Annotated in this window: 99 protein-coding genes, 3 tRNA genes, 1 pseudogene and 1 riboswitch (1 of these 104 running past the window's edge); of the genes and pseudogenes, 48 read left to right on the top strand and 55 right to left on the bottom strand. The window is 70.0% G+C overall.

All coding sequences use genetic code 11. The features are described 5' to 3' along the window. The 3 genes from AB0958_RS09365 to pepN all read right to left on the bottom strand — a co-directional run. Positions 1–528 carry the 5' end (the start) of an HTTM domain-containing protein gene (locus AB0958_RS09365; protein WP_366889747.1) on the bottom strand. It extends 672 nt beyond the left edge of the window, so 528 of the gene's 1,200 nt are visible here — the first part of the coding sequence; the start codon lies at positions 526–528; its stop codon lies beyond the left edge, outside the window. Further along, entirely contained in the window at positions 525–1,484 is a 960-nt protein-coding gene (locus tag AB0958_RS09360) for a DUF5819 family protein (protein ID WP_366889746.1), read from the bottom strand. Before AB0958_RS09360 ends, AB0958_RS09365 begins: the two co-directional genes overlap by 4 nt. A 336-nt stretch (positions 1,485–1,820) precedes the next feature. Beyond that, a complete protein-coding gene (pepN, locus tag AB0958_RS09355) occupies positions 1,821–4,253 on the bottom strand; it encodes an aminopeptidase N (protein ID WP_366889745.1) in 2,433 nt (810 codons plus the stop codon). 158 nt (positions 4,254–4,411) lie between these two features. Between pepN and AB0958_RS09350 the strand changes: the two genes are divergently transcribed. Next, entirely contained in the window at positions 4,412–5,545 is a 1,134-nt protein-coding gene (locus AB0958_RS09350; RefSeq protein ID WP_366889744.1) for an acyl-CoA dehydrogenase family protein, read from the top strand. A gap of 253 nt (positions 5,546–5,798) precedes the next feature. Here the strand turns inward: AB0958_RS09350 and AB0958_RS09345 are convergent, their stop codons facing one another. The 5 genes from AB0958_RS09345 to AB0958_RS09325 all read right to left on the bottom strand — a co-directional run bounded on the left by AB0958_RS09345 (position 5,799) and on the right by AB0958_RS09325 (position 10,693). Then, positions 5,799–6,128 (bottom strand): rhodanese-like domain-containing protein, encoded by a 330-nt coding sequence (locus AB0958_RS09345; protein ID WP_358972155.1) that lies wholly within the window; start codon positions 6,126–6,128, stop codon positions 5,799–5,801. A 94-nt stretch (positions 6,129–6,222) separates the two neighbouring features. Then, positions 6,223–7,035: a hypothetical protein gene (locus AB0958_RS09340; RefSeq protein ID WP_366889743.1), complete on the bottom strand. Its 813-nt coding sequence runs from the start codon at positions 7,033–7,035 to the stop codon at positions 6,223–6,225. A 170-nt stretch (positions 7,036–7,205) separates the two neighbouring features. Beyond that, on the bottom strand, positions 7,206–8,624 hold the full coding sequence (locus AB0958_RS09335) for a DUF2252 domain-containing protein (protein WP_366889742.1): 1,419 nt from the start codon (positions 8,622–8,624) through the stop codon (positions 7,206–7,208). Positions 8,625–8,789: 165 nt separating this feature from the next. Further along, positions 8,790–9,449, bottom strand: a complete 660-nt coding sequence (locus AB0958_RS09330) for a response regulator transcription factor (protein ID WP_366889775.1) — start codon at positions 9,447–9,449, stop codon at positions 8,790–8,792. Next, positions 9,422–10,693 (bottom strand): sensor histidine kinase, encoded by a 1,272-nt coding sequence (locus AB0958_RS09325; protein ID WP_366889774.1) that lies wholly within the window; start codon positions 10,691–10,693, stop codon positions 9,422–9,424. The genes AB0958_RS09330 and AB0958_RS09325 overlap by 28 nt, the downstream gene beginning before the upstream one ends. Positions 10,694–10,932: 239 nt before the next feature. Between AB0958_RS09325 and AB0958_RS09320 the strand changes: the two genes are divergently transcribed. The 3 genes from AB0958_RS09320 (at position 10,933) to AB0958_RS09310 (ending at position 17,245) form a co-directional block, all read left to right on the top strand. Continuing rightward, complete coding sequence (locus tag AB0958_RS09320; protein WP_366889741.1) at positions 10,933–11,712, top strand: ABC transporter ATP-binding protein; 780 nt, start codon at positions 10,933–10,935, stop codon at positions 11,710–11,712. Continuing rightward, on the top strand, positions 11,706–14,153 hold the full coding sequence (locus AB0958_RS09315; protein WP_366889740.1) for an FtsX-like permease family protein: 2,448 nt from the start codon (positions 11,706–11,708) through the stop codon (positions 14,151–14,153). The genes AB0958_RS09320 and AB0958_RS09315 overlap by 7 nt, the downstream gene beginning before the upstream one ends. Positions 14,154–14,314: 161 nt before the next feature. After that, the gene (locus AB0958_RS09310) at positions 14,315–17,245 is read left to right on the top strand and encodes a hypothetical protein (RefSeq protein ID WP_366889739.1); all 2,931 of its coding nucleotides are present in this window, start codon (positions 14,315–14,317) and stop codon (positions 17,243–17,245) included. A 156-nt stretch (positions 17,246–17,401) separates the two neighbouring features. Here AB0958_RS09310 and AB0958_RS09305 read toward each other — a convergent pair. Further along, positions 17,402–17,485, bottom strand: a tRNA-Leu gene (locus AB0958_RS09305). 440 nt (positions 17,486–17,925) lie between these two features. Between AB0958_RS09305 and AB0958_RS09300 the strand changes: the two genes are divergently transcribed. The 7 genes and pseudogenes from AB0958_RS09300 (at position 17,926) to AB0958_RS09270 (ending at position 27,369) form a co-directional block, all read left to right on the top strand. Further along, positions 17,926–18,807 (top strand): DUF3662 and FHA domain-containing protein, encoded by an 882-nt coding sequence (locus AB0958_RS09300; RefSeq protein ID WP_366889738.1) that lies wholly within the window; start codon positions 17,926–17,928, stop codon positions 18,805–18,807. 10 nt (positions 18,808–18,817) lie between these two features. Then, on the top strand, positions 18,818–19,339 hold the full coding sequence (locus tag AB0958_RS09295; RefSeq protein ID WP_366889737.1) for an FHA domain-containing protein: 522 nt from the start codon (positions 18,818–18,820) through the stop codon (positions 19,337–19,339). 98 nt (positions 19,340–19,437) lie between these two features. Continuing rightward, entirely contained in the window at positions 19,438–21,015 is a 1,578-nt protein-coding gene (locus AB0958_RS09290; RefSeq protein ID WP_366889773.1) for a Stp1/IreP family PP2C-type Ser/Thr phosphatase, read from the top strand. A 27-nt stretch (positions 21,016–21,042) separates the two neighbouring features. Further along, complete coding sequence (locus AB0958_RS09285) at positions 21,043–22,482, top strand: FtsW/RodA/SpoVE family cell cycle protein (RefSeq protein WP_366889736.1); 1,440 nt, start codon at positions 21,043–21,045, stop codon at positions 22,480–22,482. Further along, the gene (locus tag AB0958_RS09280) at positions 22,479–23,963 is read left to right on the top strand and encodes a penicillin-binding protein 2 (RefSeq protein ID WP_366889735.1); all 1,485 of its coding nucleotides are present in this window, start codon (positions 22,479–22,481) and stop codon (positions 23,961–23,963) included. The genes AB0958_RS09285 and AB0958_RS09280 overlap by 4 nt, the downstream gene beginning before the upstream one ends. A 169-nt stretch (positions 23,964–24,132) precedes the next feature. Continuing rightward, positions 24,133–26,109 (top strand): Stk1 family PASTA domain-containing Ser/Thr kinase, encoded by a 1,977-nt coding sequence (gene pknB / locus AB0958_RS09275; RefSeq protein WP_366889734.1) that lies wholly within the window; start codon positions 24,133–24,135, stop codon positions 26,107–26,109. 486 nt (positions 26,110–26,595) lie between these two features. After that, a pseudogene (locus AB0958_RS09270) lies at positions 26,596–27,369 on the top strand (restriction endonuclease). A 96-nt stretch (positions 27,370–27,465) separates the two neighbouring features. On the opposite strand, the gene AB0958_RS09265 reads toward AB0958_RS09270, so the two are convergent. From AB0958_RS09265 to AB0958_RS09240, 6 genes are read right to left on the bottom strand one after another with little or no spacing between them, the layout of a single operon-like run. Further along, entirely contained in the window at positions 27,466–28,215 is a 750-nt protein-coding gene (locus tag AB0958_RS09265) for a class E sortase (RefSeq protein WP_366889732.1), read from the bottom strand. A 13-nt stretch (positions 28,216–28,228) separates the two neighbouring features. Continuing rightward, a complete protein-coding gene (locus tag AB0958_RS09260; protein ID WP_366889731.1) occupies positions 28,229–29,278 on the bottom strand; it encodes a class E sortase in 1,050 nt (349 codons plus the stop codon). Next, positions 29,275–29,913 carry an aminodeoxychorismate/anthranilate synthase component II gene (locus tag AB0958_RS09255; RefSeq protein ID WP_366889730.1) on the bottom strand — a complete coding sequence of 213 codons (639 nt, stop codon included), beginning with the start codon at positions 29,911–29,913 and terminating at the stop codon, positions 29,275–29,277. Before AB0958_RS09255 ends, AB0958_RS09260 begins: the two co-directional genes overlap by 4 nt. Continuing rightward, positions 29,910–30,071, bottom strand: coding sequence for a hypothetical protein (locus AB0958_RS09250; RefSeq protein ID WP_366889729.1), 162 nt, complete (start codon positions 30,069–30,071; stop codon positions 29,910–29,912). Before AB0958_RS09250 ends, AB0958_RS09255 begins: the two co-directional genes overlap by 4 nt. A gap of 52 nt (positions 30,072–30,123) precedes the next feature. After that, positions 30,124–30,810 (bottom strand): class E sortase, encoded by a 687-nt coding sequence (locus AB0958_RS09245; protein ID WP_366889728.1) that lies wholly within the window; start codon positions 30,808–30,810, stop codon positions 30,124–30,126. A gap of 27 nt (positions 30,811–30,837) precedes the next feature. Then, positions 30,838–31,626: a DUF881 domain-containing protein gene (locus AB0958_RS09240; RefSeq protein WP_366889727.1), complete on the bottom strand. Its 789-nt coding sequence runs from the start codon at positions 31,624–31,626 to the stop codon at positions 30,838–30,840. Between the two features lie 152 nt (positions 31,627–31,778). On the opposite strand from AB0958_RS09240, the gene crgA reads away from it, so the two are divergent. Continuing rightward, positions 31,779–32,033 carry a cell division protein CrgA gene (crgA, locus tag AB0958_RS09235; protein ID WP_046727637.1) on the top strand — a complete coding sequence of 85 codons (255 nt, stop codon included), beginning with the start codon at positions 31,779–31,781 and terminating at the stop codon, positions 32,031–32,033. Positions 32,034–32,320: 287 nt separating this feature from the next. Here crgA and AB0958_RS09230 read toward each other — a convergent pair whose 3' ends face one another. Further along, the gene (locus AB0958_RS09230) at positions 32,321–33,220 is read right to left on the bottom strand and encodes a rhomboid family intramembrane serine protease (protein WP_366889726.1); all 900 of its coding nucleotides are present in this window, start codon (positions 33,218–33,220) and stop codon (positions 32,321–32,323) included. Between the two features lie 95 nt (positions 33,221–33,315). After that, positions 33,316–33,849, bottom strand: a complete 534-nt coding sequence (locus AB0958_RS09225; protein ID WP_366889725.1) for a peptidylprolyl isomerase — start codon at positions 33,847–33,849, stop codon at positions 33,316–33,318. Positions 33,850–34,172: 323 nt separating this feature from the next. Between AB0958_RS09225 and AB0958_RS09220 the strand changes: the two genes are divergently transcribed. Next, a complete protein-coding gene (locus tag AB0958_RS09220; RefSeq protein ID WP_366889724.1) occupies positions 34,173–34,865 on the top strand; it encodes a DUF5324 family protein in 693 nt (230 codons plus the stop codon). Positions 34,866–34,923: 58 nt separating this feature from the next. On the opposite strand, the gene AB0958_RS09215 is transcribed toward AB0958_RS09220, so the two are convergent. Beyond that, a tRNA-Ala gene (locus tag AB0958_RS09215) sits at positions 34,924–34,996 on the bottom strand. Positions 34,997–35,180: 184 nt separating this feature from the next. Between AB0958_RS09215 and AB0958_RS09210 the strand changes: the two genes are divergently transcribed. Continuing rightward, complete coding sequence (locus AB0958_RS09210) at positions 35,181–35,729, top strand: DNA-binding protein (RefSeq protein ID WP_132888366.1); 549 nt, start codon at positions 35,181–35,183, stop codon at positions 35,727–35,729. Between the two features lie 165 nt (positions 35,730–35,894). Then, positions 35,895–37,577, top strand: coding sequence for a serine/threonine-protein kinase (locus tag AB0958_RS09205; RefSeq protein WP_366889723.1), 1,683 nt, complete (start codon positions 35,895–35,897; stop codon positions 37,575–37,577). Here AB0958_RS09205 and AB0958_RS09200 read toward each other — a convergent pair. Both AB0958_RS09200 and AB0958_RS09195 read right to left on the bottom strand, forming a co-directional pair. Then, positions 37,541–38,935 carry a hypothetical protein gene (locus AB0958_RS09200; protein WP_366889722.1) on the bottom strand — a complete coding sequence of 465 codons (1,395 nt, stop codon included), beginning with the start codon at positions 38,933–38,935 and terminating at the stop codon, positions 37,541–37,543. The two genes, AB0958_RS09205 and AB0958_RS09200, sit on opposite strands and share 37 nt — an antisense overlap. Positions 38,936–39,126: 191 nt before the next feature. Next, entirely contained in the window at positions 39,127–39,255 is a 129-nt protein-coding gene (locus AB0958_RS09195) for a DLW-39 family protein (protein WP_003999697.1), read from the bottom strand. Positions 39,256–39,593: 338 nt separating this feature from the next. Here AB0958_RS09195 and AB0958_RS09190 point away from each other — a divergent pair, with 338 nt between their 5' ends. From AB0958_RS09190 to AB0958_RS09180, 3 genes are all read left to right on the top strand, one after another. After that, complete coding sequence (locus AB0958_RS09190; RefSeq protein WP_366889721.1) at positions 39,594–39,941, top strand: DUF6344 domain-containing protein; 348 nt, start codon at positions 39,594–39,596, stop codon at positions 39,939–39,941. A 239-nt stretch (positions 39,942–40,180) separates the two neighbouring features. Continuing rightward, the gene (locus AB0958_RS09185) at positions 40,181–40,969 is read left to right on the top strand and encodes a GntR family transcriptional regulator (RefSeq protein ID WP_366889720.1); all 789 of its coding nucleotides are present in this window, start codon (positions 40,181–40,183) and stop codon (positions 40,967–40,969) included. Positions 40,970–40,976: 7 nt separating this feature from the next. Next, positions 40,977–41,735: a glycosyltransferase family 2 protein gene (locus tag AB0958_RS09180; protein WP_366889719.1), complete on the top strand. Its 759-nt coding sequence runs from the start codon at positions 40,977–40,979 to the stop codon at positions 41,733–41,735. An 87-nt stretch (positions 41,736–41,822) separates the two neighbouring features. On the opposite strand, the gene AB0958_RS09175 is transcribed toward AB0958_RS09180, so the two are convergent. Genes AB0958_RS09175 through AB0958_RS09165 form a run of 3 tightly spaced genes read right to left on the bottom strand, consistent with a single transcriptional unit; the run spans position 41,823 to position 44,205 of the window. Continuing rightward, entirely contained in the window at positions 41,823–42,749 is a 927-nt protein-coding gene (locus tag AB0958_RS09175) for an FkbM family methyltransferase (RefSeq protein WP_366889718.1), read from the bottom strand. 3 nt (positions 42,750–42,752) lie between these two features. Further along, a complete protein-coding gene (locus AB0958_RS09170) occupies positions 42,753–42,956 on the bottom strand; it encodes a ferredoxin (protein ID WP_366889717.1) in 204 nt (67 codons plus the stop codon). A gap of 37 nt (positions 42,957–42,993) precedes the next feature. Beyond that, a complete protein-coding gene (locus tag AB0958_RS09165) occupies positions 42,994–44,205 on the bottom strand; it encodes an amidohydrolase family protein (RefSeq protein ID WP_366889716.1) in 1,212 nt (403 codons plus the stop codon). A gap of 183 nt (positions 44,206–44,388) precedes the next feature. Here AB0958_RS09165 and AB0958_RS09160 point away from each other — a divergent pair, with 183 nt between their 5' ends. The 3 genes from AB0958_RS09160 (at position 44,389) to AB0958_RS09150 (ending at position 49,908) form a co-directional block, all read left to right on the top strand. Beyond that, entirely contained in the window at positions 44,389–44,838 is a 450-nt protein-coding gene (locus AB0958_RS09160; protein ID WP_366889715.1) for a DoxX family membrane protein, read from the top strand. Between the two features lie 44 nt (positions 44,839–44,882). Continuing rightward, positions 44,883–45,353 (top strand): hypothetical protein, encoded by a 471-nt coding sequence (locus AB0958_RS09155; RefSeq protein ID WP_366889714.1) that lies wholly within the window; start codon positions 44,883–44,885, stop codon positions 45,351–45,353. A gap of 436 nt (positions 45,354–45,789) precedes the next feature. Then, the gene (locus AB0958_RS09150; RefSeq protein WP_366889713.1) at positions 45,790–49,908 is read left to right on the top strand and encodes a WD40 repeat domain-containing protein; all 4,119 of its coding nucleotides are present in this window, start codon (positions 45,790–45,792) and stop codon (positions 49,906–49,908) included. Positions 49,909–50,153: 245 nt separating this feature from the next. Here AB0958_RS09150 and AB0958_RS09145 read toward each other — a convergent pair. The 9 genes from AB0958_RS09145 to dnaA form a co-directional block, all read right to left on the bottom strand. Beyond that, positions 50,154–50,230: transfer RNA gene (locus AB0958_RS09145), tRNA-Ile, on the bottom strand. Between the two features lie 111 nt (positions 50,231–50,341). Beyond that, complete coding sequence (locus tag AB0958_RS09140; protein WP_366889712.1) at positions 50,342–51,130, bottom strand: DUF3566 domain-containing protein; 789 nt, start codon at positions 51,128–51,130, stop codon at positions 50,342–50,344. Positions 51,131–51,149: 19 nt separating this feature from the next. Continuing rightward, positions 51,150–53,744 (bottom strand): DNA gyrase subunit A, encoded by a 2,595-nt coding sequence (gene gyrA / locus AB0958_RS09135; protein ID WP_358971711.1) that lies wholly within the window; start codon positions 53,742–53,744, stop codon positions 51,150–51,152. Positions 53,745–53,786: 42 nt separating this feature from the next. Continuing rightward, the gene (gyrB, locus tag AB0958_RS09130; RefSeq protein WP_132888352.1) at positions 53,787–55,826 is read right to left on the bottom strand and encodes a DNA topoisomerase (ATP-hydrolyzing) subunit B; all 2,040 of its coding nucleotides are present in this window, start codon (positions 55,824–55,826) and stop codon (positions 53,787–53,789) included. 420 nt (positions 55,827–56,246) lie between these two features. Beyond that, positions 56,247–56,774, bottom strand: coding sequence for a DciA family protein (locus AB0958_RS09125; RefSeq protein ID WP_366889711.1), 528 nt, complete (start codon positions 56,772–56,774; stop codon positions 56,247–56,249). Beyond that, positions 56,771–57,892, bottom strand: a complete 1,122-nt coding sequence (gene recF / locus AB0958_RS09120; protein WP_366889710.1) for a DNA replication/repair protein RecF — start codon at positions 57,890–57,892, stop codon at positions 56,771–56,773. Before recF ends, AB0958_RS09125 begins: the two co-directional genes overlap by 4 nt. 49 nt (positions 57,893–57,941) lie before the next feature. Then, on the bottom strand, positions 57,942–58,817 hold the full coding sequence (gene gnd, locus AB0958_RS09115) for a phosphogluconate dehydrogenase (NAD(+)-dependent, decarboxylating) (RefSeq protein WP_366889708.1): 876 nt from the start codon (positions 58,815–58,817) through the stop codon (positions 57,942–57,944). Positions 58,818–58,993: 176 nt separating this feature from the next. Beyond that, positions 58,994–60,124: a DNA polymerase III subunit beta gene (gene dnaN / locus AB0958_RS09110; RefSeq protein WP_366889707.1), complete on the bottom strand. Its 1,131-nt coding sequence runs from the start codon at positions 60,122–60,124 to the stop codon at positions 58,994–58,996. A gap of 967 nt (positions 60,125–61,091) precedes the next feature. Then, the gene (dnaA, locus tag AB0958_RS09105) at positions 61,092–63,029 is read right to left on the bottom strand and encodes a chromosomal replication initiator protein DnaA (protein WP_366889706.1); all 1,938 of its coding nucleotides are present in this window, start codon (positions 63,027–63,029) and stop codon (positions 61,092–61,094) included. A 373-nt stretch (positions 63,030–63,402) separates the two neighbouring features. On the opposite strand from dnaA, the gene rpmH reads away from it, so the two are divergent. The 9 genes from rpmH to AB0958_RS09060 all read left to right on the top strand — a co-directional run bounded on the left by rpmH (position 63,403) and on the right by AB0958_RS09060 (position 70,355). Continuing rightward, positions 63,403–63,540, top strand: coding sequence for a 50S ribosomal protein L34 (gene rpmH, locus AB0958_RS09100; protein ID WP_015659252.1), 138 nt, complete (start codon positions 63,403–63,405; stop codon positions 63,538–63,540). A gap of 20 nt (positions 63,541–63,560) precedes the next feature. After that, positions 63,561–63,932 (top strand): ribonuclease P protein component, encoded by a 372-nt coding sequence (rnpA, locus tag AB0958_RS09095; RefSeq protein WP_366889704.1) that lies wholly within the window; start codon positions 63,561–63,563, stop codon positions 63,930–63,932. Continuing rightward, positions 63,929–64,291, top strand: coding sequence for a membrane protein insertion efficiency factor YidD (yidD, locus tag AB0958_RS09090; RefSeq protein ID WP_366889703.1), 363 nt, complete (start codon positions 63,929–63,931; stop codon positions 64,289–64,291). Before rnpA ends, yidD begins: the two co-directional genes overlap by 4 nt. Positions 64,292–64,294: 3 nt before the next feature. Beyond that, on the top strand, positions 64,295–65,596 hold the full coding sequence (gene yidC, locus AB0958_RS09085; RefSeq protein WP_366889702.1) for a membrane protein insertase YidC: 1,302 nt from the start codon (positions 64,295–64,297) through the stop codon (positions 65,594–65,596). Between the two features lie 15 nt (positions 65,597–65,611). Further along, positions 65,612–66,124: a R3H domain-containing nucleic acid-binding protein gene (locus AB0958_RS09080; RefSeq protein ID WP_366889701.1), complete on the top strand. Its 513-nt coding sequence runs from the start codon at positions 65,612–65,614 to the stop codon at positions 66,122–66,124. A gap of 114 nt (positions 66,125–66,238) precedes the next feature. Then, positions 66,239–66,958: a 16S rRNA (guanine(527)-N(7))-methyltransferase RsmG gene (rsmG, locus tag AB0958_RS09075; RefSeq protein WP_133023702.1), complete on the top strand. Its 720-nt coding sequence runs from the start codon at positions 66,239–66,241 to the stop codon at positions 66,956–66,958. 288 nt (positions 66,959–67,246) lie between these two features. Next, positions 67,247–68,320 carry a ParA family protein gene (locus AB0958_RS09070; protein WP_358972150.1) on the top strand — a complete coding sequence of 358 codons (1,074 nt, stop codon included), beginning with the start codon at positions 67,247–67,249 and terminating at the stop codon, positions 68,318–68,320. Continuing rightward, positions 68,317–69,429, top strand: coding sequence for a ParB/RepB/Spo0J family partition protein (locus AB0958_RS09065; protein WP_366889700.1), 1,113 nt, complete (start codon positions 68,317–68,319; stop codon positions 69,427–69,429). The genes AB0958_RS09070 and AB0958_RS09065 overlap by 4 nt, the downstream gene beginning before the upstream one ends. 308 nt (positions 69,430–69,737) lie before the next feature. After that, on the top strand, positions 69,738–70,355 hold the full coding sequence (locus AB0958_RS09060; RefSeq protein ID WP_366889699.1) for a GNAT family N-acetyltransferase: 618 nt from the start codon (positions 69,738–69,740) through the stop codon (positions 70,353–70,355). A 52-nt stretch (positions 70,356–70,407) separates the two neighbouring features. Here the strand turns inward: AB0958_RS09060 and trxA are convergent, their stop codons facing one another. From trxA to AB0958_RS09025, 7 genes are all read right to left on the bottom strand, one after another. Continuing rightward, positions 70,408–70,740 carry a thioredoxin gene (trxA, locus tag AB0958_RS09055; RefSeq protein WP_366889698.1) on the bottom strand — a complete coding sequence of 111 codons (333 nt, stop codon included), beginning with the start codon at positions 70,738–70,740 and terminating at the stop codon, positions 70,408–70,410. A 46-nt stretch (positions 70,741–70,786) separates the two neighbouring features. Then, the gene (gene trxB / locus AB0958_RS09050) at positions 70,787–71,755 is read right to left on the bottom strand and encodes a thioredoxin-disulfide reductase (RefSeq protein ID WP_046727606.1); all 969 of its coding nucleotides are present in this window, start codon (positions 71,753–71,755) and stop codon (positions 70,787–70,789) included. Positions 71,756–71,947: 192 nt separating this feature from the next. Beyond that, positions 71,948–72,835 (bottom strand): zf-HC2 domain-containing protein, encoded by an 888-nt coding sequence (locus tag AB0958_RS09045; RefSeq protein WP_366889697.1) that lies wholly within the window; start codon positions 72,833–72,835, stop codon positions 71,948–71,950. Next, positions 72,832–73,557, bottom strand: coding sequence for an RNA polymerase sigma factor SigM (gene sigM, locus AB0958_RS09040; protein WP_366889695.1), 726 nt, complete (start codon positions 73,555–73,557; stop codon positions 72,832–72,834). Before sigM ends, AB0958_RS09045 begins: the two co-directional genes overlap by 4 nt. 34 nt (positions 73,558–73,591) lie before the next feature. Then, on the bottom strand, positions 73,592–75,310 hold the full coding sequence (locus tag AB0958_RS09035) for a protein kinase family protein (RefSeq protein ID WP_366889694.1): 1,719 nt from the start codon (positions 75,308–75,310) through the stop codon (positions 73,592–73,594). A 119-nt stretch (positions 75,311–75,429) separates the two neighbouring features. After that, a complete protein-coding gene (gene murJ / locus AB0958_RS09030) occupies positions 75,430–77,748 on the bottom strand; it encodes a murein biosynthesis integral membrane protein MurJ (protein ID WP_366889692.1) in 2,319 nt (772 codons plus the stop codon). Between the two features lie 46 nt (positions 77,749–77,794). Next, positions 77,795–80,194: a DUF6049 family protein gene (locus tag AB0958_RS09025; protein ID WP_366889691.1), complete on the bottom strand. Its 2,400-nt coding sequence runs from the start codon at positions 80,192–80,194 to the stop codon at positions 77,795–77,797. 287 nt (positions 80,195–80,481) lie between these two features. On the opposite strand from AB0958_RS09025, the gene AB0958_RS09020 reads away from it, so the two are divergent. After that, entirely contained in the window at positions 80,482–81,948 is a 1,467-nt protein-coding gene (locus tag AB0958_RS09020) for a CCA tRNA nucleotidyltransferase (protein ID WP_366889690.1), read from the top strand. Between the two features lie 64 nt (positions 81,949–82,012). On the opposite strand, the gene AB0958_RS09015 is transcribed toward AB0958_RS09020, so the two are convergent. The 3 genes from AB0958_RS09015 to AB0958_RS09005 all read right to left on the bottom strand — a co-directional run bounded on the left by AB0958_RS09015 (position 82,013) and on the right by AB0958_RS09005 (position 85,243). Further along, complete coding sequence (locus AB0958_RS09015) at positions 82,013–83,323, bottom strand: MFS transporter (protein ID WP_366889689.1); 1,311 nt, start codon at positions 83,321–83,323, stop codon at positions 82,013–82,015. 110 nt (positions 83,324–83,433) lie between these two features. Continuing rightward, a complete protein-coding gene (locus AB0958_RS09010; protein WP_366889687.1) occupies positions 83,434–84,516 on the bottom strand; it encodes an inositol-3-phosphate synthase in 1,083 nt (360 codons plus the stop codon). Between the two features lie 43 nt (positions 84,517–84,559). Continuing rightward, positions 84,560–85,243 (bottom strand): helix-turn-helix transcriptional regulator, encoded by a 684-nt coding sequence (locus AB0958_RS09005; RefSeq protein ID WP_366889686.1) that lies wholly within the window; start codon positions 85,241–85,243, stop codon positions 84,560–84,562. Between the two features lie 363 nt (positions 85,244–85,606). On the opposite strand from AB0958_RS09005, the gene AB0958_RS09000 reads away from it, so the two are divergent. Together AB0958_RS09000 and AB0958_RS08995 are read left to right on the top strand one after the other, a co-directional pair. Next, a complete protein-coding gene (locus AB0958_RS09000) occupies positions 85,607–88,252 on the top strand; it encodes a transglycosylase domain-containing protein (protein ID WP_366889685.1) in 2,646 nt (881 codons plus the stop codon). 131 nt (positions 88,253–88,383) lie between these two features. Then, the gene (locus AB0958_RS08995; RefSeq protein ID WP_366889683.1) at positions 88,384–89,883 is read left to right on the top strand and encodes a glycosyltransferase 87 family protein; all 1,500 of its coding nucleotides are present in this window, start codon (positions 88,384–88,386) and stop codon (positions 89,881–89,883) included. 105 nt (positions 89,884–89,988) lie between these two features. Here AB0958_RS08995 and AB0958_RS08990 read toward each other — a convergent pair whose 3' ends face one another. From AB0958_RS08990 to AB0958_RS08980, 3 genes are all read right to left on the bottom strand, one after another. Continuing rightward, entirely contained in the window at positions 89,989–91,020 is a 1,032-nt protein-coding gene (locus AB0958_RS08990) for an alanine racemase (protein WP_365339250.1), read from the bottom strand. 84 nt (positions 91,021–91,104) lie between these two features. Beyond that, entirely contained in the window at positions 91,105–92,226 is a 1,122-nt protein-coding gene (gene femX, locus AB0958_RS08985; protein WP_366889682.1) for a peptidoglycan bridge formation glycyltransferase FemX, read from the bottom strand. Between the two features lie 165 nt (positions 92,227–92,391). Then, entirely contained in the window at positions 92,392–92,694 is a 303-nt protein-coding gene (locus AB0958_RS08980) for a hypothetical protein (RefSeq protein WP_366889681.1), read from the bottom strand. A 264-nt stretch (positions 92,695–92,958) separates the two neighbouring features. Here AB0958_RS08980 and rpsF point away from each other — a divergent pair, with 264 nt between their 5' ends. The 4 genes from rpsF to rplI all read left to right on the top strand — a co-directional run bounded on the left by rpsF (position 92,959) and on the right by rplI (position 94,680). Next, positions 92,959–93,249, top strand: coding sequence for a 30S ribosomal protein S6 (gene rpsF / locus AB0958_RS08975; RefSeq protein ID WP_005482942.1), 291 nt, complete (start codon positions 92,959–92,961; stop codon positions 93,247–93,249). 74 nt (positions 93,250–93,323) lie between these two features. Then, on the top strand, positions 93,324–93,920 hold the full coding sequence (locus AB0958_RS08970; protein ID WP_366889680.1) for a single-stranded DNA-binding protein: 597 nt from the start codon (positions 93,324–93,326) through the stop codon (positions 93,918–93,920). A 58-nt stretch (positions 93,921–93,978) separates the two neighbouring features. Continuing rightward, entirely contained in the window at positions 93,979–94,215 is a 237-nt protein-coding gene (gene rpsR, locus AB0958_RS08965) for a 30S ribosomal protein S18 (protein ID WP_006381652.1), read from the top strand. 18 nt (positions 94,216–94,233) lie between these two features. Further along, complete coding sequence (rplI, locus tag AB0958_RS08960; RefSeq protein ID WP_132888321.1) at positions 94,234–94,680, top strand: 50S ribosomal protein L9; 447 nt, start codon at positions 94,234–94,236, stop codon at positions 94,678–94,680. A gap of 126 nt (positions 94,681–94,806) precedes the next feature. On the opposite strand, the gene AB0958_RS08955 is transcribed toward rplI, so the two are convergent. Beyond that, on the bottom strand, positions 94,807–96,144 hold the full coding sequence (locus AB0958_RS08955) for an MATE family efflux transporter (protein WP_366889679.1): 1,338 nt from the start codon (positions 96,142–96,144) through the stop codon (positions 94,807–94,809). A 457-nt stretch (positions 96,145–96,601) separates the two neighbouring features. Here AB0958_RS08955 and dnaB point away from each other — a divergent pair, with 457 nt between their 5' ends. The 3 genes from dnaB to AB0958_RS08940 all read left to right on the top strand — a co-directional run bounded on the left by dnaB (position 96,602) and on the right by AB0958_RS08940 (position 100,017). Beyond that, positions 96,602–98,080, top strand: coding sequence for a replicative DNA helicase (gene dnaB / locus AB0958_RS08950; protein ID WP_366889678.1), 1,479 nt, complete (start codon positions 96,602–96,604; stop codon positions 98,078–98,080). 48 nt (positions 98,081–98,128) lie between these two features. Continuing rightward, positions 98,129–98,563, top strand: a complete 435-nt coding sequence (locus AB0958_RS08945; RefSeq protein WP_366889677.1) for a VOC family protein — start codon at positions 98,129–98,131, stop codon at positions 98,561–98,563. Positions 98,564–98,631: 68 nt separating this feature from the next. Next, a complete protein-coding gene (locus AB0958_RS08940; protein WP_366889676.1) occupies positions 98,632–100,017 on the top strand; it encodes a serine hydrolase domain-containing protein in 1,386 nt (461 codons plus the stop codon). Positions 100,018–100,070: 53 nt separating this feature from the next. Here the strand turns inward: AB0958_RS08940 and AB0958_RS08935 are convergent, their stop codons facing one another. Next, positions 100,071–100,523, bottom strand: coding sequence for a GNAT family N-acetyltransferase (locus AB0958_RS08935; protein WP_366889675.1), 453 nt, complete (start codon positions 100,521–100,523; stop codon positions 100,071–100,073). 9 nt (positions 100,524–100,532) lie between these two features. Beyond that, the gene (locus tag AB0958_RS08930) at positions 100,533–100,991 is read right to left on the bottom strand and encodes a MarR family transcriptional regulator (RefSeq protein WP_366889673.1); all 459 of its coding nucleotides are present in this window, start codon (positions 100,989–100,991) and stop codon (positions 100,533–100,535) included. A gap of 142 nt (positions 100,992–101,133) precedes the next feature. On the opposite strand from AB0958_RS08930, the gene AB0958_RS08925 reads away from it, so the two are divergent. Beyond that, positions 101,134–102,342, top strand: coding sequence for an MFS transporter (locus AB0958_RS08925; protein ID WP_366889672.1), 1,209 nt, complete (start codon positions 101,134–101,136; stop codon positions 102,340–102,342). Between the two features lie 76 nt (positions 102,343–102,418). Then, positions 102,419–102,838 carry a heme-binding protein gene (locus tag AB0958_RS08920; protein ID WP_366889671.1) on the top strand — a complete coding sequence of 140 codons (420 nt, stop codon included), beginning with the start codon at positions 102,419–102,421 and terminating at the stop codon, positions 102,836–102,838. 7 nt (positions 102,839–102,845) lie between these two features. On the opposite strand, the gene AB0958_RS08915 is transcribed toward AB0958_RS08920, so the two are convergent. Beyond that, positions 102,846–103,712 carry a GNAT family N-acetyltransferase gene (locus tag AB0958_RS08915; protein WP_366889670.1) on the bottom strand — a complete coding sequence of 289 codons (867 nt, stop codon included), beginning with the start codon at positions 103,710–103,712 and terminating at the stop codon, positions 102,846–102,848. 332 nt (positions 103,713–104,044) lie between these two features. Between AB0958_RS08915 and AB0958_RS08910 the strand changes: the two genes are divergently transcribed. Beyond that, positions 104,045–105,367, top strand: coding sequence for a globin domain-containing protein (locus AB0958_RS08910; RefSeq protein ID WP_366889669.1), 1,323 nt, complete (start codon positions 104,045–104,047; stop codon positions 105,365–105,367). Positions 105,368–105,371: 4 nt separating this feature from the next. Here the strand turns inward: AB0958_RS08910 and AB0958_RS08905 are convergent, their stop codons facing one another. The 5 genes from AB0958_RS08905 to AB0958_RS08885 form a co-directional block, all read right to left on the bottom strand. Further along, positions 105,372–105,854 (bottom strand): NUDIX hydrolase, encoded by a 483-nt coding sequence (locus tag AB0958_RS08905; protein WP_360513747.1) that lies wholly within the window; start codon positions 105,852–105,854, stop codon positions 105,372–105,374. 87 nt (positions 105,855–105,941) lie between these two features. Next, on the bottom strand, positions 105,942–106,847 hold the full coding sequence (locus AB0958_RS08900; RefSeq protein WP_366889668.1) for a LysR family transcriptional regulator: 906 nt from the start codon (positions 106,845–106,847) through the stop codon (positions 105,942–105,944). 229 nt (positions 106,848–107,076) lie between these two features. Further along, a complete protein-coding gene (locus AB0958_RS08895) occupies positions 107,077–108,207 on the bottom strand; it encodes a cystathionine gamma-lyase (protein ID WP_366889667.1) in 1,131 nt (376 codons plus the stop codon). Then, a complete protein-coding gene (locus tag AB0958_RS08890; RefSeq protein ID WP_366889666.1) occupies positions 108,204–108,695 on the bottom strand; it encodes a low molecular weight protein-tyrosine-phosphatase in 492 nt (163 codons plus the stop codon). Before AB0958_RS08890 ends, AB0958_RS08895 begins: the two co-directional genes overlap by 4 nt. A 7-nt stretch (positions 108,696–108,702) precedes the next feature. After that, positions 108,703–109,080 carry a phage holin family protein gene (locus AB0958_RS08885; protein WP_366889665.1) on the bottom strand — a complete coding sequence of 126 codons (378 nt, stop codon included), beginning with the start codon at positions 109,078–109,080 and terminating at the stop codon, positions 108,703–108,705. A 59-nt stretch (positions 109,081–109,139) separates the two neighbouring features. On the opposite strand from AB0958_RS08885, the gene AB0958_RS08880 reads away from it, so the two are divergent. The 4 genes from AB0958_RS08880 (at position 109,140) to AB0958_RS08865 (ending at position 111,370) form a co-directional block, all read left to right on the top strand. Next, entirely contained in the window at positions 109,140–109,457 is a 318-nt protein-coding gene (locus tag AB0958_RS08880; protein WP_366889664.1) for a cupin domain-containing protein, read from the top strand. Positions 109,458–109,620: 163 nt separating this feature from the next. Beyond that, positions 109,621–109,833, top strand: a complete 213-nt coding sequence (locus AB0958_RS08875) for a DUF5326 family protein (RefSeq protein ID WP_132888304.1) — start codon at positions 109,621–109,623, stop codon at positions 109,831–109,833. 275 nt (positions 109,834–110,108) lie between these two features. Beyond that, entirely contained in the window at positions 110,109–110,834 is a 726-nt protein-coding gene (locus tag AB0958_RS08870) for an IclR family transcriptional regulator C-terminal domain-containing protein (RefSeq protein WP_366889663.1), read from the top strand. A 98-nt stretch (positions 110,835–110,932) separates the two neighbouring features. Next, positions 110,933–111,370, top strand: coding sequence for an SsgA family sporulation/cell division regulator (locus AB0958_RS08865; RefSeq protein ID WP_366889662.1), 438 nt, complete (start codon positions 110,933–110,935; stop codon positions 111,368–111,370). Between the two features lie 105 nt (positions 111,371–111,475). Here AB0958_RS08865 and AB0958_RS08860 read toward each other — a convergent pair whose 3' ends face one another. Further along, on the bottom strand, positions 111,476–112,981 hold the full coding sequence (locus AB0958_RS08860; protein WP_366889661.1) for a YibE/F family protein: 1,506 nt from the start codon (positions 112,979–112,981) through the stop codon (positions 111,476–111,478). Positions 112,982–113,052: 71 nt separating this feature from the next. Then, a riboswitch (TPP riboswitch) is annotated at positions 113,053–113,230 on the top strand. Here AB0958_RS08860 and thiC point away from each other — a divergent pair. Beyond that, a complete protein-coding gene (thiC, locus tag AB0958_RS08855) occupies positions 113,223–115,043 on the top strand; it encodes a phosphomethylpyrimidine synthase ThiC (RefSeq protein WP_366889660.1) in 1,821 nt (606 codons plus the stop codon). (Overlaps the previous riboswitch by 8 nt.) Positions 115,044–115,343 lie beyond the last annotated feature (300 nt).

The following is a 115,343-nucleotide window of genomic DNA, read 5'->3' as shown; positions in this document are numbered from 1 at the left end:
CAGGGCAGGCCCCACCCGGTCGGTCGCCCCGGACGGCACGGATGACCCGGCCGCCCTGGACGCCCTGCGCGCGTCCAGCGACCACACCTGGCCGCAGCGGGTGAACACCAGGTAGAAGGACATCAGGTGCAGCACGTTGTCGCCGCCGTCGCCCATGAAGACGCTGCGGTTCTGGAGGGACAGCACGCCGACCATGAACAGCACGGAGGTGGCGCGGGTGCGCCAGCCCACCAGCAGCAGGGCGCTGGAGAGGACCGCCAGGAAGTAGAAGACCTCGAAGAAGGCCTGGCCGTCGGAGGCAAGCAGCGCCGTGAAGGCGTGGTTGTCGGCGGTCAGCTGCTGGGCGAGGCCGAAGCTCCAGGGGCCGTCGGGGCCGTACAGCTCCTGGCGGTGCGGGTACTCGCGCAGCAGGAACAGCAGCCAGGTGGCGGCGAAGCCGATGCGGACGACGGCCGTCTGGTACGGGCCGAGCGCCGACTCGGTCACCCGGGCGACGGCGCGGGACAGGCACAGGGCGAGACGGCTCACCGCACACCCCCGTTCGCCTCGTCGGCGGTGACCGTCCACCAGGGCAGCACCCGGTAGACCGGGGTGTCCGAGACCTTCTCCCCGCTCCAGTTGGGCGGGGGCACGTTGGTGGTGCTGGAGCGCACCTCCACCCGCTGGATGGTGCCCTTGTTGCTGGTCGCGTCCTGCTCGTACATGCGCATCACGACGATCCGGCGCAGGTACTGCTCGGACAGGGAGCCGCGGATGCCGATCGGGCTGTTGTCGGCGCCGTGCGTGGTGACGAAGAAGTCCCAGGCGCGGCGCAGCTCGTTCTGCACGGTGTGGCTCGGCAGCAGGCTGCCGTCGATCGCCTTGCCGTCCTGCACCGACAGGTCGTTCCAGCCGGTGGTGGTCGTGGTGCCGTTGGGCATCAGCACGTCGGCTCGGACCTGCACGGCGATGTTCTGCTGGAGCGGGTTGGGTGCGAAGAGCTTCCAGTTCTGCTCGAACTCGGGGTACACCCATTCCTCGATCGCCTTGCCGTGCCGCTTGGTCACCGTGTTCGCCGGCGCGAGGCTCAGGAACACCATCCCGAGGTGCACACAGGCGGTGACCGCGACCAGGGCCACGGCGAGGGCCGCGCCGACCTGGTAGCGGGGGGAGAGGGCGGCGACGCCGGAGCGGGGGACGGGCAGGGAGCCGCCGGGGACGGGCGCGGAGCCGCCGGGGACGGGCGCGGAGCCGCCGGGGACGGGCGCCGGGGCGCCGGGCCCGGCCGGGACACGGGCCCGCACCGCACCGGCTCCACCCGGAGCATCGGATCGGCTGGGACCGTCGGATCTGTACGGACCGTCGGACCCGTACGGACCGTACGGACCGTCCGGCGCGTGCGGACCGTCGGACCCGTACGGACCGTCCGGCGCGTGCGGACCGTCGGACCCGTGCGGACCGTCCGGCCCGTGTCGGGCGTCCGAGTCCTCGTCGTACGCGTCCATGCCGCCCCGTTCCCGGTCCCGCCTCATCGTCCGGACAGCCGGTCCGCAACCGCCCGTGTGCCACCGCCCGGCACTCGCACGGAACGGTACTCAGCACCGGCCGCCGGGCGCAGCCCCGGGAGGGAGCCGGGGCACGTGGTCGTCGCCACTCCGGGGTGCGCCGCCGGCCCTCCGGTACGGCCCGGTAGAGCACTCCGGGCGAGGAAACCGCAGGTCAACGGCGTCCGGTCGGGTCGGCCGGATCGCTCACGCGAGTTTTCCACAAGCCGCGGCGGACGTTTTCCACAGGGCCCGCCGCCGTAAGCCGTTCCGGTCGAGAATGGGCAGGCGCGGGCGTCAGACGGCGGCGGCCCGCGCCCGGAGCATCCGGCGGACCGCGTCCGCGCGTTCCAGGAGGGTGTTGCGGACCACCGGGGCAACCTGCCGGGCGGCCCGCTGGGCCTTCTCGAGGTAGGCCCCGTCGACGGCGAACAGGGGGAAGAGCTGGGATGCGTAGACCATCGCCGGAATCATGCCGCCCTGGTCCAGGCCGGGGACGGCGTCGAGGTAGTGCTGGGCGTAGGGGGCGAGCTGGGCATCCTGGCCAGGGCGCCAGAAACCGGCCGCCACCGTGGAGACCGCGTGGACGGGCACCGCGCGGTCCACGGCCAGCCGCTGCCAGACCTCGGCCTTCGCCGCGGGATCGGGGGCGGCCGCCCGGACGGTGAGGGCGCGGACCCAGGCTTCGGGGTCGGGGTCGCGTTCGAGCAGGGCGGCGGACTCGGCGGAGGTGTCGCCGCCGAGTTCGGCCTCCCGGACCAGGGCGCGCCAGCGCAGGTCGACGTCGTCACCGGCCTGGTCGCGCAGCCAGGCCAGGTGCTCGGCGTCCGCGGTGCGGGCGAGGCCGCGCAGGGCGACCTGGCGGCGGCCCGGGTCGGCCGCGAGCCGTCGGCAGACCGCGGCCACCGCCCGGCTCAGGGCGGGGCGCTCGGCGGGCGGGGCCCAGAGTTCGGCGACGGTGGTGGCGAGGTGGAGACAGGGTTCGATCACCGCGTCGGAGGTCTCGGCCGCGAGGACCGCGGTGAGGCTGCGCCCGGCCTCGGCCGCGGTGGCCTCACCGGCCGTCAGCATGTCCCAGACGGTGGCGGCGGCCACGCCCCGGGAGATGGGCGTGGGCAACAGGGCGGCGGCCTGGAAGAGGGTGTCGCGGGTGGCGGCGGACGGGCGGGCGGTGGCGAAGGTGAGGTCGTCGTCGTTGACGAGGAGGAGGTCGGCGTCGGCGGGGAGACCGGCGACCGGGGTGCGGGCGTCGGTGACCTCGACACGGACGAGCGAGGTGCGCTTCAGTGCCCCGCCCTGCCGGTCGTACGCGCCGACCGCGAGGATCTGGGGGCGGGGGGTGCCGTCGGCGACCAGGGTGACGGTGTCGCCGTCGTGCTCCAGCGTGAAGCGGTCGGTGCCGGCCGTCTCCAGCCAGGCCTTCCGCCACCCGGTCAGGTCGCGGCCGCCGGCCTCGGAGAGCGCGTCGATCAGGTCCTGGAGGGTGGTGGTGCCCCAGGCGTGCCGGGCGAAGTAGGCCGCCATGCCGGCCCGGAACCGGTCCTCGCCGACGTAGGTCATCAGCTGGTGGAGGACGGAGGCGCCCTTGGGGTAGGTGATGTTGTCGAAGATCGACGCGGCCTGGGCGACGTCGTGGATGGGCTGGTGGATCGGGTGCGAGACCGGGCCCTGGTCGGAGAGGTAGGCCTTGAGCTTGTCGCCGGCGAGGTGGCCCGCCCAGGCGTCGGTGTAGCGGGTGGCGCCCTCGGCGGCCCAGTGGCAGGCGAACTCGGCGAAGGCCTCGTTCAGCCAGAGGTCGTCCCACCAGCGCATGGTGACGATGTTGCCGAACCACATGTGCGCCATCTCGTGCAGCAGCACGACCGCGAGCAGCTCCCGCTCCGCGGGCGTCGGCTCGGCCCGTCGCAGGAACCCGTCCGACCAGGTCACACAGCCGTAGTTCTCCATCGCGCCGCCGAACTCCGGCATGAACACCTGGTTGTAGGTGCGCTGCGGGAACGGCATCGCGAAGGCCTCGGCGTAGAAGGCGAGGCCCTGCCGGGTGAGGGTGAAGATCTCGTCGGCGTCGCGTTCGAGGACCTCGGCGAGCGAACGGCGGGCGTAGATGCCGAGGTCGTGGCCATCCGCCTCGCGGCGGATCCCGTGGAGGGGGCCCGCGTTGACGACGGTGTTGTACGTGGACAGCGGTGGGGTGTCGGGGAAGACCCAGCGGCGGGCGGCGCCCTGCTCCTCGACGCGCGGGCCGCCGGAGTTGCTGAGCACGGTCCAGGCGGCCGGGGCGGTGACGGTGAAGGCGTGCGGGGCCTTGAGGTCGGGCTGGTCGAAGCAGGCCCAGGCGAACCGGGCCTCGTCGGGTTCGAAGCTCGTCCAGGCGTAGACCTCGCCGTCGGCCGGGTCGGTCGCCTTGTGCACGCCCTCACCGGTGGCGGTGTCAACCTGGACGCTCTCGACGCGCAGCACGTTGTGCGCGGCGAGACCGGGCAGCGGGATCCGGCCGTCGCCGGAGGGGGTGAGCGGGGTGCCGTTCAGGGTGGCGGCGCGGACCTCCGCCGCGCAGTCGACGAAGGTCTCCGCGCCCGGCTCGGAGCAGGTGAACGTGATGGTGGAGACAGCCCGGAACTCCGGTCCTCCGGGCAGCGCGGTGAGGTCGATGTCCACGTCGTACCGGTCGACCGAGATCAGCGCGGCCCGGTGCTCGGCCTCGGTCCGGGTCAGGCTTCGGATCCCCATGGCGTCCTCCCTCGTGTGTCCGTCCCCGTCGGCGGACAGCGGCCGACAGCGTACGACGGGACGCGCCGGAGGTCGCGGGGGTTTTCGGTTCCCTTCTTCTAGAACCTGTTCTATCTTGACGGACCGTCAGTTCAGCACACCGCCGGGAGGACAGGACCGTGGACTTCACCTTCACCGAGGAGCAGTTGGCGGCGGCCGAGGCGGCACGCGGGGTGTTCGCCGGGGTGGCACCGGACGCGGTGCCGAGCCCTGCGCTGACCACCGGTGCCGTGGCCGAGGGCTTCGACCGGGAACTGTGGGACAGGCTGGCGGCCGCGGATCTGCTGAGCCTGCTGCCCGGCGCGGAGTACGGCGGGGCCGGCCTGGACGCCATCGCGCTGTGCCTGGTGCTGCGGGAGTCGGCGAAGGTGCTGGCACGGGTGCCGTTGCTGGAACACAGCGCGGCCCTGGCGACCGTACAAGCCTATGGGGACGAGGAGTTGAGAGGGCGGCTGCTGCCACGTGCAGGACGGGGCGAGCCGGTGCTGACCGTCGCCGCGAGCGGACGCACCGGGCACGACGCGGCCGAACTGGCGGTGACCGCACGGCGGGACGGCGCCGAGTGGGTGCTGGACGGGGTGCAGACATCGGTGCCGTGGGCGTACGACGCCGATCTCGTCGTCGTCCCCGCGCACACCGGCACCGACCGGAGCGTGCTGGCGCTGGTGGCGCCCGGCGCGGACGGGGTCACGCTCGCCGAGCAGGTGTCGACCAGCGGGGAACGGCTCGGCGAGCTCCGGCTGGAGTCGGTGCGGGTCGCCGGCCGGGAGGTGCTGGAGCAGCCGGGGGCCTGGGAGTGGCTGCGGGAGCTGCTCGTGACCGGGACCTGCGCGCTGGCGCTCGGGGTGGGTGACCGGGTGCTGCGGCTGACCAGCGAGTACACCGGCAAGCGGGAGCAGTTCGGGCATCCGATCGCCACGTTCCAGGCGGTGGCCGTGCAGGCCGCCGACCGGTACATCGACCTGCGCGCGATGGAGGCGACGCTGTGGCAGGCGGCGTGGCGGATCGCGTCGGGGGCGGCCGGGACCCTGCCCCTGGCCGGGGATGTGGCCGTGGCGAAGATCTGGGCGGCGGAGGGGGTGCGGCGCGTGGTGGGGACCGCGCAGCACCTGCACGGAGGCTTCGGCGCCGACACCGAGTACGTGCTGCACCGGTACCACGCCTGGGCGAAGCAGCTCGAGCTGGCGCTCGGGGGCGCGGGGGCCCATGAGGAGGCGTTGGGGGACCTGCTGGCCGCGCACCCACTGGGTTAGCGGCAGTCCGACGGCGCCTCGCGGACCACGCTGGCCCCGAACGCCAGAACCCGAGTGCCAGGACCCGAGCGCCAGCGCCCGAGCGCCAGAACCCGAGTGCCAGGACCCGAACGCCAGCGCCCGAGCGCCAGAACCCGAGTGCCAGGACCCGAACGCCAGCGCCCGAGCGCCAGAACCCGAGTGCCAGGACCCGAACGCCAGGACCCGAACGCCAGGACCCGAACGCCAGCGCCCGAGCGCCAGAGGACGAGCGCTAGAGGACGAAACCCTCTTCGCCCGTGTCCGTCACGACCTTCCGGCCGGCCGCCTGCCACACCTGCATGCCGCCGTCCACGTTCACCGCGTCGACGCCCTGCTGGACCAGGTACATCGTGACCTGGGCGGAGCGGCCGCCGGAGCGGCAGATGACGTGGACGCGGCCGTCCTGCGGGGCGGCCTCGGTCAGCTCGCCGTAGCGGGCCACGAACTCGCTGATCGGGATGTGCAGGGCGCCCGCGGCGTGGCCGGCCTGCCACTCGTCGTCCTCGCGGACGTCCAGCAGGAAGTCGCCGTCCTTGAGGTCCGAGACCCCGACCGTGGGCACACGCGCTGCGAAGTTCATGTCCCCGACGCTACCCGACCGCCGCCCCCGCCCGGCCACTGCTCCCGCGCCCGGCCACTGCTCCCGTGCCCGGCCGCTACTCCTGCGCGAGCAGCGTGGCCAGCTCGGCCTCGCGCTCGGCCACGTCCTTGCGGAGCCGCTCGCCGATCTCGTCGAGGAGGCTGTCCGGGTCGTCGGGGGCCAGCCGGAGCAGACCGGCGATGGGTCCGTCCTCCAGTTCCTTGGCGACCAGGCCGAGCAGTTCCTTGCGCTGGGAGAGCCATTCCAGGCGGGCGTACAGCTCCTCCGCGCGGCTGGGCCGGCGCTCCGGCGGGACCGGACCGGCCGCCCACTCCTCGGCCAGCTCGCGCAGCAGGGCCTCGTCACCCCGGGCGTAAGCCGCGTTGACCCGGCTGAGGAACTCCTCGCGGCGCTCCTGCTCGGCCGGCTCCTGCGCCAGGTCGGGGTGGGCCTTGCGGGCCAGCTCGCGGTAGAGCCTGCGGGCCTCCTCGCTGGGCCGCACCCGCTGCGGAGGCCGCACCTCCTGCTCGGTGAGCATCGAGACGGCCTCCGGGAACAGGCCGTCGCCGTCCATCCAGCCGTGCAGCAGTTCCTCGACGCCGGGGATCGGCATGACCCGGGCGCGGGCCTCCTCGGCGGCGCGGACGTCCTCGGGGTCGCCGGTGCGGGCGGCCTTGGCCTCCGCGATCCGTGCGTCCAGTTCTTCGAGGCGCAGGTAGAGCGGGCCGAGTTTCTGCTCGTGCAGGCGGGAGAAGTTCTCGACCTCGACACGGAAGGTCTCGACCGCGATCTCGTACTCGATCAAGGCCTGCTCGGCGGCCCGCACGGCCCGCTCCAGGCGTTCCTCGGGCCGCGGTGCCTGGGACTGCTCAGCTTCCGGGGTCGTCACCCGACCAGACTAGGGCCTGTCGCCGCCGGCGGTGGCCGGGACCCACTCGGCGACCAGGTCCGCGCGGGCCACGACCAGGGTGCCGGGGCGGCAGGCCGGCGCGTGGGGCGCGGCCGTCGGGGCACACCCCGTCCCTGCCTCTCGGTGTCCCCGCGTCCCGCCCCCGCGGTTCACACGCCCGGCTCCGCCGCGATCCGTCCCGCCCGCACCGCGGCCGCCAGGTGCTCGTGGTCCGCCTCCGTCAGGTCGGCGTAGGTGACCGCGAAGGCGGCGATCGCCTCGTCCAGTTCCTCGCTCTTGCCGCAGTACCCGGCGATCAGGCGCGGGTCCGCGCTGTGCGAGTGGGCGCGGGCCAGCAGGGCGCCGGTCATCCGGCCGTAGTCGTCGATCTGGTCGGGGGACAGGGCGGCCGGGTCGACGCTGCCCTTGCGGTTGCGGAACTGCCGGACCTGGAAGGGGCGCCCCGCCACCGTCGTCCAGCCGAGCAGGATGTCGCTGACCACCTGCATCCGCTTCTGGCCGAGGACCACCCGGCGCCCCTCGTGCTCGACGGCCGGCGCCTCGAACCCGGCCGTGGCGAGATGCGGTACGAGCGCGGACGGACGGGCCTCCTTGACCTGGAGGATCAGCGGCTCGCCGCGGTGGTCGAGGAGGAGGACGACGTAGGACCGGGTGCCGACGCTGCCGGTGCCCACGATCCGGAAGGCGACGTCGTGCGGGGTGTGCCGGGCGAGCAGCGGGTGCCGGTCCTCGGAGAGCGTGCCGACGTAGTGCTCCAGGGCCGCGGTGACGGCCGCGGCCTCCGCGTCACCGACCCGGCGCAGTACCGGCGCGGCGTCCACGAAGCGGCGGCCGCCGTCCTCGGTGGGCTCGGTGGCACGGGCCGCGAACCGGCCGCTGGTGTTGGCGCGGGCCTTCTCCGAGACCCGGCGCAGGGTGCCGAGCATGTCGTGGGCGTCGGAGTGCGAGACCAGTTCCTCGTCCGCGATGGCGTTCCAGGCGTCCAGCACCGGGAGCTTCGCCAGCAGACGCATGGTGCGGCGGTAGGCGCCTGCCGCGTCGCCCGCCGCCTTGCGGCACATGTCCTCGTCGGCGCCCGCCTCCCGGCCGGCCAGCACCAGGGAGGCGGCGAGCCGCTTGAGGTCCCACTCCCAGGGGCCGAGCACCGTCTCGTCGAAGTCGTTCAGGTCGATGACGAGATCGCCTCGCGGGTCGCCGTACAGACCGAAGTTGGCCGCGTGGGCGTCGCCGCAGATCTGGGTGGCGATCCTGGTCATCGGGGTGCGGGCCAGGTCGTGCGCCATCAGCCCGGCCGAGCCGCGCAGGAACGCGAACGGGGACGCCGTCATCCTGCCGACCCTTATCGGGACCAGCTCCGGGATGCGGTCCCGGTTGGACTCCTCGACCGCGCTCACCGCGTCGGGCCGGGAGCCGTCCAGGTCCAGGGCGGCGTGCGCGGCGCGCGGCACCGCCGTACGCAACGCCTTGCCCTCCGCCTTGGGTGAGCCCTTCGGCGGCCACTGCGCGAAGCCCTTCGGCGAGGGCAGCACGCGTGTCCCGACCGTCGTCAGCTCTTCCCGTCCGGTCACGTCGACCGCCTCCCCCGTGCGCCGATCGGCACCTGCTCGAACATCAACTCGTGCAGACGGTACAGGCGACCGTCGGAACCCGTCAGACCCTGTGGACAACTCCGCGCCCCCGCAGGCAGGCGCGGGGCCGGGCGCGCAGGGCACCGAGGTGAGCGCCGCTCGCACTCACGCCCTCAGATACGCCAGCACCGCCAGCACCCGCCGGTGCGTCTCCTGCGCCGGCGGCAGGTCGAGCTTCGTGAGAATCCCCCCGATGTGCTTGCCGACCGCCGCCTCGGAGACGACCAGTTCCCTGGCGATCGCCCCGTTCGACTTCCCCTCGGCCACCAGCGCCAGCACCTCCCGCTCTCGCGGCGACAACCGCTCCAGCGGGTCCCTCCGCCGACGCAGCAGCTGTCGTACGACCTCGGGGTCGACCACCGTCCCCCCGGCGGCCACCTCGCACAACGCCTCGACGAACTCCGCCACCCGCCCCACCCGGTCCTTCAGCAGGTACCCGACGCCCGTGCCGTCCCCGGAGTCGAGGAGTTCCGCGGCGTAACTGCGCTGCACGTACTGGCTGAGCACCAGGATCGGCAGTGTCGGCCGGTCCGCGCGCAGCCGCACCGCGGCGCGCAGCCCCTCGTCCTGGAAGCCCGGCGGCATCCGTACGTCCGTCACGACGACGTCGGGCGCGTGCTCCCCGACGGCCGCCTCCAGCGTCCCGGCGTCCCCCACGGCCGCGACCACCTGATGACCACAGCGGCCCAGCAGCCCCACGAGCCCCTCACGCAGCAGGACGCTGTCCTCGGCCAGGACTACGCGCAGCCCCCGGTCGGTTCGCAAGGACTGCACGGCAACTCCACACGCAGCAGGGTCGGTCCGCCCGGCGGACTGGACAGGAAGAGTCTGCCATCCAGCACCGACACCCGGTCCGCGAGTCCGGTGAGCCCGCTGCCCGCCGAGGCGTCCGCACCGCCCCGGCCGTCGTCGCGCACTTCCAGGAGCAGCCGGCCGTCCCGGTGGCCGCCGGTCACCTCCGCGCGGCCCGCGCCACTGTGCCGGTCGACGTTGGCGAGCGCCTCGCGCACCACGAAGTACGCGGCCGCCTCCACGGACCGCGGCAGCCGCACCGGGAGCCGGAAGCCGACGTCCACGGGGACGGCCGTACGGTCCGCGGCGTCGGCGACCGCGGCCTCCAGACCGTGGTCGGCGAGCACCTTGGGGTGGATGTCGTGGACGATGCCGCGCAGTTCGGCGAGCGCCTCCTCCGCCTCCCGCTGCGCCTTGCCGAGTCGGTCGGCGAGCGGACCCGGCGGGGCGTCCAGCCGGGCCAGGCCGAGCGTCATCGACAGGGCGACCAGCCGTTGTTGTGCCCCGTCGTGCAGATCGCGCTCGATGCGCCGCCGCTCCGCCTCGAAGGCGTCCACCAACCTGGCCCGGGATCGGACGAGTTCCGCCACCCGGGCGCCCGACTCCGGCTCGCGCGGTGCGACCAGCAGCCGGGTCAGCCCGGCCCGTGCGCCCGCCACCACGCCCAGCGCGTAGCCGCCGAGGGCCAGCAGGCACACTCCGGCCACCGCGGCCCCGAAGGCGGCCGGCCAGCCGGTGACCGTCCACACCTTCAGCACCTTCGTCTCCCGGCCGCCACCGGCCGTCGCCAGCAGCAGCGGAGTCGCCAGCAGGGCCAGCGGGCAGAGCAGGGCGAGGGTCACGGCGAGCGCGTCCACCGGCCACAACAGTCCCGCGAACAGCAACGCGTGACCGAGTTCGCGCCAGGTCGCCCGCTCCCCCAGCCGGGTCGCGAGCCACGCCCGCAGTCCGGCGGCGGCGGGCGGCACATGCGGGTCGTACACCCGCTCGCGGTCGACCAGGCGCAGCCGGTGCCGTTCCAGCCAGGCCACCGGAAGACCCGCGAGCGCCGTGAGGAGCAGCAGCGGCAGCCCGACGAACACGACGGCGAGCACGCCGCCCGCCGTGACCGCGCCGACCAGCCCCACGAGGAGTACGGCGCCGGTCACCGCGCCGGTCGAGAGGTAGGCGGCGGCCCGCCAGGGCCAGGGGGAGATCAGGAAACCGGGCCCCGCCATGGCCTGCCAGACGCTGCGCACGGGGGCCGGGGCCGGACAGGGCGCGCAGGTCGGGGAGGGCGCAGGGGCCGGAGGGGGCTGCATGGGGGCCACCGTAGGCGGCGGCCCCGGGGCCCGGCCATCCGTCCGGCCACCGTCCCGGGGGTATGCCTGGCCCTACCCTGGTTCTCCGTCCTGCCGCAGTGTGCCGCCCCGTCCCCGGACTGTTTCGTGGAGTTCGCCGAGGAACGACACACGACATGCGAGGACCTGTGGACGCCATCAACCTGCGCTCGGTCAGCCGCCGTCATGGCTCCGGTGACAGCGCCGTCACCGCGCTCGACCGGGTCTCCCTGGACTTTCCAAGGGGCACCTTCACGGCCGTCATGGGACCGTCCGGGTCCGGCAAGTCGACGCTGTTGCAGTGCGCGGCGGGCCTCGAACGGCCCACCTCAGGGTCGGTCGTGCTGGGCGGGACCGAGCTGACCGGGCTGAGCGAGACCGGGCTGACCCGGCTGCGCCGTGAGCGCGTCGGGTTCGTGTTCCAGGCGTTCAACCTGCTGCCGTCGCTGACCGCCGAGCAGAACGTGGCGCTGCCGCTGCGGCTGGCGGGCAGGCGGGTGCCCAGGGCCCGGGTGCGCGAGGTGCTCCGGCAGGTCGGCCTCGGCGACCGCGCCCGGCACCGGCCGGCCGAACTGTCCGGCGGTCAACAGCAGCGGGTGGCGCTCGCGAGAGCCCTGATCATGCGCCCCGAGGTGCTGTTCGGCGACGAGCCGACCGGCGCCCTCGACCTGCGGACCGGCCGTGAGGTGCTGGCGCTGCTGCGCGCCATGACCGACCAAGAGGGCCGGACGATCGTCATGGTCACCCACGACCCGGTCGCAGCGGCCCACGCCGACCGCGTGGTCTTCCTGTCCGACGGCCGCCTCAGCGGCGAACTCACGGGCGCGGACGCCGACACCATCGCCACCCACATGACGAAGCGCGCCCCCACGTCGGCCCTCACCCGCACCCCCGTCCCGAAGGCCCCGTCATGCTGAGCGTCGCCCTGTGCACCGTGCGGGCCCGCTGGATCGGCTTCGTCGGGAGTTTCGTCGCGCTCTGTCTCGGCGTCGGAGCGCTCACCACGACGGGCCTGGCGCTCGCCGCCACCGGGGACGCGCCGCGGCGTGCGCCGGAACGGTTCGCCGCGGCCCCGGTCGTCGTCAGGGGCACCGACACCCTGCGCGTGGCCACCCCGATCGGCGACCGCACCCAGAAGCTGGCCGTCCCCCGTGCCGTACCTCCCGCCGTGGTCGACGGGTTGCGGAAACTCGGCAGGGTCGTCCCGGACCGCACCTTCGCCGTGCGGGCGACGCCGGACGCCCCCGGCGACCTCGTCGGTCACCCGTGGTCGGTCGCGGCGTTCGCGCCGTACCGGATCACCTCCGGACGGGCCCCCCGCACCGCCGGCGAAGTGGTCGTCAGCGGCACGTGGACACAGCCCGGCCGACTCCTGCGCACGGATCACGGCGACGTCACCGTCGTCGGCACGGTCACCGACCGCGGTTTCGAGCACGCCGTCTTCTACACCGATGACCGCGCCGCCCGACTGGCGCCCCGCAGCGTCCAGGCGGTCGTGGACGCAGCCCCCGCGGCCGTCCGCGAGGCGGTCGAGGGCACCCCCGGCGTGCACGTCCTCACCGGGGACGACCGCCGCTACGCCGACCCGGACCCCGACCGGGACCGCGCGGCGCTGACCGCGCTGAACGCCCTGTTCGGCACGGCCGGCGGGGTCACCGCCTTCGTCTCGGTGTTCGTGGTGGCGTCGACGTTCGCGTTCGCGGTCGCCCAGCGCCGCCGCGAGTTCGGTCTGCTGCGCACCGCCGGGGCGACGCCTGGTCAGGTCCGCCGGACGGTGGCCGCCGAGGCCCTGCTGGTCGGGGTGGTCGCCTCGGCGGCGGGCTGTGTGCTCGGCCGCTACGGCGCCCCCCACCTCGTCCGCTGGACGGTCGCCGAGAACCTCGCCCCGGCCTGGTTCCGGATCGGCGACCACACCTGGCCCTACGTCGCCGCTTTTTCGACGGGAGTGCTGGTCGCCCTCGGCGGAGTGCTCGCCGCGTCCCGGCGGGCGGGGCGGACAGGGCCGACGGAGGCGCTGCGCGCGGCAGCCGTCGACAACAGGGCGATGCCGCCCGGGCGCCGGGTGTTCGGCGTGGGTCTGCTGCTGGCCGCGGCGGTCCTGCTCGCCGTCGGTGACCCCGGCGACCTGCTGCATCGCAAGTCGTATGTGAGCCGCCCCATGCTGCTGATCACGGCGGTGGCCCTGCTCGCCCCCGTCCTGGTCCGCCCGCTGGTCCGGCTGCTCACCTGGGCCCCGTCCCGGCTCCCGGGCGCCGTCGGGACACTGGTGCGCGAGAACGCGGCGGCCGCGGTCCACCGTACGGCGGCCGTCGCGGCACCCGTGCTGGTCACCGTGGCCCTCGCGGGTTCGCTGCTCGGCGCCACCGCGACCCTGAACGCGGCCAGGACCGCCGAGTCCCGCGCCCGCACCACCGCAGACTTCGTGGTCACACCCGCGGCGGGCGGGTTCGACGCGCCGACGCTCACGGCGCTTCGCGGCGTGCCCGGTGCCGAGGTGTCGGCGACCGCGTCGAGCGCCGTGTACGTCCTGGAGGACGGGGTCTCCCTGGTCAGGTCCGAGGCCCGGGCCGCCGGTCCCGGGGCGCTGGCCGCCACCAGCCGCCTTCCGCTCGCCGCCGGCCGGACCGCCGACCTCGACGACGGCTCGATCATCGTGAACGAGGAGTGGGCGCAGCACACCGTCGGCCGGCGGGTGCGGGTGTGGCTCGGCGACGGCACCCGGCGGACCCTGCGCATCGCCGCCGTGCTGCGCACGGGCACCGGCGACAACGGTGTGTACATCACACCGGCCAACGCCGCCGGCGCGGACGTCGACCGGGTCGACGTCGCGGTACGGGACGGCGCGGACCCGGGCGCCGTGGCGGCCGGGCTGCGCACGGCGGTGGCGGCGGACGGCGGCCGGGTGCGCACCGCGGCCGGGTGGATCGCGGCGACCGCCCCGCGGACCGACCGCACCACCCGCCTCGGTCTCCTCCTGGTCCTCGGCATCGGGCTCCTCTACACCGCCATCTCCTTGGTCAACACCATGGTGATGGCCACCTCCGAACGGGTCCGCGAGTTCGCGATCCTGCGGCTGGCCGGGGCCACCCGGTGGCAGGTGCTGCGGCTGGTCGCCGCCGAGGCTCTGACCGCGGTCACGGTCGGGGCGGTGCTCGGTCTGCTGGTGGCCGTACTCGATCTGGCGGCGATGTGGGCAGCGCTGCACACCCTGTCGGCGCCGGTCCCGGTCCACCTGCCGTGGCAGGCGATGGCCATGGCCAGCGCGGCCTGCGTGCTCCTCGCCACGACCACCACCGCCACCGCGGCCCATCTCGCCCTACGCCCCCGGGCGACGCGACCGGCAGGGTCACCGGAGTAGTCCGCCCGCCCCGCACCGTGCCGGGGAAGGGCGGCCTCCGATTCTGTTCACGCCCGTGTCCTGCGCGTATGCGATGATCCCGCTCTCATGTTCGAGAGGAATGTGACTCCATGTCATCGCACAGACGTCACCGCTGGGTATCGGTAGGTATCGCCGGTTCAGTGGCCTTCGCCGGGACCGTCGCATGCGTCCCCACCGCCTCGGCCACCTCCGGGGTGACGGTCTCCCTGCCGGCCCGGAGCACGTCCGCGCCGTCGGTCGGTGAGGTGTCCGGGTCGGGACAGTCGGTCGTCTGGGAGCAGAACACCTCCTCCGACACCCTGCCGCACGGCTGGCTCTCCGTCTCCGGAGGCACCCCGCAGGATCTGGGGGCGCTGGCAGACAACAGCGAGGGGGTCGTTGTCCGCACGGTCTCCGTCCAGCACTCGGTGGTGGCCGTCGCCACCTCGACGAATCCGAACGGCGCCCTCGCCGACCACGTGACCCTGCGGCACCTCGACACCGACCGACGGGAGACCCTGGCTGTCGCCTACGACGGCTCGGGCGCCGCGGGCGACGAACGGTACCGGGCCCAGGCCGGTGACGGCATCCTCGTACAACAGGCCTACACCGACGCCGATTCGGCGTACCGCGTGCGCCTGGTGCTGCGCACCTCCCAGGGCGACCGCGTGCTGCTCTCCGACGACGAGCAGTACGAGGTGCTGGCCTCGGACGCCGAGGGGGCCCTGGTGCTGCGGCGCACCGCACCCGGCTGGGGCCACCGGATCGTGTACGTCGACTTCGCCACCGGCACGACCGTCACCGTCGCCGAACCCGACACCGACGCGCTGCCGCAGGGGCTTGAGTTCACCCCCTCACACTTCGGGGTCGTCGACGGTGCCACGCTGACCGAGTGGCGGCGCTCCGCACCCGGCGAGGGCTCGGCGACCGTCACCCTCCCCACCGACAAGGCCCGTTGGATCAGCGACGACACCCTGGCCTGGTACGCGTGGAGCGCGGACGGCAACGAGCTGCACGCCATGTCCCGGGACGGTTCCACGCCTGCGGCCGACCTCGACGGCACGTTCGGGGACATCTCCGTGGGCGACGACGGCAGGATGCGCGCGGCCCTGTACCGGCCCGACGTGGACGCCGCCGTCCAGACCCTGCGCGACGGCAGGGTCTCCACCGCCGACGGCGACGCCTCCACCCTCCCGGCCGGTCCCGCCCGGCTGGACGCCCTGGCCCTGTCCGGCGGAACCCTCTACACCGCCGACGACTCCTCCCGCCGTACCGGTGTGCTGCTCTCCTCCGGCCTCACGGTCGGCCCGTCCGGCGCGTCGGCCACGGCGCCGTCACGCGTCCTGGCCTACAGGACCGGCACCGTGCACCAGACGCTGGCCGCCGCCGGGAACCGGGTACTCGTCGAGCAGGGCGACGCCTACGAGGTGTACGACAAGGGGCGGCCGACCGGTGTGCCGCTCCAGCTGAGCGACACCTCCGCGGACCAGGTCGTGGACTTCGACGGCGGCCACTTCCTGCTGTCGGACAAGAACACCGTCTACAACGGCACGCTCCTGCTGTACACCGTGGCCACCGGCGCGAGCGAGCGGGTGCCGGCGGGCTCGGCCCTGTACGGCGGCGCCCTTTACACCTCGGTGAAGGAGGCGACCTCCGGCTGGTCGATCCGGCGCATCGATCTGGCCGCCGGAACCACGTCCACGGTCACCACGGTGGACTGCCTGCCGGGCGGTCTGCAGGTGCGCGGCTCCTGGATCCTGCTGACCACCTGCGGAGCCGCCTCCACCCAGGGCCTGCTCCTGAAGGCGGGCACCACCGCCCGTACGACGGTGGACGCCTCCGTGGTGGCACCGGTCCTCGGCACCGGGGTCCTGTACACGTTCACCAAGGACACCGCGCCGAGCGTCACACTGAACGCCCAGGTCCTGGGCGTGAGCGGAGCCACGGCGCAGGCCCTGTTCATTCTTCCGGACCGGGCCGACACAGCTGCCGCGCAGCGGTGGGCGGTGGACCGCGAGGCACCCTGGGCGGCGTGGACGGACGACGCCGGCGTCACCCACGCGGTGTGGGCCGGGGCTCCCTCGGTCACCTCCGCCTCCGCCTCCGTCCCGGCCGGGTTCAGCCCCAACGGCGACGGCTCGTCCGACACCTGGGCGCCGGTCTGGGCGTACAACCGGCCGGTGACCTGGACACTCACCCTCACGTCCGGTACCACGCGGGTACGCACCCTGACCGGAACAGCCTCCGGCGGCAAAGTCGCCCCGGTCTGGAACGGCAAGAACGACGCGGGCGGCACGGCCGCGGAAGGCGCCTACACCTGGACCCTGGCCGTCAAGGACGCGGCCACCGGCGTGCCCGCACCCGGCGTCAGCGGCGCGCTCGCCCTGCGCAGGACCGTCCCCGCCGCGACCGTCACCACTCCCGCCCTGGCCAGCGACGCCTCGACCCGTGCCGTGATCCCGGTGAGCTGGGCGGCGAAGACGGCGGGCGTGACGTCGTACGACGTCCGCTGGCAGGTCGCCACCCGCAGCAGCACGGGTGCCTGGACGCTCGGGCCGCTCAAGACCTGGCGCAGCCGCACCACGACGAAGTCCGGCAGCTTCGGCTCCGCCGGCAGTCCGGTGACCCCGCAGCCGGGTCTGACGTACCGCTTCTCCGTACGCGCCCACGACGACGCCGGTCAGACCGGGGCCTGGACGGCGGCCGTCACCAGCGGCGTCCCCGTCGACGACCGGTCCTCGGCGCTCGCCTTCCACGGGACATGGGGCAAGCCGTCGGTGGCTGCCGCCTGGTCCGGAACCGAGCGGGTCTCCGCCACGCAGGGGGCCTCGGTCTCCTTCACGGCGGACGGCACCAGGCTGCGGATCGTCGCGACCCGCACGCCCGGCGGCGGCCGTTTCGCGGTCGTGGTGGACGGGGTCACGGTGGGCACGGTGAACACCTACGCCTCGACGACGGGACACCGGAAGGTGGTGTTCACGCACACCCTCGGTACGCGGATCACCACGCACAAGGCCCAGCTGAAGGTGCTGACCGGCAGCGCGCCGGGACGCTCCACCGTGCACCTGGACGCGGTCATGGTCACCCGCTGACCGGTGCGCTGAACCGACGGCCTCAGCGCCCGCGCCCTGAGACCTTCCTCACAAACAAGACCGCCGACGGCTCCAAGCCGTCGGCGGTCCACGTGTTCTTTCCCACAGAAAACAGATCGGGCGGCACCGTGATCACGATGCCGCCCGATCCAGCTGTGCGCGAGGGGGGAGTTGAACCCCCACGCCCTTGCGGGCACTGGAACCTGAATCCAGCGCGTCTGCCTATTCCGCCACCCGCGCATTGGGTGTGTCCTCCGGTTCCCTCCCCGTTTCCCGGGCTGGCCCCTTCCGACATCCAGAACACTAGCACGTGGGACAGGGTGGGTTCACATCCCTTGTCCGTGGGCAGCGCTCACCTGGTGATCACGGTGATCACCGTGATCACCGTGATCACCGCGCTCACGTACCGGGCGGTCGGCGTTCACGTATCAACCTCGTACCGGTCCACCCCATCTGTCCAGGAGACGGATCGGGTCCACAGTCAGGTGCGGGACACTGGTCATGGGCCACCTCTACGATCCTGGGAAGAAGGAGCGCCGATCCTCGACGGGAGAAGCGCACCGAACGGTTCGAAGAGGGGCTGCTCGGGGAACCGGCTGATTGCCGGGCGCGTAGATACGATCAGTGAGCAGTAGCGGTCACGGCAGGCAGTACGGGCAAGGCGACAGAGGAGGTGCCCTGTGGGAGTCCTGAAGAAGTTCGAGCAGCGTCTCGAAGGTCTGGTCAACGGCACCTTCGCAAAGGTGTTCAAGTCCGAGGTCCAGCCCGTGGAGATCGCCGGTGCGCTGCAACGCGAGTGCGACAACAACGCGACCATCTGGAACCGCGACCGGACCGTCGTACCCAACGACTTCATCGTGGAGCTGAGCGCCCCCGACTTCGAGCGGCTCAGCCCCTACTCCGGCCAGCTCGGCGACGAGCTCGCCGGGATGGTCCGCGACTACGCCAAGCAGCAGCGCTACACCTTCATGGGGCCGATCAAGGTCAACCTGGAGAAGGCCGAGGACCTCGACACCGGCCTGTACCGGGTGCGCAGCCGCACACTCGCCTCCTCCAGCAACCAGCAGGCCCCGGACCGCGCCCCCGCGGGCGGCGCCCCGCAGCGACCGGGCGGGTACGGCTACCCTCCGGCCGGCGCGGCCGCCCCGCCCATGCCGAGCGCGCCGCCGCCCGGCGCCCCGCAGCGCCCCGGCGGCTACGGCTACCCACAGCCGACCCAGCCCGCAGGCCAGCGGCCCGCCGGACCCTCGGGACCCGTCGGCGCCCCGGCGCCCGGCTCCCGTACCCGCTACTGGATCGAGATCAACGGCACCCGCCACCAGATCTCCCGCGCGACACTCGTGCTGGGCCGCAGCACCGAGGCCGACGTGCGGATCGACGACCCCGGCGTCTCCCGCCGGCACTGCGAGATCCGGACCGGAACGCCCTCGACGATCCAGGACCTCGGGTCCACCAACGGCATCGTGGTGGACGGGCAGCACACCACCCGCGCTACGCTCCGCGACGGCTCGCGGATCGTCGTGGGCAGCACCACCATCATTTACCGGCAAGCCGAAGGGTGAAGCGGGGGCAATGTCAGAGCTGACCCTCACGGTCATGCGGCTGGGTTTCCTGGCCGTACTGTGGCTGTTCGTGATCGTGGCCGTGCAGGTCATCCGCAGCGACCTGTTCGGTACGCGCGTCACCCAGCGCGGATCGCGTAGGGAAGAAGGACGCCGGCAGCAACCCGCCGCCCGGCAGCAGGCCGCGCCCCCGCAGCAGCGCGGCCAGCAGCCCACGGGCGGCGGCCGCCGGCGCAACGCCCCCAGCAAGCTGGTCGTCAGCGAAGGCACCCTGACCGGGACGACGGTCGCGCTCCAGGGGCAGACCATCACCCTGGGCCGCGCCCACGACTCGACGATCGTGCTGGACGACGACTACGCCTCCAGCCGCCATGCCAGGATCTACCCGGACCGCGACGGACAGTGGATCGTCGAGGACCTCGGCTCCACCAACGGCACGTACCTGGACCGGTCCCGGCTGACGACTCCCACGCCGATCCCGCTGGGCGCCCCGATCCGCATCGGGAAAACCGTCATCGAGCTGCGGAAGTAGTGCTACATCATGATTAGGCGCGAGCGGAGCGAGCACGCAGCGGCGGACCGGACGCCGGTCCTTTGCGCGCTCCCGACCGGAGGGTGGGCACCGTGCGGATGTACCCGGAGCCGACGGGCGAGGTGCGCATGAGTCTGTCACTGCGCTTCGCCGCCGGATCGCACAAAGGCATGATCCGGGAGGGCAACGAGGACTCCGGCTACGCCGGTCCCCGGCTGCTCGCCATCGCCGACGGCATGGGCGGCCAGGCCGCAGGCGAGGTCGCCTCCTCCGAGGTGATCTCCACCCTCGTCACGCTCGACGACGACGTCCCCGGCTCCGACATCCTCACCTCCCTCGGCCACGCCGTGCAGCGCGCCAACGACCAGCTGCGCGCCATGGTGGAGGAGGACCCGCAGCTGGAGGGCATGGGCACCACCCTCACCGCCCTGCTGTGGACCGGCCAGCGGCTCGGCCTCGTGCACGTCGGCGACTCCCGCGCGTACCTGCTGCGGGACGGCCTGCTCACCCAGATCACCCAGGACCACACCTGGGTGCAGCGGCTCGTCGACGAGGGCCGGATCACCGAAGAGGAAGCCACCACCCACCCGCAGCGTTCGCTGCTGATGCGCGCGCTGGGCAGCGGCGAACACGTCGAGCCCGACCTCTCCATCCGCGAGGTGCGCGCCGGGGACCGCTACCTCATCTGCTCCGACGGGCTCTCCGGGGTCGTCTCCCACCAGACCCTGGAGGAGACGCTCGCCAGCTACCAGGGCCCGCAGGAGACCGTGCAGGAGCTGATCCAGCTCGCGCTGCGCGGCGGCGGCCCCGACAACATCACCGTCATCATCGCGGACGTCCTCGACCTGGACACCGGCGACACCCTCGCGAGCCAGCTCTCCGACACGCCGGTCGTGGTCGGCGCCGTCGCGGAGAACCAGCAGCACCTGCACGACAACGGCTTCATGCAGACCCCGGCCGGCCGCGCCGCCAACCTCGGCAGGCAGGGCCACGGACAGGGCGGGGGCGGCGAGTTCGGCCCGCCCGGCTCCGGCGACACCACCGGATACGCCCCGGCCGGCAGCTTCGGCGACTACACCGACGACGACTTCGTGAAGCCCCGCAAGGGCCGCACGTGGCTGAAGAGATCCTTCTTCGGCGCCCTCGCCCTCGCCGTCGTCGGCGGCGGCCTGTACGGCGGCTGGCGCTGGACCCAGACGCAGTACTACGTCGGCGCCAACGGCGAGCACGTGGCGCTCTACCAGGGCATCAGCCAGGACCTGGCCTGGGTGTCGCTGTCGAAGGTCGAGACCGACCACCCCGAGATCGAACTCAAGTACCTGCCGCCCTACCAGCAGAAGCAGGTCAAGGCCACCATCGCCGAGGGCGGTCTCAAGGACGCCCAGTCCAAGGTCCAGGAACTGGCCGTACAGGCGTCCGCCTGCAAGAAGGAGTCGGAGCGCACCGCGGCCGCGTCCAGGACCAGCTCCAAGGCCGGCGCCAAGACCGGGCAGGGCGAGGCCGGCGGCGCCACGGGAACCACCAAGACCTCTCTCACGTCCAAGGCCTCGCCAAGCCCTTCACACTCGGCGTCCTCCACGGCGTCACCGTCCCCGTCCCCCTCAGCGACCCCCAGCCCCGGCCCCACCCTCTCGGAGGATGAGCAGAAGGTCGTCTCGCTGTGCGGTAAGCAGTAGGCAAGCCGTGAGAGGCCCCGTCACACCATGAGCAGTACTACCAACACGTCTACGCACCACACGTCCACGATCGGCTCCATCGGCACGCCGAGCCGACGCAACACCGAGCTCGCACTCCTGGTGTTCGCCGTCGCCATCCCGGTGTTCGCCTACGCCAACGTGGGCCTGGCCATCAACGACAAGGTCCCCGCCGGCCTGCTCAGCTACGGCCTGGGCCTCGGCCTCCTGGCCGGCGTCGCCCACCTCGCCGTCCGCAGATTCGCCGCGTACGCGGACCCCCTGCTGCTGCCGCTGGCCACACTGCTCAACGGCCTCGGACTGGTGGTCATCTGGCGGCTCGACCAGTCGAAGCTGCTGCAGTCCATCAAGCAGGCCGGCACGGCGGCCCCCCGCCAGCTGCTCTACACGGCGATGGGCATCGCGCTCTTCATCGCGGTCCTGGTCTTCCTCAAGGACCACCGCGTCCTTCAGCGCTACACCTACATCTCCATGGTGGGCGCGCTCTTCCTGCTGCTGCTCCCGCTCGTCCCGGGCCTGGGCGCCAACATCTACGGCGCGAAGATCTGGATCTCGGTCGCGGGGTTCTCCATCCAGCCCGGTGAGTTCGCCAAGATCGTCCTGGCGATCTTCTTCGCCGGCTACCTGATGGTGAAACGGGACGCCCTCGCGCTCGCCAGCCGCCGCTTCATCGGCCTCTACCTGCCGCGCGGCCGCGACCTCGGTCCGATCCTGGTCGTCTGGTTCATCTCGATCCTCATCCTGGTCTTCGAGACCGACCTCGGTACCTCGCTGCTGTTCTTCGGCATGTTCGTGATCATGCTGTACGTCGCCACCGAGCGGACCAGCTGGATCGTCTTCGGCCTGCTGATGTCCGGGGCCGGCGCGGTCGGCGTGGCCAGCTTCGAACCGCACGTCCAGCAGCGTGTCCAGGCCTGGCTCGACCCGATGAAGGAGTACGCGCTCAGCCAGCAGGGCGTGGCCGGCCACTCCGAGCAGTCCATGCAGGCGCTGTGGGCCTTCGGCTCCGGCGGCACCCTGGGCACCGGCCTCGGCCAGGGCCACTCCGACCTCATCCGCTTCGCCGCCAACTCCGACTTCATCCTCGCCACCTTCGGCGAGGAACTGGGCCTGGCCGGCCTCATGGCGCTCCTGCTGATCTACGGCCTGATCGTGGAACGCGGTGTACGCACCTCGCTCGCCGCCCGCGACCCGTTCGGCAAGCTCCTCGCCATCGGCCTCTCCGGCGCCTTCGCGCTCCAGGTCTTCGTCGTCGCCGGCGGCGTGATGGGCCTCATCCCGCTGACCGGTATGACCATGCCGTTCCTCGCCTACGGTGGTTCCTCGGTCATCGCCAACTGGGCGCTCATCGGCATCCTCATCAGGATCAGCGACACCGCACGCCGCCCGGCACCCGCCCCCGCCGGCAACCCCGACGCCGAGATGACCCAGGTGGTCCGCCCGTCATGAACAAGCCCCTGCGCCGGATCGCGGTCTTCTGCGGCCTCCTGATCCTTTCCCTGCTGCTGCGCGACAACTGGCTCCAGTACGTCAAGGCCGACACCCTGCGGACGGACCCGAAGAACCGCCGCGTCACGATCGCCCGCTACTCCACCCCGCGCGGCGACATCATCGTCGACGGCAGCCCCATCACCGGATCCACCGCCTCCGGTTCGTCCGGCCTCAACGACCTCAAGTACAAGCGCACCTACAAGAACGGCCCCATGTGGGCCCCGGTCACCGGCTACGCCTCCCAGGCCTTCGGTGCCAACCAGCTGGAGTCCCTCGAGGACGGCATCCTCACCGGCAACGACGACCGGCTCTTCTTCCGCAACACCCTCGACATGGTCACGGGCAAGCAGAAGCAGGGCGGCAACGTCGTCACCACGCTGAACGCCGCCGCCCAGAAGGCCGCGTACAGCGGCCTGAAGAGCCAGGGCGGCAAGGGCGCGGTCGTCGCCCTGGAGCCCTCCACCGGCAAGATCCTGGCCCTCGCCTCCTACCCGTCGTACGACCCCTCGGTGTTCGCCGGCAACTCGAACAACGACGCCGCGGCGTGGAAGAAGCTGCAGAAGAAGTACGACCCGAACGACCCGATGCTGAACCGGGCGCTGCGCGAGACCTACCCGCCGGGCTCCACCTTCAAGGTGGTCACCGCCGCGGCCGCGCTCCAGAACGGGCTGTACACCTCCGCGGACCAGGCCACCAACTCGCCGCTGCCCTACGTCATGCCGGGTACCACCACCGAGCTGAAGAACGAGGGCAGCATCCCCTGCAAGAACGCGACCATGCGGGTCGCGCTGCGGTACTCCTGCAACACCGTCTTCGGCAAGATCGGCGCCGACCTCGGCAACGACAAGATGCTGGCCGAGGCGAAGAAGTTCGGCTTCGACCAGGAGCAGTTCACGCCGGTCCGCTCCAGCGCCTCGGTCTTCTCCGACAAGATGAACCAGTCGCAGACCGCGCTGTCCTCGATCGGCCAGTTCAACACCGCGGCCACCCCGCTGCAGATGGCCATGGTCGCCTCCGCGGTCGCCAACGACGGCAAGCTGATGAAGCCGTACATGATCGACAAACTCCAGTCCTCGGGTGTGGACACGATCTCCCAGACCGACCCGCAGGAACTGAGCCAGCCGCTCTCCTCCTCCAACGCCCAGATCCTCCAGTCGATGATGGAGACGGTCGTCAAGGAGGGCACGGGCACGAACGCGCAGATCAACGGCGTCACCGTGGGCGGCAAGACCGGCACCGCCCAGCACGGTGTGGAGAACAGCGAGAACCCCTACGCCTGGTTCATCTCCTATGCCAAGCTCCCCGACGGCAGCAAGCCGGTCGCGGTCGCCGTGGTCATCGAGGACGACCAGGCCAACCGTGACGACATCTCCGGCGGCGGCCTCGCGGCCCCGATCGCGAAGAACGTGATGGAGGCGGTCATCAACTCCAAGAAGTGAGCCCGATCACGTTCGCTTCACATCGATGCACGTTGCGATACCGGTCCTGTATCGGGTTACGGGCTTGGCCAGGTCACACAAACACAGCCGGGTACGGTAGGCCCGGACGGCAGCCTCCGGCCACACACCCGTGGCGGCCGGGACCGACGGAGAGGGCTGGTAGGTAGCTATGGAAGAGCCGCGTCGCCTCGGCGGCCGGTACGAGCTGGGCCACGTGCTCGGCCGTGGTGGCATGGCGGAGGTCTACCTCGCGCACGACACCCGGCTCGGCCGCGCGGTGGCGGTGAAGACGCTGCGCGTGGACCTCGCGCGCGACCCGTCCTTCCAGGCCCGGTTCCGCCGGGAGGCCCAGTCTGCCGCCTCGCTCAACCATCCCGCGATCGTCGCGGTCTACGACACGGGCGAGGACTACATCGACGGGGTCTCGATCCCGTACATCGTCATGGAGTACGTGGAGGGCTCGACCTTGCGCGAGCTGCTCCACTCCGGACGCAAACTCCTCCCCGAGCGTGCGATGGAAATGACCATCGGCATCCTCCAGGGCCTGGAGTACGCGCACCGCAGCGGCATCGTCCACCGTGACATCAAGCCCGCCAACGTCATGCTGACCCGCAACGGCCAGGTCAAGGTGATGGACTTCGGCATCGCCCGCGCCATGGGCGACGCCGGGATGACCATGACCCAGACGGCGGCGGTCATCGGCACCGCCCAGTACCTCTCCCCCGAGCAGGCCAAGGGCGAGCAGGTCGACGCCAGGTCGGACCTCTATTCGACGGGTTGCCTCCTCTACGAGCTGCTGACGGTACGACCGCCCTTCGTGGGCGACTCCCCGGTGGCCGTGGCCTACCAGCACGTCCGTGAGGAACCGCAGCCCCCGTCGGTCTTCGACCCGGAGATCACGCCCGAGATGGACGCGATCGTCCTGCGTGCCCTGGTCAAGGACCCGAACTACCGCTACCAGTCGGCGGACGAGATGCGCGCCGACATCGAGGCGTGCCTGGACGGCCAGCCGGTCGCGGCCACGGCCGCCATGGGCTCCGTCGGCTACGGCGGCTACCCGGACGACCAGGCCACCACCGCACTGCGGGCGGACGCGGGCGCGACCAGCATGCTCCCGCCCATGAACCCGGACGACGGCAGCTTCGGCTACGACGACCGCCCGGACCGCCGCCGCCAGCAGAAGAAGAACAACACCTCCACGATCCTGCTCGTGGTCGCCGGCATCCTGGTGCTGGTCGGCGCGATCCTGATCGGCAAGTGGGTGTTCAGCGGCGGCGCCGGCAACGACACGATTTCCGCGCCGACCTTCATCGGGCAGACCGAGGCCACGGCCAAGAAGATGGCCGACAACTCGGGCCTCGTACTGGCGACCACCAGCAAGACCTGTGCGGACCAGCCCAAGGGCAGCGTCTGCGACCAGGACCCGAAGCCGAACGCCGACGTCAAGAAGGGCTCGACGGTCAACCTGGTCATCTCGACGGGGGCGCCGAAGGTCGCGGTCGACAACGTGATCGGCAAAAACGTCGACGACGCCACCACGCAGCTGGAGAACAAGGGCTTCAAGGTCAAGGTCACCAAGACCGTCTCCACCCAGGACGAGGGCACGGTCCTGAGCCAGAACCCCGACCCGGGCACGGAGAAGGAGAAGGGCTCGGTCATCACCCTGGAGGTCGCCAAGGCCGAGGAGAAGTCCACGGTCCCCGACGTCAGCGGCAAGAGCTGTGCCGACGCCAAGGCGCAGATGCAGGCCAACAACCTCACCGGCAACTGCACCGAGGTGGAGACCAACGACCCCAACCTGGTCGACAAGGTCGTCTCGACCGACCCGCAGGCCGGTCAGAAGGTCGACAAGAACTCCACGGTGAACATCCAGATCGGCAAGGCCAAGCAGCAGACGCCCGTGCCGCCCGTGGTCGGCCAGACCGTGAAGCAGGCCAAGCAGACCCTCCAGGCGGCCGGCTTCACCAACATCCAGTTCAACGGCGACTCCAGCGACAACGCCTTCGTCACCAACCAGGACCCGGCCCCCAACACCGGCGAGGACAACCCCGGCGGCACGCAGATCACCCTCACCACGGTGAGCTTCGGCAACGGCAACAACAACGGGGGCAACAACGGCGGCTTCATCGGCGGCAACAACGGCTGATCCTGCACCGAACAAGAAATGTCCCCGGCGTCCTCCAGGAGGACGCCGGGGACATTTGTTCATAGGCAGCCGAAGCCGATCACGTCCAGTGCCACTTCAAGCTCAGTAGTTCCACCATCGATCGTGCCTTCGGACACCACGCCTCGTTGATCAGATCGGGTGGGGACTCGCAACTCTGCCCTGGCCGTACGGCCACACCGCGATCGAAAGGGCAGAACGTGATCAACGAATCGGCACTGCTGGAATCGCAGAGCTTGCGCGGCAGCGTGCTGGACCGCACCGACGTGCTCGACAGGGTGAAGGCGCTGTCGCTGCTGCCGGACGGGATGCATGTGACCACAGCGATGGTGGCGACGTACTTCGAAGTCGCCGAAACAGTGATCAACAACCTGCTCAGCCGCCACAGGCAGGAGCTCGCGTCGAACGGCCTTCGCGTGCTCCGCGGTCCTGAACTGCGCGAATTCAAGGAACTCAACCTGAGTTCCTATGGCGGCCCGCAGCCCCGCTCCGGCCTGGCCATCTGGTCTCGTCGCGCCGTCCTCAACGTCGCCATGCTCCTGCGCGACAGCGAAGTCGCACGTCAGGTGCGTGTCTACCTCCTGGACATGGAGTACCTGGCCCGGACACAGCCTGTGGAAAACTCCGCTCCGACCGGCCTCCCGGATCTCGACGACCGCATCGACCAGCGCGACCCACATCCTCGGCAAGACCGTCGTCCCGATGTTCAACGCCCTGATCGAGGCGTCGGGCGAACACCGCGCGGAGCTGATCGCGCTGCGGACGGGAGTCCAGCGCATCGAGCGGCGGCTCCACCAGCACCACACCCGGCTGAAGCGGCTCGAGGGGATCCGGGACGACCGCCCCACCGTCGGAGTCATGGCAGCCATGGACGCCATGAACGGCCGCACCTTCGAGCGTCACGTCGCCAAACTCCTCATCCGCGACGGGTGCACCAACGTCGTCGTACAGGGCGGCCACGGCGACCGGGGCGTCGACATCATCGGAATCACCGCCGCCGGCCGGCGCCTCGTCGTCCAGTGCAAGAGGTTCGCGCCCTAGCTCAACATCACCAGCCCCGAGATCCAGCGGTTCATCGGGGCCGCCAAGGTGCTGTACAGCGCGGATGTGGCGCTCTACGTGGCCACCTGCCCCTTCACTCCGGAGGCCCTGAGCATCGCCGACGAGGCCGGTATCACCGCCGTGCACCGCGGGGCGCTGGAGGAGTGGAGCGCCGGTGAGCTGCTCAGGATCCTGGAGTAGATACGGCCTGACGTGAAAGGGCCCGAAGTCGCAAGAGATGGTTGCGGCTTCGGGCCTTCGTCATGCTAGGCGACCGAGCTCCCGCAAGGAGCTCGGTCAGCCCAGTTCCTTCGGCGGAGTCCGCCTGCTGTCGACCTTCTGGACCCGGACCAGTTCGCCCCACACCACGTACCGGTAGCGGCTCGTGTAGACCGGGGTGCAGGTGGTCAGGGTGATGTAGTGGCCGGGCTTCTTCTTCCCCGACTCCGTCGGGATCTGGGAGAGGACCTTGACGTCGTACTTCGAGGTCTCCGGGAGGATGTCGTAGACCTTGTAGACGTACCAGTCGTCACGGGTCTCGAAGACGATCGGGTCGCCGACCTTCACCTTGTCGATGTTGTGGAACTTCGCGCCGTGCCCGTCCCGGTGGGCGGCGAGGGTGAAGTTGCCGGTCTTGCCGGTCATGGGGAGCACGGCCTTGGCGGGGTCCGTGTAGTAGCCGGCCACCCCGTCGTTGAGCACGTCCGTCGAGGTGCCCTTCTCGACCAGCACCTCGCCGTTCTTCATGGACGGCACGTGCAGGAACCCGATGCCGTCCTTCGTGTCGAGCGCGCCGGGGCCGGTGTCGTGCTGGGCCCAGGTGTCACGGACCTTGTCGCCCTCGCGGTCCGCCTTGCGATCCGCTATCACGTTCGTCCACCAGAGCGAGTAGACGACGAACAGGCCGAGCACCAGCCCCGCCGTGATGAGGAGTTCGCCGAAGACGCTGACCGCCGTCGCGATCGGGCCGGTCGGCCGGCGGCGCGGCGCGGACCCCGCCGCCGGCGCGTCGGTCTGCTCTTCGGTGTCGTCGGCGGTCGCTGCCACAGTTCCTCTGCCCTTACTCGACGAGCGCGTCTGGCTTGCCCTTGCTGCGCGGGCGTTCCTCGACCATCTTGCCCCACACGATCAACCGGTACTTGCTGGTGAACTCAGGTGTGCAGGTGGTCAGGGTGATGTACCGGCCCGCCTTGGTGAACCCCGAACCCTTCGGGATCGGGTCCAGCACGCTCACGTTGCTCGGTGCCGTCACCGGCAGCATCGACGTCACCTTGTACACGAAGTACTCGTCCTGCGTCTCGACCACCACCGCGTCCCCCGGAACCAGCTTGTTGATGTACCGGAACGGCTCACCGTGGGTGTTGCGGTGCGCGGCCAGACCGAAGTTGCCGGTCTTGTCCTGGGGCATCGCGGTCTTCAGCGCACCCTCGCCGTAGTGCCCGACCATGCCCTTGTCGAGGACGTCCTTGTTGCTGACGCCCTCGGCGATCGGCGCCACCACGTCCAGCTTCGGGATGTGCAGGATGGCGAAGCCCTGACCGGGCGCGAAGACCCCGGGGGCACGCTTGCCGCTCGCCCAGTCCTGCTGCAGGGAGCTGGCCTCGCTGCCGGCCTGGGCGTGCGCGCGCACGTTCGTCCACCACAACTGGTAGGTGACGAACAGCAGCATCAGCACACCGGTGGTGATGAACACCTCGCCTATCGCCCGGCTCGCCAGGACGGCGGGGCTGGGCCTGCGCAGCCGCTCCCGGCGGCGGGCCTCCACCCGGGACAGCGGACGGCCCGACGCCTCGTGCTCCTGGACCCGTGTCTCCACCGCGCCGCCCCGACGGCCACCGCGGCGCTTGGCGGCCTTTCTGCGGGCCGCTCGGCCGCCCCCTGGGACTCCGGCGGCAGAAGGGGCCGCTGTGCCCGCAGAAGCCGATATGGGCAGCGGATCGGGGATCCGCAGGGCGACCGTCTCCTCGTCGATCGGCGGCAGGTACGCCGTCGGCTCCCCGCCGGCCGGCACCGGCGGGAGGTACACCGTCTCCCCGAGCGCGCCGGATCCCCCGTACGACTGATCCCCGTACGAGGCATCGGTCTTGCGCTCGGGGCGCAGCGCGGTCACGCCGTGGCCCTGCCCACCACCGGGGCGAGCCCCGCCGACCTCGCCACGGCCCCCTCGTCACCGCACTCCACCAGCCAGTTGGCCAGCATCCGGTGACCGTGCTCGGTCAGCACCGACTCGGGGTGGAACTGCACACCCTCGACCGGGAGTTCCCGGTGCCTGAGCCCCATGATGATCCCGTCGTGGGTGCGGGCGGTCACCACCAGTTCGGCCGGTACCGTCGCCGGCTCGGCGGCGAGGGAGTGGTAGCGGGTGGCGGTGAACGGCGACGGGAGCCCGGCGAAGACGCCCAGACCCTCGTGCTCGACGAGCGAGGTCTTGCCGTGCAGCAGCTCGGGCGCCCGGTCCACCACACCGCCGTACGCCACCTGCATCGACTGCATGCCCAGACAGACCCCGAAGACCGGGACGCCGGTCGCGGCGCAGTGGCGGACCATGTCCACGCAGACGCCCGCCTCTTCCGGGGTGCCGGGCCCCGGCGACAGCAGGACGCCGTCGAAGCCGTCCTGGGCGTGCGCGGTCGACACCTCGTCGTTGCGCAGCACCTCGCACTCGGCGCCCAGCTGGTACAGGTACTGGACCAGGTTGAAGACGAAGCTGTCGTAGTTGTCGACGACGAGAATCCGCGCGCTCACTGGTTGTCCACCGTCACATCGTTGAAGGGCAGCAGCGGTTCGGCCCAGGGGAAGACGTACTGGAAGAGGACGTAGACCACGGCGAGGACCAGCACGACCGAGATCAGCGCCCTGATCCACACGTTCCCCGGCAGATGCCGCCAGATCCAGCCGTACATGCCGTCCCTTCCGTTCCACCACGGCACCAGAATCCCGCCGTACTGCACCAGACTAACGGCGCAACGCCGCGGGTCTGCCTGCCTCCACAGGCTGTGTGGAGTCCAGATGCGCCCAGACGATCAGCCGATGACTGTGACCCCACTCCGGATCGCACGTGGTCAGCGTGAGATAGCGCCCCGGACGCGTGTACCCCGACTTACGTGGCACAGGGTCGATCACTTCAACGTCCGTCGGAACTGTTTTGTAAGGGCCTTTGTCGATCCGATACGTGAACCAGGTCGTCCCGTCCGTCAGGACGATCGCGTCACCCTCGCGGAGCTCCGGGAAGTCGAGGAACGGATCCCCGTACGTGCGCCGGTGACCGGCGACCGCGAAGTTGCCCACCTGGCCGAGCCCGGCGGTCCGCGCGTAGTGGGCGAGGCCCTTCTGCAGCACGTCGGTGCCGGTACCCTCCAGGACCGGCTTGTTCCACGTGAAACCGAACCGCGGTATGTACATGATCGCGAAGGGCCTGCCGTAGTGGTACGCGGCGGGCCGGGCGGGAGCGCTCGTGGCCGCCTTCACCGTGGAGCGCACGGCGGCACCCGCCGACCACTGCCTCTGCAACCGGTCGATCTGGTCGTGCATGACGCTGTCGGCCCGCACACCGGTCCAGAACAGCACGTACACGACGAAGAGCACGATGAGCGTGCCGACGGTGACGCAGAGCTCGCTGACGGTCCTGACGATCACTCGCACCGGCGGCTCCCGAAACCGACGAGCTGCTTACCCCACGGGCTTGGCGTAGTGCAGGTCCACTGTGCCCGAGTAGCCGGGAAGAGTCACCGTCCCGTCCTCGGTGACTTTCCAGCCGAGGCCGTACACGTTGACGTACACCATGTAGTTCTGGATCGCCTCGGAGTCCGCGAGCGCCTTCTGCATCCTCGCCGGGTCCCCGACCGCCTGGATCTTGTACGGGGGTGAGTAGACGCGGCCCTGGAGGATCAGGGTGTTGCCGACGCAGCGCACCGCGCTGGTGGAGATCAGCCGCTGGTCCATGACCTTGATGCCCCGGGCGCCGCTCTGCCAGAGCGCGTTCACCACCGCTTGCAGGTCCTGCTGGTGGATGACCAGGTAGTCGGGCTGCGGCTCGGGGTAGCCGGGCAGCTTGGCGGTGGCGTTCGGCGGGGCGTCGTTGAGCGTGACGGTGATCGCCCTGCCGGTGAGCTTCTGGGTGCCCGCGTCCTTCTCCAGGCCGGTGAGCTTCTCGTCCTGGGCCTTGGTGGAGCCGTCGTCGCGCTCGGCGAGCTTCTCGTTGCCGTCGCGGGTGCTCGCGTTGGACTCGTCGAGCTCCTTGTTCTTGCGGCTGCGCTCCTGGATCAGGTCGGACAGCTTCAGCAGGTTGTCGTCCGAGCGGATGTCGGTGCCCTTGGCCGTGTTGAAGCTGGTGAAGAAGAGGAGACCGGCCAGGGCGAAGACGCCCACCGTGAGAATCCGCACCGGCCGGAAGCCGCGCGTGCGGACCGGGCCGGAAGACGTTGATCCGGTCGCACTGGAGTCGGCAGAATTGCTCAACGTACCCTTATCTCCTTCGGCGCCGTAGAAGCACTACGCTAACGGACGCCCGGGGGAGCGCTCAGTGTGCCCTTACTGTCCCCTTGTACGCTGCCCCGAGCCCGACCCAGTTACCTGCGCGGCCACGCAGCGCATCGACAGGAGAGACCCTCGTGCCGAAGTCACGTATCCGCAAGAAGGCCGACTACACGCCGCCCCCGGCGAAGCAGGCGACCGCCATCAAGCTGAACAGCCGTGCCTGGGTCGCGCCGGTGATGCTGGCCATGTTCCTCATCGGGCTGGCCTGGATCGTCGTGTTCTACGTGACCGACGGCTCGCTGCCCATCGACAGCCTCGACAACTGGAACATCGTCGTGGGCTTCGGGTTCATCGCGGCCGGCTTCGGCGTCTCCACGCAGTGGAAGTGACCTCGGCCGACAGCTCTGCCCAGGGCTGTTCGCTGAGTTATCCACAGGATGGCATGCTGTCCACACCCCACCTGGGGAAAAGACGACGATCTGTGGATAACCCTTCAAGCGTTGACGCCGGTACGACTACCACAACACCGCCGCCCTGACCGCGTGCCCCCTGCCTGACCTGCGAGAACGCAGGTGAGTCGCAGGGGGCACAGGTGTGCGCGCACGTTGTGCACAAGATCGGCCACCGTCTGTGGACAACGGTTCGGTATCGGTACGGAGAGCCGCCGTGAACGGGCTCAGGTGAGCTGCGCGGTCCTGACGAGCGTGAGCACCACGGCCACCACCAGGACCAGCGCGCAGGTGCCGTACTGGATCAGGTTCCGCCGCTCACGCGGGGCGTGCACCATGGCGTACCCGGTGACGACACCGGCGACCAGGCCGCCGATGTGGGCCTGCCAGGCGATGCCGCCGCTGAACGTGAAGATGAGGTTGATCACCAGCAGGGCGATGATCGGCCGCATGTCGTAGTTGAGCCGGCGGATCAGCACCGCGGTCGCGCCGAAGAGGCCGAAGATCGCGCCGGAGGCGCCGAGCGAGGGCTGGTTCTGGGCGGCGAGCAGATAGGTGAGAGCGCTGCCGGCCAGGCCGGAGACGAAGTAGAGCGTGAGGTAGCGGGCGCGGCCGAGGGCCGCTTCCAGGGGACCGCCGATCCACCAGAGGCTGAGCATGTTGAACACGATGTGCATGTAGTTCGAGCTGTCATGCAGGAACATCGCGGTCAGCATCCGGTAGTACTGGCCCTGCGCGACGCCCTCGACGGCGCCGTACTGGGGGAACCAGGCCTGGCCGATCAGGTCGAAGCGGTTGGTGAAGCTGTCCCCGACGGAGACCTGGACCAGGAAGATCGCGACGTTGACGCCGATGAGGATCTTGGTGAGCAGCCTGGGGTCGGCGGTGACCGTACCGCCGGCGAGGGTGCGCGGCCGGGAGGCGGCCGGGGGCGGCCCGCTGTGGCCGGCCGCGGTGCCACGGACGCACTCGGGGCACTGGAAGCCCACGGAGGCGCTGACCATGCACTCGGGGCAGATGGGGCGCTCGCAGCGGGTGCAGTGCACGCCGGTCTCCCGGTCCGGGTGCCGGTAGCACGTGGGCAGGCTGTGAGCGTCGTGCGCGCTGCCTGCCGCCTGGTCCTCCATAGGGTCCCCTCGTTCGTCGTGAACACCATTGTGCCCCGCACATCCCTACGGACGGGCGGGGCGTTCGGTTCCCTTCGGGACGTCGTCCGGGCCGCTCAGCTCGCGCGCTTCTCGACGACGACCGTCTCCAGGACCACCTCGTGCACCGGCCGCTTGTTGGGTCCGCTGACCGGGACCGCGGCGATGGCGTCCACGACCTTCTGCCCGGCGGCGTCGGTGACCTCGCCGAAGATGGTGTGCTTGCGGTTGAGGTGGGGGGCGGGGTTGACCGTGATGAAGAACTGGGAGCCGTTGGTGCGGGGACCGGCGTTGGCCATGGCCAGCAGGTAGGGGCGGTCGAAGCGCAGCTCGACGTGGAACTCGTCCTCGAACTTGTAACCCGGTCCGCCGAGGCCGTTGCCGAGCGGGTCGCCGCCCTGGATCATGAAGCCGCTCATCACCCGGTGGAAGAGCGTGCCGTCGTACAGCCGGTTCGTGGAGACCTCGCCGGTTCCGGGGTGGGTCCACTCACGCTCACCCTGCGCCAGCTCGACGAAGTTCCTGACCGTCTGCGGCGCGTGGTTCGGGAAGAGCCGGACCTCGATGTCGCCGAGGCTGGTCTTCAGGGTGGCGTACAGCTGCTCGGCCACGATCCGCCTTCCGTTGTGCTCAGGTGTGCGCGGGGTTCAGCCCCTGTTGGATGTGCCGCGACGATCCTCGCACGCCCCGGCGGCCGCGCGACCCGTCCGCCGTCCCCCGGCGGACATCCTCACCAATCGCTTGCGGAAACCCGGTCCGGTCCCCTCACACGGGGGCGCGGGGAGCGGATCCGTGGCATTGTCGTCGGCGGGCCCCTCGTAGCTCTGGTTGCACCCGTATGACCGTCCTCGCGCGCCGCTCGGCGCGTCGGCAGGCATGATCCCTAAAAGGGTGGAAAGTCGAATTCCGTACGCCACCGAGGAGGAGGAAACCCGTGACCCGCAAAGAGAGCGTGCGCGCCGCGACCAGCTCGGCGAAGGACAGCGTGCGGCACGCCGCGGAAGTGGTGGCGCCCTACGCCGACACGGCCAAGGAGCGTGCCGCCCACTACGCACAGGAGGCACGCGTACGGCTCGCGCCCGTGGTGTCGCAGGCCGCGGAGCAGGCCCGCGTCCAGTACGACGCCCGTCTCGTGCCGCGTCTGGAGCAGGCTCGCACCCATGTGCCGCCGATGGTGGACCAGGCCGCGCACGACGCCGCCGACCTGACGCGCAAGGCTGCCCGGCAGGCCGCCGAGTACTCACGTCCGAAGATCGAGCAGGCCGTGGCGGCGGCCGGACCGGTCCGTGAGGAGGCCACTGCACGGGGCGCCGCCGCGCTGGCCGCGCTGCGCGGCAACGTCTCGGCCGAGCAGATCGAGAAGCTGGCGCGTCGCAACGAACGGCGTTCGGCGTGCGGCCGGGCGTTCAAGGCGTTTGTCGTGGCCGGGGCGCTGGCCGGTGCCGCCTTCGCCGCCTGGAAGTGGTGGGACAAGCAGGCCAACCCCGACTGGCTGGTCGAGCCGCCCGCCGCGACGGAGGTCCCGGAGACGGGCCGTCTCGGCTCGGTGGACGGCAGTGCCCCTCTGGACGCCGAGGTGCAGGCCAAGGAGGCGGAGGAGGACGCGTCCCGGGACGACAAGCACTGACCGCTGCACACGAAGAACCCCTCTGGCCTGCGTAGACGCAGGTCAGAGGGGTTTTTTGTGGAGCCTAGGGGAGTCGAACCCCTGACATCCGCCATGCAAAGACGGCGCTCTACCAACTGAGCTAAGGCCCCGTACGGGAAGCGACCGGCCGAGCGAAGGGTCCGCCGGTCGGTGCCGGGGACCAGAGTACCGGGTCTCCCCCCGTACCTCGCAAAAAGATTGGGGGTCCCCGCGGATGACCACTCTCCGTAAGATGCTCGGCGGGGTTCGCTGTAGCGAACCGCGGATTTTTTGGGGAAGCGATGGGGAGACGCAATGGACGCCGCACAGCAGGAAGCCACCGCCAGAGCGCGGGAGCTGCAGCGGAACTGGTACGGGGAGCCGTTGGGGGCGCTCTTCCGTAAGCTCATCGACGACCTGGGCCTCAACCAGGCTCGTCTGGCGGCGGTCCTCGGACTGTCCGCGCCCATGTTGTCGCAGCTGATGAGCGGCCAGCGGGCGAAGATCGGAAACCCGGCCGTGGTCCAGCGGGTGCAGTTGCTCCAGGACCTGGCGGCACAGGTCGCCGACGGCAGTGTGAGCGCGGCCGAGGCGACCGAGCGCATGGACGAGATCAAGAAGTCCCAGGGGGGCTCGGTGCTCAGCAACACCACGCAGACCACGAGCGGTTCGGGAGCTCCGACGGTCAAGCGGGTGGTTCGCGAGATCCAGTCGCTGCTGCGCTCGGTGGCCGCCGCAGGCGACATCATCGACGCGGCGGACACCCTCGCGCCGACCCACCCGGAGCTCGCGGAGTTCCTGCGGGTGTACGGGGCCGGCCGCACCTCGGACGCGGTCACGCACTACCAGTCGCACCAGAACTGAGTCTCGGCCCGGTGCACCGGAGGGGGTCCGGTGGACCGGGCGGTGCGCGGTCCTGGCCGAGGGGGTTACGCGGGAGGGGTCGTATCGCTCATCCGGGGGAAGCAAGGGGGGGACAGGCAAGGAGGGTGTGGCAGGGGGGACTCGAGGGGGAGGCTGCGGGCAGTCATGGGTGAGGTCTTCGCGGGCCGGTACGAACTGGCCGACCCGATCGGTCATGGCGGAGTGGGTGCCGTCTGGCGTGCCTGGGACCACCGGCGCAAGCGCTACGTGGCGGCCAAGGTGCTCCAGCAGCGCGACGCCCACGCGCTCCTGCGTTTCGTGCGGGAGCAGGCGCTGCGCATCGACCACCCCCATGTGCTGGCTCCCGCGAGTTGGGCCGCCGACGACGACAAGGTCCTGTTCACGATGGACCTGGTCGCCGGCGGCTCACTGGTCCACCTCGTCGGGGACTACGGGCCGTTGCCGCCGGCTTTCGTCTGCACCCTCCTCGACCAGTTGCTCTCCGGTCTCGCCGCGGTGCACGCGGAGGGCGTGGTCCACCGGGACATCAAGCCCGCCAACATCCTGTTGGAAGCCACCGGGACGGCCCGCCCGCGCCTCAGGCTGTCCGACTTCGGCATCGCCATGCGGCTCGGTGAGGCCCGGCTGACCGAGACCAACCTCGTGGTAGGCACCCCGGGTTACATCGCTCCCGAGCAACTCCTGGGTGCCGAACCCGACTTCACGGCCGACCTGTTCGCCGTGGGGCTCGTCGCCCTGTACCTCCTCGAAGGTGCCAAGCCGGATGCCAAGGCGCTCGTCCAGTACTTCGCGGAACACGGCACCCCGGGTGCCCCCAAGGGCATCCCCGAACCGCTCTGGCAGGTCGTCGCCAACCTGCTCCAGCCTGATCCGCGCGCCCGTTTCCACACGGCCACCGGTGCCCGTCGGGCGCTCGCCGAGGCCAGGGAACTGCTTCCGGAGACGGACGCGGACGACGAGTTGATCGAGATCTTCGACCAACTGGGGCCGCTGCCGGAGGGTTTCGGACCGACGGGACCACTTCGACCGGCTTCGGGGCTGCATACGACGAAGGGGGAGCCGAAGCCGGGTCCAGCCACCGGGACAGGGGCGGGGGCGGGGGCGGCGGCAGGGGCCGGGGCAGAGGCCAGGGCCGGGGCAGAGGCCAGGGCCGGGGCAGAGGACGCGGCGGGGGCGGGGGCCGGGGCAGAATCCGCCGGGAGCAGTGCCGCGGCGGGGGCAGGTGCCGCGGCGGGGGCAGGTGCCGCGGCGGGGGCGGCGTACCGGGCTGGTCCGGGCACGTCCTCGGGGCGGTCCGCTCCTGCGGGGACGTCGCGACCTCAGGCGGACCCTCCTCCGGTCGCCGGCACCGGCCACACCCCGGTCTCCCTGTCCGACACCGGCAGCTTCCGGCTCCCGCCGCCGGGGACCCCGACGCCCCCCACGCCCGTCGCACCACACCAACCGCAGCCCGCTCCACAGCCCCTGCCGCAGCCGCCGTCCCTGCCGCAGCCGCCGTCCCTGCCGCTGCCCCCGCCGCACCCCGGACCGGAGCAGTTCGCCCCCACCCCCTGGCCCCCCGCGCAGCCCCTCCCGCCCGCCCTGCCGGACACCGACACCACCACGGCCACCTACACCGCGCGCGATCCGCAGAGCCCGGGGAGCCCGGGGAGCCCGGGGACCTCGCAGGCGCCGGGGAGTCCGGCGCCGACGTCCGCCCGCACGCACGGCCGGCGTCGCCGGCGGCGGGTACGCCGGGCCGGTCCTCCCGCCAAGGCGGCGGTGCCGATCCTGCTCCTCGCGCTGGCCTGTTACGCCGTGGGTTTCTGGGCGTTGACCCGGATCTGAGCGCGCCGGGCGGTCAGCGTCCACAGGCCCAGGACGAGCAGCAGCGCCGTGCCGGTGCTGATCCCGGCGACCGCGAGCGCCCGCATCGCGCGGTCGTCGGAGCCGCCCCCGGTCAGGAGGCCTCCGGAATCCGCCGCCGCAGCGTCGAAGACACCCTTCGGCACGGACGAACCGGCGTAGGCGGGGCCGGAGTTCGGGGCGCCGTCGACGCGGATCCGGAGCGTCACCCCGTACGGCCCCGGCCCGAAGACGGCCGAGGTCTGCCCGGTGAGGTGGACCACGAGGTAGTAGGCGCCGGCGAAGCGGACGGCGTTCTGCTCGCCGGAGACGGCGTACCGGTTGGTGTAGGCCACCGGCGGCAGCGGGTCGAGGGAGGACGACTTCTGGGTGCCGTCGTAGCCGAGGGAGAGGTCGTCGACGTAGCCGCGGACGGGGTTGTAGAGGGAGAGGTTGAGCGCGGCGCTGACGTAGCCGTGGGCGTCACCGCCGCTGCTGTCCAGGTCGACGGTGGCGTGGAGTTGTCGGCCCCAGTCGACCGGGACGGCGTAGTAGAGGGTCTGGCCTGGGGCGATGTCCGTGTGCCAGACACCCTGGCCGAGGGTACGGGCCGTGCTGAAGCCCGCGCCCCCGGGGCGGCGGCGCGGGTCGCCGGTGAGCGGTTCGGGCGACGCGGAGTCCCAGGTCCCCGGGGCGGTGGTGGCGCCCGTCCGGGCCAGGGGTGGTTCGGTGACGGGCGCGATCTCCAGGTCCCAGCTGCCGGGGGTCGTGGTCTTCGAGCCGGTCACGAGCCGTTCGACGACCAGGTAGTACGTGCCCGCCCCCTGGCACAGGGCGCGGTTCGCGTCCCGCCGCCCGAGCGCGGTGATCGGCCGGGGGCTCAGTCCGGCGCCGAAGCGGGCACCGTCGTAGTCGCAGGAGACCCCGTCGGCGTTCTCGACCGAGACCCCGATGCCGTCGCTCGCGGAGACGGTGGCGTCGGTGGGCGGGACGGCGGTGACGGGAACGTAGGCCGTGGTAGCGGCGGCGAGTTCCAGACGGTAGTAGCGCGCGCCCTTCTCCGGGAGGGTGCTGCGGTAGGTGGTGCCGGGCCGCAGCAGGACGGCGCCCGCGGTGCCCGTCGTCCCCGCGGCCGTACGGGCGTTCGCGGCGAAGGCGTATCCGCTCCCGCCGTCCGCCACCGCCGAGGCCGCCGGGGGCAGTGCCGTCAGGAGTGCCGTCAGCGAGGCCGACAGTGCGAGCCAGCCCGCCGCCCCGCCGCCCCGCCGCCCCGCCGTACCCCACCGCCCGGTACGCCACCGCCCCGTACGCCACCGCCCGGTATGCCCCCGCCGTCCAGCCGTACGCCACCGCCCCGTCACGCGCGCCCCCAGCCGTCGCTCACCAGCCGCCGAAGTTCCGGACGGGCCCCATACTGCCCCGCGCGCCCCCGCGCCACCCGGAGATCCGTACGACCGTCCGAAACACCCACCGCACCCACGCGGCCCGGGCAACGCAAAACCCCGACCGCTACGGCGGCCGGGGTCTCAGTGTCGTCTGTTGTCGGGAGTACTCACGAACCCGTGGGCACGGAGTCAGTCGCCTCCGTCCACAGATCCTGCTCGGCGCGATCCGCCTGGATCTGGCGGTACACGAGGAGCCCGCCGATGGCGGCCAGTGCGACCAGGAGAAGCTTCTTCACCGCGCGACCTCGTCTCTTCCTTGACGTAGGGGACCTCTGGCGCCCGACTATACACACCGACCGATACCGATCGGTGACCTGGCATCAGGCCCCAACTCGGGCCCGCGGCACGGTGTTGTCCGGCGCGGCGCCGTTCTGATCGGAGGGTGATCACACCCTCACAGCCGGTTACTTTGCACCCTCTCGCCCGGTTTAAGGGGTTTTCTGACCTCCCTGCGTCCATCCGGGTGGTGTTCATCGGAACATCAACGCGCCACGGGTCGAGGTCCCCCACTTCGCGATCCCCATACACATCATGAGGAAAGTACGCAAATCGCCCAACCCGAAAGTGAGGGGCCATGGCCAGGAACGCCAAGGTCATGAAGCTGTGGACCGCCATCGTCACCGCCTTCCTCGCGCTGTTCACGGCGCTCGGATTCGTCGCCGCCACCAGCGCCGCCGCGGTACCGGGGACCGAGGCTCCGCGCAACAGCAGCGGTGACGACCACGACAAGGGAACCGACCGGGTGATGATCCCGGCACAGACCCACTGGCTCTGGTCCCACGCAAGGTCCCTGCCCCCCACGATGAAGCAACGCATCCGGGCCGAGGCCCACGGAAAGTCCCCCAGCTGCCGGCACCGCCCCCTGGACACCACCGAGTCGGAGACCACGGGCGACCACCCCGCCGCCCCGCTCGACTGCTGAGCCGCACGGACAGTCCAGACGCAACGGCGCAAGGGCGACTTGCGTACGTACCAGCGCCTAATGCGACTCAGACCCGTGGCCGGGCACCGGCCACGGGTCTTCGCACATCCCGGCCCGGCACCGGCACATCCCCAGCCCCAGCCCCGGCACCGGCACCGGCACCGGCACATCCCCGGCTCAGCACCGGCTCAGCACCGCTCGACTCGGCGAGTCCTGTTGAGGAGTCGTAGGCTGGCTCCGTGCCCAAGGCCTACGAGGCGATCGCCGACGATCTCCGCCGGTCCATCAGGAACGGCGGGCGCGAGCCCGGCGCCCGGCTTCCCTCCGAGGCGGAGCTGGCCCGGCACTACGGCCGGAGCGTCCCGACGGTCCAGAACGCCCTGCGGCTGCTGAGCGCCGAGGGACTGATCGACAGACGGCACGGCAGCGGCACCTTCGTGCGCCGCCCGCGCACCCGCGCGGTGCGGGACAACGGGCGGTACCAGTGGGAGAAGGACCGTGCCCGGATGCCGGAGGCCACCCGGGCCCAGACCGGCGCGACCGAGCACGACACCGGTCTGGTCGTCGACGACCTGGTCTTCTTCGCCCGCTACCGCGAGCTGACCGCGTACGGCGAGCTCGCCCACGCGTTCGGGTTGCTGGAGGGCACCGCCCTGCTGGAACGCACCTACCGCACCCGGCACGCCGCCGAGACCGCTCCCTTCAGCCTCGTGACCTCCTATCTCGTCCGTGACCTGATCGCGGCGAACCCGGCTCTCCTGGACGAGACACGGGAGCCCTGGCCGGGCGGCACCCAGCACCAGCTGCGCACCGTCGGCATCGAGGTGGACCGTGTCGAGGAGCGCTGCACCGCCCGCCCGCCGACGCCCGAGGAGACCCGGGAACTGGACCTGCCGGCCGGCACCTCGGTGATCGTGCTGCGCAAGACGTCCTACGACATCCACGGCCGCGTCGTGGACATCACCTCCGTCACGCTCCCCGGCGACCGCACGGAGCTGCTCTACACCACACGTCTGGAAAGGTGGTGAGCGCTGCGTGAGCCGGCGCGTCACCGTCGTCACCGTCGTCACCGCGGTCCACGCGCCGTCGGCCCGTTTCCTGCCGGAGGCCTACGGATCGCTGTGCGAGCAGCGGCTGCCGGACGGCTGGGAGTGGCGGTGGCTGATCCAGCAGGACGGGGCCGGGGACGGGGTCCTGCCCTACGTCCCCGACGACGTACGGGTGTCCTTCCGGCAGGGCCGCGCCGGCGGACCCGGGGTCGCCCGGACCATGGCCCTGGCGCGGGCCGAGGGGCCGTACGTGAAGATCCTGGACGCCGACGACCAGCTGACGCCGGGGGCGCTGGCGCGTGACCTGGCGGTCCTGGAGGCCGACCCGGCCGTCGGCTGGGCCACCTCACGCGCCCTCGACCTGCTGCCAAACGGTACGACGGCCGGTTTTCCCGGGGATCCGGAGGACGGCCCGGTCGAACGCGGCGCGGTGCTCGACTTCTGGGCGGCGAACGGCTTCCGGGCCCAGGTCCACCCGGCCACCCTCTGCGTCCGCCGTGAGCTACTGCTCGCCCTCGGCGGCTGGATGGCACTGCCCGCCTCCGAGGACACCGGGCTGCTGCTCGCGCTGAACGCGGTGAGCCGGGGCTGGTTCTCGGCTCGGGCCGGGCTGCTCTACCGCAAGTGGGAGGGCCAGGTCACCGGCCAGTCCGCCCACACCGACCCGGTCGAGCGGGAGGCCCGCATGGCGGTGGTGGCGGCCCGGGCACGGGCACTGGGGGAGTTCGGCTGGCGGTACGGGTGAAGAACGTCGGTGCCGCTGAACGTCGGTGCCGCTGAACATCGGTGCCGCTGAACATCGGTGCCGCTGAACATCGGTGTCGCTGAACGCTCACAGGCTCGCCGCGTCGATCCGGGAGAAGACCAGGTCGCTCTCCTCGGTGACCGGCCCCTCCCAGCGCACCGGCACCAGCGGCTCGCCGTACCGGGCGCGGGGGTAGCTGTCGGCCGCGTAGCTGTTGGCCAGCCGGTAGACGCGGTAGCCCGCGTCGGTCATGGTGTGCAGCAGGTCGTCGGCCGAGTCGCCCAGCTGGGCCATGCGCTCGGGGGTGACCTCGACGGTGATCTCGGCGTCGGGGCGCAGCTTCTCCAACAGCGGGGCGAAGCCGCGTACCACCGCTCCCTCGGCACCCTCCACGTCGATCTTGACGACCCGGGCGGTCTCGATCTCCTCCGGCAGCAGCAGTTCGGGCAGCGGCACGGCCTCGATGTCGAAGGTGGACTCGGCCGGTCCGTCCCAGGGGACGATGCTGTTGGCGCCCATGTTGCGGGAGCTGGCGAGCACGAAGGTCAGGGTGCGGTGGGCGTCGGAGACGGCGGCGTTGACCGCGCGGATGTTCCGGCAGCCGTTGAGCGCGCTCTGCTGCCGCAGCCGGCGGTGGAAGTCGGGGGAGGCCTCGACGGCGACCACCCGGCCGTGCGGGCCGACCAGTTGGGAGGCGAGGACGCTGAAGACGCCGATGTTGGCGCCGACGTCGACGAAGCAGTCCCCGGGCGCCAGCCGGCCGCGCAGCCAGCGGGTCATGTGCGGCTCCCACACCCCGAAGAGGTAGAGGTAGCGCTGGATGAGGTCCTGGGTGTCGACGGCGAACCGGGCACCGGTGAGCGTCTCCACGACGCGCCGGCGCGGGTGGTCGCGCAGATAGGGGTTGAGCGCACGGGCGGCGACGGTCTTGCCCCAGGGGCCGGGGAAGTCGCGGACGTAGCGCCGGCCGAGCGTGGCCAGGAGTTCGGTGAGTTGCGTGCCTGTGCTGCTCATCCGCTAGTCGGTGACCTTCTTGCCGTCGATCCGGATCGCCTGGGACGGGCAGCGCTCGGCGATGTCGCGGACCAGTTCGTCGTCCCCGGACTCCGCGCGTCCGGGCAGGACGAAACCGTACCCGTCCTCGAAACCGAACACAGTGGGCGCCCGGAAGGCGCACTCGCCGGATCCGTAGCAGACGTCGGCGTCGACGGAGACCTTCATGGAAGGTCCCCTGCCCAACGGAAGACCCGCTGAACCGCTATGTGAACGGCAGCTCCAGCATCCGGATGGCGTTGCCGCGCAACAGTTTGTACGCCACCTCCGGGGCCAGGCCGCCGACGTGCTCCTGGGCGACGCGTTTGGTCTCCGGCCAGGTCGAGTCGACGTGCGGGTAGTCCGTCTCGAAGGTCGCGTTGTCCACGCCGACGGTCTCGATCGCCTCGATGCCGTGCCGGTCGCGGAAGAAGCAGCAGAAGATCTGCCGGTAGTAGTAGGTCGACGGCGGCTCCGGGATCAGGTCCTTGACCCCGCCCCAGGCGCGGTGCTCCTCCCAGACGTCGTCGGCACGCTCCAGGGCGTACGGGATCCAGCCCATCTGGCCCTCGCTGTACGCCAGCTTGAGCCGGGGGAACTTCACCAGGACCCCGGAGAAGAGGAAGTCCATCATCGAGGCCATGGCGTTGTTGAAGCTCAGCGAGGCCTGCACGGCGGGCGGCGCGTCCGGGGAGGCGGCCGGCATCTGGGAGCTGCTGCCGATGTGCATGTTGACGACCGTCCCGGTCTCCTCGCAGGCCGCGAAGAACGGGTCCCAGTAGCCGGAGTGGATGGACGGCAGGCCCAGGTAGGTGGGGATCTCGCTGAAGGTGACCGCGCGCACCCCCCGCGCGGCGTTGCGCCGGATCTCGGCGACGGCCAGGTCGATGTCCCACAGCGGGATCAGGCACAACGGGATCAGCCGGCCGCCGCTGTCCCCGCACCACTCCTCGACCATCCAGTCGTTGTAGGCGCGGACACAGGCCAGCGCGACGTCCTTGTCCTCGGCCTCGGCGAAGGTCTGCCCGCAGAAACGGGGGAAGGTCGGGAAGCAGAGCGAGGCCTCGACATGGTTGACGTCCATGTCCTTGAGCCGTTCCTTCGGGTCCCAGCAGCCGGGCCGCATCTGCTCCCGGGTGATGCCGTCGAGCGTCATCTCGTCCCGGGAGAAACCGACGGCCGCGATGATGCGCTTGTACGGGAAGAGCAGGCCCTCGTACTCCCACCAGTCGGTGATCTGGCCCTGGGGGTCGGTGGTGAACCGGTATTTACCGCCGACGTAGGCGAGTTCGCCGATTCCTGCGGTGAAGGGCTTGGGCCCCTTGTCGCGGTACTTGCCCGGCAGCCACCTCTCGAAGAGGTGCGCGGGCTCGATCACGTGGTCGTCCACGCTGATCACCCTGGGCAGATCCTGGGTGCCGGTCGCGTCGTCTGCCATGCCTATCCCCTGCTGCCTGCGGAGTCTTCCGAATATCTGACGGACCATCAGATAAGTCGCCGGCATTCAGGCTAGGCCCGCGAGCCGGTACCAGCAAGAGCCGCCGGACCCCTTGCGGCCCGCGCCGCCTTCCGCTGAACTGACGGATCGTCAGATAGGTGCGCGATCCGGGGAGGGTGCGGGATGCGATCAGCCTTGCTGAGCGGTGCCGAATGGTTCGCGGTGCTCCGCATCGGGCTCGGACTGTGGTGGCTGGAGAGCTGGCGGCACAAGGACAAGAAGCAGTGGTTCGGCGGCGGGGGCATCAGGTGGGCGGCCGGTGTCGCGGAGAAACACCGCTGGCCGGCGGTCCGACGGGGCTTCGACACCGTGGTGGCGCCACGGCCCCGGCTGATGGCCTACGTGGTGGCGTACGCGGAACTCGCCCTGGGCCTCGGCCTGGTGTCCGGCTTCCTCACCCCGATCGCGCTGGTGGCCGGGTGCCTGCTCAACCTGGTCTACCTGATCCTCATGATCCACGACTGGGCGGAACAGGGACAGAACCTGATGATGGCCCTGATCTCCCTGACCGCCCTGTTCGCGATCAGCTGGCAGACCTGGTCCCTGGACAACGCCCTGGGCCTGTTCGGCTGACCGGGGAAACGCCCCACCACGGCCCCGTCATCAAGGAGACGCCCATGACCGGTCTCGCCGAGCCTCCCTCGGCAGAAATCCTCAGGAACCTGCACGCGAGCCGCGCCCGCAGCGCTTACGAACGCGCGGCAGCCACCTGCCACCACGCGGGAATCGCCCCCGACGCCGCGCAGACCGTCCCCACGACCCCCGTCGGCCGAGCCGCGAACGCACTCCGGCTGTCGGCCCAGTCCCTCACCACCCTGGACGCCCCCGCATCCGACCCGGCGGCAGCCGCCCGCTGCGCCCGCAACGCCGCCGCCACCGCGGCACTGGCCGCACAGGTCGCCCAAGCCGTGGACGACAGCCCCGCGGCGGCCACGGCCCTGCGCGCCGCCCTCACCGCGTCCCGGGCGGCCGCGACGGCGGCAGGCGGTACGGCGGCGGGACAGAACCCCGCTCTGAACTCGGCGGCCCAGGCCGCTGAGGAACACGCGGCGGCAACGGCACGCGCGGCAGGCTGGATACGGCCCTGAGGCCACCGTCGGCACGACGGATCACACGCCGTGCCGGACCGCGCCGCACGCCGGCCCCGTGCCGTTCGGCGCCGGTCCCTCCCCACGTGGGGACCGGCGCCGAACGGCGCGGGTGACATCGGACCGCGCCCCTGAGGACGACGGTCGGCTCGGCAGGCGAGAGCGGCTCCTGTCGTGCGGTCACTCCGGCAGGATCGCGCCGGGCGAAGGTGACCGAGAACGTGCGGTGCCGTGAGCTGTCTCCGCGACTGCTGAGCTGGTCGGCCCGTCGGGCGACACCCGATTACCGCGTTGCTGGAACGAGATCCTGCCAGTCGAGGTGCACATCTGAGGAGGTCCGGACATCCGCCTCAGGGCTTCGCCGCAGGTCAGCCGTATAAAGTGAGTTTTCCGGTCCGGATGTTCAGCAGCGGGGGAAGTAAAGGGGTGGAGCACCTTGAGTCCCGATGCCGGGGCACGCACGGCCTTCGCGGAACGTCTCGCGCTGCTGTACAAGGAGGCCGGCAATCCTCCGCTCAAGCGCGTCGCCGAGGCGGTCGACCGGCTGCAGCGCGTGGACGAGCGGGGCCGGCCCGTACGGGTCTCCGCCCAGCGGATCAGCGACTGGAGACGGGCGAAGAACGTCCCCGCACAGTTCGCGGCGCTCTCCGCCGTACTCCACGTCCTCATCCCGCAGGCCCGTCGCGTCCAACCGGCGCCGGTCTCCGCCGGGCTGTACGACCTGACGCAGTGGCAGAAACTGTGGGAGCGGGCCGTGGCGGACCCGGTCGCCGAGCCTGCCGTGCCGGAAGCGGCCGAGGAGACGGACCCGGCGCCGTCGATCGACAGCGTCTGCCCGTACCGGGGTCTGGCCTCCTACCGGCGTGAGGACGCCCGCTGGTTCTTCGGCCGGGAACGCAGTACCGACGCCCTGGTCGCCCAGCTCCGCTCGGTGGAGGCGACCGGAGGTCTGGTCATGCTCGTCGGCGCCTCGGGCGCGGGAAAGTCCTCGCTGCTGAACGCCGGACTGGTCACCGCACTGCAGAACGGCGCCCTCGCCGACGACGAGGGCCGCCCGTCCAGGATCCTCCAACTGGTGCCGGGACCGGACCCGGTGAAGGAACTGACCCGCCGCATACCCCAGCTGTCCGACCTCACGGAGCTGGACGACCTGGACGCCGTTCGGGAAGCGGTCACGGCCTGGGCCCGGCGGGAGTCGGAGAATGTTTCACGTGAAACATGGCCCACGAGGCCCGGCACGGACCCTCCGGCCGACGGGTCTTCCCGGGCCAACGGCTCCCCTCCGGCAGACGGCTCCCCGCCGCCCGACGGCTCCCCGCCGCCCGACGGCCCTCCTTCGCCCGAAGGCCCTCCTCCGCACCGCCCGATCGTGATCGTGGACCAGTTCGAGGAAGCCTTCACCCTCTGCGCCGACGAGGCGGACCGCCGTGCCTTCGTCCGCCTCCTGCACGCCGCCAGCACTTCCGCCGCTCCCGGCCGGCAGGCTCCCGCCCTGGTCGTCGTCGGTATCCGCGCCGACTTCTACGAGCAGTGCCTCGGCTACCCTGAGCTGGCCGACGCGCTCCAGCACCGGCACATGGTGCTCGGCCCGCTGACCACCGCCGAACTGCGCGAGGCCGTGACCGGTCCCGCCAAGGCGGTGGGCCTGGAACTGGAGCCGGGTCTCGCCGAACTGATCGTCCGTGAGGTGAGCGCCGACGGCCCGCGCGGCGCCCATGACGCCGGTGTCCTCCCCCTCCTCTCCCACGCCCTGCTCGCCACCTGGCAGCGCCGCAAGGCGGGCCGGCTGACCCTGGCCGGCTACCGGGCGGCCGGCGGCATCCAGGGCGCCGTCGCCGCGACCGCCGAACGCGCCTGGTCCAGCCTCGATCCCGCCGCCCGTACCGCCGCCCGGCTGCTCCTGCTCCGCCTGGTACGGCTCGGCGAGGACACCCAGGCGACCCGCAGACGCGGCACCCGGCGTCAGCTGGCCGCCGAGTCCACCGACCCGAACAAGACGGAGGAGTCACTCGAAGCCCTCGTCCGGGCCCGGCTGGTGACGCTGGACGCGGACACCGTGGAGATCACCCATGAGGCACTGCTGCACGCCTGGCCCCGGCTGCGCGAGTGGCTGGACGAGGACCGCAACGGCAACCTGCTGCGCCAGCGGCTGGAGGAGGACGGCCGGGCCTGGGACGAGTCGCACCACGACTCCGCACTTCTCTACCGGGGTTCACGGCTCGAACAGGCCCACGCCTGGGCGAAGTCGGCCGGTGACACCTTCCTGACCCGCAGCGCGGTGGAGTTCCTGGCCGCCTCGGTGCGGCTGCGCCGGCGGACGGTCTGGCTCAGCCGGGCCGCGGTGTCGGCACTGGTCGTGCTCGCGGTGCTGGCCGCAGGTTCCGCGGTGGTCGCCCGGCAGCAGCGGGACGACGCGGTGTTCGAGCAGGTGGTCGCGGAGGCCGACCGGTTCCAGTACTCGGATCCGTCGCTCTCCGCCCAGCTGGACCTGGTCGCACACCGGCTGCGCCAGGACGACGAGGGCGCCGCCAACCGCCTGATATCGATCGTGAACGCGCCCCTCGCCACTCCTCTCCTCGGTCACACCGGCGCCGTCTACCTGACCTCCTTCAGCCCCGACGGCAAGATCCTGGCCACCGCCGCCTACGACCGCACGGTCCGGCTGTGGGACGTCAGCGACCCGACCCGGCCCGCACCCCTGGGCACACCACTGCGCGGCCACACCAGCTGGGTCTCCAGCGCGGTCTTCAGCCCGGACGGCAAGACCCTGGCCAGCGCCGGAGACGACGGCACCGTCCGCCTGTGGGACCTCTCCGACCCGAAGCACCCCACCCTCCTGGGCTCACCCCTGAACGGCCACGACGGCACCGTGTACCTGGCCGCCTTCAGCCCGGACGGCCGGACCCTCGCCACGGCGGACGAGGACCACACCGTCCGCCTGTGGAACGTGCGCGACCCGCGTCACCCCGCGTCGCTGGGCACGCTCACCGGCCACACCGAGGCGGTGCGCTCCATCGCGTTCAGCCCGGACGGCCACACGCTCGCGGCCGGCAGCGACGACAACGCGATCCTGCTCTACGACGTCTCCGACGTCCGGCACCCCGAACATGTCGGCGTCCCGCTGCTCGGCCACTCCATGACCGTGCACTCCGTGGCCTTCAGCCCGGACGGCCGGACCCTGGCCAGCGGCAGCAAGGACGACACCGTGCGGCTGTGGGACGTCTCCGACCGGGCGCACGCCAAGGCCCTGGGCGGACCGCTCACCGGCCACACCGGGCCCGTCTGGTCGGTGGCCTTCAGTCCCGACGGCTCGATGCTCGCGGCGGGCAGCGCCGACTCCACGGCCAGCCTGTGGAACGTCGACAACCCGGCGTTCCCCTCCCAGGTGGGCGAGCCGCTCGCGGGGAGCAGCGGCGAGATGTACGCCGTGGGCTGGAGCCCGGACGGGCACACCCTCGCCACCGGCAGCGGCGACGGCAAGGTGCGGCTGTGGTCGGTCCCGGGGGCGGACATGATCGGTGAGGCGGGGACGTTCAGCCCGGACGGACGCGTCCTCGCCACCGGTGGCGGCGACAGCCGGATGCGGCTGTGGAACATCTCGGATCCGGCGCGGCCGAGGGCCCTCGGCGAACCGTTCCGGACCGGGTGGCGGGACCTGCGTTCGATGGTCTTCACCCGCGACGGCCGCACCCTGGTCATCCTGACCGGCGAGAACAACGTCAACTGGGTACAGCTGTGGAACGTCTCCGACCCGGCGCACCCCGCCCAGTACGGCGAACCGATCCGGCTGGACACCCGGTACGCGGGCTCCGAGGCGCTGGCGCTGAGCCCCGACGGGCACACCGTGGCCGCCGACCACGACGACCGCACCGTCCAGCTCCTGGACATCTCGGACCCGGCCCGGCCCAGGCGCCTCGGCGCACCCCTGAGGGGCCACACCGGCTATGTCAACGCGCTCGTCTTCAGCCCGGACGGCCGGACCCTGGCCAGCGGCAGCGCGGACGGCACGGTGCGCCTGTGGGACGTCTCCGACCCGGCGCACGCCAAAGCCCTCGGCACCCCGCTCACCGGCCATCTGGGCCCCATCAACACCCTGGCCTACAGCCCCGACGGGCACACCCTGGCCAGCGGCAGCGACGACGACACGGTCCGGCTGTGGAACGTCTCCGACCCGGCGCACGCGACCCGGCTGGCCGCGGTCCTCACCGGCCACACGGAGGCCGTCGTCTCCCTGACCTTCAGCCGGGACGGCAGGACCCTGGCCAGCGGCGGCAACGACAACACGGTCCGCCTGTGGAGCGTCTCCGACCCCGGTTCCGCCCACCCCATCGGCCAGTCGATGAGCCCCAACGCCAAGACCGGCAACTTCCTCTCCTTCGGCCCGCGGAGCGACATGCTGGGCGTCTCCAGCGGCGCCGACACGGTCCGCCTGTGGAGCCTGGACGTCGACCAGGCGGTCACCCGCATCTGCTCGGCCACCCGCAACGTCCTCACCCCGGCCAGATGGCGCGAGTACCTCCCCCGCCTCACCTACGACCCGCCCTGCCACGACTGATCCACACCCATCCATGACCACGCATGAGTGATCCCGATCACAACTGCTCAAAACGGCCGAGAAGTTGACTCCCACCGCACAGGCCACCTTGTTACGCTGGACACAGCCCGATCGCTGGTGCATCCCCCGTCGCCAGCGGTCGGGTTTTTGCTTGCCCCCCCCACCCGCACGACCAACCGCGGAGACCAACCGCGGAGACCGAACGCAGAAGACCCCCGGTCCTGATGGACCGGGGGTCTTCTCGCTGGTGGGGCTAACAGGATTTGAACCTGTGGCCTCATCCTTATCAGGGATGCGCTCTAACCAACTGAGCTATAGCCCCGCCGCGCTGTGCGGTGTGTGTCCCGCGCGCTGACTCCTGAAGATTAGCGCACGACCGGGGCAGTCCCAAAATCGGTTGTCGGGGGACCGACAGCAGAGGTTTGAATCCCGGTTACTCGTCCTCGGCCAAGGTCAGCTCGACACCGCCGACGAAGCCCGCGGAGAGGTTGTAGATGAACGCGCCGAGGGTCGCCAGCGCCGTCGCCAGGACGACGTCGATGACCGCGATGATCGCCGTGAACATCAGGACGTGCGGCAGGGACAGGAACGACTGGAGGTCGAAGCCGTTCGACTCGTTGGAGCCGGTCGCCTCCGAGATCGTGCCGCCGACCGTCGAGAACACCCCCATGGCGTCCAGCACCATCCACAGCACCGCGGCCGCCACGATCGAGCAGATGCCCAGCGCGATGGAGAGCAGGAAGCTGACCTTCATCACCGACCACGGGTCGGCCTTGGCGACCCGCAGCCGGGCCTTGCGGGTGCGCGGCGCGGTGCGCGTACCGGCGCCGGTGCGGGGCCGTCGTACCGCTCCCGCGGGCGCCTGCGCGGCCTCCGCCGCCGGGTAGGCCTGCGGCGGGTGGTACGGCCCCGCTGCCTGCTCCGTGCGCCGTTCCCCGGGCAGCGGGGAAGGGGCCTGCTGCGGCGACTTCGCGGGCGCCGGCTGGGACCCCGGCGCACCCGGTCCTCGGCTGTCGGTCACGGTTCCCCCCTGGGTTCCCTGCCCGTCCGGCGCGGCCGCCTTCGTGGGCGCCTTGATCGCCTTCAGCTGGGTGGTGTGCGTGTCCGCCTGCTGCGGCTGCGCCGCACCGCCCCCGCCGGACGCGGCGGAGCCACGGCCGCCGCCGTCCGCATCCGTACCCGTAGAGGTACCGGCCGATCCGGCGCCCGTGGCTCCGCTCACGATGACTCACTCCTCGTGCCTACTCGGCCGAGGGCGCCTCACCCTCGTCCGTGCCGCTGGTCGCGACACCCTCGGCGGACTCGTCCACGGCGTCCTCGCCGTCGACTTCCTCCGCCTCGCTGCCGGCCTCGGCGTTACGTGCGATACCGACGACGGCATCGCGCTTGCCCAGGTTGATCAGTTGGACGCCCATGGTGTCACGGCCCGTCTCCCTGACCTCGCTGACTCGCGTGCGAATCACACCGCCGGACAGGGTGATGGCGAGGATCTCGTCGTTCTCCTCGACGATCAGCGCGCCGACCAGCGAACCGCGGTCCTCCACGATCTTGGCGGCCTTGATGCCGAGGCCGCCGCGGCCCTGGACGCGGTACTCGTCGACACGGGTCCGCTTCGCGTACCCCCCGTCGGTGGCAGTGAACACGAACGTACCGGGTCGAACAACATTCATCGACAGAAGTTCATCACCCTCGCGGAAACTCATGCCCTTGACACCGGAGGTGGCCCGGCCCATGGGACGCAGAGTGTCGTCGGAGGCGGTGAACCTGATCGACTGTGCCTTCTTGCTGATCAGCAGCAGATCATCGTCCGCAGAGACCAGTTCGGCACCGATCAGTTCGTCGTCGGAGCCGTCCTCACGCTCCCGCAGATTGATCGCGATCACACCGCCGGAGCGAGGCGAATCGTAATCCTTCAGAGGCGTCTTCTTGACCAGACCGGCCTTGGTGGCGAGCACCAGGTAGTCGGCCGCGTCGTAGTCCCGGATCGCGAGGATCTCGGCGATCGCCTCGTCCGGCTGGAAGGCCAGCAGGTTGGCCACGTGCTGACCGCGTGCGTCCCGGCCCGCGTCCGGCAGCTCGTACGCCTTCGCCCGGTAGACCCGGCCCTTGTTGGTGAAGAACAGCAGCCAGTGGTGCGTGGTGGAGACGAAGAAGTGGTCGACGATGTCGTCTTCCTTCAGCTTCGTGCCGCGCACGCCCTTGCCGCCGCGCTTCTGCGCCCGGTAGTCGACGGTCTTGGTGCGCTTGACGTACCCGCCGCGCGAGACCGTGACGACGATGTCCTCCTCGGCGATCAGGTCCTCGATGGACATGTCACCGTCGTAGGGCACCAGCATGGTCTTGCGGTCGTCGCCGAACTTCTCCACGATCGCGGCGAGCTCGGCGCTGACGATGCCCCGCTGGCGCACCGGCGAGGCCAGGATCGCGTTGTACTCGGTGATCTTCGCCTGGAGTTCGTCGTGCTCCTGGATGATCTTCTGGCGCTCCAGGGCGGCCAGCCGGCGCAGCTGCATCTCCAGGATGGCGTTCGCCTGGATCTCGTCGATCTCCAGGAGCTCCATCAGGCCCGTACGCGCGATCTCGACCGTGTCACTGGCCCGGATCAGCGCGATGACCTCGTCGATCGCGTCCAGCGCCTTGAGCAGGCCGCGCAGGATGTGCGCCCGCTCCTCGGCCTTGCGCAGCCGGAAGCGCGTCCGGCGGACGATGACCTCGATCTGGTGCGTCACCCAGTGCCGGATGAACGCGTCCAGCGAGAGGGTGCGCGGCACGCCGTCGACCAGGGCCAGCATGTTGGCGCCGAAGTTGGTCTGCAGATCGGTGTGCTTGTACAGGTTGTTCAGGACGACCTTGGCGACCGCGTCCCGCTTCAGCACGATGACCAGGCGCTGGCCGGTACGCGACGAGGTCTCGTCACGGACGTCCGCGATGCCGCCGACCTTGCCGTCCTTGACCAGGTCGGCGATCTTCTGCGCGAGGTTGTCCGGGTTCACCTGGTACGGCAGCTCCGTGACCACCAGGCACTGGCGGTTCTGGATCTCCTCGACCTCGACGACCGCGCGCATGGTGATCGAGCCACGGCCGGTGCGGTACGCCTCCTCGATGCCCTTGCGGCCGACGACCAGCGCGCCGGTCGGGAAGTCCGGGCCCTTGATCCGCTCGATCAGCGCGTCCAGCAGCTCCTCGTGGGAGGCCTCCGGGTTCTCCAGGTACCACTGGGCGCCCGCCGCGACCTCGCGCAGGTTGTGCGGCGGGATGTTGGTGGCCATGCCGACCGCGATGCCGGCGGAGCCGTTGATCAGCAGGTTCGGGAAGCGGGACGGCAGGACGGTCGGCTCCTGGGAGCGGCCGTCGTAGTTGTCCGTGAAGTCGACGGTCTCCTCGTCGATGTCGCGGACCATCTCCATCGACAGCGGCGCCATCTTGCACTCGGTGTACCGCATGGCGGCCGCCGGGTCGTTGCCCGGGGAGCCGAAGTTGCCGTTGGAGTCGACCAGCGGCATGCGCATCGACCAGGGCTGGGCCAGGCGGACCAGGGCGTCGTAGATGGAGGAGTCGCCGTGCGGGTGGTAGTTGCCCATGACGTCGCCGACGACACGGGCGCACTTGTAGAAGCCGCGCTCCGGGCGGTAGCCGCCGTCGTACATCGCGTACAGCACGCGCCGGTGGACGGGCTTGAGACCGTCCCGGACGTCCGGCAGCGCACGGGAGACGATGACGGACATCGCGTAGTCGAGGTACGAGCGCTGCATCTCCGTCTCGAGCCCGACGGGCTCGATCCGCATCACGACGTCGCCGCCCTCTTCAGGGGTGACAGGAGTGTTCTCGTCGGCCATTGCTGGTGAAGATCCTTCCTGGTGCGGTCAGCTGAGACCGACTCAGATGTCGAGGAAGCGGACGTCCTTGGCGTTGCGCTGGATGAACTGGCGGCGGGCCTCGACGTCCTCGCCCATCAGCACCGAGAACAGGTCGTCGGCCTGGGCGGCGTCGTCGAGGGTGACCTGGCCGAGGACGCGGTGGTCGACGTCCATCGTGGTCACGCGCAGCTCCTCGGCGTTCATCTCGCCGAGACCCTTGAAGCGCTGGATCGAGTCCTCGCGGACCCGCTTGCCGCGCTGCCGGCCCAGCTCCAGGAGGGCGTCGCGCTCGCGGTCCGAGTACGCGTACTCGACCTCGTCCCGGCCCCACTTGATCTTGTAGAGCGGGGGCCGCGACAGGAACACGTGGCCGGCCTCGACCAGCGGCCGCATGAAGCGGAACAGGAAGGTCAGCAGCAGGGTGTTGATGTGCTGACCGTCGACGTCGGCGTCCGCCATCAGGATGATCTTGTGATAGCGGAGCTTCGAGATGTCGAAGTCCTCGTGCACGCCGGTGCCGAACGCGGAGATCAGCGCCTGGATCTCCTGGTTCTGCAGGATCTTGTCGATCCGCGCCTTCTCGACGTTGAGGATCTTGCCCCGGATCGGGAGGATCGCCTGGTACTGCGGGTTGCGACCGGACTTGGCCGAGCCGCCCGCGGAGTCACCCTCGACGATGAAGATCTCGCACTTGGTGGGGTCGTTCGACTGGCAGTCGGAGAGCTTGCCCGGCAGCGAAGCGCTCTCCAGCAGGCCCTTGCGGCGGGTGAGGTCGCGCGCCTTGCGGGCCGCCACGCGCGCGGTGGCCGCCTGGATGCCCTTGCGGACGATGTCCGCGGCCTCCACCGGGTTGCGGTCCAGCCAGTCGTTCAGGTGCTCGTAGACCGCCTTCTGCACGAAGGTCTTGGCCTCCGTGTTGCCCAGCTTGGTCTTCGTCTGGCCCTCGAACTGCGGCTCGCTCAGCTTGACCGAGATGATCGCGGTCAGGCCCTCGCGGATGTCGTCACCGGTGAGGTTGTCGTCCTTCTCGCGGAGCAGCTTCTTGTCGCGCGCGTACTTGTTGATCAGCGAGGTCAGCGCCGCCCGGAAGCCCTCCTCGTGAGTACCGCCCTCATGCGTGTGGATGATGTTGGCGAACGAGTACACGCCCTCGCTGTAGCCGCTGTTCCACTGCATGGCGACCTCGAGGGACAGGCTCTTGTCCCGGTCCTCGGCCTCCAGGTCGATCACGGTCTGGTGCACCACGTCCCCCTTGCGGGAGTTGAGGTACTTCACGAAGTCGACGATGCCGCCCTCGTAGTGGTACGTGACCGTCTTGACCTCGGACTTCTCGTCCGCGCCCGCCTCGTCCGCCCCGGCGACGGCCTTCGCAGACTCACGCTCGTCCGTGAGCCGGATGGTCAGGCCCTTGTTGAGGAACGCCATCTCCTGGAAGCGCCGCGAGAGCGTCTCGAAGGAGTACTCGGTGGTCTCGAAGATGTCCGGGTCCGCCCAGAACGTGACCGAGGTGCCGGTCTCGCTCGTCTCCTCGTGCTGCGCCAGCGGAGCCGTCGGGACGCCCAGCTTGTAGTCCTGCGTCCAGCGGTGACCGTCGGTCCTGATCTCGACGGACACCCGGGAGGACAGCGCGTTCACGACGGACACGCCCACACCGTGCAGACCGCCGGAGACCGCGTAGCCGCCGCCGCCGAACTTGCCGCCCGCGTGCAGCACGGTCAGCACGACCTCGACGGCCGGCTTGCCCTCGGACGCCACGATGCCGACCGGGATGCCGCGGCCGTTGTCGACGACGCGCACGCCGCCGTCGGCCAGGATCGTCACGTCGATGGTGTCCGCGTGACCCGCCAGAGCCTCGTCGACGGAGTTGTCCACGACCTCGTAGACCAGGTGGTGCAGACCGCGCTCACCGGTGGAACCGATGTACATACCGGGTCGCTTGCGGACCGCGTCCAGCCCTTCGAGCACGGTGATGGCGCTGGCGTCGTACGAGGCGGTGACCTCACCGTTCGCGCCGGCGTCGGTGGACGGGATGTTCTCGTTGGGGTTGCCGGAATCGGCCACGAAGCGCCCTTTCTGGCACTGGCACAGCACGAGCCGGACTCCTGGGGGTCACCCCCGTGACGAGGGCTGCCGGAGCGGCTGCGGCATGTTGCGTTGGTAAGCCTTGATCAGCGTTGCTCAGCTTTTCCCGGACGGTCCCCACGTTCGGGGCGGGATTGTCTCCCAGTCTACCGGTAGCGCCGACAGTGATGGGGGTTTGCCGGTACCTGAGTCCGCATGTGCCGCCCTGAACCCGCCTCCGCCGACTCCCGATATACGGATGGGGGCTCCAAGAGGCTCACGGCGGCACTCAGCGCTTCCAGCTGTCAACCCTTGGCTACTCCGGGGTCAGGTCGCGATTCGCAACCGCGTGCGCTTGTACGACGACCGGCCGGGAGAGCCGCACGACGGCACCGCACCCGGCTGCGAGCGTGACGTAAGTCACCCGTAGGTATCGCCCGGACCCGTGCTCCCAGGGGCGCGCAGCGGACCGTAGCGCCGCACCGGACCCCCCGGATTCAGCACCTTGATCACCCGGACCCTGCCGTGCCCCAGGTCCTCGTTCAGACGCGCCACCAGCGCGGGCGCGAGATGCCTCAGCTGGGTCGCCCACGCGGTCGAGTCGCACTGCACCACCAGCACCCGCTCGTCCTCGTCGTACCGCTGCGGCACACAGTGCTTGGCAAGGTCCTCACCGACGATCTGCGGCCAACGGCCCATCACGCCGCCCACCGCGGCCGGCGCCTCCCACCCGCGCTCCGTGATGAGCCGGTTGATGGCGGACCCGAGCGCCATGGGGTCACGGCCGTCGGCGCGCGCGCCGGAGCGCAGACCACCACGCCGCGCCTGCTTCTTCTGCTGCGCCGCGTCACCCCGCGCGCGTGCCGCCTCCTTCGCCGCCCTGAGCGCCACCCGCGCGAGGTCGACGCCGGCCGGCTCCCTGCCGGGAGCAGGTCCCTCGGTGCTCATACGCGCTCCACCGTCCCGTCCGCCACCGCGTACCGCGCACCCGCGAGCACATGCGGTACGTCGTCGTCCACAGCCGCGGTGACCAGCACCTGCTCGCCGGGCGCGACCAGCTCCGCCAGCCGCTCACGGCGCCTGGCGTCCAGCTCGGCGAACACGTCGTCGAGCACCAGCACCGGCTCGTTGCCCTCCGCGCGCAGCAGGTCGTACGACGCGAGGCGCAGCGCCAGCGCGTACGACCACGACTCCCCGTGCGACGCGTACCCCTTGGCGGGCAGCTGCCCCAGCTTGAGCACCAGGTCGTCGCGGTGCGGCCCGACCAGGGTCACCCCCCGCTCGATCTCCTGCTTGCGGGCGTCCGCGAGCGCCGCCATCAGCTGGCCGTAGAGATCCTCGCGCGCGTGCGCCTCACCCGGCGCCGACGGCTTGTACTCCAGCGCTATCGGACCGCCCCCCGGCGCCAATTGCTCGTACGCCTTGTCGGCGAGCGGCTGGAGCGCGGCGATCAGGTCCAGCCGCTGCGCGAACAGCTCGGCGCCGGCCCGCGCGAGGTGCTGGTCCCACACGTCCAGCGTGGACAGGTCCATGGCACGCCCGCCGTGCCGCCGGGCCAGCGCCGCCGACTTCAACAGGGTGTTCCGCTGCTTGAGGACGCGCTCGTAGTCGGACCGCACCCCGGCCATCCGCGGGGAACGAGCCGTGATCAGCTCGTCGAGGAACCGCCGCCGCTCCCCGGGATCACCCTTCACCAGGGCGAGGTCCTCCGGCGCGAACAGCACGGTCCGTACGATCCCCAGCACGTCCCGCGGCCTGACCTGCGAAGACCGGTTGATGCGGGCGCGGTTGGACTTGCCGGGATTCAGCTCCAGCTCCACCAGCTGCTGCCGGTCGCCCTGCCTGACCTGCGCCCGGACGACCGCGCGCTCGGCGCCCATGCGGATCAGGGGAGCGTCGGTGGCGACCCGGTGGCTGCCGAGGGTGGCGAGGTAGCCGACGGCCTCGACCAGGTTGGTCTTGCCCTGGCCGTTGGGACCGACGAAGGCGGTGACGCCCGGGTCGAGCGGGACCTCGACCCGGGCGTAGGAGCGGAAGTCGGCCAGCGACAGATGCGTGACGTGCATGGTTGTTTCGCCGACCTCCCCGTGCCTGCTGCTTCGTCTCTGCCTGGTGTTACTTCGCCTCTACGGCGTGGCCGCCGAACTGGTTGCGCAGCGCGGCGATCATCTTCATCTGCGGCGAGTCGTCCTGGCGGGACGCGAACCGCGCGAACAGCGAGGCGGTGATCGCGGGCAGCGGCACCGCGTTGTCTATCGCGGCCTCCACGGTCCACCGGCCCTCGCCGGAGTCCTGGGCGAAACCCTTCAGCCGGTCCAGGTGCTCGTCCTCGTCGAGGGCGTTCACCGCGAGGTCGAGCAGCCAGGAACGGATGACGGTGCCCTCCTGCCAGGAGCGGAAGACCTCGCGCACGTCCGTGACGGAGTCGACCTTCTCCAAGAGCTCCCAGCCCTCAGCGTAGGCCTGCATCATCGCGTACTCGATGCCATTGTGGACCATCTTCGCGAAGTGCCCCGCACCGACCTTGCCGGCGTGCACCGAACCGAAGTCGCCCGCGGGCTTCAGCGCGTCGAAGACGGGCCGCACCTTCTCGACGTGCTCGGCGTCACCGCCGTACATCAGGGCGTAGCCGTTCTCCAGGCCCCAGACGCCGCCGGAGACCCCGCAGTCGACGAAGCCGATGCCCTTGGCCGCCAGCTCCTCGGCGTGCCGCTCGTCGTCCGTCCAGCGCGAGTTGCCGCCGTCGACGACCACGTCGCCGGGCTCCAGCAGCTCGGCCAGCTCGTCGACGGTGGACTGGGTCGGGGCCCCGGCCGGGACCATCACCCACACCACGCGGGGCCCGCTGAGCTTGCCCACGAGCTCCTCCAGGCTGTGGACATCGGCGAGGTCCGGGTTGCGGTCGTATCCGACGACGGTGTGGCCCGCGCGGCGGATCCGCTCGCGCATGTTGCCGCCCATCTTGCCGAGGCCGACGAGACCGAGCTCCATCAGTTGTTCCTTAGGTCGCGGTGTGGCAGGAGAGGCACGTTCGTGCCCGCACCCGAGCCTAATCCCGGCCCATTGCGCACAGTTGTGGGCACAGGCGCTCACCTGGGGCAAACCACCGCGCCACGGTGCCGGGTACCCACAGGAGGCACCCGGCACCGTGCACAGCTGTGGACGACTCAGCCGCTGAGACGCACCGGCATGATCAGGTACTTGTAGGCCTCGTCCGCCTCGGCGTCCAGCGCCGGCTTGCCGCTGAGCAGCGCGGGCTTGGTGGACGTCGTGAACGACAGCTGGGCGACCGGCGAGTCGATCGCGCTCAGGCCGTCGAGCAGGAAGGTCGGGTTGAAGGCGATCGAGATGTCGTCGCCCTCCAGCTGGGCGTCCACCCTTTCCACAGCCTGTGCGTCGTCGCTGGAACCGGCCTCCAGGATCAGCACACCCTGCTCGAAGCTGAGCCGCACCGGGGTGTTCCGCTCGGCGACCAGCGCGACGCGCTTGACGGCCTCCACGAAGGGGGCGGTCTCGATCACGGCGACGGAGTTGAACTCGGTCGGGAACAGCGTGCGGTACTTCGGCAGGTCGCCTTCGAGCAGCCGCGTGGTCGTACGACGGCCCGCGCCCTCGAAACCGATCAGCCCCTCGCCCGCACCGGAGCCGGAGAGCGCCAGGATGACGCTGTCGCCGCTCGTGAGGGCCTTGGCGGTGTCCAGGAGCGTCTTGGCGGGCACCAGGGCCACCGCGGAGGTCTCCGGGTTCTCCGGCTTCCACAGGAACTCACGCACCGCGAAGCGGTAGCGGTCGGTGGAGGCCAGGGTGACCGTGTCGCCCTCGATCTCGATGCGCACACCGGTCAGCACCGGCAGCGTGTCGTCACGGCCGGCCGCGATGGCCACCTGGGAGACGGCGGAGGCGAAGACCTCGCCGGGGACCGTGCCCGTGGCGTTCGGCATCTGCGGCAGCGAGGGGTACTCCTCCACCGGCAGCGTGTGCAGCGTGAACCGCGAGGATCCACAGACCACCGTCGCCCGTACACCGTCTGTGGAAATCTCCACGGGCCGGTTGGGGAGCGCACGGCAGATGTCGGCGAGCAGCCGGCCGGAGACCAGGACCGTGCCCTCCTCCTCGACCTCGGTCTCGACGCTGACCCTCGCGGACACCTCGTAGTCGAAGCTGGACAGGCTCAGCTGACCGTCCTCGGCCCTCAGGAGCAGGCCGGCGAGGACCGGCGCCGGCGGACGGGCCGGGAGGCTGCGTGCCGCCCAGGCCACTGCCTCCGCGAGTACGTCGCGTTCCACCCGGATCTTCACCTAAGCCGCCTCCTGCTGTTGCCGGCGCTTCTCGCCCTGCTTCGCCTTCGTCGTCTGACTCGGTGTCGTGAGCCCCGGGGAGGGGAAGAACACCGGGGACCAGTCTGACGCACCGCACTGACAGCTGGTGCCCGTCGCGGTCAAGTCGTGACGAGGCGCGGTCAAGGGCCGAAGAGCGAGTTGTGCACAGGCCCCTCTTCGAAACGGATTCCCAGCTCTCTCTAGTTGGGAGTAGTAGTAGGGGCTGTGGATACCGTGGATAACCTCGTTTTCCCAGCTCAGGGCCGAGATTTTGTCCACTGCCCCTGTGGGCGGAGCCGGTGGACAACGGGGTGTCTCTGTGGAGAACAGAAAGTTCTGCACACACCGTGCACAGCCTGAGGTGACTTCTCCCCAACGCCGTCCCCAGCTTTACCCACCTTTCCCACAGCCCAACCTGGCACCTTCATGTGACGCCTTTCACTCGACGCGGTGAGCGGGCGCGTCGCGTTGCCGAACAGTGGACAGCCATGTGGAGAAGGTGGTGGATGCTGGGGACAACTGCCCCTCAGCCTGTGGGTCGACGGTGGACAACATCATGCACAGGCTGTGGATCATTCCGTCGTCCACAGTCTGTGGATATCCGTCGTCCACGATTCCACAGGCACCTGAGCTGCCTCGATGTCCGCCCGACCCCCAGCCTGTGGACGACGTTCGGGACAACCTCACAGTCCCCAGGGTGTGGACGCAAGAAAGTCGGCAAATCTGTGGAGGACGGCCGTAACCAGGCCGGTAATCGAACAGCGAGGGGCCCCTGCTCGCGGCCTCGTTCAGCTGACGCGACCCATCAGAGGCGCGGGGAACCGCGCGACAAGCCCCCACCGGGCGGCGGCGACCCCCTCCCGAACCGCCCTCAGGACGCCGAAAGGGCGCCCTCGGGATGACTCCCGAGGGCGCCCTGAACGCCGTGGAACCGTCGGCTGGACCGCTACCCGTTCTTGATCCGGTTCGTCAGCTCCGTCACCTGGTTGTAGATCGACCGCCGCTCCGCCATCAGCGCCCGGATCTTCCGGTCGGCGTGCATCACGGTCGTGTGGTCCCGGTTGCCGAACTGCGCCCCGATCTTCGGCAGCGACAGGTCGGTCAGCTCCCGGCACAGGTACATGGCGATCTGCCGCGCCGTGACCAGCTGCCGTCCGCGTGAGCTGCCGCACAGGTCCTCGACGGTGAGGCCGAAGTAGTCGGCGGTCGACGCCATGATGGCCGTGGCGGTGATCTCGGGCGTCGTGTCCTGGCCGCCCGGGATCAGGTCCTTGAGGACGATCTCCGTCAGCCCGAGATCGACCGGCTGCCGGTTGAGCGACGCGAACGCCGTCACCCGGATCAGCGCGCCCTCCAGCTCGCGGATGTTGCGCGAGATGCGGGAGGCGATGAACTCCAGCACCTCCGGCGGCGCGTTCAGCTGCTCCTGCACCGCCTTCTTGCGGAGGATCGCGATACGCGTCTCCAGCTCCGGCGGCTGCACGTCGGTGATCAGACCCCACTCGAAACGGTTCCGCAGCCGGTCCTCCAGCGTGACCAGCTGCTTCGGCGGCCGGTCACTGGACAGCACGATCTGCTTGTTCGCGTTGTGGAGCGTGTTGAAGGTGTGGAAGAACTCCTCCTGCGTCGACTCCTTGTCCGCGAGGAACTGGATGTCGTCGACGAGCAGGATGTCCATCTCGCGGTAGCGCTTGCGGAAGCTGTCGCCCTTGCCGTCGCGGATGGAGTTGATGAACTCGTTGGTGAACTCCTCCGAGCTCACGTACCGCACGCGGGTGCCGGGGTAGAGGCTTCGCGCGTAGTGCCCGATCGCGTGCAGCAGGTGCGTCTTGCCGAGGCCCGACTCGCCGTAGATGAAGAGCGGGTTGTACGCCTTCGCGGGTGCCTCGGCGACGGCCACCGCGGCCGCGTGGGCGAAGCGGTTGGAGGCGCCGATGACGAACGTGTCGAAGAGGTACTTGGGGTTCAGTCGGGCGGTCGGTTCGCCGGGACCCGTCGCCGGCGCGGGCTTGGCGCCCAGCGGGCCCGGCGCGCCCCCGCCCGGCAGGTCCTGGCGTCCGGTGCCGCCGCGGTGGCCCTGGCCCGGCCCGCCCGAGGGGCCGGGCGGCTCACGGCGTCCGGTGTCCCGCTGGTCGTAGTCGGGACGGTCGTAGTCCGGGCGGTCGTACTCGGGGCGCGGCGGTTCGTACTCGGCGCGCTGCTGTTCGTAGGACGGCCGGTCCATCGGCTGCTGCGGGCGGTACTCCTGGGAGTAGGAGTCGCCGTAGCCGTCCGAGCGGTAGGAGTCCTGGGCCGGCGAGGCGTAGGGGTCGCGTTCGGGGAAGCCGAGCCGCGGCTGCTGCCAGCTGTACTCGTCCTGTCCCGGGCGCGGCCAGGCGCCGGGTTCGGGGCGCTGGTACTCGGAGGGGTAGGCCGGGCGGGCGGTGGGCAGCTGGTCGCGGCCGGCGTCCCGGCCGGCGTCGCGGCCGCCCTGGTCGGGGTGGGGCTCGGGCCGGTGCTCGGCGCGGTGCCGGCCGTATCCGCCGTCGTACTGCGGTGCCGGCGGAAGCTCGGTTTCCTCGTAGCGCTGTTTCTGGACGGGAGGTGGCGGCGGGGCCGGGGGCTCGCCCGCGGACTCGTCCACGGTGATCGCGATCCGGATCGGGCGGCCGCACTCACGGGTCAGGCTCTCGCTGACGATCGGTGCGAGACGGCCCTCCAGTACGTTCTTCGCGAATTCGTTCGGCACGGCGAGCAGAGCGGTGTCCGCGACCAGCGCGAGCGGCTGGCAGCGCCGGATCCAGTGCTCGTCCTTCGTCTCCACACCCTGACCGCGGCCCTCACCGAGGAGCTGCTCCAGTACTCGTGGCCACACTGCGGCAAGATCGGCAGGTACGTCAGCCACAGGGCACGCTCTCTCACAGGTCCCACGAACGTGTGGTTCGAGGACGGGTCGGGATGAAAATCAGGTCGGGCGGGGATAAAGGAACGAATCGGAGTTCAGCCACGGTAGTCAGCGTGGCGGCTGCGGTTCAAGTTGTTGTCCCCAGCCTGTGGACAGTGTCTCTCCGTGACTGCTGGTTTGACCGAATGGCGTAGCCCCGCGTACCGTAACCAGGTCGAGTTGTCGATGGCTGCTGCCGCCTGCCTCCGATGGGCACAGATCGCTGAAGGTGATCGGGAAGCGGTGCACTCGGGCGTGATACGAGCTACTCGTGGGCGCACGGTGACAGCCAGGACGGCACCCGCCACACCGATTTGATTTCTGGAGCCCCCGAGTGAGCAAGCGCACCTTCCAGCCGAACAACCGTCGTCGCGCCAAGACCCACGGCTTCCGCCTGCGGATGCGCACCCGTGCCGGCCGCGCGATTCTTGCGAACCGTCGTGCAAAGGGTCGCGCCAGCCTGTCCGCCTGATCCGATCAGGTCATGACGTCGTGCTGCCTACCGAGCATCGGCTGAGGCGGCGCGAGGACTTCGCGACCGCGGTACGACGGGGGCGCCGGGCCGGTCGCCCGTCCCTCGTCGTCCACTTTCGTAGCGGTGCCACGGACCCGCACGCGCCTGGGGAGAGCGCTCCCCCGACGCGTGCGGGTTTCGTCGTGAGCAAGGCCGTGGGTGGCGCGGTCGTGCGCAACACAGTGAAGCGCAGACTTCGCCATCTGATGCGTGACCGAGTCGCCCTGTTCCCCCCCGGTAGCCTGGTAGTCGTACGAGCGCTGCCCGGAGCGGGTGACGCCGACCATGCACAGCTGGCCCAAGACCTGGATGCCGCCATCGAACGGCTGCTGGGAGGGGGCGCGCGATGAAGTACCCGCTGCTGGCTCTGATCAAGCTGTACCAGTGGACGATCAGTCCATTGCTCGGGCCGGTGTGCAAGTACTACCCGTCGTGTTCCCACTACGGCTACACGGCCATCGACCGGCACGGTGCGATCAAGGGAACGGCACTGACCGCCTGGCGCATCCTGCGGTGCAACCCGTGGTCGCTCGGTGGTGTGGACCATGTTCCGCCGCGCAAGCGCCCGCGGTGGCACGAAATGCTGCGTGACGCCTGGCGTGCACGCAGGGGCGGGCCCTCCGCCGCCTCGGCCACCGAGGGGAAGCCTCCCACCGGGGTTCCTTCGAGCCCGGCCGCAGAGACCTCGTCCCATGCCCAAGGAGCATGATTAGTGGACACGATTGCCAGTCTTTTCAGCTTCATCACGACACCCGTTTCATGGGTCATCGTCCAGTTCCACTCGGTGTACGGGAAGATCTTCGGTCCCGACACGGGCTGGGCCTGGGGCTTGTCCATCGTGTCCCTGGTGATCCTGATCCGCATCTGCCTGATCCCGCTCTTCGTGAAGCAGATCAAGGCGACCCGGGCGATGCAGACGCTCCAGCCCGAGATGAAGAAGATCCAGGAGCGCTACAAGAACGACAAGCAGCGCCAGTCCGAAGAGATGATGAAGCTGTACAAGGAGTCGGGTACCAACCCGCTCTCCTCGTGCCTTCCCATCCTGGCGCAGTCCCCGTTCTTCTTCGCCCTGTACCACGTGCTCAACGGCATCGCGACGGGCACCACGATCGGCGTCATCAACGAGTCGCTGCTCGCCAGCGCCCGTAAGGCCCACATCTTCGGTGCCCCGCTCGCCGCGAAGTTCACGGACGGTTCCGCGAAGGTGGAGGCGCTCGGCGCCTCCCTCACCGACGTCCGGATCGTCACCGCCGTCATGATCGTTCTGATGTCGGCGTCGCAGTTCTACACGCAGCGCCAGCTGATGACGAAGAACGTCGACACCACGGTCAAGACGCCGTTCATGCAGCAGCAGAAGATGCTGATGTACGTCTTCCCGGTCATGTTCGCCGTCTTCGGCATCAACTTCCCGGTCGGTGTTCTCGTCTACTGGCTGACCACCAACGTGTGGACCATGGGTCAGCAGATGTACGTCATCCGCAACAACCCCACCCCGGGTTCCAAGGCCCAGGCCGCCTACCTGGAGCGCCTCACCCACCACGTCACGCACCACGGCAAGGCGCGTCGGCGCAGCGAGAAGACGATCATCAAGGCGATCGTCGCCAAGGGCCGTGACCGCAACGAGTTCGAGCGCAAGTTCATCAACGCGCTGACCAAGGCGGGCCTTGTGGCCCAGGCCGACGGCAACGTGGTGAAGGGCGAGGCCCAGGCCGACGCGGTGACCGAGGACGGCGTCACGACCACCGGCGCCGCCAAGCGCCAGCAGCCCAAGCGCCAGACCAAGGCCCAGCGCCAGTCCGGCGCCCTGAAGGCGGCCGGCGACTCTCCGTCGGACGTGCCGGAGAAGTCGGACGCTGCGGAGAAGACGACCTCGCTGGAGAAGTCCGACGAGCCGCGAGGCGCGAAGCCCGCCGCCGCGCAGGCTCCGAAGGCCGGATCCAACGGCCGAAGCAGGGCCCAATCCGGTCAGCGCAAGGGCGGCCCGCAGCGCCCCAAGTCCCCGTCCAAGAAGTAAGAAGGAGCCCATCCCGTGACGGAAGGCACCACCTCCGCCGCTGCCGAGGGTGCAGACACCCTCACCCGCCTGGAGCAGGAGGGTGAGATCGCGGCGGACTACCTCGAAGGTCTGCTGGACATCGCCGACCTCGACGGCGACATCGACATGGACGTCGAGGCCGACCGCGCCTCTGTGTCGATCATCAGCGACGCGGGCGGCCGCGACCTGCAGAAGCTGGTCGGCCGTGACGGCGAGGTGCTGGAGGCGCTCCAGGAGCTGACCCGCCTGGCCGTGCACCGGGAGACCGGTGACCGCAGCCGACTGATGCTCGACATCGCCGGCTACCGGGCCAAGAAGCGTGCTGAGCTCTCCGAGCTGGGCGCCAAGGCCGCCACCGAGGTGAAGAACACCGGTGAGCCCGTGAAGCTCAAGCCGATGACCCCGTTCGAGCGCAAGGTCGTGCACGACGCGGTCAAGTCCGCCGGCCTGCGCAGCGAGTCTGAGGGCGAGGAGCCGCAGCGGTTCGTCGTCGTACTGCCCGCCTGACAGGTCCCCTGCTTTACCGGCCCCGTCTGTCCGCAGACGGGGCCGATCTTTGTCAGCCTGTAGTTCTGGTGGTCGGTGCGCGAAGCGCCGGCGCTGTACGGAAGGACGGTCCCCGTGACGGAGGCTGCGGAGCTCCCCCCGGCGCCCGAACAGGCGCGGGAAGTGTTCGGCGAGCGCTTCGCCGATGCGGTCCGCTACGCGGAGCTGCTCGCCGAGGCAGGCGTGCAGCGTGGTCTGATCGGCCCACGGGAAGTGCCTCGCCTGTGGGAGCGGCACCTGCTGAACTGCGCGGTGCTCTCGGAGGCGGTCCCCGAGGGGGTGACCGTGTGCGATGTGGGCTCCGGCGCAGGATTGCCGGGTATCCCGCTGGCGCTGGTCAGGGAGGACCTCAACATCACCCTCCTTGAGCCGTTGCTGCGGCGTACCAACTTCCTGACCGAGGTCGTCGAACTGCTCGGCCTGGACCATGTGACCGTGGTGCGCGGCCGTGCCGAGGAGGTCATGGGCAAGCTGCCTCCGGTGCATGTGGTGACGGCCCGTGCCGTCGCTCCGCTGGACCGTCTGGCCACCTGGGGGATTCCGCTGTTGCGGCCCTACGGCGAGATGCTGGCCCTCAAGGGGGACACGGCGGAGGAGGAGCTGAAGGCCGCGGCGACGGCGCTGACCAAGCTCGGTGCGGTGTCCACGTCTGTCCTCCAGGTGGGTGAGGGTGTGGTGGATCCGCTGTCCACGGTCGTCCGGGTGGAGGTCGGGGAGAGCCCGGGCGGTGTGCGCTTCGCGGCCAAACGAGCGAAGGCGGCCCGCACGGGGCGGGCTCGTCGCCGACGCGGATGACGGTGAGACGTACTCCACACAAGCTGCCGAAACTACGCATGACGGAGTGTCGCGGCTTTTCGGCCCCGCGTGCTGTGCATCGTGTTTCACGTGAAACGTCGTTCCTTGCTGCACGGCATCATCGGCCGGGGCCGCGCTGCGGCCGAACCGCGTGATCGAAAGCCCCTTGGTTCCCTGGGAGGGGACCCCGCTGGTGACACTCCGTCCTCCCTGCGGGGCACGGAGTTGTCCACAGAGGTGGATTTCTCCACAGAACAACAGGCCTCACTGGTTCACGACCCCGAAGACATGGGAGGCTCTGTTCATTGCGAGCCTGAAGTCGAGGAGAGTGAATCCTTGCGGTCCGACGCCAACATCGCGGGACCGATGACCGATCCGGTCCCCGGTCCCCGTACCGAATCGATGGGGGCGGATGTTTCACGTGAAACACCGCCTCCGATGGACGACACTCCCATCGGTCGTGCTGCCCAACTCGCGGTGGAGGCTTTGGGCCGCGCCGGCGAAGGTCTGCCACGTCCGGAGCAGACCAGAGTCATCGTGGTCGCCAACCAGAAGGGCGGCGTGGGCAAGACGACGACCACCGTCAACCTTGCCGCGTCACTCGCCCTGCACGGCGGTCGTGTTCTGGTGATCGACCTCGACCCTCAGGGCAATGCCTCCACCGCGTTGGGCATCGACCACCACGCCGAAGTTCCGTCCATCTACGACGTGTTGGTCGAGAGCAAGCCGCTTGCCGAGGTCGTCCAGCCGGTGGTGGACGTCGAGGGTCTCTTCTGTGCTCCCGCCACCATCGATCTCGCCGGTGCGGAGATCGAGCTGGTGTCCCTGGTGGCGCGGGAGAGCCGGCTTCAGCGGGCGATCCTGGCGTACGAGCAGCCGCTGGACTACATCCTCATCGACTGCCCGCCCTCGCTCGGCCTGCTGACGGTCAACGCACTCGTCGCGGGCGCCGAGGTACTCATCCCGATCCAGTGTGAGTACTACGCGCTGGAGGGACTGGGCCAGCTGCTCCGCAACGTCGACCTGGTGCGGGGGCACCTCAACCCCGACCTGCATGTGTCGACCATCCTGCTCACCATGTACGACGGCCGGACGCGCCTCGCCTCCCAGGTCGCGGACGAGGTGCGCAGTCACTTCGGCGACGAGGTGCTGCGGACGAGCATTCCCCGCTCGGTCCGTATCTCCGAGGCGCCGAGTTACGGGCAGACGGTACTGACCTACGATCCTGGATCGAGCGGTGCCCTCTCCTATCTTGAGGCGGCCCGAGAAATCGCGCTGAGGGGCGTCGGTGTCAGCTACGACCCGACACAGGCCCATATCGGCGCACAGACGAACCCGAACATGGTGGAGGGGATCCAGTGAGCGACCGACGGAGGATTGGCCTGGGCCGTGGTCTGGGCGCACTGATCCCTGCTGCCCCGACCGAGCGGACCCCGGCACAGACCGCGGTGGAGGGCGGCCCGACGGGAACTCCCGCCGCCGTCCCACCACTGACGGACCGCGGGGTCGCGGCGGCCAAGGTGACCACCCTGCCGCCGGTCGTCCAGGAGACCGAGGAGCCCTCGGTGTTCGGCTCGGCCCCGGAGATGCCCGCGCCCCCGATGGGCGCCCACTTCGCGGAGATCCCCCTCGACGACATCACGCCGAACCCGCGCCAGCCGCGTGAGGTCTTCGACGAGGACGCTCTGCACGAGCTGGTCACCTCCATCCAGGAGGTGGGTCTGCTCCAGCCGGTCGTCGTCCGGCAGTTGGGCCCCGCGCGTTATGAGCTCATCATGGGTGAGCGGCGCTGGCGGGCCTGCCGCGAGGCCGGTCTGGAGGCGATCCCGGCGATCGTCAGGGCGACGGACGACGAGAAGCTCCTCCTGGACGCGCTGCTGGAGAACCTGCACCGCGCCCAGCTGAACCCGCTGGAAGAGGCCGCCGCCTACGACCAGTTGCTGAAGGACTTCAACTGCACGCACGACCAGCTGGCCGACCGGATCGGGCGCTCCCGCCCGCAGGTCTCCAACACGCTGCGGTTGCTCAAACTGTCACCGGCGGTTCAGCGCCGGGTCGCCGCGGGAGTGCTGTCGGCCGGTCACGCCCGGGCGCTGCTCTCCGTCGACGACTCGGAGGAGCAGGACCGACTGGCCCACCGGATCGTGGCCGAGGGGCTGTCGGTGCGGGCCGTCGAGGAGATCGTGACCCTGATGGGATCCCGTCCTCAGACGGCGACCCGTGCCAAGGGGCCACGGGCCGGCGCCCGCCTCTCCCCAGCGCTGACCGATCTCGCGACCCGGCTTTCGGACCGCTTCGAGACACGGGTGAAGGTCGACCTCGGCCAGAAGAAGGGCAAGATCACCGTCGAGTTCGCCTCGATGGAGGACCTGGAGCGGATCCTCGGGACGCTCGCCCCGGGCGAGGGGCCGGTCCTCCACCATGGACTCCAGGACGGTGACGCCCCGAGCGCCGAGAAGTCCGAGGACTGACCGCCCGGTTGTCTCCAGAGCGGATCGTGTCCGGTTCACACCGGACACGATCCGCTCTTTGCTTTCATGCGGTGCCGATGGAATCCCGGTGTGGATACGATGCGTTCGGTATGGCGCATTCATCTGGCAGCTGGCAGCACCTCTGAATGGGAGGCGGGGGCCATGCGATCGATGAGCCGCACCGGACTCGTGAGCGCGGGCCTGGGACTGGGTGCGACCGTAGGGTTCATCGGCAGTCTGCTCAGGGAACGCAGCGCTCTGGCAGTCGCTCGCGACGCCGCGGGCGAAGGAAGCGAGGAACAGCCTTCATGGGGCGTCGGCTCATACCGCTCACGCTGGACAACCTTCAGGACCTTCCCCAGCGCTGCCGCTCGTGCGTCTTCTGGGAACTGGACCCCGTCAGCGGCGAAGCAGCGGTGAAAGCGGGGACACCCGCGCTGGAGAAGGAGTCCTGGATCTCCGCGGTCCTGCTCGACTGGGGTTCCTGCGGTCGGGTGGTCTATGTCGACGACGTACCGGTGGGCTTCGTGCTCTACGCCCCGCCCGCCTACGTCCCTCGCTCCACGGCGTTCCCCACCAGCCCGGTCGCACCGGATGCCGTCCAGCTGATCACGGGCTTCATCATGCCCGGCTACCAGGGACAGGGACTCGGGCGGGTGATGGTCCAGACGGTCGCCAAGGATCTCCTGAGACGCGGCTTCAAGGCGATCGAGGCGTTCGGCGACGCCCGCTACAAGGAGCCTGCCTGTCTGCTGCCCGCCGAGCACCTGCTCGCCGTGGGCTTCAAGACGGTACGGCAGCATCCCGTGCATCCCCGGCTGCGGCTGGAACTGCGGACGACGCTCTCCTGGAAGGAAGACGTCGAGCTGGCGCTCGACAGGCTGCTGGGGGCCGTACAGAAGGAACCGGCGCTACGACCGCTCTGATGCGAATGGGCCAACCCACAGGGGTTGGCCCATTCGTGTTTCACGTGAAACGTCACTCGGCGATGAAGGCCTCAAGGTCACGCACAAGCGCGGCCTTCGGCTTGGCGCCGACGATGGTCTTGGCGACCTCGCCATGCTGGTAGACGTTCAGGGTCGGGATCGACATGACGCCGTACTTGGCCGCCGTGGTCGGGTTCTCGTCGATGTTCAGCTTGACGATCTCGATCTTCTCGCCGTGCTCGGCGGCGATCGCCTCCAGTGACGGGGCGATCTGGCGGCAGGGACCGCACCACTCGGCCCAGAAGTCCACCAGGACAGGCTTGTCGCTCTTGAGGACGACCTCTTCGAAGTCGGCGTCGGTCACATGCTTCAGAGTGCCGGCCACGGCGGGCTCCTTTACTTGATGGTGCGGTGGGGAGGAAGGGGGATGATCAGACGGTGGTCTTCTCGGGCTCGGCCTTCTCCTCGTCCGCGAGGGCGGCGAGGAAACGCTCGGCGTCGAGAGCGGCGGAGCAGCCGGTGCCGGCCGCGGTGATCGCCTGGCGGTAGGTGTGGTCGACCACGTCACCGGCGGCGAACACACCCGTGACGTTGGTGTGCGTCGAGGGTGCGGCGACCTTGAGGTAGCCCTCCTCGTCGAGGTCGAGCTGTCCCTTGAAGAGCTCGGTGCGCGGGTCGTGGCCGATCGCGATGAACAGGCCGGTCACCGGCAGGTCGGAGAGCTCGCCGGTCTTGACGTTGCGGAGCTTGAGGCCGGCCAGCTTCTGCTCGCCCTGGACCTCGGCGATCTCGCTGTCCCAGGCGAACTTGATCTTCGGGTCGGCGAAAGCGCGCTCCTGCATCGCCTTGGAGGCGCGCAGGGTGTCCCGGCGGTGGACGATCGTCACGGACCTGGCGAACCGGGAGAGGAAGGTGGCCTCCTCCATCGCGGTGTCGCCGCCGCCGATCACGGCGATGTCCTGGTCCTTGAAGAAGAAGCCGTCACAGGTGGCGCACCAGGAGACGCCACGGCCGGAGAGCGCGTCCTCGTTCGGCAGGCCGAGCTTGCGGTGCTGGGAGCCAGTGGTGACGATGACGGCCTTGGCCTTGTGGACCGTGCCCGCGGTGTCCGTGACGGTCTTGATCTCACCGGTCAGGTCGACGGAGACGACGTCGTCCGGAACCAGCTCGGCGCCGAAGCGCTCGGCCTGCGCCCGCATGTTGTCCATGAGGTCGGGGCCCATGATGCCGTCGCGGAAGCCCGGGAAGTTCTCCACCTCGGTGGTGTTCATCAGCGCACCGCCCGCGGTGACGGCACCCTCGAACACGAGGGGCTTCAGCGACGCGCGCGCGGTGTAGAGCGCCGCCGTGTAGCCGGCGGGCCCGGAGCCGATGATGATCACGTTACGGACGTCGCTCACGGCTTGATTCCTCGTCTCTGGTCTACGTCAGTTCGACCGGTGAGAGCTTCTCTCGGAAGCTCTCACCCCACCCAACGGATCCTACGGGGCGCGCATTCCCGGTGTGTCCGGGCACACGGCCATCCCACACCTACGGATTTCCGCGTCGGGCGGAGACGATGCGTCCTCGGCTCGGAGTTGTGCCGGAGGCGCTCAGGGACGAGCCAGGGACTCGGTCAGAAGGACCTTGCCCGGGGAGGTCGCGCTGCTGCAGTCGGCGTCCACGACGAAGGCGGTCACTCGCGAGGAGTCCGAGGCGTCGGGGAGCACGACGAGATAGACGCGCTTCCCCTCGTACGTCCCCTCCTTCGCGGCGAGCAGGTCACCGGACTGGCTGATGCCCTCACGGACGCACGACGGCACCGATGGCAGCGGCTGGATGAAGGGGGAGTACGGGGCCGCCGACGATCCGGACGGGGTGGAGTCGCCCTGGATGCCCACCTCCGGCCTCTTGGAGCCGCGCAACGTTGCCTTGGTGCCGAGGAGGCCGTTCACCTCCGTCTGCAGGGTGCTTTTGGTGAAGCCCACGGCGGAGTTCGTCGGCTTGCCCTGAGCTGTCACCGGCCCCTTGTCGTTGCCGCCGAGCGAGAGGAGGAAGAAGGATCCGGCGCCCAGGACGGCGGCGGTGAGGACAGCACCGAGGGCGAGGGTCCGGCGACGGCGACCACGGTCGGATCCGTGGTTCCTGCGGCCAGGACCGGTCGAGGCGCTCGGCCTTCCTGCCGGACGGCCCCCTGGGGACGCGAGCGTCGATGTTTCACGTGAAACATGAGCTTCGGGTGGGGCGGTCTGCAACAGGGCCTCGGCGGCGAGAGCCGCGTCGATCCGGCTCGCGACGTCGGCCGGCATGGCTACGGGACCCGGGACCGTGCCGAGCAGGCCCCGGATCTCGTCCAGTGAGGCATGGACATCGGCACAGAGCTCGCACCCGTCGAGGTGCTGCCGTACTTCTGCGGTCCGGGCGGGCGGGAGCAGACCTTCGGTCAGGTCGGAGATCTCCGAGACGTCCGGGTGCCCGGTCGCGTCCGTCGTCGACGTCACGCTCGTCCACCTCCGCCCTTCGCTGCGGCCGGATCACTCGGCCCGGTGTTGTGCGGGCCCTCGTTTCGAGGCCTCGCTGCCGGTGGGACGGATGTCCCCTCCGCCCGGTTCCGTGCCGGGTCCGGGTCATTCTCGTCACCGGTGTTTGCCGGCCGCAGATGAGTGAGCAGTGGCAGGAGTCTGGCTCTGCCGCGAGCGCAGCGGCTCTTCACCGTCCCCGTGGGCACCTCGAGGATGTGGGCCGCCTCCGCGACCGGATATCCCTGCATGTCGACCAGGACGAGCGCGGCGCGCTGGTCGTGCGGGAGGGTGCCGAGGGCCTCCAGGAGCTGGCGGTGCAGGTCGTGCCGCTCGGCCGGAGCGGAGGCCGATTCATGCGGCTCCAGCAGGTGCTCCAGCCGCTCGGTGTCATCGACCGGGGACGTTTTCCGGGAGGCCGCTTTACGGGCCCGGTCCAGGCAGGCGTTCACCGTGATCCGGTGCAGCCAGGTCGTGACGGCCGACTGGCCCCGGAACGTATGGGCGGCCCGGTAGGCGGACACGAGGGCGTCCTGGACGGCGTCGGCGGCCTCCTCGCGGTCCCCCAGGGTCCGCAGGGCGACCGCCCAGAGCCGGTCCCGGTGCCGCCGTACGATCTCACCGAAGGCGTCGGGGTCACCTTCCACATGGCGGGCGAGCAGCTCCTGATCGCTCACCCCGCCGTATCCGGCACCCTCCGCCATCTGCCCCTCCGCCTTCGGTGCCTCCGGTGAGACGTCAGCCCGTGAACTTCACTTCCGTGATGGCCTGCTTGTAACCGGCGTCCGAGTACGTGGCAGGGTCCGCACCCGACTTGGGCACGGCGGTCATCCACAGGAGCACGTACTGACTCTTGACCTTCTTGCTGACCTTCACCGTGGCGGTGCTCCCGGTGGTGGTGATGCTGCCGATCTTCGTCAGCGAACTCACCGGCCCCGGGGTCAGCGAGTCGGCGGCGTAGAGCGCGACCGTCGTGTGATCGCCAGCGTAGCGAAGGGAGATGGTTCCCGTGGTGAGTTCCTTCGCAGAGCCCAGGTCGTAGACGATGCCCACACCTGCTTTGTACGGCGCCAGCTCGGGACCCTCGTTGAAGGTCTTCGTCCGCCAGAAGGTGGAGGTGTTGCCGTCGTAGGTCAACTTCACGTCGGTCGGGTGCTGGGCGCCGCCGTCGACGACGTACTCCTGGGCGTCCTGGATCTTTATCGGGGTGACCGGTGCGGGGCCGGCGTTGTTCTTGTCGCCGTCGTCCGTCGTCTGCGTGGTGGTGCCGTCGGACTTGTCGCCCTGGTTCATCAGGGCTTCCGCGAGCTGCCAACTGCCCAGGCCCAGGGCCGCGATGAGAAGGGCCGAGACGGTCCACTTCAGGGCCTTGCCGGTGCGGCTCTGGAGCGGAGGCGGCGGGGGCTGGATGGGCTGGGTCACGCCGGGGGACGCGGGGCGGCCGTAGGTGCCCTGCTGATAGGTGGTGCGCTGGTACTCGGGCGGTGCCGTGAACGCCGGCTCCGGCGGGCGGATGCGTGGCATCTCGCCGATCGCCTTCACCAGCTCCTCGGGCGTGGTGCAGGCCGACTCGTGGCGGGAGGCGGTGGCACCGTCGTTGACCAGGGCGCGCATGGCGAGCTCGGACAGGCCGCGATGGACCCCGGCGCGCACCTGGTCGGGTGCGATGAGGCCGACGTCCTTGGGCAGCCCGGCCAGACCGTAGGCGTCGCTCTCGTACGGCCAGCGCTGGGTCAGCGCCGCGTACAGCAGGGCGCCGATCGCCTTGGTGTCGGTGCGCTGGGGGGTGTCGGAACTGATGCCGCGCAGCGCCGCGTTCACCGCGAGCCCGCGGATGCGCCACTGGCCGGTGGAGGTACGCAGCACCGCGTTCGGGTTGAGGCGGAGGTGCGCCAGGCCCTCGCGGTGCGCGGCCGCCATCGCGGAGGCGATCTGACTGACCATCTGGTAGGCGTCGTGCGGCTCCAGCGGGCCGGCCGCGAGCAGCGCGGTCAGCTCGGTGGCGTCGGGAAGCCACTCGTGCACGACGTACACGAGGTCGTTCTCCTCGACGGCGTCCAGCACCTGGACGAACCGGGGATCGCCGAGCAGTGCGGCGGACCGGGCGGCGGCCAGCACCGCACGGCTGCGCGCATGATCGGCGGGCAGGACGTGGACTCCGACGGCACGCCGGAGTTTCTCGTCGACCGCACGCCAGCTGCTGAATCCGTCCAGACGGGTGACGCACTCCTCGAGACGGTAGCGTCTGGCGAGTTTGTGACCGCTGTGCAGTTCGGGAGGTGAGGTCTTCTTCCCGGGGTCCGCGGCCGTACCGCTCCCCTGGGCCCTGTCGCTGTCCGTGTCCTGCTCCGGGTTCTGGGCCACCCCGTCGGCCGTGGACTGGTCCGCCTTGGCGGTCAGCGGCTTGTCACCGCTGTTGTCTGCCACGTCGACGGCAGCCGTGCTCCGTTCCGCCACCGTCGTTCCCTGCCTCCCCATCCGTTGCACGCTGTCCGACGCCGAAACCAATTGTGCCCACAGTCCCCCGCTATGCACGACACGCGGCGGCGAACGATGGTTGTGCGCTTACCCCTGTCTCAGCGACCCAGACGCCCGCGCACCATACCCACGAGGGAGTTGAGCTCCTCGATGCGCATGCGGCGCGCGGCCACGTAGAAGACGCCGAGCAGAAGGACTCCGCCGGCCAGCAGCGCGGCGAAGGAACCGATCACACCCTGCCCCAGAGTGTGGCCGATGCCGTAGCAGGCCGCACCACTGAGCAGTGCCGCCGGTACGGAGGCGATGCACAGCCGGGCGTAGGTGCGGGTGACCCGGGAGCCGTCGAGGTCGCCGCCGAGCCGCTTGCGCAGCCGCCGCCACGCCACTCCGACGCCGGTCGCGTAGGCCAGGCCGTACGAGGCGGCCATGCCCGCCACCGCCCAGCGCGCCGGAAGCAGGTAGTAACAGGCGACCGAGGCGCCCGCGTTGACCGCGGCGACGATGACAGTGTTGTAGAACGGGGTGCGGGTGTCTTCGTAGGCGTAGAAGGCACGCAGGACGACGTACTGCACCGAGTAGGGGATCAGGCCGAGGGCGAAGGCCATCAGCATGAAGCCCATGTTGGTGGCCTCGCTGATGCCCGAGGAACCGAAGATCAGGGTGCACATCGGGATGCCGAGGGCCAGGAAGCCGAAGGAGATGGGGACGATCGCGACGGCGGTCGTCCGCAGTCCCTGGGAGATGTCGTCGCGGACGGCGCCCGTGTCGTTCTCGGCGGCGGAGCGTGAGATCCGCGGCAGCAGGGCCGCCATCAGGGAGACCGTGATGATGGCCTGCGGCAGGCCCCAGATCAGCTGGGCGTTGGCGTAGGCGGCGAAGCCGGTGCCGTCGACCGGGGAGTGCTTGCCGGCCGCGGTCGACAGCTGGGAGACGACGATCGCGCCGGCCTGGTTGGCGAGGACGAAGAGCACGGTCCACTTGGCGAGCGTGGCGGCCTTGCCGAGGCCGTGGCCCCGCCAGTCGAAGCGCAGCCGCAGCCGGAACCCGGTCTCGCGCAGGTAGGGGACCATGGCCAGGGCCTGGACCACCAGACCGAGCAGCACGCCGAGGCCGAGCAGTCGCTGGCCCTCCGGCGGGATGTTCGTGACCTTCATGCCGGAGTGCGCGGCGGTGCCGTACACCCAGATGAACAGGCCGAGGGTGACGATGATGACGATGTTGTTGAGGACCGGGGTCCACATCATCGCGCCGAACTTGCCCCGTGCGTTGAGGATCTGGCCCATCACCACGTGGATGCCCATGAAGAAGATCGAGGGCAGGAAGTAGCGCACGAAGGTGATGCCGACCTCGTTGGCCGCCGGGTCGCTGGCCACCGGGTCGGACAGCAGGCGGATGAGGAGGGGCGCGGCCGCGATGGTGGCCGCCGTGAGCAGGCCCAGCGCCACCATCACGAGGGTCAGCAGCCGGTTGGCGAACGCCTCGCCGCCGTCGTCGTCCTCCTTCATGGCGCGCACCAGCTGCGGCACGAAGACCGAGTTGAGGCCGCCGCCGACGGTCAGGATGTAGATCATCGTCGGCAGCTGGTAGGCGACCTGGAAGGTGTCGCCGAGCAGACCGACGCCCAGCGCGGAGACGATCAGCGCGGAGCGGACGAAACCGGTGAGGCGGGAGACCATCGTGCCCGCCGCCATCACGGCGCTCGACTTGAGCAGCCCTCCGGCCTTCCCGCCCTTCTTGACGGGGGCCGGGGCGGGGGCGGCGGTGTCCGGTGCGGCCGCGGCGACGGGCGCGGCACCGAGGTTCAGCGTCTGGTCGCTCGCGGGGGACGGGGCGGCCGGGGGGGTCGGCGCCTGGTACCGCGGCCTGGGTGAGACGCCGCCCGGGGCCGCGGCCGGACCGGGTACCGCCGGGGGCTCGGTCGGCAGCTGGGTGCCGCCCTGCTGCGGGTCCCGGTAGCCGCTCTGCTGCTGGTCCCGGAAGAGGTGGGCGAAGGCGTCCGGCTCGTGGCGTTCCTCACCGGAGTGCGAGACCAGGTCGTCCACGCCCACGAACTGGGTCGTCCGGGGGTCGTCGCCGTACGGCAGGTACTGGGTCGGGCCCTCCGGCTCGGGCGCAGGCGTCTGGGCCCACACCTGCGGGTCCGGGGCGTACGGCGACTGGGCGGGCCGGCCGTAGAGCGGTTGCTGGGGGTACGTGCCCGGGGGCGGCGGCGGGTGGGCGGCACGGTCGTAGAGCGCCTCGGCGACCGGGTCCTGGGCCGAGAGGTCCTGTGCCCGGTAGGGGTCCTGGTCGTAGGCGTCCTGGAGGTACATGTCAGCCGCGTGCTGCGGCGGGACCTGGCCGGGCTCCGGCGGCGGCTCGGGGTAGCCCGAACCGGCCGCGCCCTGGCCGCGTTCACCGTCGTACGGCGCGTTCATGGTTACCCCACCTCATCGTCCCGGGCCACACCGGCCACGACATCGCTCAACGGTCCACTCTCTCACCCGTCCCGGACGGGTCGGCGCTTTCCGGTGCGGTGTCCGGTGTCGGGTCACTCGGCTGCTCGGGGTCGTCTGCCCCGGACCGGGCGTCGGACTCTCCCGGGCGACGGCCGCCAGGAGTGCCGGGGCTCCCGGGCCCAGCGGTGTTCTCGGGGCCCTCGTCCGCAGGGCCGCCCGGGGTGTCCTCGCCGGCCGGAGCCGGACCGTCGCCCTCCGCTGCCTGGCGGGCGGCCGCCCGCTTGCGCTGGGTGTACATCCGGAAGCCCGCCAGCACCAGCAGCAGCACACCGCCGCCGATGACCAGCATCACGGTGGGCGTGACCTCGGTGACCTTCACGTCGAACCGGACGGGCTGGCCGTATTCCTGGCCGTCCTGGGTGTACAGCTGCGCGGTGACCTCCACCCGGCCGTTGGCGTTGGCCGAGGTGGAGAACTTCACGGACTGGCTGTGGCCGCCGGAGACCGCGACGGGCTGCTCGTAGTAGGGCTTGCCGCCGATCTCCAGCCGGGTCGGCATCGTCGACGTCAGCCGCAGGACGAGGTGGTCGACGCCCTGGACCAGGTTGTTCTGGACGGTGACCGGGATGGTGGCGCTGCGTCCGGAGAGCTTGGTCTCGGACTTGTCGATCAGCTTGACCTCGCCGATGAGGTCGTCGAGCCAGGATTCCACGCCCGTGCGGAAGCTGTCCGCGTCGGTGCCGCGTCCCCGCCACGACGCGGACATCTCCCGGTTTATGGCCCGGCCGAACGGGGTCACCACCCGGGACTGCTTGCTGAGGATCACCTGGAAGTTGTCGAGCTTGTCCTGGGTACGTGCGATCTGCTCGAAGGCCGTCCGGGGCAGCTCCTGCCTGCGCAGCGAGGACGGGTAGGCGGACGACGAGGGGATCTTCGTGGCGGCACCGGGATCGGGCTTGTCCTTGGCGGCGGCCGTGAGGTTCTGGGACTGCGACCAGTTGCTGTCCTGCAGCGCGGTGATGGCCGTCGCCATGGCCTGGGCCTGGCTCGAGGAGGGCATCCGCTGCGGGGCGACGACGATGCTGCGCTGTTTGTCGGTCTGGGTGTTCAGGGCCAGGCTCTGGGCCAGGAACCGCTGCACCGCGAGCGTCGCCGAGTCCGCCGTCGTCAGGTCGCCCTCGAACGCCGTGGACAGCCGGGCGTCCGCGACCACCGCCGTGGTGCCGCCGCCGATCGGACGCGCCGCGGAGGGCGTGTAGGACAGTCCGCCGGTCTCCTGGAGGCTGTCACTGCGGGCGATCACCTTGTCGGCGCCGGCCGAGGTGGCCACCTTGATGATCGACGGGTCGACCGCGCCGTTCACGGGCCAGGCGAAGTCGGTGTCCGGTGTGACATGGAGCACGGTCTCGACCGTGGTGGCCGCGACGTCGGTGGCGTCCTTGAGGTGGCTCAGCGAACCGGTCACCGTGGTGCCGTTGTGGGCGAGGGAGGCCAGGTCGGGGTCGGCGAAGGGGAGCGCGACGACCTCCTTGTCCGCCACCGCGTCCTGGAGGTCGGTCAGGAACTGCTTGGCCACGGCCTGGTGGGTGCCTGCCGTGGTGGTGTCACCGGGGCCCTGGATCTGGTAGCTGCGGGTCATCGCGTCCACGGAGGCCAGCAGGTCCGGGTCGATCACCCAGGTGACGTCCAGGTCCTTGCCGAGTGCCAGCATCTGGGCCAGCCGGCCGCCGGGCGAGATCTCCTTGGCGAGGTCGTCGTTGAGGAAGACCGGCGTCTGCAGTTCGCCCGCCCCTGTCTTGGCCGTCATGTGGACGGTCGAGATCAGCGGCCACAGGTACGTCGTCCTGGTCTTCGTGTCCGCCTCGGAGGACTGCCAGGGCAGGAACGTCTGCTGGACGCCCAGCACCTGGTCCCACTGCTGCGCGGTCGTCCTGCCGGACAGCGAGACACCGAACGGATACACCCCGTCCTGGCCCAGGTCGAGCTTGTCGACGGGGACCGAGATGCTGAAGTGCTCGGCGACCCCCGGGGCGAGCGAGTCGAAGTCCTCGGCGTACTTGCCACCGATCTCGGTGCCGAGGCCGGACTGGAGCTCGTCGGGCTGCTGGGCCGCCGTGTCGATCGCCGACCGGGTGCTGAGCGGGGAACCCACGCGCAGGTCCACATGGGCGTCCGTGACGGCCTGCTTGCTGGTGTTGGTCACCGTGCCGGAGACCGTCAGCGTGTCCCCGTCGGTGGGGGCGCTGGGGCTCAGGGAGTCGATGGCCACCGACACGGCGTTCGATCCGGCCGCCTGGGCCGGCGCCGCGGCAGGCAGCTGCGCCAGCCCGGCCAGCAGAGGCACACCCGCGAGCAGTGCCCCGGTGCGCCGCAGCCAGCGGCGGGCAGGTGAGGGCGTCCCCTGGAAGTCTGCCGCCTCGGCCACGCGCTCGTCCGTCCCTCGTCGTCGTCAGTGGTCGTCGGAATGTGCGTCCACGCATGGTAACGAGGTGCGCTGAGCCGAAGTGCCGCGGTCCGCTTCACAAGATCGGAGAAGCGTATCGGCCTGTCCCCTATATCCAGTATCACCGGAAGGCCTCTTCAAGAGCCGAATACTGGGCTTGTACTGGTACGGAGCGGACTGTCCCAGGGTCGCGTGCGGAGGCTCTGCGGGGAGTGCGGAGGGGATATGGAGGCGCTGGGAGTGGCCAGGGGCACGTACCCTGTGCTGTTGTGCCGAACGCCAATGAAGACAATCCCTCTGCCCTGAGCCAGGCGCAGCAGCGCGCGGTGAGCGAACTGCTGCGGGTGGCGCCCGTCGCCGACGACCTCGCCCGCCGGTTCCAGGAGGCCGGGTTCTCTCTCGCCCTGGTCGGCGGCTCGGTCCGGGACGCACTGCTGGGCCGGCTCGGCAACGACCTGGACTTCACCACCGACGCCCGCCCCGAGGACGTTCTGAAGATCGTCCGGCCCTGGGCGGACGCCGTCTGGGACGTCGGGATCGCCTTCGGCACGGTCGGGGCGCAGAAGGACGCCCGGGTAGGAGGTACCGTTCGGTCCTTCCAGATCGAGGTGACCACCTACCGCTCCGAGGCCTACGACCGCACCTCACGCAAGCCCGATGTGTCGTACGGGGACTCCATCGAGGAAGACCTCGTCCGGCGTGACTTCACCGTGAACGCGATGGCGGTGGCCCTGCCGGAGAAGGAGTTCATCGATCCGCACGGTGGCCGGGAGGACCTGGCCGCACGCGTGCTGCGCACGCCGGGGACGCCCGAGGAGTCCTTCTCGGACGACCCGCTGCGGATGATGCGCGCCGCCCGCTTCGCGGCCCAGCTCGACTTCGAGGTGGCGCCCGAGGTCGTCGCGGCGATGACGGACATGGCCGGCCGGCTGGAGATCGTCTCGGCGGAGCGGGTCCGGGACGAGCTGAACAAGCTGATCCTCTCCGCCCATCCTCGCAAGGGGCTGACACTGCTCGTCGAGACGGGCCTCGCCGACCAGGTGCTGCCCGAGCTTCCTGCCCTGCGTCTGGAGAGCGACGAGCACCATCGGCACAAGGACGTCTACGACCACACGCTGATCGTCCTGGAGCAGGCGATGGCGCTGGAGGAGAACGGTCCCGACCTAGCCCTCCGCCTCGCCGCACTGCTGCATGACATCGGCAAGCCGCGCACGCGCCGCTTCGAGGAGGACGGCCGGGTCTCGTTCCACCACCATGAGGTGGTCGGGGCGAAGATGACCAAGAAGCGCATGACCGCGTTGAAGTACTCCAACGAACTGGTGAAGGACGTCTCGCGGCTGGTCGAACTCCATCTGCGCTTCCACGGCTACGGCACCGGGGAGTGGACGGACTCGGCGGTCCGCCGCTACGTCCGTGACGCGGGTCCGTTGCTCGACCGTCTGCACAAGCTGACCCGGTCCGACTGCACGACCCGGAACAAGCGGAGGGCCGCAGCGCTCTCCCGTGCCTATGACGGCCTGGAGGACCGCATCGCCGAGCTTCAGGAGAAGGAGGAGCTCGACGCGATCCGCCCGGACCTCGACGGCAACCAGATCATGGAGATCCTGGGGATCCGCCCCGGCCCGGAGGTGGGCCAGGCCTACAAGTACATGCTGGAGCTCCGGCTGGAGAACGGCCCGATGGAGCACGACGCCGCGGTGACCGCGCTCAAGGAGTGGTGGGCCGAGCAGGACTGAGCATGCCGACGGGAGGGTGTTTCACGTGAAACACCCTCCCGTCCGGGACGCCGGGGGCGATGTTTCACGTGAAACATCGCCCCTCTCCACTTCCTCTTTGCTGCTGCTTCCCTCGCTGCGCCTCATGGCGGGCCATGGCTGCCGCGACCGCCGCGTAGAGGAGCGCGACCGTGATGACGAGGGCCGCCGAGCGGCCGTCCGGCGGCAGCATGAGGGCGGCGACGCCCGCGGCTCCGACGAAGGCGACATTGAAGAGGACGTCGTACACGGAGAAGATGCGGCCGCGGAAGGAGTCGTCGACCGACGACTGCACGATGGTGTCCGTCGCGATCTTCGCGCCCTGGGTGATCAGCCCCAGCACGAAGGCGGCGACGAGCATGGGAACGGTCGTGAACGGGAGGCCCAGTGCGGGCTCCAGCACGGCGGCGGACGCCGCGCACACGACGATCCAACGGGCGGGGCCCAGGCGCCCGGCGGCCCACGGCGTCACCACGGCCGCCGCGAAGAACCCCGCGCCGGAGAGACCCAGCGCCAGCCCCAGCAGCGCGAGACCGTTGTCCGGGCCGGAGGAGAGGGCGTAGCGGCACAGCATCAGCACCAGGACGAGCAGAGCGCCGTAGCAGAAGCGCATCGTCGTCATGCTGAACAGGGCCCAGGCCGCCTCCCGGCGCTGTGGCGCCGCGAGATGCCGTATCGCTTGGCGCAGGTCGCGTGTGGTGGTGAGGACAGCCGTTCGCAGGCTCGGCCGGGCCGGATGCCGGTCGGGGCCGAGGAGGCCGGGGGCCATGGTCAGGGAGGTGAGGGCCGCGCCCAGATACAGCACGGCGCCCAGCAGAACGACCGCGGCGTCGGAGCCTGAGGCGAGCAGCCGTACGGCGAAGGCCAGGCCGCCGCCGGCGGTCGCGGCGAGGGTGCCCGCCGTCGGTGACAGTGAGTTGGCCAGCACCAGGCGGTCGGTGTCGACCACCCGCGGGAGCGCGGCCGACAGACCCGAAAGGACGAAGCGGTTGACGGCCGTGACACACAGGGCGGAGGCGTAGAACAGCCAGTCGGGCACGTCCCCCACCATCAGGGCGGCGGTGACCGCGGCCAGCAACGCGCGCAGCAGATTGCCGTGAAGGAAGACCTGACGGCGTCGCCAGCGGTCCAGCAGGACACCGGCGAAGGGGCCCACCAGCGAGTACGGGAGCAGCAGGACCGCCATGGCCGAGGCGATCGCGGTGGGTGAGGTCTGTTTCTCCGGTGAGAAGACGACGTAGGCGGCGAGCGCGACCTGGTACACGCCGTCGGCGCCCTGGGAGAGCAGCCGCACGGCGAGCAGACGGCGGAAGTCCCGCAGGCGCAGCAGGACACGCAGGTCACGGACGACGGGCATGGGGCACAGCCTCACATAGGGGGTCGCATCCATGGGAAGGGTCCCCGGGTCTGATGACCCGGGGACCCTCACAGCCCTGGCAGGAGCGATTTTTGTGCGAGCGGCGGACGTCAGCGCTCGACGTCGCCGCGGATGAACTTCTCCACGTTCTCGCGGGCCTCGTCGTCGAAGTACTGGACCGGCGGGGACTTCATGAAGTAGCTCGACGCGGAGAGGATCGGACCGCCGATGCCACGGTCCTTGGCGATCTTCGCGGCGCGCAGGGCGTCGATGATGACACCCGCGGAGTTCGGGGAGTCCCAGACCTCGAGCTTGTACTCGAGGTTCAGCGGGACGTCACCGAAGGCGCGACCCTCCAGGCGGACATAGGCCCACTTGCGGTCGTCGAGCCAGGCCACGTAGTCGGACGGGCCGATGTGGACGTTCTTCTCGCCGAGGTCCCGGTCGGGGATCTGGGAGGTGACGGCCTGCGTCTTGGAGATCTTCTTGGACTCCAGGCGGTCGCGCTCCAGCATGTTCTTGAAGTCCATGTTGCCGCCGACGTTCAGCTGCATCGTGCGGTCCAGGATGACGCCCCGGTCCTCGAACAGCTTCGCCATGACGCGGTGCGTGATGGTGGCGCCGACCTGCGACTTGATGTCGTCACCGACGATCGGCACACCGGCCTCGGTGAACTTGTCCGCCCACTCCTTGGTACCGGCGATGAAGACCGGGAGGGCGTTGACGAAGGCGACCTTGGCGTCGATGGCGCACTGGGCGTAGAACTTCGCCGCGTCCTCGGAACCGACGGGCAGGTAGCAGACCAGAACGTCGACCTGCTTGTCCTTCAGGATCTGGACCACGTCGACCGGCTCGGCCTCGGACTCCTCGATGGTCTCGCGGTAGTACTTGCCGAGACCGTCGAGGGTGTGGCCGCGCTGGACGGTGACACCGGAGTTGGGCACGTCGCAGATCTTGATGGTGTTGTTCTCGGAGGCGCCGATGGCATCCGCAAGGTCGAGACCGACCTTCTTGGCGTCCACGTCGAAGGCGGCGACGAACTCGATGTCCTTGACGTGGTACTCGCCGAACTGGACGTGCATCAGGCCGGGGACCTTGGACGCCGGGTCGGCGTCCTTGTAGTACTCGACTCCCTGTACCAGCGAGGCGGCGCAGTTGCCCACGCCGACGATGGCTACGCGAACCGAACCCATTCCGGTTGCTCCCTGTGTGTACGAGTGAGGCCCTGAACGGGACTCACGTGGCGGTGTCGTCGGGCAAATCCGGCCGAGGGGTGTCCTCGGACCGGGGCAGGTTGCCCGGCGCTCCATTGGTGGTGTTCTGCTGAGCGGACCCCTCCGAGCCGGAACCCTTCAGGTCCCGTCCGGCCCGCTCGCTCTCGATGAGCTCGTTCAGCCAGCGCACTTCGCGCTCCACGGACTCCATCCCGTGGCGCTGGAGCTCAAGCGTGTAGTCGTCGAGGCGTTCCCGGGTGCGTGCCAGCGAGGCGCGCATCTTCTCCAGGCGCTCCTCCAGCCGGCTGCGGCGGCCCTCCAGCACGCGCATGCGGACGTCTCGCGAGGTCTGGCCGAAGAAGGCGAACCTCGCCGCGAAGTGCTCGTCCTCGTACGCGTCGGGGCCGGTCTGGGAGAGGAGTTCCTCGAAGTGCTCCTTACCCTCCGCCGTCAACCGGTAGACGATCTTGGCGCGGCGGCCGGCGAGCGTGGCGGCGAGAGCCTCCTCACCGGCGTTCGCCGGTTCCTCGATCAACCAGCCGTTGACGACCAGCGTCTTGAGGCACGGATAGAGCGTCCCGTAGCTGAAGGCACGGAACACGCCGAGTGAGGTGTTGAGCCGTTTCCGCAGCTCATAACCGTGCATCGGGGACTCGCGGAGCAGGCCGAGTACGGCGAACTCAAGGATGCCGGAGCGCCGGCTCATGATCGCCTCCTCTCGTCTGCTGCTCGGTTGTCTCGGTCCGATGTATCGACTCGATACATCCCGACGATAGATCGGCCTTCCGTCTGCGACAAGGGGGGTGACGGTGAACGGGATCACATCACCGATTCGCAGGAGGCAAGTTGCCTGTTTTGGGGTGAACTTCGGGGCTCGGCGGGTTTTCGTGGTGCGTAGTCTGTGCGGCATGCAGACCACCGGGAACCGAGTGACGCCTGGGGGGCGTCCACGTCCCTGGTGCAGTACGGGTGAATGCAGGACCGACCACATCCGTACTTCGGGGGGACCGGAAACCAGCCGCCGTTTCCAGGCGCGCACGGGTGCGCCTGCCCGAGGAGTAATCGTTCGATGAGCGAGCACCGTCGCAAACCGCCGCAGCCGCAGGGAGGCGGAGACGGACGTGCCGCGGCCCGACGCGGCCAGCCCGGCCCGTCCTCCGGCCGCCGTGCGGCACCGCGAGGCGCCACCGGGTCTCCTTCCGACTCCTATGGGTTCTCTTCCTATGGGTCGGACTCCCAGGGCCCGGGGGGTGAGGAGCGCCCCTACGGCAGCCGAGCGGAGGCCCGCCGGGCGGCGCAGAGAAACACAGGAGGGCGCCGCAGAGGGCCCGACAACGGGAGCCGTGGTCCGGGTGGCCCTGCCGGCCCGGGGCGTGGCAGAGGCCGGACGACCGATCCGGGCAACAAGCGCATCATCGACTACCCCAGGGCGAACAGGTTCGGCTGGCACCGCTGGGTCCCCTCCTGGAAGCTCGTGTCCGGGCTGTGCCTCACCTTCCTGGGCAGTCTGGTCGCCCTGGTCGGTGTCGGGTACGCCATGGTGGGGGTGCCCAGCGAGAACGACGCGGCCAAGTCCCAGAACAACGTCTACTACTGGGCCAACGGTCAGCAGATGGTCGCGACGGGCACGGGCGTGAACCGGCAGAACGTCACCATCGACCAGATCCCCGAGGCCATGCAGAACGCGGTGATCTCGGCCGAGAACAAGAGCTTCTACACGGACTCGGGTGTCGACCCCATGGGTATCGCCCGTGCCCTGGTCAACATGGCCCGGGGCGGCCAGACGCAGGGTGGTTCGACGATCACCCAGCAGTTCGTCAAGAACACCTACCTCAGCCAGGACCAGACGGTCACCCGCAAGTTCAAGGAGATGTTCATCTCCATCAAGGTGGGCACGAAGCTCACCAAGCCCCAGATCATGCAGGGCTACCTCAACACCTCGTACTTCGGCCGTGGCGCGTACGGCATCCAGGCCGCCGCCCAGACCTACTACGGCGTGGACGCGAAGGACCTCCAGCCGAGCCAGTGCGCCGTCCTGGCCGCGCTGCTCAAGGGTGCGACGTACTACGACCCGGCGGGCAACCCGGACATCGATCCCTCGGCCTCCAGGGAGGCCAACCTCAAGCGCTCGCAGGAACGCTGGGCCTGGATCCTCGGGGAGATGCACAAGGACAAGCGCCTCAGCGACGCCGATTACCAGACGGCCATCAAGAAGTACCCGATGCCCCAGGGCCGCAAGGCGATCAAGGGCATGACCGGCCAGATCAGCTACCTCGCCGACACGGCCAAGAAGTACGTCCTCGCGCACTCGAACATCACCGAGACACAGTTCGACCAGGGCGGCTTCCAGATCTACACGACCTTCGACAAGGACAGGGTCAACGCGCTGACCGCGGCCGTGAAGAAGGTCCAGAAGGCGCGCCTGGACCCGAAGAACCGCGAGAAGGACAAGTACGTCCAGTTCGGTGCCGCGTCGGTGGTGCCCAGGGACGGCGCGATCGTCGCCCTGTACGGCGGTGCCGGCTACGAGAACAACCACTTCACCAACAACGCGGACACCTCCGGTGTCCCCGTCGGTTCGACGTGGAAGCCGTTCGTGCTGGCGGCGGCCATGGAGAACGGGACGTACAAGACCGACGGTGTCGGGGTCTCGCCGCTGAGCAAGTACAACGGCGACGACAACCTGAAGGTGCGCAGGCCGGATGGCTCGTACTACCTGAACAAGGACAACTCGATCTTCCGTCAGCGGAACGAGAGCGCGTACCCCTGGGGCTACATCACTCTGCGCAAGGCGATGGAGCAGTCCGTCAACACCCCGTTCGTGCAACTGGGTGTGGACGTGGGACTCACGAAGGTACGTGACATGGCCCAGGCGGCCGGGATCCTGCCGAACAGCATGCTGCAGGGTCTGAACCCGTCGTTCGCCATCGGCACGTCCACCCCCAGTGCCATCCGCATGGCCGACGCCTACGCGACCTTCGCGGCCTCCGGCGAGCACGTGGACCCGTACTCCGTGACCGCGGTCAAGCAGGACGGGCAGAAGCTGCCGGGCTTCGACAAGCCGAAGCTGACCAGGGCGATGGACGAGAACGTGGCGAACAACGTCACGGACACCCTGGAGAACGTCATCCAGAACGGTACGGGTACCAACGCCAAGGCCCTGGGCCGTACGGCGGCGGGCAAGACCGGTACCACCGACAGCAACAAGTCGGCCTGGTTCGTCGGCTACACCCGGCAGCTGGCGACGTCGGTGGCGATGTTCCGTGAGAACCCGAAGGACGCCGAGCTGCTGTCCATGAACGGTACCGCCGGCGTGGCGTCCATCCACGGTGGTGACATCCCGACCTCGGTGTGGACCGAGTACATGAAGTCCGCGCTGAAGGGCAAGAACGACCCGGGCTTCCCGGAGGCCACCGAGATCGGTCAGATCGCCGACGAGGCGGGGATGCCCTCTCCGACGCCCAGCCCGAGCATCACTCCGAGCGAGTCGCCCAGCGAGTCGCCGAGCGCCACGCCCAGCGAGACGGTCACCGCCCCCTCGCCCAGCACGAGCGAGAGCTGCCAGTTCGCCTGGAACTGCTCGACCGACGGCGGCACCACCGGCAGCACGTCGGGGACCACGTCCTCGCCGTCGCCGACCGATTCGACCGGCGTGGGCAATACCAGAGGCAATGCCAACGGCGGAGGGAATCTCTTCGGCGGATCGACCGGCTAGCCGCGAGGTCTGACCGGTTGGTGACCCTTTCGCCCGCCGAAGGGTGTTTCACGTGAAACACGGGCCGTCGTACCCGAGGAGGTACGGCGGCCCTCGGCGTATTCCTAGAGAGGTACGGCAGGATGGGCCCCATGCCCAGTGCAGAGACGACGCCCGCGGGCGTGCGTGAGCCGGAGCCGGTGCGGCCGACCAGGGAAGACGCGGTCGCCGCGGCCGGCAGTGAGCTGATCGGCGGCCCCATCGGGCGACGTGCCCTGCTCGGGACGTCCTGGTGGACGCCGCTACGCGTGGTGGTCCTCGTCGCGATCGGCATCTTCGCCCTGGGCCTGGTCCAGAAGGCGCCCTGCTACAACGGCGCCTGGTTCTTCGGCGCCAGTTCCCAGTACACCCACGCCTGCTACTCGGACATTCCGCACCTCTACCAGGGGCGCGGTTTCGCCGACGGTCTGGTGCCGTACTTCGACAAGCTCCCCGGCGACATGGACTACCTCGAATACCCGGTGCTGACCGGTGTGTTCATGGAGGTGGCCGCCTGGCTCACCCCGGGCAGCGGAAGCATCCAGCTCCAGGAGCAGGTGTACTGGTTCGTCAACGCCGGGATGCTGATGATCTGCGCCGCCGTCATCGCGGTGTGCGTGGTCCGTACCCACCGCCGGCGTCCCTGGGACGGTCTGCTGGTCGCCCTGGCGCCCGCCTTCGCGCTGACCGCCACCATCAACTGGGACCTCCTGGCGGTCGCTCTGACGGCCGCAGCGATGCTGATGTGGTCCCGGAGCCGTCCCCTCGCCTTCGGCGTCCTCCTGGGCCTGGCCACGGCCGCCAAGCTGTATCCCGTGTTCCTGCTGGGGCCGTTGCTCCTGCTGTGCTGGCGCGCGGGCAGATGGCGGGAGTTCCTCGTCGCGACGGGCGGCGCGGTGGGCTCCTGGCTCGTGGTGAACCTGCCGGTGATGGTCTTCGCTTTCGACGGCTGGTCGAAGTTCTACACGTTCAGCCAGGAGCGGGGCGTGGACTTCGGCTCGTTCTGGCTGATCTGGGCGCAGAACACCACCAGCCCGCCGTCGACCGACTTCGTGAACAACGCGGCGATGGTCCTGGTGCTGCTCTGTTTCCTGGGCATCGCCGCGCTGACCCTGACCGCCCCGCGCCGACCGCGCTTCGCCCAGCTGGCCTTCCTGGTGGTGGCGGCCTTCATCCTCACCAACAAGGTCTACTCCCCGCAGTACGTCCTGTGGCTGGTCCCGCTGGCGGTCCTCGCCCGGCCCAAGTGGCGGGACTTCCTGATCTGGCAGGCGTGCGAGGTGGCGTACTTCCTGGGGATCTGGATGTACCTCGCGTACACGACCAGCGGAGACGCCCACAAGGGGCTGCCGACCGACGGCTACCACTGGGCCATCGCCGTGCACCTGCTGGGCACGCTCTACCTGTGCGCCATGGTCGTGCGCGACATCCTCATGCCCGAGCGGGACGTGGTACGCCGCTCCGGTGACGACGACCCCTCGGGCGGGGTGCTCGACGGCGCGGAGGACGTCTTCGTACTCGGTGCGGCGGCGCATCCCGCGCGCCACGCCGTCCACTTCGAGGGCCCGCAGGTCGCATGGGGGAGCCGGTCCCCCGAGGAGAGTTCGCCCTGAGCGAACAGCTCGGGTCCACAAGGTGAGAAGGGCCGTGCACGGAGTCCCGTGCACGGCCCTTCCGGCGTCCTGAGGTCCCTCGGCGCCGTACTGTCCCGAGAACCGTCAGCGGTCGACGAGACGGTCGAACTGGGTGGTGGTGTGCCGCAGATGAGCCACCAGCTCCTCGCCGACCTTCGGCTCCGGGGCGTCCGAGGGCACGAAGAGGATCGACACCTGCATGTGCGGCGGCTCCGCGAACCAGCGCTGCTTACCGCCCCAGACGAACGGGGAGAGGTTCCGGTTCACCGTGGCGAGGCCGGCCCGTGCGACGCCCTTGGCGCGCGGCATGACGCCGTGCAGGGCCTTCGGTGCCTCCAGGCCCACCCCGTGCGACGTACCGCCCGCCACGACCACCAGGAAGCCGTCCGAGGCCGACTTCTGCTGCCGGTAGCCGAACCGGTCGCCCTTGGCGACGCGGGTGACGTCCAGCACCGCCCCGCGGTACTCGGTGGCGTCGTGGTCCCCCAGCCACAGCCGGGTGCCGATCCGCGCCCGGAACCGGGTCTGCGGGAACTGCTGTTGCAGCCGGGCGAGTTCGTCGGCCTTGAGGTGGCTGACGAACATCGTGTGCAACGGCAGCCGGGCCGCGCGCAGCCGGTCCATCCAGCCGATGACCTCCTCGACGGCGTCCGAGCCGTCGGTTCGATCCAGCGGCAGATGGATGGCGAAGCCCTCCAGCCGGACGTTCTCGATGGCGGAGTGCAGCTGCGGCAGGTCCTGCTCGCTGATGCCGTGCCGCTTCATGGTCGACATCACCTCGATGACCACCCGCGCGCCCACGAGGCCGTACACGCCGTCGATCGAGGACACCGAGCGGATGACCCGGTCGGGCAGCGGCACCGGCTCCTCGCCGCGCCGGTACGGCGTCAGCACCAGCAGGTCCCCGCCGAACCAGTCCTTGATGCGCGCGGCCTCGTACGTCGTGCCGACGGCGAGGACGTCCGAGCCCAGACGCGTGGCCTCCTCCGCCAGCCGTTCGTGCCCGAAGCCGTAGCCGTTGCCCTTGCAGACCGGGACCAGGCCCGGGAACTGCTCCTGCACGTGCTTGTGGTGCGCCCGCCAGCGCGCGGTGTCGACGTAGAGCGTGAGCGCCATGGCCGGACCTGGAACCTTTCTGGATGGCTGGGGTGTGCCAGAGGACTGCGGTGTGTCAGGGCTATAGAAGCACGGAGCGTGACGTCAGCGGCGCGACATGTAGATGTCGAGCGCCTTGTGGAGCAGCTTGTTCAGGGGGAAGTCCCATTCGCCGAGGTACTCGGCGGCCTGGCCGCCGGTGCCCACCTTGAACTGGATCAGTCCGAAGAGGTGGTCCGTCTCGTCCAGCGAGTCCGAGATGCCCCGCAGGTCGTAGACGGTGGCGCCGAGCGCGTAGGCGTCGCGCAGCATCCGCCACTGCATGGCGTTGGACGGCCGGACCTCGCGCCCGATGTTGTCCGAGGCGCCGTAGGAGTACCAGACGTGTCCGCCGACGATCAGCATGGTCGCCGCGGACAGGTTCACCCCGTTGTGCCGGGCGAAGTACAGCCGCATCCGGTTGGGGTCCTCGGTGTTCAGGGCCGTCCACATGCGCTGGAAGTACGACAGCGGCCGCGGCCGGAAGTGGTCGCGCACGGCAGTGATCTCGTACAGCCGCTGCCACTCCGCCAGGTCCTGGTAACCGCCCTGGACGACCTCGACACCGGCCTTCTCGGCCTTCTTGATGTTGCGTCGCCACAACTGGTTGAAGTTCTTGTGGACCTCTTCCAGGGAGCGGTTCGCCAGCGGCACCTGGTAGACGTAGCGCGGCTGGACGTCGCCGAAGCCGGCGCCGCCGTCCTCGCCCTGCTGCCAGCCCATCCGGCGCAGTTTGTCGGCCACCTCGAAGGCACGCGGCTCGATGAAGTCGGCCTCGATGTCGCGCAGCCGCTTCACGTCCGGGTTCTGGATGCCGGCCTTGATGGAGTTGGCCTCCCAGCGCCGGATGATCACCGGCGGGCCCATCTTCACGGAGAACGCGCCCTGGTGCTTGAGGTGGGCCAGCATCGGCTGGATCCACTCCTCGAGATTGGGCGCGAACCAGTTGATGACCGGGCCCTCGGGCAGGTAGGCCAGATAACGCTTGATCTTGGGCAGCTGGCGGTACAGCACCAGGCCCGCGCCGACCATCTCGCCGGTGCGCTCGTCGAACCAGCCAAGGTTCTCCGAACGCCACTCCGCCTTGACATCGGCCCAGGCCGGGACCTGCATGTGGCTAGCCGCCGGCAGACTCTGGATGTACGCCAGATGCTGTTCGCGGCTGATGGTCCTCAGGGTCAGGCTCATGTCGGGGCGCTCCTCGGGCTGGTGTGTCCCCATGGGTACAGGGGCTCCGGCTCTCGCGCCGAAGCCTACTGCGCCTCGCCCGCGGCCCGACTGGGCGTACGGCACCAACGTCCCGGCCCTGGTCGGGCCGGGACGTTGCGCTGGGGTGCGGACGGTGCCCGAGGGCTAGCCGAACAGCCCGCCGTTCGCCATCCCGATGAAGAAACCGATGCCCGAGGCACCCAGACCCAGGATCAGACCGAAGCGCTCGCGTGTGGTGATCGAGACCCACTGCCCGTACAGGCCGGTGATGATGCCGATCAGCCCGGCCCAGGAGCTGAGCAGGTGGAGGCTGTGGAAGAAGCACGTGATGAAGGCGATCAGCCCCAGCGCCAGGGTCACTGCCATCAGTGAGTCCTGGAGCGGATGGGTCTTGCCGTCCGTGGCGAACAGGGATCCGGCGGTGTTGGGTCGCAATGCCTGTGCCATAGGGCACCTCCTGCGGAAGGCGGCGCATCGTAGCGCCATACACACCCGATGTGTACAGATTGCGTGCCCTGGCGGCCGGATTTCAACCGGAAGCGGGTGTGCGGGTACTCTGTACCGTCTGCACCGGTGTCTGCCCATGCCGTGACAGGGGATCCCGCGGGAAGCCCCCGATTGTCAGTGGCCGCCGATACCGTTGCGTACGCATCACAACCCTCCTGCCACGGAACGACCGTGGCCGCTGAGTCCAAAGGAGGTGGGTTCCACATGCGTCACTACGAGGTGATGGTCATCCTCGACCCCGATCTGGAGGAGCGCGCCGTCGCCCCCCTGATCGAGAACTTCCTCTCCGTCGTCCGTGAGGGCAACGGCAAGGTGGAGAAGGTCGACACCTGGGGCCGTCGTCGTCTCTCGTACGAGATCAAGAAGAAGCCTGAGGGCATCTACTCGGTCATCGACCTGCAGGCCGAGCCTGCGGTCGTGAAGGAGCTCGACCGCCAGATGAACCTGAACGAGTCGGTCCTCCGGACCAAGGTCCTCCGCCCCGAGACCCACTGAGCTTCCCGCTCAGCTGAACTCGGGATTCGAGTAGCAGCAAGCAGCCAGCAGCAAACCCGCCGAGAGGTTCCCCCATGGCAGGCGAGACCGTCATCACGGTCGTCGGCAATCTTGTCGACGACCCCGAGCTGCGCTTCACCCCGTCCGGTGCGGCGGTCGCGAAGTTCCGCGTCGCGTCCACTCCCCGCACCTTCGACCGCCAGACGAACGAGTGGAAGGACGGCGAAAGCCTCTTCCTCACCTGCTCGGTCTGGCGGCAGGCGGCGGAGAACGTCGCCGAGTCGCTCCAGCGAGGCATGCGCGTCATCGTGCAGGGCCGGCTGAAGCAGCGGTCCTACGAGGACCGTGAGGGTGTCAAGCGCACGGTCTACGAGCTGGACGTCGAGGAAGTCGGCGCCAGCCTGCGGAACGCCACGGCCAAGGTCACCAAGACCGCCGGTGGTGGCGGTCGCGGTGGCCAGGGCGGTTACGGCGGTGGTGGCGGCCAGGGTGGCGGCGGCTGGGGCGGTGGCTCCGGCGGCGGTCAGCAGGGCGGCGCTCCCAACGACGACCCCTGGGCCTCCGGCGCTCCCGCCGGCGGTGGCAACCAGGGCGGCGGCTGGGGCGGTGGCTCCGGCGGCAGCGGCGGTGGCGGCGGTGGCGGCGGCTACTCGGACGAGCCCCCCTTCTAGGCCCCCGGGCCGAGGGGCGGGGCACACCCAAACTTCTTGATCACACAGGAGAAACACCATGGCGAAGCCGCCTGTGCGCAAGCCTAAGAAGAAGGTCTGCGCTTTCTGCAAGGACAAGGTCCAGTACGTGGACTACAAGGACACGAACATGCTGCGGAAGTTCATTTCCGACCGCGGCAAGATCCGTGCCCGCCGCGTGACCGGCAACTGCACGCAGCACCAGCGTGACGTCGCCACGGCCGTCAAGAACAGCCGTGAGATGGCGCTGCTGCCCTACACCTCCACCGCGCGCTAAGGGAAGGGTGACCGACCAATGAAGATCATCCTGACCCACGAGGTCTCCGGCCTCGGCGCCGCTGGTGAAGTCGTCGACGTCAAGGACGGCTACGCCCGCAACTACCTGATCCCGCGGAAGTTCGCGATCCGCTGGACCAAGGGTGGCGAGAAGGACGTCGAGCAGATCCGCCGTGCTCGCAAGATCCACGAGATCCAGACCATCGAGCAGGCCAACCAGGTGAAGGCCCAGCTCGAGGGCGTCAAGGTCCGCCTGGCCGTCCGTGCCGGCGACGCCGGTCGCCTCTTCGGGTCCGTCACTCAGGCCGACATCGCTTCGGCGATCAAGGCTGCGGGTGGCCCCGAGGTCGACAAGCGTCGCATCGAGGTCGTCTCGGCGATCAAGACCCTGGGCGCCCACGAGACGTCCGTGCGTCTGCACCCCGAGGTTGCCGCCAAGGTCAACATCGAGGTCGTCGCGGCCTGATGCTGCGCTCTGCCTGAGCCGTAGCTGAAAGGGGCCGCACCCGTCATGGGTGCGGCCCCTTTCGTTTCACGTGAAACATGACAGCTTGCGACGTTTCACGTGGAACCCCCGATGAGGATGTGCCGGTCAGCGGGTAGCGCCCGTCACGACCCAGCGACCCGAGCGAGCCCGCAGCCAGAGAGTCAGCAGTCGCACGGCCATCATCAACGTCATGGCCGCCCAGAGGGCGGTGAGCCCACCGCCGAGGGCGGGGACCAGCAGTGCCACCGGTGTGAAGACCGCGAGAGTGACCACCATGGCCCCAGCGAGGTACGGGCCATCTCCGGCCCCCATCAGAACGCCGTCCAGGACGAACACCACGCCGGAGATCGGCTGAGAGAGCGCCACGATGAGCAGGGCGGCGAGGGCGGTCTCCTTCACGGCAGGGTCGCTCGTGAACAGCGGCAGGAACAGCGGCCGGGCGGCCACCACGAGCAGACCCAGGCCCACACCGGTGGCGATGCCCCACTGCACCATGCGCCGGCAGGCCTCGCGGGCCCCGGTCGCGTCGTCCGCACCGAGACAGCGGCCGATGATCGCCTGCCCGGCGATGGCGATCGCGTCCAGGGCGAAGGCCAGCAGGCTCCACAGCGAAAGGACGATCTGGTGGGCGGCGACGTCCGCGTCACCCATGCGGGCCGCCACGGCAGTCGCGATCATGAGGATGGCCCGCAGGGAGAGTGTCCGGACGAGCAGCGGCAGGCCGGCCTGTGCCGACGCCCGGATTCCGGCGGCGTCGGGGCGCAGAGACGCTCCGTGCCTGCGGGCGCCACGTACGACGACGGCCAGATAGACCGCCGCCATCGCGCACTGGGCGATGACGGTGCCCCAGGCGGAACCGGCGATGCCCAGTCCGGCGCCGTAGACGAGGCCGGCGTTGAGCCCGGCGTTGGCGACGAAGCCCGCGACGGCGACGTACAGCGGGGTACGGGTGTCCTGGAGGCCGCGCAGGACACCGGTGGCGGCGAGCACGACCAGCATGGCCGGGATGCCCAGCGAGGAGATCCGCAGATAGGTGGCCGCGTAGGGAGCCGCGGTGGCCGAGGCGCCGAAGGCGTCCACGATTCCTTGGGTGAGAGGCAGGACCAGAGCAATGACCGCGGCGCCGAGCAGCAGTGCCAGCCAGATCCCGTCCATGCCTTGGCGGATGGCCGCTTGGAGATCACCGGAGCCGACCCGGCGGGCGACCGCGGCCGTCGTGGCGTAGGCGAGGAAGACGAAGATGCTCACGGCGGTGGTCAGAAGAGCCGAGGCGACCCCGAGGCCGGCGAGCTGTGCGGTGCCGAGATGGCCGACGATCGCGCTGTCGGCCAGGACGAAGAGCGGCTCTGCGACGAGCGCGCCGAAGGCCGGGACGGCCAGCGCGACGATCTCTCTGTCGTGCCGTCGGCGGGTGGCCTGGGGGATCACGGGGGCCTGTGACATGGGTACTAATGTAATCGTCCACAGGTAAGAGATGCAAAGTAGTAGTGACCCTTACGTGTGTGTGGGCGGACCATGCTTTCGCGCGCCGTTCGAGGCGATCTTGGTCCGACCGGGGAAGTTTTTCTTCTGCACAGCCGGTGGACGGGAAAGCTGCAGCTCAGAGCGATGTGCGAAGAGAGATCGAGGGCTTGTTCACAGGGCTGTCCACCGTGTCGTGCACAGGTTTCAGGGAGTTCTCCACAGCATACGGGCCGTCGTCCACATGCCCTGTGGATAACCAGATTGGCTGACGGTGCCCGCGGGCCTAACGTGGTCCGGCACCCGCTCCTCGTCACGGCCTCGGAAGCCTCGTGAAACCGACGCGCAGAACCGGAATGGGGCGACCTAGTTGTCAGTGCCGTGCCGTAGAAAAGAGGCACGGCGAGGTCCGCCGGGCGGACGGGGAGGAGGTGGCTCGGTGAGTATTTCCGAGCCCTTGGACGACCCGTGGGCCGACGCCGGTCCCAGTGATCGTCTGCCTGCCTCCCGCCGACGGGGCGAGGGCGGCCGGGGCCGGGACGACCGCCACGACCGGGGCCGGGACAGCGGAGAATGGGACGGCTCCTCGGGGCCCACCTTCGAGCGCGTCCCCCCGCAGGATCTGGACGCCGAACAGTCCGTGCTCGGCGGCATGCTGCTCTCGAAGGACGCCATCGCCGACGTCGTCGAGATCCTCAAGGGCCACGACTTCTACAAGCCGGCGCACGAGACGATCTACCAGGCGATCCTCGACGTCTATGCCAAGGGTGAGCCTGCCGACCCCATCACCATCGCCGCGGAACTCACCAAGCGCGGGGAGATCAACAAGGTCGGCGGCGCGTCCTATCTGCACACCCTCGTCCAGACGGTGCCGACGGCGGCGAACGCCGAGTACTACGCGGAGATCGTCCACGAGCGGGCCGTGCTGCGCCGCCTGGTCGAGGCCGGTACCCGCATCACACAGATGGGATACGCGGCAGACGGCGACATCGACGAGATCGTCAACAGCGCGCAGGCCGAGATCTACGCCGTCACCGAGCAGCGGACCAGCGAGGACTACCTGCCGCTCGGCGACATCATGGAGGGCGCCCTCGACGAGATCGAGGCGATCGGCTCCCGCACCGGCGAGATGACCGGTGTGCCCACCGGCTTCACGGACCTCGACTCCCTCACCAACGGCCTGCACCCGGGACAGATGATCGTCATCGCCGCCCGTCCCGCGATGGGCAAGTCCACACTCGCCCTGGACTTCGCACGGGCCGCGTCGATCAAGAACAACCTGCCCAGTGTCATCTTCTCCCTCGAAATGGGCCGTAACGAGATCGCGATGCGACTGCTGTCCGCCGAGGCCCGGGTCGCCCTGCACCACATGCGCTCCGGCACCATGACCGACGAGGACTGGACCCGGCTGGCCCGCCGGATGCCGGACGTCTCGGCGGCCCCGCTCTACATCGACGACTCCCCGAACCTGTCGATGATGGAGATCCGCGCCAAGTGCCGACGGCTCAAACAGCGCAACGACATCAAGCTCGTGATCATCGACTATCTCCAGCTGATGCAGTCCGGCGGCAAGCGTTCCGAGAGCCGTCAGCAGGAGGTCTCGGACATGTCCCGGAACCTCAAGCTGCTGGCGAAGGAGCTGGAGGTCCCGGTGATCGCGCTCTCGCAGCTGAACCGTGGTCCCGAGCAGCGCACCGACAAGAAGCCGATGGTGTCCGACCTGCGTGAGTCTGGCTCCATCGAGCAGGACGCCGACATGGTCATCCTGCTCCACCGCGAGGACGCCTACGAAAAGGAGTCGCCGCGCGCCGGTGAGGCGGACATCATCGTGGGCAAGCACCGTAACGGTCCGACCGCGACGATCACGGTGGCCTTCCAGGGCCACTACTCACGCTTCGTCGACATGGCACAGACCTGATCGGTGCCTGTTTCCTGGTTCCGTGTCCGTGACGACCATGGTGGGCAGATGGCATCGGTCAAGCAGTTCCAAGTCACCTTCGACTGCGCAGAACCCGAGCGTGTGGCGCGCTTCTGGTGCGAGGCGCTGGGATACGTCGTACCGCCTCCGCCGCAGGGGTTCGCCACGTGGGAAGACTTCGACCGCTCGCTGCCGCCGGAGCGCCAGGGCGCGTCGTTCGCCTGCGTGGATCCCTCGGGTGTCGGCCCGCGACTGTACTTCCAGCGTGTCCCCGAAGGGAAGGTCGTCAAGAACCGGGTTCATCTGGATGTACGGGTCGGTACCGGGCTCGTGGGTGAGGAGCGCCTCGCCGTGCTCGAGGCCGAATGCGCGCGGCTTGTCGCGCTCGGCGCGGTACGCGAACGACTGCTCGTGGCCGACGGGTACAACGAATCGTGCATAGGGATGCGTGACGTCGAGGGCAACGAGTTCTGTCTCGATTGAGCGTCCGGGCGTGTCCGGACCGGGGAAATGCACTCGACGCCGGTCCGGACACCGGGTGGACTGGGCGCATGACGACATTCCAGGATGAGTTGCTCCCCGCCACTCGGCGGGCGCTGCTGCACAGGATCGCCGTGGCTCAGGCGGAAGGCCGGGCGCCGTCGCTGGTCGCCGCGGTCGTGCGGGGTGGCCGGACCGTCTGGCACGGGGCGCGTACCTCCGTGGACGGGCATGGGCCGGACGAGAACGTGCAGTACCGGATCGGCTCCATCACCAAGACGTTCACGGCCGTGCTGGTGCTCCGGTTGCGTGACGAGGGGCTGCTCGACCTCGGCGACCCACTGGAGAAGTACCTGCCGGGCACCGGCGCGGGGGACGCGACGATCTTCCAACTCCTCGCGCACACCGCCGGGTTGGCAGCCGAGTCCCCGGCCCCCTGGTGGGAGCGTACCCCGGGATCGCTGCGGCCGGAGCTGAGCGACGTCCTCGGCGAGCAGCCCTTTCTGCACCCCGCCGGACACCGGCACCACTACTCAAACCCCGGCTACACCCTGCTCGGGGCGCTGGTCGAGGAGCTCCGTGGCGCCCCCTGGGAGCAGGTGCTCCGGCAAGAGGTGCTCGAACCCCTGGGCCTCGACCGTACGAGCGCCCAGCCGCAGGCACCGCACGCGGGTGGGTGGGCGGTGCATCCCTGGGCCGACGTCATGCTTCCCGAGCCGCTGGAGGACCTCGGCCGGATGGCGCCCGCGGGGCAACTCTGGTCGACCACCGGCGACCTGGCCCGCTTCGCCGTCTTCCTGACGGCCGGTGACGACCGGGTGCTGAGCGCCGCGTCGGTACGCGAGATGCGCGTCCCGGCGGCTCCGGCAGAGCCCGCCGATGTGCTGGACGGTGCCACCTATGGTCTGGGGCTGCAGATCCAGCGCCGTGACGGCAGGCTTCTCGTGGGGCACTCCGGCTCGCTGCCCGGGTTCCTGGCCGGCCTCACCATCAGCGTGGACGAGGACGTGGCGGCCGTGGTGCTGGCGAACTGCACTTCAGGCCCGCTGACGTACACCGTCGGCGCCGACCTCGTCCGTATCGTCGCGGAGGCCGAGCCCCGCATCCCGGAGCCGTGGCGGCCACTGACCCGGGTCGATCCAGCAGTACTCGAGTTGGCGGGGCAGTGGTACTGGGGGACACACCCCTTCGTGTTCCGGGTGACGGCCGACGGGCTGGTCTCGCTGGGACCGCTGTCGGGCGCCGGCCGCCGCGCCCGCTTCCGTCCCAACGGCGACGGTACGTGGACGGGTCTGGAGGGCTACTACGCCGGAGAGCTCCTACGGCCCGTACGGCGCCCCGACGGAGTGATGAGCCACCTGGACCTCGGCTCGTTCGTGTTCACGCGTCAGCCGTACGACGAGACGTCTCCTGTGCCCGGCGGAGTGGCCCCCGAGGGGTGGCAGGGGATCGGGTGACCGCGGCGGAGCAGGGCGGTGTTTCACGTGAAACACCGCCCGCGCTTCGGTGTTCAGATCTCCAGCTTGAAGCCCACGTGTGAGGCGGTGAAGCCCAGCCGCTCGTAGAAGCGATGGGCGTCGGTGCGCGAGCTGTCCGATGTCAGCTGCACCAACCGGCAGCCCTGGCGGCGGGATTCGTCGATCGCCCACTCGATGAACCGGGTACCCAGCCCGCTGCCACGCTCGTCGGCATGGACCCGTACGCCCTCGATGATCGACCGGGTGGCGCCGCGCCGGGACAGGCCGGGGATGATGGTGAGCTGGAGCGTGCCCACGACACGCCCCGCGCGCACGGCGACGACCAGCTGCTGGTTGGGGTCCGCGCTGAGGCGTTCCAGTGCGCGCAGGTAGGGCGCGAGGTCGTCAGGCGACTCCCGTTCGGCGCCGAGCGGGTCGTCGGCGAGCATGCCGACGACGGCCGGAACGTCGTCGGCCACCGCGGCACGTATGTCAAGATCATCCATGGCCGGAGCCTACGCGGGCACGTGCAGCGACTCCACGGCCCGGACCAGGGGAGCCAGTTCCGGATTCCCGGCCGCTTCGTCGAGGGCCTCGCGCAACGCCGAGTCATTGGTGGGGCGGGCCCGTTCGAGCAGATGCAGCCCTGCCTCGGTGACGTTGGTGTAGATGCCCCGCCGGTCCGTCGGGCAGAGATAGCGCTCCAGGAGGCCACGGTCCTCCAGGCGGGTCACCAACCGGGTGGTCGCGCTCTGACTGAGCACGACCGCGTCGGCGACCTGCTTCATCTGCAGATGTCCTCCTTCGCCGTCGTGCTGTCGGCTGAGGACGTCGAGCAGGGAGTATTCGCGCACGCTCAGGTCGTGCTTCGACTGAAGGGCGCGCTCGATGTGCGCCTCGATCCTGCCGTGCAGCAGGGAGAGGGCGCACCAGCCCTGGGCAAGGGCGGTGAGCGCGGGATCCGTGGCAGTCATAGGGCGTTTTCCTCCGTCCCGGAGCGACTGAAACCAGGATAGAGCAGGTTCGAAATATCCCGCGTTTGCATATAGCCCGCGTCTGCAACTATTGTGGACGCAAGCTAAGCGCCTCTGCAATCGTCTGGGAAGGTTCATCCCCATGCCTCTCGCGCTTCTGGCCCTCGCGATCGGGGCCTTCGGAATCGGCACGACCGAGTTCGTGATCATGGGCTTGTTGCCCGAGGTCGCGGGCGACTTCGGAGTCTCCATCCCCACCGCCGGCCTTCTGGTGACCGGCTACGCGCTCGGTGTGGTGATCGGTGCCCCGCTGATGACCGCCCTCGGCACCAGGCTCCCGCGCAAGCGGATGCTGATGCTGCTGATGGGCCTGTTCATCGTCGGCAACCTGGTGTCCGCGATGGCCCCCGTCTTCGCCGTCATGCTGATCGGCCGTGTGGTCGCCTCCCTTGCCCACGGTGCGTTCTTCGGCATCGGCTCGGTGGTGGCGGCCGAACTGGTCGCGCCGAGCAAGAAGGCAGGGGCCATCGCGATGATGTTCACCGGGCTCACCGTGGCCAACGTGGTCGGGGTACCCCTCGGCACCCTCGTCGGGCAGCACGTCGGCTGGCGCGTCACCTTCGGTATCGTCGCCGCGCTCGGCGTCGTGGGCCTGGCCGGTATCGCCAAGCTGGTGCCCGAGCTGCCCAGGCCGGCCGGCGTGCACCTGCGGCACGAGCTGGCCGCGTTCAAGAACGCCCAGGTCCTGCTCGCCATGGCGATGACCGTTCTCGGCTTCGGCGGGGTCTTCGCGGCCATCACCTACATCGCGCCGATGATGACCCGGGTCACCGGCTTCGCCGACGGCTCCGTCACCTGGCTGCTGGTCCTCTTCGGACTCGGCATGGTGGGCGGCAACCTCGTCGGCGGCAAGTTCGCCGACCGAGCCCTGATGCCCATGCTGTACGTGTCCCTGAGCGCCCTGGCCGCCGTTCTCGCCCTCTTCACGCTCACCGCGCACAACAAGATCGCGGCCGCTGTGACCGTGGCCCTGATCGGTGCCCTGGGCTTCGCCACCGTGCCGCCGCTCCAGAAGCGCGTCCTCGACCAGGCACACGGCGCCCCCACCCTGGCCTCGGCCGTGAACATCGGTGCCTTCAACCTGGGCAATGCCCTGTCCGCCTGGCTCGGCGGCATGGTGATCGCCGCAGGCTACGGCTACACGTCTACCAACTGGGTCGGCGCCGTCCTGGCCGCGGCCGCCCTGGTTCTCGCCTTCCTGTCGGCCGTGCTGGAGCGCCGCGGCAACGCTCCGGCCGCCGTGACCGCTGACGGCAGTCCCGGCCGGCGGCGCGAGCCCGTCCACCACTGACACCCTGAGCCGTACTACGGCACCGCACGCCACCCCGCTCCCTGAACCCCAGCACCCCCGCAGGAGAAAAAGACCCATGAACACCACCAGCGTCGCCCCACTCACCATCCAGGACGCCGAACTGCTGATCGCCGAGGCCCGCCGAGCCGCCGAGGCCGCCGGAGCGACTGTCAGCGTCACCGTTCTGGACGCCGGAGGCCACCTGCTGGCCTTCCGGCGGGACGACCGCGCCGTGCTGATCTCCGGCGAGACCAGCACCCGCAAGGCATACACGGCGCTGCAGCTGAACACCCCCACCGCCGACCTCGTCGACGCCGTCCAGCCCGGTGGTCTCTTCCACACCCTGCCGACAGCGCTGGACCGGCCGCTGCTCTTCATCGCGGGGGGCGTCCCCGTCCAGCGTGACGGCCGGCCTGTCGGGGCGGTCGGCGTCGGCGGCGGCACCCCCGACCAGGACCACGGCTTCGCCGTCACCGCCGTGGCGGCACTGTCCTGACGGCGCCTCAGCCCGCCGCCACCGTCAGCGGCGCGAACCGCCGTGTCCAGTCACCCGGCAGCTCCGCGATGCCGTACGTCATGACGGAGTTCATGGCGACGGAGGTCAGTCCGTGCGCCTTCACCCAGGCCAGCAGTTCCTCGTGCCGCACGTCGATGTCGGTGCGCAGCGGACGGTCGGTGTGCGCGGCGAGCGAGCCGATGAGGGCCTTCGCCGTCGCAGTGTCACGGGCGATCAATGGCCCGACGACATGGGTGTCCAGGTTGGGCCAAGCGGCCGCGTAGCCCACGATCCGGCCGTCGTCCACGGCCACGCGGAGCTGATCCGAGAAGGCGGGCAGGCGGGTGATCAGTGGGGTGCGGTCGCTGCCGAACACCTCCTGGTCCAGCCGGAGAAGGGAACTGAGGTCCTCGGCTGTGGCCGGACGTGTCGCCACCCGGGGTTCGGGGCCGCCCGGGGTGAAGGGGCCGACCACCATCTCCGAGCGTCCCGTGGCCTTGAACCCCAGCTCCTCGTAGAGCGGACGGCCGTACTCGGTGGCGTACAGAGTCAGCGGGGTCGTCCCTGCCATCGAGAGGATGTGCCGCATCAGCCGACGCCCGACACCCTGACGGGAATGCCGTTCGGCGACCAGAACCATGCCGATCGCGCCGAGATCCGGGCGCTCTGCCGGGCCGTACTCCGTGAGGACGCAGGCGGCGACCAGGCCTCCGCCGGGGTCGTCGATGCCGTAGCCCTGTCCGGCCGTGAGGAGGAAGCGCCACTTGTGTTCCTCGCGCGCCCACCCCCGGTCAACGGACAGGTCGGCGCAGGCGGTGAGATCGCGTGGCGTCAGTCGGCGAATGGGCAGAGCGGCGAGGGAAGGAGTTGGCACGCAGGTCAGGCTTGCCGACCCGCACCCTCGGCGTCCACCTGTTTCAAAGGAGACACACGCGCTTTTGGCCATGTCGTCGTCACGAGTGCAGCTCCTGAAGCCAAGGGTTGTTTCACGTGAAACAGCGCAGGACGGATCGCTGCGCGCGGTGTCGCAGGAGAGGCATGGGGTAGTCGTGCTCGGAGTGACGGCGGGTAGTGTCGAGTCCGGTTCACGTCCGAGGCACGGCCTTGCGGTGGGGGCCTTGTCGGCCGAGGGCCCGACCGGGGGGAGCCGGCCGTCAACGGGGGACGCAGGCACTTTCCGAGTGAAGTGCCGAGACCGACCGCGAGATGTTCGAGGCGAGGCACACCATGGACGCTCCGACCACCACGTCGACGGACGACGACGGGGCCGTCGGAGGCGGCTGGTTCACACCACCCCTCAGCAGTCCTGAGGGCGAGCCCTCCGCAGAGCCGTCGGTCGTGGCGCCGGGCGGTTCGGGGGAGACGCTCGGGCACCGTGTCCCGCCGCAGCGCGGCGCACCACCGCGGCAGGAGGCCTCCCCGGACGCGGTCCGCGTGCGCGACACCATGGCGGAGATCCGTCCGATCGCCGACAAGGTCACCTCGTACTTCTACGCGCTGCTCTTCGTCCGCCACCCCGAACTGCGTTCACTCTTCCCGGCCGCCATGGACACCCAGCGGGAGCGGCTGCTGAAGGCCCTGCTCACGGCGGCCGAGCACATCGACAACACGCCCGTCCTTGTCGGGTACCTGCAGAACCTGGGCCGCGGGCACCGCAAGTTCGGCACCCGCGCCGAGTACTACCCGGCTGTCGGCGAGTGCCTCATCGGCGCGCTGAGCAGGTACGCCTCGGGCAGCTGGAGCCCCGAGACGGAAGCGGCCTGGGTGCGGACGTACACGACGATGTCCCAGGTGATGATCGACGCGGCGGCCACGGACGAGCTGCGGGCACCCGCCTGGTGGCACGCGGAGGTCGTCACGCACGAGCCCAGGACCGCGGACGTCGCGGTGCTCACGGTCCGCCCGGAGCAGCCCTACCCGTATCTCGCCGGTCAGTACGCCGCCATGGAGACACCCTGGTGGCCTCGGGTCTGGCGGCACTACTCCTTCGCCTCCGCGCCCCGCTCGGACGGTCTGCTCACCTTCCACGTGAAGGCCGTCCCGGCCGGCTGGGTCTCCAACGCCCTGGTACACCGCGCCCGCCCCGGCGACGTGGTCCGCCTCGGGCCGCCCGGCGGCTCGATGACCGTCGACCACACCAGGGACAACGGCCTGCTCTGCCTGGGTGGCGGCACCGGCATCGCACCGATCAAGGCGCTGGTCGAGGACATCGCCGACCGCGGCGCACGCCGTCCCGTCGAGGTGTATTACGGCGCCCGCACCGATCACGACCTGTACGACCTCGACACCCTGCTCCGACTCCGGCAGAGCCATCCCTGGCTCACGGTGCGCGCGGTCGTCGACCAGCGGGCGCGGATCCAGCTCCCCGACGCCCTCCGCGGGCGCGGCCCGTGGACCGACTACGACGCCTACGTCTCGGGCCCGCCCGGCATGATCCGCAACGGTGTCCATGCGCTGCGGGACGCCGGGGTCCCCGCGCACCGCATACGGCACGACTCGGTCGAGGATCTGGTGGTCGTCGGCTGTTGAGGCGTCACCCGAGGTCGGGGGCGTGCATGGCACGGACACCCTCGATGTTGCCGTCCAGGTAGTGCCGCAGGGACAGCGGTACGAGGTGGACGGAGGCGATCCCGACCCGGGTGAAGGGGACGCGGACGATCTCGTACTCACCCGCGGGTTCGTCGACTTCGGGGCCGTGCCGGCGCTCGGGGTCCATGGACTCCAGGCGGCAGACGAAGAAGTGCTGGACCTTCACGCCGGTCGCGCTGCCGCTGTCGCCTATGTGCTCCACGGTGTCCACGAAGCAGGGCACCACGTCAGTGATCTTGGCGCCGAGTTCCTCGTCCACCTCGCGGTGCAGGGCGTCGACGACGGTGCTGTCCTCCGGCTCGACGCCGCCACCGGGGGTCACCCAGTAGGGATCGACCCCGGGCTTGGTGCGCTTGATCAGGATCAGGTCATCGCCGTCCAGAAGAACGGCACGCGCGGTGCGCTTGACCACGGGTCGGACGGTCATGGGAGAAATGTGGCCCAGCTTGTTCCACGTGAAACATCGTGGGGACCCATCGAGCAGCCGTTCCCCGCGAACGCCGCGGAAACGCGATCAGGCCCAGTCCGCGGCCGCGTGCCGGAGCCATTCGTGCGCCCGTGCCACGTGGGGCATGGCGAGCGTGCCGGTGCGGACCACCAGGAAGTACGTCCGCAGCGGAGGTACCGCGGGATCGTGCAGGGCCATGACCTCACCGCGTTCCAGAGCGGCCGCGCACAGGTACCGGGGCAGCACGGCGAGCCCGGCACCCGCGACCGTACAGGCGAGGACCGCGCGCAGGTCCGGTACGACGACCGTGCCCGAGGCGGCCGGCCGGGCGTCGAACACGGAGCCCCAGTAGCGGGAGACGAAGGGCAGCGACTCATGGACCTCCACGACGGGCAGGTACTCCAGGACGGGCGCACCCTTGTCCCCCACCGTCCCGGCGCCGATCTCGGCGGCCCAGCGCGGAGCGGCGACCAGCACATGCTCCTCGTCGCAGAGCGCGGTGGCGGTGAGCAGGGCGCCGCGCGGCCGAAGAGTGCTGATGACCAGGTCGTGGTGCCCGGCGGACAGCCCCTCCAAGGTCTCCTCGGCGTTTCCGAAGGAGGCTCGCAGCGCGAAGCCCTGGCCGTCGTCACCGGCGAGCTCCGTGAGGGCGGGGAGGGCGCGCTCGGCCGTGAACTCCGGCGGGCCGGCGAGATGCAGGGTGCGTACAGAGAATTCGTCGTCGAGGCCGCGTTCCGCGATCTCCACGAGGGCGTCGAGGTGCGGGGCGGCCTTGTGGGCGAGTTCGTCGCCGATCGTCGTGGGGGTCACCCCGCGGGCCTGGCGCAGGAAGAGCGGACGGCCCAGCTGCCGTTCCAAGGTCCGGATCTGGGAGGTCACGGCCGGCTGTGAGAGGCCGAGCAGAGCGGCGGCGCGGGTGAAGGATCCGGCCCGGTGCACGGTCACGAAGGTGCGCAGCAAGGCCAGATCCATCGCACGCCCTCCCGTTCGCCCCGCCCCTTTTCCGGCCCCTGGGCAGGTCCACAACTATAAATAAGTCGATAGGTCTCTGCCGTTACAGTGATTGGACACTGACGCAGAGTCAACTAGCCTTGGTCACGTGGTTCTTGGCGCGCGAGAACCGGGACGGTCCGAGTCACGAGGGGGGAGGCTCGGACCGTCCGTCATGCGTAGCCGGACCGGTGCGGGCGCCGTCATCCGGTCACCTTGCCGACTCGTCGAGTGCGCGGAGCACATCGGCCACCAGATCCTCGGGGTCCTCGGCCCCGACCGACAGCCGGATGAAGCCTTCCGGTACGTCGTCCCCGCCCCAGCGCCGGCGCCGCTCGGCCGTGGAACGCACCCCTCCGAAGCTCGTCGCGTCGTCGACCAGCCGCAGGGACTCGAGAAAGCGTTCCGCACGCGCGCGCGTGGGCAGCGTGAACGAGATCACCGAGCCGTAGCGGCGCATCTGCTGTGAGGCGATCTTGTGGGCGGGGTCGTCGGCCAGCCCCGGGTGGCGCAGCCCGGTCACCTCGGGACGCCCGCGCAGTGCCTCCGCGAGCAGCAGCGCGGTCGCGTTCTGCCGGTCGACCCGCAACTCGAGGGTGGCGAGTGAGCGGTGCGCCAGCCAGGCTTCCATCGGCCCGGCGATCGCACCGATGATCTTGCGCCAGCGGCGGACGGCGGCCATGGCCTCGGCGTCCCGCCCGACCACGTACCCCAGCAGAACGTCTCCGTGCCCGGTGAGCTGCTTGGTGGCGCTGGCCAGGGAGAAGTCGGCACCCAGCGCCAGCGGCCGCTGGCCGAGCGGGGTGGCGAGGGTGTTGTCGACGGCGACCAGGGCGCCACGCGCGTGTGCCTCCTCGGCGAGCCGTCGGATGTCGCACACGTCGAGGCCCGGGTTGCACGGCGACTCGATCAGCAGCAGCTTCGCGCCGTCCAGGACGTCGAGCTGGGCGTCACCGGCGGTCGGCGCGGTGCGTACCTCGATGCCGTAGGCCTCCAGCTGGGTTCGGACGAGGGGCAGCACCTGGTAGCCGTCGGAGGGCAGTACCACCGCGTCCCCGGCGCGCAGCTGGGAGAACAGCACCGCCGAGACGGCCGCCACGCCGGACGCGAACACCAGGGTCTCGACGTCCTCACCGGGCGCCTCCAACTCGCCGACGGCCCGCTCCAGATGCGTCCAGGTCGGGTTCTCGTCCCGTCCGTACGCGTACGGTCCGCTGACGTCGCCCGGCAGGTGGAAGTACGCGGCGAAGACCGGCCCGGGCAGGGTCGGCTCGTTCTTGACCGGTTCGGGGAGCCCCGCACGCACCGCGCGTGTGCCCTCGCCCATGGTTGCCTCGCTCATACGGCCGTTCCCTCCACTGCGTCGCGTACGGCGGCGAGCAGCCCCTCGCTCGCCCCCTCCACCATCTCAAGGCACTCCTCGAAGCCGTCGAGACCGCCGTAGTACGGATCCGGTACGTCGAGGTCGTCACCGGCGGCGGGGTCGTAGGAGCGCAGCAGCCGCACCTTGCGGGCGTCCTCCTCGGTGGGGGCCAGGCGGCGCAGGGCCTTGAGGTGACCGGCGTCGAGCGCGATCACCAGGTCGAGGCGGGCGAACCAGGCCACCTGGAACTGGCGGGCGGTGTGGTCGCTGTCGTAGCCGTGTTCCGCCAGGACGCGCACGGTGCGCGGGTCGGCGCCGTCGCCCTCGTGCCAGCCGCCGGTTCCGGCGCTGTCGGCCTCGACCCGGTCGTCGAGTCCGGCCTCGGCCAAGCGGGCACGGAAGACGGATTCGGCCATCGGGGAGCGGCAGATGTTGCCCGTGCAGACGAAGCAGACGCGGTAGGCCATGGGGCGCTCAGTCCGAATCGGGAAGGATCATGTTCAGGGCCCAGGACACGATCGAGATGATCAGACCGCCCAGCACGGCCGTCCAGAACCCCGCCACGTGGAAGCTCAGGTCGAGTTTGTCGCACACCCACGACGTGAGCAGCAGCATCAGCGCGTTGACCACCAGGGTGATCAGACCGAGCGTGAGGATGAACAGCGGGAAGGTCAGGATCTTCACGATCGGCTTGACCAGGAAGTTCACCAGACCGAAGACCAGGGCGACGAGGATCAGCGTCCAGACCTTCTTGGCGGTGCTGTCACCGGTCAGAGTGATCTTGTCGAGCAGCCACACGGCGACCGCCAGGGCGCCTGCGTTGGCGATCGTCTTGACTACGAAATTCTTCATGTGTCTGATCGTGACAGACGAGATCGAACACAAGTAGTGAGGCGAGGGCGACGACGGCGATGAAGGCATTCCGGCTGGACGAACTGGAGGCGGAACGCGCCGCCAACGACGGTGCCTACCTGCAGTTCCTGCGCGAGCGGAACATGTCGGTCGGCCTCTACGCCCTGGACGCGGGCGAGCGGGACCCTCAGCAGCCCCACAGCCAGGACGAGGTCTACTTCGTCGTCAGCGGCCGTGCCTCGATCACCGTCGGCCTGGAGACCACGCAGGTCGCGCGGGGCAGCGTGGTGTACGTGCCGGCCGGGGTGGCTCACAAATTCCACCACATCAGCGAGGACCTGAGGGTCCTGGTCGTCTTCTCTCCGCCTGAGGCCTGACCCCGGTCCTCGGGGTTCCCTAGGGGACGGGTCAGGGGAGGACAAGGGATCCGAGGCCCCCGGACGGCCCCTTCGCGGCTCTAGCATCGAGTGCAGGACATCGCATCGTGCGGGACGCACGAGACCTACGTGCCGAGCGCACGAGAAAGCTGAGGACAGGGCAATGCGAGAGATCTTCACGGGTCTGCCGTGGTGGGTGAAGTGGATCGCGGTGCCGGTCATCGCACTGGTGGTGTTCGGCGGCCTGATCGGCGCGATCGTCGGCTTCCTGGCCTATCTGCTCTTCAAGCTGCTGATCTTCGTGGCGCTGGTCGGCGGACTGATCTACATCGTGCGGAAGTTCATGTCGAACTCCTCGTCGAAGAGCGACTGGTGAGGACCGGGGGAATCGGTGGCCGGTAACACGAATCACCGGTTCCCTCGGGCGAGGGAAGTTTCCTCCAACGGGCCGACCGGAAGCGACGACAGACGGTTAGATTCGCTGACCCCCTCGCGCTCCGGGAGCGACTCTTGGCCACGCTTGACGCCGCCTCAGTACCCACGGAACACCGCCCACCCCCCGCCCGACGCAGTTCCACCACACCCCCCGTACAGCGGCCGGCCACCCAGGCCGACCCCGCACAGCCGCATTCGGCCACTCTCATCGGCTCCGTGCAGCGCGCCATGCGTCTGCTGGAATGTGTCGCCGAGCACGAACACGGCGCCCCTGCCAAACAACTGGCCCGTGAGACCGGCCTCGCCCTGCCCACCGCCTACCACCTGCTGCGCACCCTCGTGCACGAGGGATATCTCCGCCGTGACAAGGGCCTGTTCTTCCTCGGCGAGGCCGCCGAGCGGCTGAGCAGCAGCGGAGCGCAGCAGAAACGTCGCAGCGCGGTCGTCGACACCCTCGCCCACTGGCGGGACGCGATCGGCGTGCCGGTCTACTATGCGATGTACCGGGACGGTGAGATCGAGGTCGTGTGCGTCTCCGACTCCCCGGCTGCCCCGGCGGTCGAGGAATGGGCGGACTTCCGCGAGACCGCGCATGCGCACGCCATCGGCCAGTGTCTGCTCTCCCAGTTGGACGAGGCCGCCCGCCGCGACCATCTCGACCGGTACCCCGTGCAGACGCTCACCCCGTACACGGTGCGTGACAGCCACGCCCTGTTGCGCAGGCTCGAGCGCACCCGCCGGATGGACCCGGTGGTCGAGCGCCAGGAGTACACGCTGGGGACGGTGTGCGCCGCCATTCCCATCACCGCGGGGACCACAGCCGCCACCATGGCCATCTCCCTCCCGCTGCACCAGGCCGACCGGCTGCTGCCCGCGGCACGGCAGCTACAGGCCGAGGTCGGACGGCACCTGGGTTCCCTGGCCATCGCTATCAGTATCTGAAAACTCACTCCTTGTGATCTCCCGAGTACTTTCAGCAAGATTTGACCACTATCAAAGGGGTAAACCCGGCCAGTCGGCGTCATATGACGGGGTAGGCGATGCGCGAGTCCGTACAAGCAGAAGTCATGATGAGCTTTCTCGTCTCGGAGGAGCTCTCCTTCCGCATCCCCGTGGAGTTGCGCTACGAGACCTGTGATCCGTATGCCGTGCGGCTCACCTTCCATCTCCCCGGAGACGCTCCGGTGACCTGGGCCTTCGGTCGTGAGCTGCTGATCGACGGGGTGGGCCGGCCGTGTGGCGAGGGTGATGTGCATATCGCGCCCGCCGATGCGGAGGTGCTGGGTGAGGTGCTGATCCGCCTTCAGGTCGGGTGCGACCAGGCGATGTTCCGTTCCTCGGCGCCCCCACTGGTGGCCTTCCTCGACCGTACGGACAAGCTGGTGCCGCTCGGCCAGGAAGGCGCGCTCGCCGATTTCGACGCCCATCTGGACGAAGCCCTGGACCGCATCCTGGCCGAGGAGCAGAGCGCCGGCTGAGACGCCGTGGCCATGGGGGAAGGTCCCTCCACCCGAGCCGGACGAGAACACGCAGGAACGCTTCTGCGTGCTCCTGTGACTTCGTCGGCGCTTCCGGGCACGCCGTCAGTGCTTCCGGCGCCGCCCCCGTCCGCCGCGCGCCGGAGTCCCCACGGCCGCGATCGCCTCCGTGCCCGGCCGGTCGGCCGACACCACCAGGGCCGCCAGCAGCGTGGTGACCGGTACCGAGGCCACCAGGCCGATCGAGCCGACCAGGGTGCGCACGACCTCCTCGGCCACCAGCTCACTGTTGGCGACCGTCGTCACGCTGCTCTGCGCGATGGAGAAGAGGAGCAGCAGCGGCAGCGCCGCGCCCGCATAGGCCAGCACCAGGGTGTTGACGACGGAGGCGATGTGGTCGCGGCCGATGCGGATGCCCGCCCGGTACAGCCCGCGCCAGCCCATCGTCGGGTTGGCCTCGTGCAGTTCCCAGACGGCCGACGTCTGGGTCACCGTCACGTCGTCCAGCACGCCCAGCGAACCGATGATGACGCCGGCCAGCAGCAGACCGCTCATGTCGATCGACGGGTACAGGCCGTGGATCAGCCCGGTGTTGTCGTCGGTGTTGCCGGTGAGCGCCGCCCAGTCGATGAACTCGGAGCCGAGCAGGCCGATCAGGCACAGCGAGACCAGTGTGCCGAGCACCGCCACGGAGGTACGGGCCGACAGGCCATGACACATGTACAGAGCGATCAGCATGATGGCGCTCGACCCGACCACCGCCACCAGCAGCGGATTCGAGCCCTGCAGGATCGCCGGCAGGATGAACAGGGTCAGCACCATGAAGCTGACGGCCAGCGCGACCAACGCCATCACCCCGCGCAGCCGGCCCACCACCACGACGGCGAGCGCGAAGATCCCGGCCAGCAGCGCCATCGGGAACTTCCGGTTCACATCGGTGACCGAGTACTGCAGGTCCTTCGGTGCCGAGGGCTCGTAGGCGACGACGACTTTCTCGCCCTGGTGCAACTGCCGTGACTGGTCGGGCTGCACGATCTCGGTGAAGGTGCGGCCCCTGTCCTTGCCGGTGTCGACCCGGACCGTGGCCTTCTTGCAGGTGCCACCGTCCTCCTGCTTGCCGGTCCCTCCGCCGGTGGTCGAGAGGTCACCGGCCGAACCGCCTCCCGAGGCGTTGACCGACTTGCAGCTGACCGAGACGACCTTGGCGACCGTGGCCGCCTGCGTCTGCCGGTCGAAACCGACACCGGTGCGCTCGTGCGGCGGGGCGCCGCCGGGCCACAGCACGACCAGGCCGACCACCACCGCGGCGGTGAAGGGAATCAGGATCGCCGCGATGACCTTGCGCAGATGCTTCGAGACGGGTGCGGCGGGACCATGGCTGTGCGAGTGGCCGTGCCCGCCACCGGCTCCGCCGTGTCCATGGTCGTGACCGGCACCGGCCGTCCGATCAGGAGCGTGCCCATGAGCGTGCTCCTGGCCGGACCCGTGTCCGTACTCGGCATGTCCGGCACCGGCACCGTGGCCACCCCGGCCCGGTCCGCCGTCCCCTGCCGCGCCGTTGCCGCGCCGTGGGTCGGGAGGCGGATAGGGGGGCTGCTGTGTCGTGGTCACCGCCCGATCATCGCAAGAACGGCAGGGGCCCCCTGTTCACCGCGCCCGAATTGACGCTAGCGTGGAGGCACCTTTGCACACGCGGGAGCTCGGAGCACCGGGCTGAGAGGGCGCTGACCTCCGTATTCGCGATGTTTCACGTGGAACAAGTGAACTTCCACAGGGAACACCGCTCGACGGAAGCCGCTGCGTCGACCGCCGAACCTGTTACCGGGTAATGCCGGCGTAGGGAGTAGGTCTCATGGCCAACAAGGACGCACGCACGCCTGTCTCCAACCAGGACGAACAGCCCTCCAGGGGCGAAACGCCACGCGAGGCCGGGAAGTCCGTGGGCTGGCACAAGGGGTATGTCGAGGGCTCGCGCCCCGACCTGCGAGTGCCGGTCCGTCAAGTGCACCTCACCAACGGGCAGTCGGTCACCCTCTACGACACCTCGGGCCCGTACACCGATCCGCTCGTCGAGACCGACGTCCGCCGGGGACTGCCCCCGTTGCGGGAGAACTGGATCATCGCCCGCGGTGACACCGAGGAGTACGCGGGCCGGCCGGTCCGTCCCGAGGACGACGGGATCAAGCACACCGCACCGCGCGGCGGTCTGCGCAACCTGGACGCGGTCTTCCCGGGACGTCCGCGCCAGCCGCGCCGGGGCCGGGCCGGAGAGGCGGTCACCCAGCTCGCGTACGCGCGCCGCGGCGAGATCTCGCCCGAGATGGAGTACGTGGCCATCCGGGAGAACGTCGCGCCGGAGGTCGTCCGTGCGGAGATCGCGGCGGGGCGGGCTGTGCTGCCGGCCAACGTCAACCACCCGGAGATCGAGCCGATGATCATCGGTAAGCGGTTCCTGGTGAAGGTCAACGCCAACATCGGCAACTCGGCGGTCACCTCCTCCATCGAGGAGGAGGTGGAGAAGATGACCTGGGCGACCCGCTGGGGCGCCGACACGGTCATGGACCTCTCCACCGGCCGCAACATCCACACCACCCGTGAGTGGGTGCTGCGCAACTCCCCCGTCCCCATCGGCACGGTGCCGCTCTACCAGGCCCTGGAGAAGGTGGACGGCCGGGCCGAGGAGCTGACCTGGGAGATCTACAAGGACACGGTCATCGAACAGGCCGAGCAGGGCGTGGACTACATGACCGTCCACGCGGGCGTCCGGCTGCCGTTCGTCCCGCTCACGGCGAATCGCAAGACCGGCATCGTCTCGCGCGGTGGGTCGATCATGGCGGCCTGGTGTCTCGCACACCACAAGGAATCGTTTCTGTACGAGAACTTCGAGGAACTCTGCGAGATCCTCGCCTCCTACGACGTCACGTACTCGCTGGGGGACGGCCTGCGCCCCGGCTCCATCGCGGACGCCAACGACGAGGCACAGTTCGCGGAACTCCGCACGCTCGGGGAACTCAACCGGATCGCCAGGCGTTTCAACGTACAGACCATGATCGAGGGCCCGGGCCACGTCCCGATGCACAAGATCAAGGAGAACATCGACCTTCAGCAGGAGATCTGCGATGAAGCTCCGTTCTATACGCTCGGCCCGCTGACCACGGACGTCGCACCGGCGTACGACCACATCACCTCCGGTATCGGTGCCGCGATGATCGCCTGGTGGGGCACGGCCATGCTCTGCTACGTCACACCCAAGGAGCATCTGGGCCTGCCCAACCGGGACGACGTGAAGACCGGCGTCATCACGTACAAGATCGCGGCTCACGCGGCCGACCTCGCCAAGGGACACCCGGGTGCGCAGGAATGGGACGACGCCCTCTCCGACGCCCGCTTCGAGTTCCGGTGGGAGGACCAGTTCAACCTCGCCCTGGACCCGGTCACGGCCCGCGAGTTCCACGACGAGACCCTCCCGGCGGAGCCGGCGAAGACCGCCCACTTCTGCTCCATGTGCGGTCCGAAATTTTGTTCGATGAAGATCAGTCAGAGCATCACAGAGCGGTTCGGTGGTGCAGCGGCTGTGGGTGCGTCACCGGAGGAGATCGCGGAGGGGATGCTCCAGAAGTCGAAGGAGTTCGCAGCCTCCGGCAACCGGGTCTACCTCCCGCTGGTGGACTGACAGCGGTATGGGACACGGACAGCCGACTTGCCCCAGTACCTCCGAGGTGGCCGAGTCAAGCAGCCGGTGACGGCCTTCATCTGGCGCGAACAGGCTGGTAGTCGGGCCGAGATCGAGGAAGGGATGGCCCAGGGGTCCGAGGAGTTCGCGGCGTCGGGTGACCGGGTGACCGGGTGTCCGGGTGTCCGGGTGTCCGGGTGTCCGGGTGTCCGGGTGTCCGGGTGTCCGGGTGTCCGGGTGTCCGGGTGTCCGGGTGTCCGGCCCGCGCCCCCGGGGGGGGGCGGGGGGGGGGGGATTGGC

The organism is Streptomyces sp. NPDC006655, from assembly GCF_040703965.1.
GTDB lineage: Bacteria > Actinomycetota > Actinomycetes > Streptomycetales > Streptomycetaceae > Streptomyces.
Note: the sequence above shows the minus strand (reverse complement) of the source record. Positions and strands in the feature narration are given on the sequence as shown.

Bases quoted from the DNA above. Each gene is read 5' to 3' on its own strand.
- AB0958_RS09360 (WP_366889746.1), bottom strand. From the start codon at position 1,484: ATGGACGCGTACGACGAGGACTCGGACGCCCGACACGGGCCGGACGGT.
- pepN (WP_366889745.1), bottom strand. From the start codon at position 4,253: ATGGGGATCCGAAGCCTGACCCGGACCGAGGCCGAGCACCGGGCCGCG.
- AB0958_RS09325 (WP_366889774.1), bottom strand. From the start codon at position 10,693: ATGGCGGGGCCCGGTTTCCTGATCTCCCCCTGGCCCTGGCGGGCCGCC.
- AB0958_RS09320 (WP_366889741.1), top strand. From the start codon at position 10,933: ATGCGAGGACCTGTGGACGCCATCAACCTGCGCTCGGTCAGCCGCCGT.
- AB0958_RS09315 (WP_366889740.1), top strand. From the start codon at position 11,706: ATGCTGAGCGTCGCCCTGTGCACCGTGCGGGCCCGCTGGATCGGCTTC.
- AB0958_RS09295 (WP_366889737.1), top strand. From the start codon at position 18,818: ATGTCAGAGCTGACCCTCACGGTCATGCGGCTGGGTTTCCTGGCCGTA.
- AB0958_RS09290 (WP_366889773.1), top strand. From the start codon at position 19,438: ATGTACCCGGAGCCGACGGGCGAGGTGCGCATGAGTCTGTCACTGCGC.
- AB0958_RS09285 (WP_366889736.1), top strand. From the start codon at position 21,043: ATGAGCAGTACTACCAACACGTCTACGCACCACACGTCCACGATCGGC.
- AB0958_RS09280 (WP_366889735.1), top strand. From the start codon at position 22,479: ATGAACAAGCCCCTGCGCCGGATCGCGGTCTTCTGCGGCCTCCTGATC.
- pknB (WP_366889734.1), top strand. From the start codon at position 24,133: ATGGAAGAGCCGCGTCGCCTCGGCGGCCGGTACGAGCTGGGCCACGTG.
- AB0958_RS09250 (WP_366889729.1), bottom strand. From the start codon at position 30,071: ATGTACGGCTGGATCTGGCGGCATCTGCCGGGGAACGTGTGGATCAGG.
- AB0958_RS09230 (WP_366889726.1), bottom strand. From the start codon at position 33,220: ATGGAGGACCAGGCGGCAGGCAGCGCGCACGACGCTCACAGCCTGCCC.
- AB0958_RS09210 (WP_132888366.1), top strand. From the start codon at position 35,181: ATGGACGCCGCACAGCAGGAAGCCACCGCCAGAGCGCGGGAGCTGCAG.
- AB0958_RS09205 (WP_366889723.1), top strand. From the start codon at position 35,895: ATGGGTGAGGTCTTCGCGGGCCGGTACGAACTGGCCGACCCGATCGGT.
- AB0958_RS09190 (WP_366889721.1), top strand. From the start codon at position 39,594: ATGGCCAGGAACGCCAAGGTCATGAAGCTGTGGACCGCCATCGTCACC.
- AB0958_RS09175 (WP_366889718.1), bottom strand. From the start codon at position 42,749: ATGAGCAGCACAGGCACGCAACTCACCGAACTCCTGGCCACGCTCGGC.
- AB0958_RS09170 (WP_366889717.1), bottom strand. From the start codon at position 42,956: ATGAAGGTCTCCGTCGACGCCGACGTCTGCTACGGATCCGGCGAGTGC.
- AB0958_RS09165 (WP_366889716.1), bottom strand. From the start codon at position 44,205: ATGGCAGACGACGCGACCGGCACCCAGGATCTGCCCAGGGTGATCAGC.
- AB0958_RS09160 (WP_366889715.1), top strand. From the start codon at position 44,389: ATGCGATCAGCCTTGCTGAGCGGTGCCGAATGGTTCGCGGTGCTCCGC.
- AB0958_RS09155 (WP_366889714.1), top strand. From the start codon at position 44,883: ATGACCGGTCTCGCCGAGCCTCCCTCGGCAGAAATCCTCAGGAACCTG.
- gyrA (WP_358971711.1), bottom strand. From the start codon at position 53,744: ATGGCCGACGAGAACACTCCTGTCACCCCTGAAGAGGGCGGCGACGTC.
- AB0958_RS09125 (WP_366889711.1), bottom strand. From the start codon at position 56,774: ATGAGCACCGAGGGACCTGCTCCCGGCAGGGAGCCGGCCGGCGTCGAC.
- recF (WP_366889710.1), bottom strand. From the start codon at position 57,892: ATGCACGTCACGCATCTGTCGCTGGCCGACTTCCGCTCCTACGCCCGG.
- gnd (WP_366889708.1), bottom strand. From the start codon at position 58,817: ATGGAGCTCGGTCTCGTCGGCCTCGGCAAGATGGGCGGCAACATGCGC.
- yidD (WP_366889703.1), top strand. From the start codon at position 63,929: ATGAAGTACCCGCTGCTGGCTCTGATCAAGCTGTACCAGTGGACGATC.
- AB0958_RS09070 (WP_358972150.1), top strand. From the start codon at position 67,247: ATGGGAGGCTCTGTTCATTGCGAGCCTGAAGTCGAGGAGAGTGAATCC.
- AB0958_RS09060 (WP_366889699.1), top strand. From the start codon at position 69,738: ATGGGGCGTCGGCTCATACCGCTCACGCTGGACAACCTTCAGGACCTT.
- sigM (WP_366889695.1), bottom strand. From the start codon at position 73,557: ATGGCGGAGGGTGCCGGATACGGCGGGGTGAGCGATCAGGAGCTGCTC.
- murJ (WP_366889692.1), bottom strand. From the start codon at position 77,748: ATGAACGCGCCGTACGACGGTGAACGCGGCCAGGGCGCGGCCGGTTCG.
- AB0958_RS09015 (WP_366889689.1), bottom strand. From the start codon at position 83,323: ATGCCCGTCGTCCGTGACCTGCGTGTCCTGCTGCGCCTGCGGGACTTC.
- AB0958_RS09010 (WP_366889687.1), bottom strand. From the start codon at position 84,516: ATGGGTTCGGTTCGCGTAGCCATCGTCGGCGTGGGCAACTGCGCCGCC.
- AB0958_RS09005 (WP_366889686.1), bottom strand. From the start codon at position 85,243: ATGAGCCGGCGCTCCGGCATCCTTGAGTTCGCCGTACTCGGCCTGCTC.
- AB0958_RS09000 (WP_366889685.1), top strand. From the start codon at position 85,607: ATGAGCGAGCACCGTCGCAAACCGCCGCAGCCGCAGGGAGGCGGAGAC.
- AB0958_RS08995 (WP_366889683.1), top strand. From the start codon at position 88,384: ATGCCCAGTGCAGAGACGACGCCCGCGGGCGTGCGTGAGCCGGAGCCG.
- AB0958_RS08990 (WP_365339250.1), bottom strand. From the start codon at position 91,020: ATGGCGCTCACGCTCTACGTCGACACCGCGCGCTGGCGGGCGCACCAC.
- femX (WP_366889682.1), bottom strand. From the start codon at position 92,226: ATGAGCCTGACCCTGAGGACCATCAGCCGCGAACAGCATCTGGCGTAC.
- AB0958_RS08980 (WP_366889681.1), bottom strand. From the start codon at position 92,694: ATGGCACAGGCATTGCGACCCAACACCGCCGGATCCCTGTTCGCCACG.
- rpsF (WP_005482942.1), top strand. From the start codon at position 92,959: ATGCGTCACTACGAGGTGATGGTCATCCTCGACCCCGATCTGGAGGAG.
- AB0958_RS08970 (WP_366889680.1), top strand. From the start codon at position 93,324: ATGGCAGGCGAGACCGTCATCACGGTCGTCGGCAATCTTGTCGACGAC.
- rpsR (WP_006381652.1), top strand. From the start codon at position 93,979: ATGGCGAAGCCGCCTGTGCGCAAGCCTAAGAAGAAGGTCTGCGCTTTC.
- rplI (WP_132888321.1), top strand. From the start codon at position 94,234: ATGAAGATCATCCTGACCCACGAGGTCTCCGGCCTCGGCGCCGCTGGT.
- AB0958_RS08955 (WP_366889679.1), bottom strand. From the start codon at position 96,144: ATGTCACAGGCCCCCGTGATCCCCCAGGCCACCCGCCGACGGCACGAC.
- AB0958_RS08945 (WP_366889677.1), top strand. From the start codon at position 98,129: ATGGCATCGGTCAAGCAGTTCCAAGTCACCTTCGACTGCGCAGAACCC.
- AB0958_RS08940 (WP_366889676.1), top strand. From the start codon at position 98,632: ATGACGACATTCCAGGATGAGTTGCTCCCCGCCACTCGGCGGGCGCTG.
- AB0958_RS08935 (WP_366889675.1), bottom strand. From the start codon at position 100,523: ATGGATGATCTTGACATACGTGCCGCGGTGGCCGACGACGTTCCGGCC.
- AB0958_RS08930 (WP_366889673.1), bottom strand. From the start codon at position 100,991: ATGACTGCCACGGATCCCGCGCTCACCGCCCTTGCCCAGGGCTGGTGC.
- AB0958_RS08925 (WP_366889672.1), top strand. From the start codon at position 101,134: ATGCCTCTCGCGCTTCTGGCCCTCGCGATCGGGGCCTTCGGAATCGGC.
- AB0958_RS08920 (WP_366889671.1), top strand. From the start codon at position 102,419: ATGAACACCACCAGCGTCGCCCCACTCACCATCCAGGACGCCGAACTG.
- AB0958_RS08910 (WP_366889669.1), top strand. From the start codon at position 104,045: ATGTTCGAGGCGAGGCACACCATGGACGCTCCGACCACCACGTCGACG.
- AB0958_RS08905 (WP_360513747.1), bottom strand. From the start codon at position 105,854: ATGACCGTCCGACCCGTGGTCAAGCGCACCGCGCGTGCCGTTCTTCTG.
- AB0958_RS08900 (WP_366889668.1), bottom strand. From the start codon at position 106,847: ATGGATCTGGCCTTGCTGCGCACCTTCGTGACCGTGCACCGGGCCGGA.
- AB0958_RS08895 (WP_366889667.1), bottom strand. From the start codon at position 108,207: ATGAGCGAGGCAACCATGGGCGAGGGCACACGCGCGGTGCGTGCGGGG.
- AB0958_RS08890 (WP_366889666.1), bottom strand. From the start codon at position 108,695: ATGGCCTACCGCGTCTGCTTCGTCTGCACGGGCAACATCTGCCGCTCC.
- AB0958_RS08885 (WP_366889665.1), bottom strand. From the start codon at position 109,080: ATGAAGAATTTCGTAGTCAAGACGATCGCCAACGCAGGCGCCCTGGCG.
- AB0958_RS08880 (WP_366889664.1), top strand. From the start codon at position 109,140: ATGAAGGCATTCCGGCTGGACGAACTGGAGGCGGAACGCGCCGCCAAC.
- AB0958_RS08875 (WP_132888304.1), top strand. From the start codon at position 109,621: ATGCGAGAGATCTTCACGGGTCTGCCGTGGTGGGTGAAGTGGATCGCG.
- AB0958_RS08865 (WP_366889662.1), top strand. From the start codon at position 110,933: ATGCGCGAGTCCGTACAAGCAGAAGTCATGATGAGCTTTCTCGTCTCG.
- thiC (WP_366889660.1), top strand. From the start codon at position 113,223: ATGGCCAACAAGGACGCACGCACGCCTGTCTCCAACCAGGACGAACAG.